General features: G+C 66.4%; 96 protein-coding genes, 5 other RNA genes and 1 pseudogene (1 of these 102 running past the window's edge). 55 read left to right on the forward strand and 47 right to left on the reverse strand.

The window, feature by feature from the left end:
- The 3 genes from XaplCFBP3123_RS10915 to XaplCFBP3123_RS10925 form a co-directional block, all read left to right on the forward strand.
- On the forward strand, positions 1-393 hold the 3' end of the coding sequence (locus XaplCFBP3123_RS10915; protein ID WP_104534053.1) for an aspartate carbamoyltransferase catalytic subunit. It extends 555 nt beyond the left edge of the window; 393 of the gene's 948 nt are visible here — the last part of the coding sequence; its start codon lies beyond the left edge, outside the window; the stop codon is at positions 391-393.
- A gap of 210 nt (positions 394-603) precedes the next feature.
- Positions 604-1,044, forward strand: coding sequence for an OsmC family protein (locus tag XaplCFBP3123_RS10920; RefSeq protein WP_104534054.1), 441 nt, complete (start codon positions 604-606; stop codon positions 1,042-1,044).
- A gap of 148 nt (positions 1,045-1,192) precedes the next feature.
- Positions 1,193-1,789 (forward strand): glycine zipper 2TM domain-containing protein, encoded by a 597-nt coding sequence (locus XaplCFBP3123_RS10925; RefSeq protein WP_104534055.1) that lies wholly within the window; start codon positions 1,193-1,195, stop codon positions 1,787-1,789.
- Positions 1,790-1,916: 127 nt separating this feature from the next.
- On the opposite strand, the gene XaplCFBP3123_RS10930 is transcribed toward XaplCFBP3123_RS10925, so the two are convergent.
- On the reverse strand, positions 1,917-2,798 hold the full coding sequence (locus tag XaplCFBP3123_RS10930; RefSeq protein WP_104534056.1) for a PhzF family phenazine biosynthesis protein: 882 nt from the start codon (positions 2,796-2,798) through the stop codon (positions 1,917-1,919).
- A 31-nt stretch (positions 2,799-2,829) separates the two neighbouring features.
- The gene (locus tag XaplCFBP3123_RS10935; RefSeq protein ID WP_104534057.1) at positions 2,830-3,708 is read right to left on the reverse strand and encodes a PhzF family phenazine biosynthesis protein; all 879 of its coding nucleotides are present in this window, start codon (positions 3,706-3,708) and stop codon (positions 2,830-2,832) included.
- Positions 3,709-3,891: 183 nt separating this feature from the next.
- Here XaplCFBP3123_RS10935 and XaplCFBP3123_RS10940 point away from each other — a divergent pair, with 183 nt between their 5' ends.
- The 5 genes from XaplCFBP3123_RS10940 to XaplCFBP3123_RS10960 all read left to right on the forward strand — a co-directional run bounded on the left by XaplCFBP3123_RS10940 (position 3,892) and on the right by XaplCFBP3123_RS10960 (position 10,648).
- Positions 3,892-6,501: a bifunctional aspartate kinase/diaminopimelate decarboxylase gene (locus XaplCFBP3123_RS10940; protein WP_104534058.1), complete on the forward strand. Its 2,610-nt coding sequence runs from the start codon at positions 3,892-3,894 to the stop codon at positions 6,499-6,501.
- Complete coding sequence (locus XaplCFBP3123_RS10945; protein WP_104534059.1) at positions 6,485-6,943, forward strand: hypothetical protein; 459 nt, start codon at positions 6,485-6,487, stop codon at positions 6,941-6,943. Before XaplCFBP3123_RS10940 ends, XaplCFBP3123_RS10945 begins: the two co-directional genes overlap by 17 nt.
- Positions 6,940-8,295: a UDP-N-acetyl-alpha-D-muramoyl-L-alanyl-L-glutamate epimerase gene (murL, locus tag XaplCFBP3123_RS10950; protein WP_104534060.1), complete on the forward strand. Its 1,356-nt coding sequence runs from the start codon at positions 6,940-6,942 to the stop codon at positions 8,293-8,295. Before XaplCFBP3123_RS10945 ends, murL begins: the two co-directional genes overlap by 4 nt.
- Complete coding sequence (murD, locus tag XaplCFBP3123_RS10955; protein ID WP_104534061.1) at positions 8,276-9,685, forward strand: UDP-N-acetylmuramoyl-L-alanine--D-glutamate ligase; 1,410 nt, start codon at positions 8,276-8,278, stop codon at positions 9,683-9,685. Before murL ends, murD begins: the two co-directional genes overlap by 20 nt.
- 162 nt (positions 9,686-9,847) lie before the next feature.
- The gene (locus XaplCFBP3123_RS10960; protein WP_104534062.1) at positions 9,848-10,648 is read left to right on the forward strand and encodes a dienelactone hydrolase family protein; all 801 of its coding nucleotides are present in this window, start codon (positions 9,848-9,850) and stop codon (positions 10,646-10,648) included.
- 219 nt (positions 10,649-10,867) lie between these two features.
- Here the strand turns inward: XaplCFBP3123_RS10960 and XaplCFBP3123_RS10965 are convergent, their stop codons facing one another.
- Entirely contained in the window at positions 10,868-11,866 is a 999-nt protein-coding gene (locus XaplCFBP3123_RS10965; protein ID WP_104534063.1) for a polyprenyl synthetase family protein, read from the reverse strand.
- A 274-nt stretch (positions 11,867-12,140) separates the two neighbouring features.
- Here XaplCFBP3123_RS10965 and ssb point away from each other — a divergent pair, with 274 nt between their 5' ends.
- A complete protein-coding gene (gene ssb / locus XaplCFBP3123_RS10970; protein WP_104534064.1) occupies positions 12,141-12,656 on the forward strand; it encodes a single-stranded DNA-binding protein in 516 nt (171 codons plus the stop codon).
- 159 nt (positions 12,657-12,815) lie between these two features.
- Here ssb and XaplCFBP3123_RS10975 read toward each other — a convergent pair whose 3' ends face one another.
- Genes XaplCFBP3123_RS10975 through XaplCFBP3123_RS10990 form a run of 4 tightly spaced genes read right to left on the reverse strand, consistent with a single transcriptional unit; the run spans position 12,816 to position 17,125 of the window.
- Positions 12,816-13,670, reverse strand: coding sequence for a sugar phosphate isomerase/epimerase family protein (locus XaplCFBP3123_RS10975; RefSeq protein ID WP_104534065.1), 855 nt, complete (start codon positions 13,668-13,670; stop codon positions 12,816-12,818).
- A 19-nt stretch (positions 13,671-13,689) separates the two neighbouring features.
- Complete coding sequence (locus XaplCFBP3123_RS10980) at positions 13,690-14,814, reverse strand: Gfo/Idh/MocA family protein (protein WP_104534066.1); 1,125 nt, start codon at positions 14,812-14,814, stop codon at positions 13,690-13,692.
- Between the two features lie 14 nt (positions 14,815-14,828).
- The gene (locus XaplCFBP3123_RS10985) at positions 14,829-16,046 is read right to left on the reverse strand and encodes a nucleoside permease (RefSeq protein WP_104534067.1); all 1,218 of its coding nucleotides are present in this window, start codon (positions 16,044-16,046) and stop codon (positions 14,829-14,831) included.
- 26 nt (positions 16,047-16,072) lie between these two features.
- Entirely contained in the window at positions 16,073-17,125 is a 1,053-nt protein-coding gene (locus XaplCFBP3123_RS10990) for a sugar phosphate isomerase/epimerase family protein (RefSeq protein ID WP_104534068.1), read from the reverse strand.
- Between the two features lie 95 nt (positions 17,126-17,220).
- Between XaplCFBP3123_RS10990 and XaplCFBP3123_RS10995 the strand changes: the two genes are divergently transcribed.
- Positions 17,221-18,231: a LacI family DNA-binding transcriptional regulator gene (locus XaplCFBP3123_RS10995; protein WP_104534069.1), complete on the forward strand. Its 1,011-nt coding sequence runs from the start codon at positions 17,221-17,223 to the stop codon at positions 18,229-18,231.
- Positions 18,232-18,726: 495 nt separating this feature from the next.
- Here XaplCFBP3123_RS10995 and XaplCFBP3123_RS11000 read toward each other — a convergent pair whose 3' ends face one another.
- Entirely contained in the window at positions 18,727-20,211 is a 1,485-nt protein-coding gene (locus XaplCFBP3123_RS11000) for a sensor domain-containing diguanylate cyclase (protein ID WP_104534070.1), read from the reverse strand.
- A gap of 293 nt (positions 20,212-20,504) precedes the next feature.
- Between XaplCFBP3123_RS11000 and XaplCFBP3123_RS11005 the strand changes: the two genes are divergently transcribed.
- From XaplCFBP3123_RS11005 to XaplCFBP3123_RS11030, 6 genes are all read left to right on the forward strand, one after another.
- Positions 20,505-21,512, forward strand: coding sequence for a zinc-dependent alcohol dehydrogenase family protein (locus tag XaplCFBP3123_RS11005; RefSeq protein ID WP_104534071.1), 1,008 nt, complete (start codon positions 20,505-20,507; stop codon positions 21,510-21,512).
- Positions 21,513-21,574: 62 nt separating this feature from the next.
- Positions 21,575-21,649: non-coding RNA, sX9 sRNA (locus tag XaplCFBP3123_RS11010), on the forward strand.
- Between the two features lie 442 nt (positions 21,650-22,091).
- A complete protein-coding gene (gene paoA / locus XaplCFBP3123_RS11015; RefSeq protein ID WP_172453205.1) occupies positions 22,092-22,742 on the forward strand; it encodes an aldehyde dehydrogenase iron-sulfur subunit PaoA in 651 nt (216 codons plus the stop codon).
- Positions 22,739-23,689 carry an FAD binding domain-containing protein gene (locus XaplCFBP3123_RS11020; RefSeq protein ID WP_104534072.1) on the forward strand — a complete coding sequence of 317 codons (951 nt, stop codon included), beginning with the start codon at positions 22,739-22,741 and terminating at the stop codon, positions 23,687-23,689. The genes paoA and XaplCFBP3123_RS11020 overlap by 4 nt, the downstream gene beginning before the upstream one ends.
- Before the next feature lies 1 nt (position 23,690).
- Positions 23,691-25,898 (forward strand): aldehyde oxidoreductase molybdenum-binding subunit PaoC, encoded by a 2,208-nt coding sequence (paoC, locus tag XaplCFBP3123_RS11025; RefSeq protein WP_104534073.1) that lies wholly within the window; start codon positions 23,691-23,693, stop codon positions 25,896-25,898.
- Positions 25,895-26,911 carry an XdhC family protein gene (locus XaplCFBP3123_RS11030; protein WP_104534074.1) on the forward strand — a complete coding sequence of 339 codons (1,017 nt, stop codon included), beginning with the start codon at positions 25,895-25,897 and terminating at the stop codon, positions 26,909-26,911. The genes paoC and XaplCFBP3123_RS11030 overlap by 4 nt, the downstream gene beginning before the upstream one ends.
- 368 nt (positions 26,912-27,279) lie before the next feature.
- Here the strand turns inward: XaplCFBP3123_RS11030 and XaplCFBP3123_RS11035 are convergent.
- Positions 27,280-27,356: non-coding RNA, sX9 sRNA (locus tag XaplCFBP3123_RS11035), on the reverse strand.
- A 298-nt stretch (positions 27,357-27,654) separates the two neighbouring features.
- On the opposite strand from XaplCFBP3123_RS11035, the gene XaplCFBP3123_RS11040 reads away from it, so the two are divergent.
- The 3 genes from XaplCFBP3123_RS11040 (at position 27,655) to XaplCFBP3123_RS11050 (ending at position 30,461) form a co-directional block, all read left to right on the forward strand.
- Positions 27,655-28,263, forward strand: coding sequence for a nucleotidyltransferase family protein (locus XaplCFBP3123_RS11040; protein ID WP_104534247.1), 609 nt, complete (start codon positions 27,655-27,657; stop codon positions 28,261-28,263).
- 513 nt (positions 28,264-28,776) lie between these two features.
- Positions 28,777-28,992: a hypothetical protein gene (locus tag XaplCFBP3123_RS11045; RefSeq protein ID WP_104534248.1), complete on the forward strand. Its 216-nt coding sequence runs from the start codon at positions 28,777-28,779 to the stop codon at positions 28,990-28,992.
- 218 nt (positions 28,993-29,210) lie between these two features.
- Positions 29,211-30,461 (forward strand): DUF819 domain-containing protein, encoded by a 1,251-nt coding sequence (locus XaplCFBP3123_RS11050; protein ID WP_172453206.1) that lies wholly within the window; start codon positions 29,211-29,213, stop codon positions 30,459-30,461.
- A gap of 175 nt (positions 30,462-30,636) precedes the next feature.
- Here the strand turns inward: XaplCFBP3123_RS11050 and XaplCFBP3123_RS11055 are convergent, their stop codons facing one another.
- Positions 30,637-31,803: an XVIPCD domain-containing protein gene (locus tag XaplCFBP3123_RS11055; RefSeq protein WP_104534076.1), complete on the reverse strand. Its 1,167-nt coding sequence runs from the start codon at positions 31,801-31,803 to the stop codon at positions 30,637-30,639.
- Positions 31,804-31,839: 36 nt separating this feature from the next.
- Entirely contained in the window at positions 31,840-32,604 is a 765-nt protein-coding gene (locus XaplCFBP3123_RS11060) for an ankyrin repeat domain-containing protein (RefSeq protein WP_172453207.1), read from the reverse strand.
- Positions 32,605-32,846: 242 nt separating this feature from the next.
- Between XaplCFBP3123_RS11060 and XaplCFBP3123_RS11065 the strand changes: the two genes are divergently transcribed.
- Entirely contained in the window at positions 32,847-33,551 is a 705-nt protein-coding gene (locus XaplCFBP3123_RS11065) for an HAD family hydrolase (protein ID WP_172453231.1), read from the forward strand.
- A gap of 813 nt (positions 33,552-34,364) precedes the next feature.
- On the opposite strand, the gene XaplCFBP3123_RS11075 is transcribed toward XaplCFBP3123_RS11065, so the two are convergent.
- A complete protein-coding gene (locus XaplCFBP3123_RS11075) occupies positions 34,365-34,589 on the reverse strand; it encodes a YbdD/YjiX family protein (protein ID WP_016904074.1) in 225 nt (74 codons plus the stop codon).
- Positions 34,589-36,661, reverse strand: a complete 2,073-nt coding sequence (locus XaplCFBP3123_RS11080; RefSeq protein WP_104534079.1) for a carbon starvation CstA family protein — start codon at positions 36,659-36,661, stop codon at positions 34,589-34,591. The genes XaplCFBP3123_RS11075 and XaplCFBP3123_RS11080 overlap by 1 nt, the downstream gene beginning before the upstream one ends.
- A gap of 229 nt (positions 36,662-36,890) precedes the next feature.
- On the opposite strand from XaplCFBP3123_RS11080, the gene XaplCFBP3123_RS11085 reads away from it, so the two are divergent.
- Together XaplCFBP3123_RS11085 and XaplCFBP3123_RS11090 are read left to right on the forward strand one after the other, a co-directional pair.
- Positions 36,891-37,748, forward strand: a complete 858-nt coding sequence (locus tag XaplCFBP3123_RS11085) for a pirin family protein (RefSeq protein WP_104534080.1) — start codon at positions 36,891-36,893, stop codon at positions 37,746-37,748.
- Between the two features lie 33 nt (positions 37,749-37,781).
- The gene (locus tag XaplCFBP3123_RS11090) at positions 37,782-38,213 is read left to right on the forward strand and encodes an OsmC family protein (RefSeq protein ID WP_104534081.1); all 432 of its coding nucleotides are present in this window, start codon (positions 37,782-37,784) and stop codon (positions 38,211-38,213) included.
- 91 nt (positions 38,214-38,304) lie between these two features.
- Here XaplCFBP3123_RS11090 and XaplCFBP3123_RS11095 read toward each other — a convergent pair whose 3' ends face one another.
- From XaplCFBP3123_RS11095 to nfi, 3 genes are all read right to left on the reverse strand, one after another.
- The gene (locus XaplCFBP3123_RS11095) at positions 38,305-38,766 is read right to left on the reverse strand and encodes a hypothetical protein (protein ID WP_104534082.1); all 462 of its coding nucleotides are present in this window, start codon (positions 38,764-38,766) and stop codon (positions 38,305-38,307) included.
- A 254-nt stretch (positions 38,767-39,020) separates the two neighbouring features.
- On the reverse strand, positions 39,021-39,911 hold the full coding sequence (locus XaplCFBP3123_RS11100; protein ID WP_104534083.1) for a pirin family protein: 891 nt from the start codon (positions 39,909-39,911) through the stop codon (positions 39,021-39,023).
- 172 nt (positions 39,912-40,083) lie between these two features.
- Positions 40,084-40,797: a deoxyribonuclease V gene (nfi, locus tag XaplCFBP3123_RS11105; RefSeq protein ID WP_104534084.1), complete on the reverse strand. Its 714-nt coding sequence runs from the start codon at positions 40,795-40,797 to the stop codon at positions 40,084-40,086.
- Between the two features lie 103 nt (positions 40,798-40,900).
- Between nfi and gpmA the strand changes: the two genes are divergently transcribed.
- From gpmA to XaplCFBP3123_RS11120, 3 genes are all read left to right on the forward strand, one after another.
- Complete coding sequence (gene gpmA / locus XaplCFBP3123_RS11110; RefSeq protein ID WP_104534085.1) at positions 40,901-41,650, forward strand: 2,3-diphosphoglycerate-dependent phosphoglycerate mutase; 750 nt, start codon at positions 40,901-40,903, stop codon at positions 41,648-41,650.
- Between the two features lie 157 nt (positions 41,651-41,807).
- Positions 41,808-42,125 carry a hypothetical protein gene (locus tag XaplCFBP3123_RS11115; RefSeq protein WP_104534250.1) on the forward strand — a complete coding sequence of 106 codons (318 nt, stop codon included), beginning with the start codon at positions 41,808-41,810 and terminating at the stop codon, positions 42,123-42,125.
- Between the two features lie 249 nt (positions 42,126-42,374).
- Positions 42,375-44,474, forward strand: a complete 2,100-nt coding sequence (locus XaplCFBP3123_RS11120) for a M13 family metallopeptidase (protein ID WP_104534086.1) — start codon at positions 42,375-42,377, stop codon at positions 44,472-44,474.
- Between the two features lie 199 nt (positions 44,475-44,673).
- Here XaplCFBP3123_RS11120 and XaplCFBP3123_RS11130 read toward each other — a convergent pair whose 3' ends face one another.
- The 10 genes from XaplCFBP3123_RS11130 to XaplCFBP3123_RS11175 all read right to left on the reverse strand — a co-directional run bounded on the left by XaplCFBP3123_RS11130 (position 44,674) and on the right by XaplCFBP3123_RS11175 (position 59,268).
- On the reverse strand, positions 44,674-45,801 hold the full coding sequence (locus XaplCFBP3123_RS11130; RefSeq protein ID WP_172453232.1) for a protein-glutamate methylesterase/protein-glutamine glutaminase: 1,128 nt from the start codon (positions 45,799-45,801) through the stop codon (positions 44,674-44,676).
- Positions 45,798-46,604: a CheR family methyltransferase gene (locus tag XaplCFBP3123_RS11135; protein WP_104534088.1), complete on the reverse strand. Its 807-nt coding sequence runs from the start codon at positions 46,602-46,604 to the stop codon at positions 45,798-45,800. The genes XaplCFBP3123_RS11130 and XaplCFBP3123_RS11135 overlap by 4 nt, the downstream gene beginning before the upstream one ends.
- A 2-nt stretch (positions 46,605-46,606) precedes the next feature.
- Positions 46,607-47,890, reverse strand: a complete 1,284-nt coding sequence (locus tag XaplCFBP3123_RS11140) for an EAL domain-containing response regulator (protein ID WP_104534089.1) — start codon at positions 47,888-47,890, stop codon at positions 46,607-46,609.
- A gap of 28 nt (positions 47,891-47,918) precedes the next feature.
- Positions 47,919-48,446: a chemotaxis protein CheW gene (locus tag XaplCFBP3123_RS11145; protein WP_104534090.1), complete on the reverse strand. Its 528-nt coding sequence runs from the start codon at positions 48,444-48,446 to the stop codon at positions 47,919-47,921.
- Between the two features lie 10 nt (positions 48,447-48,456).
- Positions 48,457-50,613 (reverse strand): methyl-accepting chemotaxis protein, encoded by a 2,157-nt coding sequence (locus XaplCFBP3123_RS11150; protein WP_104534091.1) that lies wholly within the window; start codon positions 50,611-50,613, stop codon positions 48,457-48,459.
- A gap of 76 nt (positions 50,614-50,689) precedes the next feature.
- Complete coding sequence (locus XaplCFBP3123_RS11155) at positions 50,690-52,699, reverse strand: chemotaxis protein CheA (protein WP_104534092.1); 2,010 nt, start codon at positions 52,697-52,699, stop codon at positions 50,690-50,692.
- Between the two features lie 16 nt (positions 52,700-52,715).
- Positions 52,716-53,045 carry an STAS domain-containing protein gene (locus XaplCFBP3123_RS11160; RefSeq protein ID WP_104534093.1) on the reverse strand — a complete coding sequence of 110 codons (330 nt, stop codon included), beginning with the start codon at positions 53,043-53,045 and terminating at the stop codon, positions 52,716-52,718.
- Between the two features lie 504 nt (positions 53,046-53,549).
- Positions 53,550-57,020 carry a transcription-repair coupling factor gene (gene mfd, locus XaplCFBP3123_RS11165; protein WP_104534094.1) on the reverse strand — a complete coding sequence of 1,157 codons (3,471 nt, stop codon included), beginning with the start codon at positions 57,018-57,020 and terminating at the stop codon, positions 53,550-53,552.
- 605 nt (positions 57,021-57,625) lie between these two features.
- The gene (locus tag XaplCFBP3123_RS11170; protein ID WP_024939889.1) at positions 57,626-58,168 is read right to left on the reverse strand and encodes a GNAT family N-acetyltransferase; all 543 of its coding nucleotides are present in this window, start codon (positions 58,166-58,168) and stop codon (positions 57,626-57,628) included.
- Between the two features lie 191 nt (positions 58,169-58,359).
- Positions 58,360-59,268 (reverse strand): 23S rRNA (adenine(2030)-N(6))-methyltransferase RlmJ, encoded by a 909-nt coding sequence (locus tag XaplCFBP3123_RS11175; RefSeq protein ID WP_104534095.1) that lies wholly within the window; start codon positions 59,266-59,268, stop codon positions 58,360-58,362.
- A 191-nt stretch (positions 59,269-59,459) separates the two neighbouring features.
- On the opposite strand from XaplCFBP3123_RS11175, the gene creB reads away from it, so the two are divergent.
- Genes creB through creC form a run of 3 tightly spaced genes read left to right on the forward strand, consistent with a single transcriptional unit; the run spans position 59,460 to position 61,805 of the window.
- Positions 59,460-60,164, forward strand: coding sequence for a two-component system response regulator CreB (gene creB, locus XaplCFBP3123_RS11180; RefSeq protein WP_172453208.1), 705 nt, complete (start codon positions 59,460-59,462; stop codon positions 60,162-60,164).
- A gap of 2 nt (positions 60,165-60,166) precedes the next feature.
- Positions 60,167-60,355, forward strand: coding sequence for a hypothetical protein (locus XaplCFBP3123_RS11185; protein WP_104534096.1), 189 nt, complete (start codon positions 60,167-60,169; stop codon positions 60,353-60,355).
- A 1-nt stretch (position 60,356) separates the two neighbouring features.
- Positions 60,357-61,805 (forward strand): two-component system sensor histidine kinase CreC, encoded by a 1,449-nt coding sequence (gene creC, locus XaplCFBP3123_RS11190; protein WP_104534097.1) that lies wholly within the window; start codon positions 60,357-60,359, stop codon positions 61,803-61,805.
- Between the two features lie 4 nt (positions 61,806-61,809).
- On the opposite strand, the gene XaplCFBP3123_RS11195 is transcribed toward creC, so the two are convergent.
- Together XaplCFBP3123_RS11195 and XaplCFBP3123_RS11200 are read right to left on the reverse strand one after the other, a co-directional pair.
- A non-coding RNA gene (locus XaplCFBP3123_RS11195) (sX9 sRNA) lies at positions 61,810-61,885 on the reverse strand.
- Positions 61,886-62,082: 197 nt separating this feature from the next.
- Positions 62,083-62,895 (reverse strand): C1 family peptidase, encoded by an 813-nt coding sequence (locus XaplCFBP3123_RS11200; RefSeq protein WP_104534098.1) that lies wholly within the window; start codon positions 62,893-62,895, stop codon positions 62,083-62,085.
- A 438-nt stretch (positions 62,896-63,333) separates the two neighbouring features.
- Between XaplCFBP3123_RS11200 and creD the strand changes: the two genes are divergently transcribed.
- From creD to XaplCFBP3123_RS11235, 7 genes are all read left to right on the forward strand, one after another.
- Positions 63,334-64,653, forward strand: a complete 1,320-nt coding sequence (creD, locus tag XaplCFBP3123_RS11205) for a cell envelope integrity protein CreD (RefSeq protein WP_104534099.1) — start codon at positions 63,334-63,336, stop codon at positions 64,651-64,653.
- Positions 64,654-64,660: 7 nt separating this feature from the next.
- Complete coding sequence (locus XaplCFBP3123_RS11210) at positions 64,661-65,083, forward strand: hypothetical protein (RefSeq protein ID WP_104534100.1); 423 nt, start codon at positions 64,661-64,663, stop codon at positions 65,081-65,083.
- A complete protein-coding gene (locus tag XaplCFBP3123_RS11215) occupies positions 65,080-65,730 on the forward strand; it encodes a GNAT family N-acetyltransferase (RefSeq protein WP_172453233.1) in 651 nt (216 codons plus the stop codon). The genes XaplCFBP3123_RS11210 and XaplCFBP3123_RS11215 overlap by 4 nt, the downstream gene beginning before the upstream one ends.
- A gap of 58 nt (positions 65,731-65,788) precedes the next feature.
- Positions 65,789-66,673, forward strand: a complete 885-nt coding sequence (locus tag XaplCFBP3123_RS11220) for a carbon-nitrogen hydrolase family protein (RefSeq protein ID WP_104534101.1) — start codon at positions 65,789-65,791, stop codon at positions 66,671-66,673.
- Positions 66,674-66,808: 135 nt separating this feature from the next.
- The gene (locus XaplCFBP3123_RS11225) at positions 66,809-67,900 is read left to right on the forward strand and encodes a DUF3616 domain-containing protein (protein ID WP_104534102.1); all 1,092 of its coding nucleotides are present in this window, start codon (positions 66,809-66,811) and stop codon (positions 67,898-67,900) included.
- Positions 67,901-67,965: 65 nt separating this feature from the next.
- Positions 67,966-69,369, forward strand: a complete 1,404-nt coding sequence (gene gltX / locus XaplCFBP3123_RS11230; RefSeq protein ID WP_104534103.1) for a glutamate--tRNA ligase — start codon at positions 67,966-67,968, stop codon at positions 69,367-69,369.
- A 15-nt stretch (positions 69,370-69,384) separates the two neighbouring features.
- A complete protein-coding gene (locus XaplCFBP3123_RS11235; RefSeq protein WP_104534104.1) occupies positions 69,385-69,879 on the forward strand; it encodes a transcriptional repressor in 495 nt (164 codons plus the stop codon).
- Positions 69,880-70,160: 281 nt separating this feature from the next.
- Here XaplCFBP3123_RS11235 and XaplCFBP3123_RS11240 read toward each other — a convergent pair whose 3' ends face one another.
- Entirely contained in the window at positions 70,161-71,069 is a 909-nt protein-coding gene (locus XaplCFBP3123_RS11240; protein ID WP_104534105.1) for an AraC family transcriptional regulator, read from the reverse strand.
- Between the two features lie 143 nt (positions 71,070-71,212).
- Between XaplCFBP3123_RS11240 and XaplCFBP3123_RS11245 the strand changes: the two genes are divergently transcribed.
- Positions 71,213-71,416, forward strand: a complete 204-nt coding sequence (locus XaplCFBP3123_RS11245; protein WP_104534106.1) for a hypothetical protein — start codon at positions 71,213-71,215, stop codon at positions 71,414-71,416.
- 697 nt (positions 71,417-72,113) lie between these two features.
- Here XaplCFBP3123_RS11245 and XaplCFBP3123_RS11255 read toward each other — a convergent pair.
- A complete protein-coding gene (locus XaplCFBP3123_RS11255; protein WP_104534107.1) occupies positions 72,114-73,028 on the reverse strand; it encodes a LysR family transcriptional regulator in 915 nt (304 codons plus the stop codon).
- 100 nt (positions 73,029-73,128) lie between these two features.
- On the opposite strand from XaplCFBP3123_RS11255, the gene XaplCFBP3123_RS11260 reads away from it, so the two are divergent.
- The gene (locus XaplCFBP3123_RS11260; protein WP_104534108.1) at positions 73,129-74,337 is read left to right on the forward strand and encodes an MFS transporter; all 1,209 of its coding nucleotides are present in this window, start codon (positions 73,129-73,131) and stop codon (positions 74,335-74,337) included.
- 155 nt (positions 74,338-74,492) lie between these two features.
- Positions 74,493-75,524, forward strand: a complete 1,032-nt coding sequence (locus tag XaplCFBP3123_RS11265; protein ID WP_104534109.1) for an aldo/keto reductase — start codon at positions 74,493-74,495, stop codon at positions 75,522-75,524.
- A gap of 110 nt (positions 75,525-75,634) precedes the next feature.
- On the opposite strand, the gene XaplCFBP3123_RS11270 is transcribed toward XaplCFBP3123_RS11265, so the two are convergent.
- From XaplCFBP3123_RS11270 to XaplCFBP3123_RS11295, 6 genes are all read right to left on the reverse strand, one after another.
- Positions 75,635-76,231 carry a hypothetical protein gene (locus XaplCFBP3123_RS11270; protein ID WP_104534110.1) on the reverse strand — a complete coding sequence of 199 codons (597 nt, stop codon included), beginning with the start codon at positions 76,229-76,231 and terminating at the stop codon, positions 75,635-75,637.
- A 1-nt stretch (position 76,232) separates the two neighbouring features.
- Positions 76,233-78,059 carry a S8 family serine peptidase gene (locus tag XaplCFBP3123_RS11275; protein ID WP_429001624.1) on the reverse strand — a complete coding sequence of 609 codons (1,827 nt, stop codon included), beginning with the start codon at positions 78,057-78,059 and terminating at the stop codon, positions 76,233-76,235.
- 94 nt (positions 78,060-78,153) lie between these two features.
- Positions 78,154-78,768, reverse strand: a complete 615-nt coding sequence (locus XaplCFBP3123_RS11280) for a hypothetical protein (protein WP_104534111.1) — start codon at positions 78,766-78,768, stop codon at positions 78,154-78,156.
- 1 nt (position 78,769) lies between these two features.
- The gene (locus XaplCFBP3123_RS11285; protein WP_172453234.1) at positions 78,770-80,518 is read right to left on the reverse strand and encodes a S8 family peptidase; all 1,749 of its coding nucleotides are present in this window, start codon (positions 80,516-80,518) and stop codon (positions 78,770-78,772) included.
- A gap of 937 nt (positions 80,519-81,455) precedes the next feature.
- Positions 81,456-83,831 carry a TonB-dependent receptor gene (locus tag XaplCFBP3123_RS11290; RefSeq protein ID WP_104534113.1) on the reverse strand — a complete coding sequence of 792 codons (2,376 nt, stop codon included), beginning with the start codon at positions 83,829-83,831 and terminating at the stop codon, positions 81,456-81,458.
- Positions 83,832-84,455: 624 nt separating this feature from the next.
- Entirely contained in the window at positions 84,456-86,522 is a 2,067-nt protein-coding gene (locus XaplCFBP3123_RS11295) for a TonB-dependent receptor (RefSeq protein ID WP_104534114.1), read from the reverse strand.
- A 162-nt stretch (positions 86,523-86,684) separates the two neighbouring features.
- On the opposite strand from XaplCFBP3123_RS11295, the gene XaplCFBP3123_RS11300 reads away from it, so the two are divergent.
- Entirely contained in the window at positions 86,685-87,101 is a 417-nt protein-coding gene (locus tag XaplCFBP3123_RS11300; protein WP_104534115.1) for a MerC domain-containing protein, read from the forward strand.
- Between the two features lie 136 nt (positions 87,102-87,237).
- On the forward strand, positions 87,238-87,420 hold the full coding sequence (locus XaplCFBP3123_RS11305; RefSeq protein ID WP_016904806.1) for a 30S ribosomal protein THX: 183 nt from the start codon (positions 87,238-87,240) through the stop codon (positions 87,418-87,420).
- Between the two features lie 78 nt (positions 87,421-87,498).
- On the opposite strand, the pseudogene XaplCFBP3123_RS11310 reads toward XaplCFBP3123_RS11305, so the two are convergent.
- From XaplCFBP3123_RS11310 to XaplCFBP3123_RS11325, 4 genes and pseudogenes are all read right to left on the reverse strand, one after another.
- Positions 87,499-87,924, reverse strand: a pseudogene (locus tag XaplCFBP3123_RS11310) (chloride channel protein); the annotation flags it as partial.
- Between the two features lie 112 nt (positions 87,925-88,036).
- On the reverse strand, positions 88,037-89,338 hold the full coding sequence (locus XaplCFBP3123_RS11315; protein ID WP_104534116.1) for an ectonucleotide pyrophosphatase/phosphodiesterase: 1,302 nt from the start codon (positions 89,336-89,338) through the stop codon (positions 88,037-88,039).
- Between the two features lie 36 nt (positions 89,339-89,374).
- The gene (locus XaplCFBP3123_RS11320) at positions 89,375-89,920 is read right to left on the reverse strand and encodes a methylated-DNA--[protein]-cysteine S-methyltransferase (RefSeq protein WP_104534117.1); all 546 of its coding nucleotides are present in this window, start codon (positions 89,918-89,920) and stop codon (positions 89,375-89,377) included.
- On the reverse strand, positions 89,917-91,380 hold the full coding sequence (locus tag XaplCFBP3123_RS11325) for an AlkA N-terminal domain-containing protein (RefSeq protein WP_104534118.1): 1,464 nt from the start codon (positions 91,378-91,380) through the stop codon (positions 89,917-89,919). Before XaplCFBP3123_RS11325 ends, XaplCFBP3123_RS11320 begins: the two co-directional genes overlap by 4 nt.
- 148 nt (positions 91,381-91,528) lie before the next feature.
- Between XaplCFBP3123_RS11325 and XaplCFBP3123_RS11330 the strand changes: the two genes are divergently transcribed.
- The 6 genes from XaplCFBP3123_RS11330 to ubiM all read left to right on the forward strand — a co-directional run bounded on the left by XaplCFBP3123_RS11330 (position 91,529) and on the right by ubiM (position 95,597).
- Positions 91,529-92,701: a hypothetical protein gene (locus tag XaplCFBP3123_RS11330; protein ID WP_104534119.1), complete on the forward strand. Its 1,173-nt coding sequence runs from the start codon at positions 91,529-91,531 to the stop codon at positions 92,699-92,701.
- A gap of 64 nt (positions 92,702-92,765) precedes the next feature.
- The gene (locus tag XaplCFBP3123_RS11335) at positions 92,766-93,014 is read left to right on the forward strand and encodes a hypothetical protein (RefSeq protein ID WP_104534120.1); all 249 of its coding nucleotides are present in this window, start codon (positions 92,766-92,768) and stop codon (positions 93,012-93,014) included.
- A gap of 154 nt (positions 93,015-93,168) precedes the next feature.
- Entirely contained in the window at positions 93,169-93,681 is a 513-nt protein-coding gene (locus XaplCFBP3123_RS11340; protein WP_104534121.1) for a DUF4019 domain-containing protein, read from the forward strand.
- Positions 93,682-93,706: 25 nt separating this feature from the next.
- Positions 93,707-94,108 (forward strand): MAPEG family protein, encoded by a 402-nt coding sequence (locus tag XaplCFBP3123_RS11345; protein WP_039522329.1) that lies wholly within the window; start codon positions 93,707-93,709, stop codon positions 94,106-94,108.
- A 203-nt stretch (positions 94,109-94,311) separates the two neighbouring features.
- A non-coding RNA gene (locus XaplCFBP3123_RS11350) (sX9 sRNA) lies at positions 94,312-94,387 on the forward strand.
- A 31-nt stretch (positions 94,388-94,418) separates the two neighbouring features.
- Positions 94,419-95,597, forward strand: a complete 1,179-nt coding sequence (ubiM, locus tag XaplCFBP3123_RS11355; RefSeq protein WP_104534254.1) for a 5-demethoxyubiquinol-8 5-hydroxylase UbiM — start codon at positions 94,419-94,421, stop codon at positions 95,595-95,597.
- 211 nt (positions 95,598-95,808) lie between these two features.
- Here the strand turns inward: ubiM and XaplCFBP3123_RS21510 are convergent, their stop codons facing one another.
- The 4 genes from XaplCFBP3123_RS21510 to XaplCFBP3123_RS11375 all read right to left on the reverse strand — a co-directional run bounded on the left by XaplCFBP3123_RS21510 (position 95,809) and on the right by XaplCFBP3123_RS11375 (position 97,712).
- Entirely contained in the window at positions 95,809-96,129 is a 321-nt protein-coding gene (locus tag XaplCFBP3123_RS21510) for a hypothetical protein (protein ID WP_104534122.1), read from the reverse strand.
- Positions 96,126-96,368 (reverse strand): RNA-binding S4 domain-containing protein, encoded by a 243-nt coding sequence (locus XaplCFBP3123_RS11365; protein WP_104534123.1) that lies wholly within the window; start codon positions 96,366-96,368, stop codon positions 96,126-96,128. Before XaplCFBP3123_RS11365 ends, XaplCFBP3123_RS21510 begins: the two co-directional genes overlap by 4 nt.
- Before the next feature lie 168 nt (positions 96,369-96,536).
- On the reverse strand, positions 96,537-97,184 hold the full coding sequence (locus XaplCFBP3123_RS11370) for a hypothetical protein (RefSeq protein ID WP_104534124.1): 648 nt from the start codon (positions 97,182-97,184) through the stop codon (positions 96,537-96,539).
- 27 nt (positions 97,185-97,211) lie between these two features.
- Positions 97,212-97,712 carry an RNA polymerase sigma factor gene (locus XaplCFBP3123_RS11375; protein WP_104534125.1) on the reverse strand — a complete coding sequence of 167 codons (501 nt, stop codon included), beginning with the start codon at positions 97,710-97,712 and terminating at the stop codon, positions 97,212-97,214.
- Between the two features lie 172 nt (positions 97,713-97,884).
- Here XaplCFBP3123_RS11375 and XaplCFBP3123_RS11380 point away from each other — a divergent pair, with 172 nt between their 5' ends.
- The 3 genes from XaplCFBP3123_RS11380 to XaplCFBP3123_RS11390 all read left to right on the forward strand — a co-directional run bounded on the left by XaplCFBP3123_RS11380 (position 97,885) and on the right by XaplCFBP3123_RS11390 (position 103,250).
- Positions 97,885-99,801 carry a DEAD/DEAH box helicase gene (locus tag XaplCFBP3123_RS11380; protein WP_104534126.1) on the forward strand — a complete coding sequence of 639 codons (1,917 nt, stop codon included), beginning with the start codon at positions 97,885-97,887 and terminating at the stop codon, positions 99,799-99,801.
- A gap of 272 nt (positions 99,802-100,073) precedes the next feature.
- On the forward strand, positions 100,074-102,479 hold the full coding sequence (locus XaplCFBP3123_RS11385) for a putative bifunctional diguanylate cyclase/phosphodiesterase (protein WP_104534127.1): 2,406 nt from the start codon (positions 100,074-100,076) through the stop codon (positions 102,477-102,479).
- Positions 102,480-102,527: 48 nt separating this feature from the next.
- Positions 102,528-103,250, forward strand: coding sequence for a pseudouridine synthase (locus XaplCFBP3123_RS11390; protein WP_104534128.1), 723 nt, complete (start codon positions 102,528-102,530; stop codon positions 103,248-103,250).
- Between the two features lie 162 nt (positions 103,251-103,412).
- On the opposite strand, the gene XaplCFBP3123_RS11395 is transcribed toward XaplCFBP3123_RS11390, so the two are convergent.
- Positions 103,413-103,480: non-coding RNA, sX9 sRNA (locus tag XaplCFBP3123_RS11395), on the reverse strand.
- Positions 103,481-103,501: 21 nt separating this feature from the next.
- On the opposite strand from XaplCFBP3123_RS11395, the gene XaplCFBP3123_RS11400 reads away from it, so the two are divergent.
- Positions 103,502-103,630 carry a hypothetical protein gene (locus tag XaplCFBP3123_RS11400; RefSeq protein ID WP_429001625.1) on the forward strand — a complete coding sequence of 43 codons (129 nt, stop codon included), beginning with the start codon at positions 103,502-103,504 and terminating at the stop codon, positions 103,628-103,630.
- 104 nt (positions 103,631-103,734) lie between these two features.
- On the opposite strand, the gene XaplCFBP3123_RS11405 is transcribed toward XaplCFBP3123_RS11400, so the two are convergent.
- A complete protein-coding gene (locus tag XaplCFBP3123_RS11405) occupies positions 103,735-104,682 on the reverse strand; it encodes a DMT family transporter (RefSeq protein WP_104534129.1) in 948 nt (315 codons plus the stop codon).
- A gap of 37 nt (positions 104,683-104,719) precedes the next feature.
- The gene (locus tag XaplCFBP3123_RS11410) at positions 104,720-105,553 is read right to left on the reverse strand and encodes a DUF72 domain-containing protein (protein ID WP_104534130.1); all 834 of its coding nucleotides are present in this window, start codon (positions 105,551-105,553) and stop codon (positions 104,720-104,722) included.
- A gap of 292 nt (positions 105,554-105,845) precedes the next feature.
- Here XaplCFBP3123_RS11410 and rraA point away from each other — a divergent pair, with 292 nt between their 5' ends.
- The 5 genes from rraA to XaplCFBP3123_RS11435 all read left to right on the forward strand — a co-directional run bounded on the left by rraA (position 105,846) and on the right by XaplCFBP3123_RS11435 (position 112,533).
- Entirely contained in the window at positions 105,846-106,346 is a 501-nt protein-coding gene (gene rraA, locus XaplCFBP3123_RS11415) for a ribonuclease E activity regulator RraA (RefSeq protein WP_104534131.1), read from the forward strand.
- 22 nt (positions 106,347-106,368) lie between these two features.
- Positions 106,369-107,964 (forward strand): serine hydrolase, encoded by a 1,596-nt coding sequence (locus XaplCFBP3123_RS11420; RefSeq protein WP_104534132.1) that lies wholly within the window; start codon positions 106,369-106,371, stop codon positions 107,962-107,964.
- A 322-nt stretch (positions 107,965-108,286) separates the two neighbouring features.
- Positions 108,287-109,552, forward strand: a complete 1,266-nt coding sequence (locus XaplCFBP3123_RS11425) for a cation:proton antiporter (RefSeq protein WP_104534255.1) — start codon at positions 108,287-108,289, stop codon at positions 109,550-109,552.
- A gap of 344 nt (positions 109,553-109,896) precedes the next feature.
- Positions 109,897-110,493 carry a plasmid pRiA4b ORF-3 family protein gene (locus tag XaplCFBP3123_RS11430; RefSeq protein ID WP_104534133.1) on the forward strand — a complete coding sequence of 199 codons (597 nt, stop codon included), beginning with the start codon at positions 109,897-109,899 and terminating at the stop codon, positions 110,491-110,493.
- 207 nt (positions 110,494-110,700) lie between these two features.
- Positions 110,701-112,533, forward strand: a complete 1,833-nt coding sequence (locus XaplCFBP3123_RS11435) for an ABC transporter ATP-binding protein (protein ID WP_104534134.1) — start codon at positions 110,701-110,703, stop codon at positions 112,531-112,533.
- The last annotated feature ends 232 nt before the right edge of the window (positions 112,534-112,765 follow it).

Genomic DNA, 112,765 nt, shown 5'->3' on the forward strand with positions numbered 1-112,765 from the left:
CATGCACTGCGCACGCTGGGCGCCGGCGAGATCCGCGTCTGCGGTCCGGCCAGCCTGCTGCCCGACGACGACATGCTGGACGGATGCGTGGTCGGCCAGGACTTCGACGCCATGCTGGACGGTGCCGACGCCTTGATGATGCTGCGCCTGCAGCGCGAGCGCATGGAAGAAGGCCTGGTGCCGTCGCTGGAGCAGTATCACGCCGGCTACGGACTCACCCGCGAGCGCCTGGCACGCGCCGGCCGTGACGCCGCCGTGCTGCATCCGGGCCCGATCAATCGCGGTGTGGAAATCACCGACGAAGTGGCCGACGGCGCGCAATCGTGCGTGCTGCGCCAGGTCGCCAACGGCGTGGCGGTGCGCATGGCCGTACTGGAAACCTTGCTCGGCTGAGCGAGCGCAGCAACGCGACCGCACACCCGCAATGCGGTCGCGGTCGCCGCCGGCCGAGCGTCTTCGCGCAGACGCTTGCAAAGCCCTTGCCATCAGAACGCACGCGCGGCCTGCTCTTACGAGTCCCGAGTCCCGATTCCCGATTCCCGGCACCACGCCATAACATCCACTCGCCTATCGTGACGGCTCCTTTCATCGCAGGAGATCGCAATGGGTATTTCACGTCACGCCACCGCTCACTGGGAAGGCGACCTCAAGACCGGCAAGGGCCAGCTCAGCACGCCGCAAAGCGGGCTGATGGACAAGACCCGCTACGCCTTCAACAGCCGTTTCGGCGACGAGAAAGGCACCAACCCGGAAGAACTGATCGCCGCCGCGCATGCCGGCTGCTTCACCATGGCGCTGTCCGCACAGCTGAGCGAAGCCGGTTTTCCGCCGACCTCGCTGGATACGCGCGCAGACGTGGACCTGTCGATGGAAGGCGGCCCGCAACTGTCGCAGATCCGCCTCAAGCTCAAGGCCGTGGTGCCGGGTATCGACGAAGCCAAGTTCCGCGAACTGGCCGACGTCGCGAAGAAGAACTGCCCGGTGTCCAAGGCGCTGAGCGCGGTGCCGATCAGCCTGGAAACCGAGTTTTCCAGCCAGGCGTGATCCCACTGCGTGCGCTGGCGATGGCTGCCGGCGCACGCAGCTGGCGGCAACCTGAATAGGGCTTTGCAGGCGCGGTTCGGTTCAGGGCGGTTTCACTGGCGCAGGCCGAGCATCGGCAGCGTGTCCTCCCTGTGTAGAAGCTGCCGCAATGAAAACTCTTGTGCTTGGTGCTCTGGTGATGGGTCTGGCAGTTGCAGGTAATGCAACGGCACAGCGCTATGACAGCGGCTACAACGGACGTGGCGGCTATGAGGATGGTCGTTACGAATACGCGCGGGTGGTGCGCGTGGATCCGATCATCGTGACCGATGCGTACAACGAGCGCAGCAGCGAACGCTGCTACAACCGCCCGGCCGACGGCTACTACACCAGCAACGATGGCTATTACCGCGATGGCGGCAGCTACGGCCAGGCCGGCGTTTCCAATCGTGGGGTGGCCAGCGTGATCGGCGGGATCGCCGGTGCGGTGCTCGGCAGCCAGGTCGGTGGCGGCAATGGCCGTCTGGTCGGTACCGCAGTCGGCACCATGGCCGGTGTCGCGGCGGGCCGCTCGATCTACGAAGCCAATAATCGCAATCACCAGGGCAACGTCAGCGTCTGCGAGCCGGTGTCCTACCGCCGCGAACGCGATCGTGTCGATGGCTATGACGTGACCTACGAATACGCGGGCCGCACCTATCACACGCGTAGCGACTACAACCCGGGCGATCGCATCCGCGTACGCGTGGACGTGCGTCCCGACTGACCGGTGCGCTGTCGCGCTCTGCGGTCAGGCGATCGACATCGGCCGGTTGAATGAAGCAGACGCTGCGGAAAACCGCAGCGTTTTTGTTCCCGCGCAGGCACCCTTCAGCCGGTGGGATCAGGCTCGGTCATGTCCAATCCAGCGTGCCGCGAATCACCGTCTGCACCTGGCCGCCAGACCATGCATCGCCATTCGCATCGACAAGCAACTCCAGCAAGGCGTCGAAGCCGATCTCGCGGCCCTGGCTGACCACGTAGCGGCGTTCCTTGCCCGGCAATGCGTTGCGACTGTCCAGCCAGGCCGCAAGCACCGCATTGGCCGCGCCGGAGGCGGCATCTTCGAAGCGCCGGCCATTGCCGACGAAGGCACGCACCGCCAGATCGTAGGCGCCGGGCGCTGCGGCGCCGGCATAGGCGAACACACCCATGCTGCCGGTGGATTCGGCCAGCGCGGCGATCGCGTCCCAATCCGGATGCAGGCCGCGCAGTGCCGCTTCGCTGGCCAGTTCCACCACCCACCAGGTGCGGCCGCCGTCCATCAACGCGGGCGGCAGTCCGCCGAGGGGCCAGCCGCGCAATGCCTCGCGCAGGCGCGGGTCGTTGGCCTGCACCTGCTCGGCCACGCGCGCGCGCGGGGTACGGATGGCGATGCTGCGGTGACCTGCGATCTGCTCCACGCGCAGCGGCAGCTGGCCGGCGATGCCGTCCTGGATCAGCACGCCGTCGTTGGGCGCGGCCAGGCCGGCCTCCAGCACCGCGTGTGCGGTGCCGACGCTGGGGTGGCCGGCAAACGGTACTTCTTTGTGCGGGGAAAACATCCGCAGCCGATAACTGCTGTGCGCATCCGGTGCCGCAAACACGAAGGTGGTTTCCGGCAGTTTGGTCCAGCGTGCGATGGCCTGCATCGCGGCATCGTCCAGGCCTTCGGCATCCAGCACCACCGCCAGCGGGTTGCCGCTGCCCGGGCGGGCGGAGAACACATCCAGTTGCAGGAAACGGCGGGTGGTCATGGTGGCGGGTCCGCGAACAGGGCGCGGCAGCTTACCAATCGATGCGGCCTTCGATCACTTGCCTGGTGGTGCCGCCGATCCACACTTCGCCTTCGTGATCCACCTCCACGTGCACGCGGCCGTCGCGGCCGACCTCGCGGCCCTGGCTGGCGACATAGCGCGACGCCTCGCCCGGAACGCGGCCTTCACCGTGCAGGCGTGCGGCAATGCAGGCGTTGGCGCTGCCGGTGACCGGATCTTCCCCAATGCCGTCGCCGGGGCAGAACGCGCGCACCACCAGGTCCGCGTCGCCGTTGGCCTGCGGCGCGTAGATGGCCAGGCCGGTGGCCGCGCTGGCCTGGGTCAGGCGGGTGATCGCAGCCAGATCGGGTGTCGCCTGCCGCACCACTTGCGCGTCGGCCAGTTCCAGCAGCCACCAGCCCGGGCCGTTGTTCCACAGTGCGGCCGGGCGTTCGGCCATGCGCAGGCCGGCGCAGGCATCGCGCAACGCGGCAACATGCACATCGCCGGTTTCGATCGCTTGCGCACGCGGTGCCTGCAGCCGCACCAGCAGGGCGCCATGCCGGTCGACCACCTGCACCGGCAGCACGCCCGCCGCACATTGCTGGCGCATCCGGCCGTCCGGCTTGAACGCCACCAGCCCGTGGGTTGCCGCCGCCCATGCGGCGCCGACGCTGGGGTGGCCGGCGAATGGCAGCTCGGCGCGCGGGGTGAAGATGCGGATGTGGTAATCCGCATCGGGCGCGCTGACCGGCAGGAAAAAAATCGTCTCCGACAGGTTCAGCCAGGCGGCGATCCGCTGCATCTGCCCGGACGACAACGTCTGCGCGTTGAGGACCACGCCCAACGGATTGCCGTTGCCGTGCTGGCCGCCGAAGACATCCAATTGCAGGTAGAGGTGCTTGCTCATGGGTGTGGATCTCGATCGATGGAATGCGCGTGGATGGTTGCAGCGCAAACCGTTGCGGTGATGGAAGCGGCCGCCGGCATGCTGTAACCGCACGCGGGGTCATGCGGGCGACATTGGCAGTAGAATCGGAGGTTCCGCCCGGCGTACCGGGCGTTTTCCCCCTTATCCTAAACGCCTATCTCCATGTCAGCTCCCCACTCTACCGATCGTTGGATCGTCCTCAAGTTCGGCGGCACCTCGGTGTCGCGTCGTCATCGCTGGGACACGATTGGAAAACTGGCGAGCAAACGGGCCGAGGAAACCGGTGGCCGTGTGCTGGTGGTGGTGTCTGCACTGTCGGGCGTGACCAACGAACTCACCGCGATCGCCGATGGCGCCGCCGACAGCGCGCAGCGCGTTGCCGCGCTGGAGCAGCGTCACCGCCAATTCCTGGCCGAGCTGGAACTGGATGCCGATGCGGTGCTGGGCGAGCGCCTGGCCGCCTTGCATGCATTGATCGGCGACGCGCGCGCGGCGACGCGCACGCTGGACTGGCAGGCCGAGGTACTGGGGCAGGGCGAGTTGCTGTCTTCCACCATCGGTGCGGCCTATCTGCATGCCAGCGGCCTGGACATGGGCTGGCTGGATGCGCGCCAATGGCTGTCGGCGCTGCCGCCGCAGCCCAATCAGAGCGAATGGTCCAAGCGCCTGTCGGTGTCCTGCCAATGGCAGTCCGACGCCGACTGGCGCGCGCGTTTCGATGTGCAGCCCACGCGGTTGTTGATCACCCAGGGCTTCATTTCGCGGCACGCCGATGGCGGCACCGCGATCCTGGGGCGTGGCGGTTCGGATACCTCGGCGGCGTATTTCGGTGCGCTGCTCGGCGCCAGCCGGGTGGAAATCTGGACCGACGTGCCCGGCATGTTCAGCGCCAATCCCAAAGAGGTGCCGGACGCGCGGCTGCTGACCCGCCTGGACTATTACGAAGCGCAGGAAATCGCCACCACCGGCGCCAAGGTGCTGCATCCGCGCTCGATCAAGCCATGCCGCGATTCCGGTGTGCCGATGGCGATCCTGGATACCGAGCGCCCCGATCTGCCGGGCACCAGCATCGACGGCAATGCCGAGCCGGTGCCGGGCGTCAAGGCGATCAGCCGGCGTAACGGCATCGTGCTGGTGTCGATGGAAGGCATCGGCATGTGGCAGCAGGTGGGCTTCCTGGCCGATGTGTTTACGCTGTTCAAGAAGCATGGCCTGTCGGTGGACCTGATCGGTTCGGCCGAGACCAATGTCACCGTGTCACTGGACCCGTCCGAGAACCTGGTCAACACCGATGTGCTGGCGGCGTTGTCGGCCGATCTGTCGCAGATCTGCAAGGTCAAGATCATTGTTCCCTGCGCGGCGATCACCCTGGTCGGGCGCGGCATGCGCTCGCTGCTGCACAAGCTCTCCGATGTGTGGGCCACGTTCGGGCAGGAGCGCGTGCACATGATTTCGCAGTCGTCCAACGACCTGAATCTGACCTTCGTCATCGACGAAGCCGATGCCGATGGCTTGCTGCCGATCCTGCATGCGGAATTGATCGACAGCGGCGCGATGCCGGTGAGCGAAGGCGAGGTGTTCGGGCCGCGTTGGCGCGAAATCATCGGCTCGGTGCGGCCGCGGCCCACGCCGTGGTGGCATGCCGAGCGCGCGCATCTGCTGACGCTGTCCAAGGCCGGTACGCCGCGTTACGTCTATCACCTGCCCACGGTGCGCGCGCGTGCGCAGGCGCTGGCGCAGATCGCGGCGGTGGATCAGCGCTATTACGCGATCAAGGCCAATGCGCATCCCGCTATCCTGATGGCACTGGAACAGGCCGGGTTCGGCCTGGAATGCGTCTCGCACGGCGAGCTGCGCCGCGTGTTCGACACCTTGCCCGAGCTGTCGCCGCGGCGCGTGCTGTTCACGCCGAGTTTCGCGCCCAAGGCCGAATACGAAGCCGGATTCGCGCTGGGCGTGACTGTCACCGTGGACAACGTCGAAGCATTACGGCGCTGGCCGGAGGTGTTCCGCGGCCGCAACGTGTGGCTGCGCATCGACCTTGGGCATGGCGACGGGCACCACGAGAAGGTCAACACCGGCGGCAAGGCGTCCAAGTTCGGGTTGTCGTCCACGCGGGTGGACGAGTTCGTGGAAGTGGCGCGCTCGCTCGAAGTCACCATCACCGGCGTGCATGCGCACCTGGGCAGTGGCGTGGAGACCGGCGAGCACTGGCGGATGATGTACGACGAACTGGCCGGCTTTGCGCGCCGCATCGGCACGGTGGAGACCATCGACATCGGTGGCGGGCTGCCGATTCCCTACAGCGCCGAGGACGAGCCGTTCGATCTGGAGGTGTGGGCCAAGGGTCTGGCCGAGGTCAAGGCCGTGCACCCGGGTTACCGGCTGGCGATCGAACCGGGCCGCTACCTGGTGGCCGAAGCCGGCGTGCTGCTGGCGCAGGTGACCCAGGTGATCGAAAAGGACGGCGTGCAGCGCGTGGGCCTGGATGCGGGCATGAACACGCTGATCCGCCCCGCGTTGTACGACGCCTGGCACGACATCGAAAACCTCAGCCAGCTCGACGCGCCGGCCGATGACAGCTTCGATATCGTCGGGCCGATCTGCGAATCCTCCGACGTGTTCGGCAAGCGCCGTCGTCTGCCTGCCGCCACCGCGCCGGGCGATGTGATGCTGGTGGCCGATGCCGGCGCCTACGGCTATTCGATGGCCAGCAGCTACAACCAGCGCGAATTGCCGCGCGAAGAGGTGATCGATGCGCCCGCAGGCTGAGTTCATTGCGCTCAGTACGCTGGCCGGTGGCGCAGCGGTGGTGTTTGCCACCGCGATCGACCAGGTGGGCCTGCGCGTGCCGTGGACCGACAGTTTCAAGTGGGCGCTGCCTGCGTTGATCGCGGCCGGCATCGGTGCGTGCCTGGCCGGGCGCTGGCAGCGGCGTCGCGATGTGCTGCCGCCTGCGCGCAGAAGCGGCGGCATGGCGGTGCGCACGGTGCTGCTGAGTGCGCTGAGCTATGTGCCGGCGGTGGCGCTGTATGTTGCGCTCGCCTTCGCGCTGTCTGGCGAAGCGCAGGCCAGCAGTCTCGATTTTCTGTCGCTGGCGGTGCTGTTCGGCTGCCTGCCGTTGCTATGGGCTGCGGTGCCGTTTTCCATGATTGAATATGTCCTGTGCCGACGTTATCTGCGTCGCGTACGTGTTCCTGCAGGTAGTCCATGAGCGCTTTCGACAAACACCAGATCTCCACCTTCCGTTTCGTGCGTTGTGCACTCGACGCGCACACCGGCGTGGCGACGCTGGTGTATGCCTTCGATCAAGGGCCGGAGCTGGTCGAGACCGTCGCGGTGCCGGGCGCGCCCTTCGCGCTGGACGGCGCGAAGGGCGCTGCCGTGCAACAGGCGCTGCGCCTGCTGCACCTCATCGCCGGCGTCAGTTATTTCAAGGCGGCGGTGCCGCCGGCCATTGCCATTGACAGCTACAGCATCGATGCCGATACCGCTGCGCTGGTGGAAAGCGTCTACCTGCACGGCCTGGGCGAGTTCGCCTATCGCAATGGCTTGAACCTGCACGGCAAGATCCGCTTTCCGGTGGCTGCACCGGCAACTGCCGATGCGCCGGCGCTGGGCCTGCGCGAGCATGCGTTGGTTGCGATCGGTGGCGGCAAGGATTCGCTGGTCAGTATCGAAGCGCTGCGGCACGCCGGCATCGATCAGACCGTCAGCTGGATCGGCGGCTCGCAGCTGATCCGTGCCTGCGCCGAGCGCACCGGTTTGCCGGTGCTCAATATCGGCCGCGTGCTGGCGCCGGAACTGTTCGAGCTCAATCGCCAGGGGGCGTGGAACGGGCATATCCCGGTCACCGCGGTGAACTCGGCCATCCTGGTACTGTCCGCCCTGCTCAATGGCGTGGACCAGGTGGTGTTTTCCAACGAGCGCTCGGCCAGTTACGGCAGCCAGATTCCCGGCACCGGCGAGGTCAATCACCAGTGGTCCAAGGGCTGGGCGTTCGAGCAGGCGTTCGGCGATTACGTGCAGCGGCACGTGGCGGCCGACCTGCGCTATTACTCGTTGCTGCGGCCGTTGTCGGAGCTGGCGGTGGCGCGCCAGTTCGCCAAGACCGACCACTACGACGCGCATTTTTCCAGCTGCAACCGCAACTTCCACATCATGGGCGAGCGCCCGGTGCATCGCTGGTGCGGGGTCTGCCCGAAGTGCCATTTCGTGTTCCTGGCATTGGCACCGTTCATGCCCAAGACGCGCCTGGTCAAGATCTTCGGGCGCAATCTGCTCGACGATGCAAGCCAGGCCGGCGGCTACGATGCGCTGCTGGAATTCCAGGACCACAAGCCGTTCGAATGCGTCGGCGAAGGCCGCGAATCGCGCGCGGCAATGGCGGTGCTGGCCAGCCGTGCCGAATGGAAGGAAGACGCGCTGGTGATGCGTTTCATCCGCGAGATCCAGCCGCAGCTGGACCAGCAGGCATTGCAGCTGGAGCCGTTGCTGGCCATCGACGGCGAGCACCGGATTCCGTCGGCGCTGTGGGAGCGCGTGCGTGCGCATTTCGCAGCTTGAGGGCAAGGCGGTTGCGTTATGGGGCTGGGGGCGCGAAGGACGCGCCGCGTATCGCGCACTGCGCGCCGCGTTGCCGACGCAAACGCTGACGGTGTTCTGCAACGCCGAAGAAGCACGCGAGCTCGATGCGCTGGCCGATGCTGCGTTGCATGTTGAAACAGACGCCAACGCGCAGGCGCTGGGCCGGTTCGAGGTGGTGGTGAAATCGCCTGGTATCAGCCCGTATCGCCCCGAGGCGCACATCGCCGCAACCGGGCACGGCACGCAATTCATCGGCGGCACCGCGTTGTGGTTTGCCGAGCATGCGCAGCCTGACGGTTATGTGCCTGGCGCCATCTGCGTCACCGGTACCAAGGGCAAGAGCACCACCACCGCGCTGCTGGCGCATCTGCTGCGCGCGGCCGGCCATCGCACCGCCTTGGTCGGCAACATCGGTCAGCCCTTGCTGGAAGTGCTGGCGCCGCAACCGCCGCCGACCTATTGGGCGATCGAGTTGTCCAGCTATCAGACCGGCGAGGTCGGGCGCAGCGGCGCGCGTCCGGAATTGGCGCTGGTGCTGAACCTGTTTCCCGAGCACCTGGACTGGCATGGCGACGAGGCGCGCTACATGCGCGACAAGCTGGCGCTGGTTACCGAAGGCCGCCCGCGCATCGCCTTGCTCAACGCGGCCGATCCGCATCTGACCCAGCTGCAGTTGCCCGACAGCCAGGTGCGCTGGTTCAACCATCCCGATGGCTGGCATCTGCGCGGCGATATGGTGTATCGCGGTGAGCAGCGTGTGTTCGATACCGCCAACGTGCCGCTGCCCGGCGAACACAATCGGCGCAACCTGTGCGCGGTGCTGGCAGCGCTGGAAGCCCTGGGGCTGGACGCTGCGGCGCTGGCGCCGGCCGCAGCGAGCTTCCGCCCGTTGCCGAACCGCCTGCAGCTGCTCGGCAGCGTGGACGGCATCAGCTACGTCAACGACTCCATCAGCACCACGCCGCATGCATCGCTGGCAGCGCTGGCCTGCTTTGCGCAACGCCGTGTGGCCTTGCTGGTGGGTGGCCACGATCGCGGACTGGACTGGCAGGATTTTGCCGCGCAGATGGCGCAGCAGGCGCCGCTGGAAATCGTCACCATGGGCGCGAACGGGCCACGGATCCATGCGTTGCTGGCCCCGCTGGCTGAGCGCGCTCGCTTCGGTCTGCATGCCGCCGCCGACCTGGAACACGCGATGCGGCTGGCACGCGAGGCGCTGGGCGAGCAGGGCGGTGTAGTGCTGCTGTCGCCGGGCGCGCCCAGCTTCGGCGCGTATGGCGACTATGTCGCGCGTGGCCGCCATTTCGCCCAGCTGGCGGGGTTCGATCCGGCGGCGATCAGCGCCATTCCCGGCTTGGGCGTGCAGTAGCGCTGCGTTGATCGCGCCGATGGGCGGCGCTGTTCGCCCTGGATTTTCAGATGTCCTTGGCAGAACGCCGGCGCGATCGGTCCGTCGGCGCACACGATGACCCGGCCTGCACGGCTGCAGCGCCTACACTCGCCGGACATTCCCGGGAGCAGGCACAAGCACATGCACAAGCAATGGAGATGGCGTGGCGTTGGGTTGTTCGGTGTCTTGGCGTCGCTGGCATTGCCCGCCGCCGCTGCGATGCAGGCCAAACCGCTGGAATGGACGATCGGCAAGGACACCTATAGCGGCGTGCTGGTCTACGACGACGCCGGCGCCGCCAAACGCCCGGGCCTGGTGATGGTGCCGAACTGGCGCGGGGTGAACGATTCGGCAGTCACCAAGGCCAAGCAACTGGCTGGCGACGATTATGTGGTGCTGGTTGCCGACGTCTACGGCAAGGGCAAGCGCCCGGCCAACGACAGCGAGGCCGGGCAGTTCGCCGGTGCCCTGAAGAAGGACCCGCCGACGCTGCGCGCCCGCGCGCTGAAAGCAGTGGATGTGCTCAAGGCGCAGGCCGGCAAGGCGCCGCTGGATGCATCACGCATTGGTGCGGTGGGGTTCTGCTTCGGCGGCACCACGGTGCTGGAACTGGTACGTGCCGGTGCGCAGCTGGCCGGTGTGGTCAGCCTGCACGGCGGCATCGCGACACCCAGCCCGGCGGCCGCCGGCTCGGCCAGGACGCCGCTGCTGGTGCTCAACGGTGCCGACGACAAGAGCGTGACCAAGGCGGACATCGCCGCGTTCGAAACCGAGATGAATGCGGCCGGCGCGGACTGGCAGTTCGTCAACTTCAGTGGGGCCGTGCATTGCTTTGCCGAAGCCGATGCCAACAGCCCGCCAGGCTGCCTGTACAACCCGCGTGCGGCCAAACGTGCCTACCGCATGCTCGGCGATTTCTTCGACGAACGCTTCGGCGATTGATGAGGTGGCCAGGCGCGGCTTACCGCCTCGTTGGCTACGGACGGCGCGCGGACATGCAGTGCGGGAGCTGCATGCCGACCCCGGCATGGGCTGACGGTCGCACGCACCATTAGTTTGGCGAGTCGTTCGAAGGCCGTGGTGACAGGGCGCCGCAATCCTGGCAAGGGTTGCGGTTGACTGCCCTTACATGAGAGCGGCAGGCGAAACCTGCCGCTTGGATCAATGCGTGCGTTCCACCGCATAACGTGCCAGACCGCGTAGCGCTGCGACCGCAGGGCTGGGCGGCAACGTGTCCAGCGCCTGTTCGGCAGCGGCGGCATAGTCGGTGGCACGTCGACGGCTGTAATCCAGGCCGCCGGTGGCATGAATCGCCGCCAGCACTTCGGGCATCGCGCTCGCATCGCCTTGTTCGACGATCTGGCGCAGGCGCTCCCGGGTGCTCGCATCCGAATGCGCCATGGCATGGATCAGCGGCAAGGTCGCCTTGCCCTCGGCCAGGTCGTCTCCCAGGTTCTTTCCCAGGTCCGCTGCGTCGGCGGCGTAGTCGAGCACGTCGTCGGCAATCTGGAAGGCAAAGCCCAACTGCATGCCGTAGTCGTACAGACGTTGCTGCACCTGCGCATCCGCGCCCGAAGCCAGCGCGCCCAGGCGAGTGCCGGCAGCGAACAGCACTGCGGTCTTGCGCTCGATCACGCGCAGGTAGGCAGCCTCGTCGGTGTCGGGGTTGTGCACGTGCAACAGCTGCAGCACCTCGCCTTCGGCGATGCGGTTGGTGGTGTCGGCCAGGATCTGCATGACTTCCATGCGATCAAGCTCGACCATCAACTGGAAGCTGCGCGAATACAGGAAATCGCCAACCAGCACGCTGGGCGCATTGCCCCACAGCGCGTTGGCGGTGCTGCGCCCGCGGCGCAGGTCCGACTCGTCCACCACGTCGTCGTGCAGCAAGGTGGAGGTGTGGATGAACTCGATGATCGCCGCCAGCTGATGGTGCTCCGGGCCGGAGCCGCCAGCGGCGTGGCCGGCCAGCATGACCAGCATCGGACGCAGGCGTTTGCCGCCGGCGGAGATGATGTGATCGGCGATCTGGTTGATCAGCACGACGTCCGAGGCCAGGCGGCGGCGGATCAGCGCGTCGACCGCGGCCATGTCGGGCGCGGCGAGGGACTGGATCTGGGGCAGGCCCAGAACGGTGGGGAGGTCTTCGGCGATGGTCATGCGCAGGCATTCGTGATGTACGCCGATTATAGGTGTCTGGGCCAGATCCGTCCCGCTGGCCGTGTCCGAAGGCCTGCACGTGGACGCAAACCCTTGCGGCGCCAGCGTCGGGCGTGTCCGGGAGCGCCCCGATTCCGACCTGCCGGCGCGGCATTCCCCGGCCCGGCGGTGCGGGGATCCGCCGGGACCGGGGCCGGGCAGGTGCGGTAACATTGGCACCAAGACATTCACCGCCGCGCCCCATCGGCGCCGGCGCACCATCTCGGAAGCATCTATGGCCCGCGGCATCAACAAAGTCATCCTCGTCGGCAACCTCGGCAACGATCCCGACACCAAGTACACCCAGGCCGGCATGGCGATCACGCGCGTGAGTCTGGCTACCACCAGCATGCGCAAGGACCGCGATGGCAACAACCAGGAGCGCACCGAGTGGCATCGCGTGGTGTTCTTCGGCAAGTTGGGCGAGATTGCCGGTGAGTACCTGCGCAAGGGCTCGCAGGTGTACGTCGAAGGCGAGCTGCGTTACGACAAGTACACCGGCCAGGACGGCGTGGAGAAGTACAGCACCGACATCGTCGCCAACGAGATGCAGATGCTTGGCGGCCGTGGCGAAGGCGGTGGCGGTGGCATGGGCGGCGATCGCCCGCAGCGTGCACAGGCTCCGCGTCAGCAGCAAGGCGGCGGTGGTCAGGGCGGCGGTCAAGACTACGCCCCGCGCCGTCAGCAACCAGCCCAGCAGCAGTCGGCACCGCCGATGGACGATTTTGCCGACGACGATATTCCGTTCTAGGGAATACCTTTTTAACGATGTAAACAAGGGCTCTTGGCGCATTTGCCAAGGGCCCTTTTTTGTTGTTAACGTTTTTCAACAAGGTCCGATTACTTGAACCGCGACTCTCCGGAACGATGCGACATTCCGCACTCTCAGGCCTCGTTGTCGAGACCTTCCCTAGCGATGGGTGCCGGCGGGCAGGTGTTCACGCAGGTAGTCGGCACCGGTCCGGATGACCGTGGCCGGATCGCGCGGACGGTCGTGCTCGATGATGTACCAGCGCACACCGGCACCCGCTGCGGCAGGCAGGATCGCGTTCCAGTCCAGCACGCCCCGGCCGACGGCGGCGAAGCCGCCCTCGTCCTCGGCCTGGCCTTTCGGGGCATTGTCCTTGGCGTGTACCGCGAACATGCGGCCCTTGAACTTGCCCAGCATCACCGCCGGGTCGTAGCCTGCGCGCGCTACCCATGCCAGGTCCAACTCGGTCTCGAGATCGGGGCCGGCCGCTACGAACAGCAGCTCCAGACCGGTCTTGCCATCGAAGTCGACCAGTTCGAAGTCGTGGTTGTGGTAGGCCAGGTGCATGCCCTTGTTCCGCACCCGCCTGGCGATTCGGCCCAGTTCCTGGCCCAATGCGGTCCAGCCTGCGGCATCGGTCGGCCGATCCTTCTCGTCCAGGTAAGGCACCACCAGTGTCGTGTTGCCGATCGACCGGTTGAAGGCCACCACGCCGTCCAGGTCCTTGCGCAGATCGGCCAGTTGCACGTGCGACGAGATCGCCTTGATCGAATACCTGTCCAGCATCTGCTTGAGTTCCGCAGCGCTGACGTTTTGCATGCCGACCGTTTCCACCGCGCCCACGCCCGCGTCGTGGACGATCTTCAGCTGTTGGTCGAGCGAGCCGGCGTTGCGCAGCGAGTACATCTGCACCGCGATGGGTTTTTGTGGGCCGGCGGCGTCGCGTGCGAAGGCGGGCAGGGTGACGAGAAGCAGCAGTGCGAGGGTCGCGGTCCTGCGTATAGGTGTGTGCATCAAAAAGTCCTCCAGGGATTCAACCGATGGCCGTCCAGGCGCGCGTCCTGGCCGATGTGATGACGCGATCGACGATCAGCGCCGAACGCACCCCGTCTTCGAAGGTGGGCAGGCCTTCCGGCCGCTCACCTTCGATGGCGCGATAGGTGTCGGCGACAAACGCCTCGAAGCAATTGCCGTAGCCTTGCGCGTGCCCGGCCGGCAACGCCGACAACCGGCGTTGTTCGGCACTGCCGGCACCCGGCCCGCGCACGAAGATTTCCTCGCGCTGGTCGGGCAGGCCGATCCACAGCCGTTCGGCGTCCTCCTGGTCGAACGCCACGCTGGCCCTGGCGCCGTCGATCTCGAACCAGAGGCGATTGCGGCGTCCCGCCGAGACCTGGCTGACCGTCAATGAAGCCAGCGTGCCCGCGCCGGTTCTGAACATCGCCGCGGCCACGTCCTCGCTCGCTACCGCCTGCATCGCGCCGCCCGCCGCCGGCGTGCTGAAGCTCTGCCCGGCTAGGGCGCCGCGCTCGGCGATCACGGTCGCGAAGGCAGCGCTGACATCGACGAAACGCTCGCCGCCGACCCATTCCACCAAGTCGCACCAGTGCGAGCCGATGTCGGCGAACACGCGCGATGCGCCGCCCAGCGCCGGGTCCACGCGCCAGTTGTTGCTGGCAGGGTCCAACAGCCAGTCCTGCAGATAGCTGCCGTGGATCAGGCGTAGCGGCCCCAGCTCGCCCTGCGCGATGCGTGCGCGCGCCTCGCGGACCACCGGGTGATAGCGATAGACGAAGGGAACCGTGGCAACCAGCCCGGTCGAGGCGGCCAGTGCCGCCAATGCCTGGGCGTCTTGCAATGTCGTGGCCAGGGGTTTCTCGCAGATCACGTGCTTGCCGGCTTGCAGCGCCGCCTGCGCCATGGCGCGGTGCAGATGGTTGGGTGTGCAGACGTGCACGACCTGCACTTGCGGATCGGCGACCACATCCTCGATGTCGCGATAGGCGCGCGGCACATCCCATGACTGCGCCACGTCGCGTGCGCGTTGCGGGGATGAGGCGGCGATGCCGCGGACCTCGGCACCGGCCAGCAGCGCCGCGCGACGATGCACGGCGCCGATCATGCCAGTGCCGACGATGGCGATTCCAAGCTTGCTCATCAGGGTGGGGGTTCTCAGTGTGTGGAGGGCATGGCCGCGACGACCGGCCGGTCGCGGAACAGCAACAGGAAGGCGACCAACACGACCAGCGCCACGCCTGCCGGGAACAGCCAGATCTGCTGCCAGTCCGGGCCCGCCGCCGTGGTGTAGTGCTCCACCACCGCGCCGGACAGGAACGTGCCGATCAACATGCCCACGCCGTATGTGGCCAGGGTGATGAACCCCTGCGCGCTGCTGCGCGCGGCGGGGCCGGCATGTGCATCGGTGTAGATCTGGCCGGTGACGAAGAAGAAGTCGTAGCAGATGCCATGCAGCACGATGCCGATCACCAGCAAGGAAAAACCGCCGCCCGCATCGCCAAAGGCGAACATCGCGTAGCGCAGCACCCACGCCGCCATGCCCAGCGCCAGCATCGTCTTGACCCCGAGCCGCACGAACAGGAACGGCATGGCCAGCATCAGCAGTACTTCGGATGCCTGGCCCAGCGATTGCAGGCCGGCCGCGCCGCGCACGCCCAGATCGTTGAGATACGGGTTGGTGAAGTTGTAGTAGAACGCCAGCGGGATGCAGATGGCGATGGACGCCAGGAAGAACACCAAATAGGAGCGCGACTTCAGCAGCCGCAGCGAGTCCAGTCCCAGCATCTGTCCCAGCCCGGCGTCGCGCTGTTGCGCCAGCGGCGGCGTGTGCGGCAGGGTGAAGGCATACAGTCCCAGGGCCAGCGATGCCATCGCCGCCATCCGGAACGTCAGTTCGAGCCGGTGCGCCTGTTCCCAGCCCAGCCAGCCGATCAGCACGCCCGCCACGATCCAGCCGACGCTGCCGGCCACCCGCACGGGCGGGAACTGTTTTTCAGGCGATTGCATGTGCCGCATCGCCACGCTGTTGGCCAGCGCCAGCGTCGGCATGAACAGCAGCATGTACACCATGACGCAGGCGGAGAACATGCCGAAGCTCGTCGCCGTGGACGCCAGCCACATGAGCACCGCGCCGGCGAGGTGCAGCACCGCGAGGATGCGCTGTGCCGCGAAGTAGCGATCCGCGACCAAGCCGACCAGGAATGGCGCCAAGATGGCGCCGATGGACTGGCTGAGGAACGCCGTCGCCACCTGGCTCGCGCTGGCCTGCAGGGGGCCCTGCACCAGGTACGTGCCCAGGGTCACGAACCATGCTCCCCAGATGAAGAACTGCAGAAACATCATCGCGCCCAAGCGCGACATGGTGTGCCTCATGGCTTGCCCTCCCAGGCAGTATTGGCTCAGATCCCCAGCATGCGGCGCAGCGATTCCGGATCGGCGCCGCTATCGGCAAAGTCATCGAAGGCGCGTTCGGTCACGCGGATGATGTGGTCGCGGATGAACGCGGCACCCTCCCGGGCGCCGTCTTCCGGATGCTTCAGGCAGCACTCCCACTCCAGCACCGCCCAGCCCGGGAAATCGTATTGCGCGAACTTCGAGAAGATCGCCTTGAAGTCGATCTGGCCGTCGCCGAGCGAACGAAACCGCCCCGGACGATCGATCCAGTCCTGGTATCCGCCGTAGACGCCGCTGTGCGCACTGGCGCGATACTCCGCGTCCTTGACATGGAAGATGCCGATGCGCGCGTGATACCGGTCGATGAAGCCCAGGTAGTCCATCTGCTGCAGCAGCAAGTGGCTGGGGTCGTACAGGATCTTGGCACGTGGGTGGTGGTCCACGACATCGAGGAAGCGCTCGAAGGTCGCGCCGTCGTGCAGGTCCTCGCCTGGGTGGATCTCAAAGCACAGGTCCACGCCGCAGGCGTCGAAGGCATCCAGAATGGGGCGCCAGCGGCGGCCGAGTTCGGCGAAGGCTTCTTCCACCAGCCCGGGCGGCCGTTGCGGCCAAGGGTAGAAGTAAGGCCAGGCCAGCGCGCCGGAGAACGTGGCATGCGCCGTCAGCCCCAGGCGCTGGCTGGCCTTGGCCGCCAACAGCAGTTGTTCAACCGCCCAGGCCTGGCGGGCGGCGGGATCACCGCGCTTGTCTGACGGTGCGAATCCGTCGAACAGCTGGTCGTAGGCGGGGTGGACGGCGACCAGCTGCCCCTGCAGGTGGGTCGACAACTCGGTGACCTGCAGGCCGTACCCGGCCAGCATGCCGGCGACGTCGTCGCAGTACGCCTGGCTCTGCGCGGCCTGGGCCAGATCGAACAGGTGGGGCGCGCTGGTCGGCACTTGTACGCCAGAATACCCCAGGCTCGCAGACCAACCGGCCAGTGTGTCCAAGCGATTGAAGGGGGGTGTGTCGGCGATGAACTGTGCCAGGAACAGCGCCGGACCCTTGAGCGTCTTCAACGTGATTCGCCCTCATGCAATCGATTGAATCATCCTAGCATGGGCCGCCCGCAAGACCCGTTGTGCGCTGCACAGCAGAAAGAAGAACCAAGGTCATGGCAACAACCATCTACGACATCGCAAAGCACGTCGGCGTCACCGCCGGCACGGTGTCGCGGGCGCTTTCCCGGCCGGAAAAGGTCTTGCCGGCCACGCGCACGCGCATCGAGCAGGCCGCCGCCGCGCTGGGCTATGTCCCCAACACGGTGGCCAGGACGCTCAAGACCCAGCGCAGCGGCAAGCTCCTGGTCACCGTCCCGGACATCGCCAATCCGTTCTTCGCCCAGATCCTGCAGGGCGCGGAGGATGCGGCGCAGGCCGTCGGCTACGCCGTCCTGCTGGGTGATACCCAGCACCAGCCCGATCGCGAGGAGCGCTACGCGCAGATGCTCCGACGTAACGAGGCAGACGGCCTGATCGTGCTGGGGCACGGCCTCCCGCCGACGGCGCGTGAGATCGTCAAGCAGCTAGGCGCCGCCGCGCCGGTGGTCAACGGATGCGAGTTCGACCCGGCGCTGGGCATCCCCAGCGTCCACATCGACAACGCAGCCGCCGCGCGCGCCATGATGGAACACCTGTATGGACTGGGGCACGAGCGGGTCGCCGTGGTGGGCGGCCCGCCCGGCAATCCGCTGCACCAGCAACGACTGGAAGGGGCCCGGGCTTCCGGCAAGGCACGCGGCCGTCTGCGCAAACTGACCGTCGTACCGGGCGACTTCTCCGTAGAATCCGGCCATGCGGCTGCGATGGCGCTATTGGCCGGTGCGCCCGCGCCGACCGCGATCTTCTGCTTCAGCGATCAAATGGCGCTGGGCGCCCTGGCCGCCTGCCGGGACCTGGGCATCCGCGTGCCGGATGACCTGTCCATTGCCGGCTTCGACGACCTGGCGTCGTCGAGTTACCTCACGCCGCCATTGACGACCATCCGGCAACCCATGCGAGAGATCGGTGTCCGCGCGGTCAACCTGCTGCTCGCCATCATCGAAAGGATGGACGTGCCGCTTCATCAGACGCTGGATTTCAGCTTGATGTTGCGTGGATCCACTGCTGCACCCAGGGGTAGGTGACGGCAGGCGTGGGGGCAACCGGGACTGTTGGCGCAGTTTCCGAAGGGACTCTGCTTCCATCAGCTTTCTTGACCGATTTTTTCCAGGATTCGGTTGATGTCCCAGCCGTCGGCGAGTTACGCACCCCTTGGGGTCACGCCATTTAGGCGTTCTAGGCCACTTGCTCGGGCGTCCGGTAGATGTGCACAACCGGTCTGATCGGCAGCCAGCCTGTTTGTCATTCAGAAGGCCGCATCGCGCGGGCCTTCTGCTTGCTGGCCACTGATTGCATCGACGCAAGCCGGGTTCTTCCGAAGCTCCCTGGACGCGCAGGTTGACTTGGCCGGTGCGACGGCGCCACTCACCAATCTCGACCAAGCGTGGCTGACAACCCCTCGCGCGCAATCGTCAGGTGGGTGCGAACGCCGCGCAGGAATGGTGCATGCCCGGCACATGCCGATTCCGAGCGTGGGTCGCACCCGTCCGGCGTTGAGCGCAGTCGTGTTGTCCGCTGCGCTACGCCGACGTCCTGTCCCGGCCATTTTGCTTGGCGCGATAAAGCGCCGAGTCGGCGTCGTGCACGAAGGCATCCGGGCTGCGTGGCGCCTGGCCCGGTTCGAACGTCGCTGCGCCGGCGCTGACGGTGACGTGCGCGCTGGTCGGGCTGGACAGGTGCATCAGGCCGAGCCCGGCGACGGCGCTGCGGACCGCGTCGGCCAGCCGTAGTGCGCCGGCGGCATCTGTCTGCGGCAGGATCATGCCGAACTCTTCGCCGCCGTAGCGCGCGGCAATGTCTTCGCTGCGCCGTGAGCAGCCGGCAATCGCGCCCGCGATCAGGCGCAGGCAGGCATCGCCATTTACATGGCCGTAGGTGTCGTTGTAGAGCTTGAAATGATCGACATCGATTATCAGCACCGACAATGGCGCTTGTCGATGTACAGCCTGCTGCAGGGCGCGCGCGAGCCGGTGATCGAACGCGCGCCGGTTTGCAATGCCTGTGAGCGCATCTATCCAGGCTTCGGAGCTGAGTTTTTCCTCGTTGCGATGCATGCGGCGCAATTGCAGATCCAGCCAGATGCCGACGCCCAACAGCAACACACATCCCAATGTGGCGATCACGATCCGCTGGCGCGCGGATTGCCGCCAATTGGCCAACGCGTCATCAACCGAGACGCCTGTCAATACGGTCAATGGATACGCCTGCGCTGGCGCGAAACTGGAAATGCGCTCCACGCCATCGATCGGCGAACGATAGGTGGCAGTGCCGTGCCTGCGCGCGCGCATGGTGATGTAGATCGAGGTGCCGGCGATCGAGGTGCCGATCACGCCCGGTTTGTCGGGCCGGCGCACCAGCACGATGCCATCGTCATTGGTCATGCCGATGGTGCCGTTCGGGCCGACCTCGAAGGTGCTGTAGTAGTTCTGGAAGTACTTCAGTTGCAGCGTGACCAGGACAACGCCGGCAAATTCGCCGCGGGGGGTGTTGAGGCGCCGGCTCAACGTGAGCACCCAACTGCCATCGGAGCGGCTCTGTACCGGCGGTCCGACCAGCGATAAGGCGTCGCGATGGTCGCGGTGATATTTGAAATAGGCGCGATCGGCGTTGTTGTGCTTCCTGGGCGTACTGTCCAGTGACGAACTCACCCAGCTGCCGTCTGCCGCATAGATGAAGATGCCATGCAGCCGGTCCGAGCGACGCGCCTCATGCACCAGAAAGTCATGCATGACCAGTCGCGCACTGGCCGAGCCCTGGTCGTGCTCCACCCGTGACACCAACCCCGACAGCACGGCATCGGCGATCGTCAGGGTGTCGCTGGCATGCTGCGCCAGCGAATTGGCGAGGTTCAACGATTGCGCCTCGGCGGTACTCAGCGCGCTCGCGCGTTCTTCGTGGATGGACCAGTACTCCGACCCAAGCAGCAGCAAGCAAGAAATGCCCAGCACAAAGTGCAACGCAATGCGTTGTGCACGTTGCCGCCGCCGCTTGGTGGTCGATGTCACGGAAGTTACCTGTCTGGATAGCAGGAAACTGCAATTGCTGTGCCAGCCTAGCTGTTGGCGTCGCGTGGAGTCGTTTGCACCCTTGGCGCAATGCCGATCTGTGATTGATGCCTCAGGCGCTGCGCGGCAGCTCACCTGACTTGCGACGGCGCCGCTGTCCAGCCTGCTGTTGCCACCGTACCTGACGATAAGACGAAACCCGACAGTCGACAGCAGAGCCCAAAGCCAGCTCGACTGCATGCGTATAACGCTCGGCGTGTTATCCCGAACGCCGATCACAGCAAGGAGCTCCCATGCGCGCCATCCGTTTAGCTCATCCTGCAGGCTTGAACGCATTACACGCTGTTGCGCTGCCCGACCCCGGGCAGCCGGCACGCGGTCAGATCAGAGTGCGGCTGCACGCCAGCTCGTTGAATTTCCATGACCTTGGCGTGGTGTCGGGGCAGATGCCGACCGCTGACGGCCGCATCCCCATGTCCGATGGTGCCGGTGTGGTCGAAGCAATCGGGCCTGAGGTGGATGAATTCGCCGTCGGCGACCATGTGGTGTCCACCTTCTTCCCCGAGTGGCTGGATGGCGAGCCGCTGCACGCCGGCTTTGCCGCCACGCCCGGCGATGGTGTGGACGGGTATGCACGCTCTGCGGTCGTGGCCGCCGCGCACGCGTTCACGCACGCCCCGGCCGGTTACAGCCACGCCGAAGCGGCGACCTTGACCACGGCCGGCGTCACGGCATGGCGCGCCCTGGTGGTCAATGGCGGACTCAAGGCCGGCGATAGCGTGCTGGTGCTCGGCACCGGCGGTGTGTCGATCTTTGCATTGCAGTTTGCCAAGGCGATGGGTGCCACCGTCATTGCGACATCGTCGTCCGACGAAAAATTGGACAGGGCGCGCGCGTTGGGCGCAGACCACGTCATCAACTATCGACAGCATGCCGGGTGGTCGGCGCAGGTGCTGGAGATCACCAACGGGCGTGGCGTGGATCACGTGGTCGAGGTCGGTGGGCCGGGCACGTTGGCGCAATCGATCCGCGCTGCGCGGGTGGGCGGGCATATCGCCTTGATCGGCGTATTGACCGGTGCAGCGGGTCCTGTGCCGACCGCCGCAATGATGGGCCGACAGCAGCGCCTGCAAGGGCTGGTGGTCGGCAGCCGCATGCATCAGCAGCAGCTGGTGCGTGCACTGGATGCGTTGTCGCTGCGTCCGGTGATCGATCGCGCTTTCGCGCTCGACGATATCGCCGACGCTTTCGCGCTGCAGCAGGCAGGTGGCCACCTGGGCAAGATCGTGCTGGAATTCTAGAAGCGGCGGACAAAACTGCTGCGCTTACCGTCAGGCGGGCGCGGCCGCTGCGTTGAATCGGCATGCACCACTCGGATACTCCGTTCCTCTATGCTGTCCACGCCCGGCTGACGGCTGCTCGCTAAGCGTCGGTAGCCGCGCCAGCTTGATCGGTCGCATCCGGATGTTCTCGACGCAGTGCACCCGGATGCGCCGGACGATCATGGTGAAGCATAGACACGAAAGCGAGCGTGCCGCGGAGATGCACTGATCGTCTTCGCCCACGCAGCTGACAGGAATGAGGTCATCCCTTTCAGCGCGTAGAAACATGTCCGGTTACTGCAGAAGCTGCGCCGCGCCGCTCGCGCTGTTTGGGCGCATCGATGCGCTAGCAGGCGTGCAACGCATTCCAACAAGGATGAGCGCGTTTCTAGGCGCATGCAGTCCATGCCGCTGATGCGTGCCTGGAGCGGCTCTGGACTCGGGCCATACCGCCGATTGGCGCCCGCCCACACTCGCCGCATGCTCACGCGATTGTGACCGGCTGCGCTGCACATTATTTAATAAATGTATAAGCCAGCATTGTTGGAGATGCCAGCCATGAGAGATATCAAGATGACCCGTCGCGAGGTACTGGTCGCTGGCACGGCGTCGGCAGCCAGCGTTGCCGCAGGTCAGTCGATGGCCACGGCTGCCGCCAATGCGATGTCGCAGCGGCAGGCAGTCGAGCCTGCCAATGCATCGAGCCAGGTTGCGTTCGAAGTCAACGGCAAGCCGGTGACGCTGACGATGGACAATCGCACCACCTTGCTGGATGCCTTGCGCGAACACCTGCATCTGACCGGTACCAAGAAAGGCTGCGACCACGGCCAATGCGGTGCCTGTACCGTGATCGTCGATGGGCAGCGGATGAATTCGTGCCTGTCGCTGGCGGTGATGCATCAAGGCGGCAAGATCACCACCATCGAAGGCCTCGGCACGCCGGATAAACTGCATCCGATGCAGGCGGCCTTCGTCAAGCACGATGGGTACCAGTGCGGCTATTGCACGCCCGGGCAGATCTGTTCGGCGGTGGCGGTACTGGACGAAGTCAAGCGCGGCATTCCCAGCCATGTCACCGAAGATCTGACCGGCAAGACCAGGCTCACCACGCCGGAATTGCAGGAGCGGATGAGCGGCAACATCTGCCGCTGCGGTGCGTATTCGAACATCGTCGATGCGATCAATGACGTTGCCGGAGCGCGCGCATGAAGGCGTTCAGTTACGAGCGCGCTACCTCGCCCGCCGATGCCGCGGCCAAGGCGGCGCGCCAGCCGGGTGCCAAATTCATTGCAGGCGGCACGAATCTGCTCGATCTGATGAAGCTGCAGATCGAAACGCCCTCGCACCTGATCGACGTCAACGGGCTGCGCCTGGATTCCATCGAGGAAACGCCGGACGGCGGCCTGCGCATCGGCGCCCTGGTGCGCAATACCGATCTGGCGGCCGATGCCCGCGTGCGGCGGGATTACGCCGTGCTGTCGCGGGCATTGCTGGCGGGTGCCTCGGGGCAGTTGCGCAATCGCGCCACCACGGCGGGCAACTTGCTGCAACGCACGCGTTGCCCGTATTTCTACGACACCAATCAGCCGTGCAACAAGCGCCTGCCGGGCAGCGGCTGCGCGGCCATCGGTGGGTTCAACCGGCAGTTGGCGGTGATCGGTGTGAGCGAGGAGTGCATCGCGACCCATCCCAGCGATATGGCCATTGCCATGCGCGTCCTCGATGCGGTGGTCGAAACGGTGCGTCCGGATGGGCAGACGCGCGCGGTGCCGTTGTCCGAGTTCTATCGTGCGCCCGGCGAGACGCCGCACCTGGAAACCGTACTGGAACGCGGCGAACTGATCACGGCAGTGAGCCTGCCCAAGCCGCTCGGTGGCACGCATGTCTACCGCAAGGTACGCGACCGGGCGTCGTACGCATTCGCGCTGGTGTCGGTTGCGGCGGTCTTGCAACGCGATGGAAGCGTGCGTGTCGGCGTCGGCGGTGTCGCCCACAAGCCGTGGCGCAGCGAGGCGGCCGAAGCGCAGTCGCACCAGGGCGCGCGTGCAATCGCCTCCGTGCTGCTCGATGGCGCACAGCCCACCGAACACAACGCCTTCAAGCTGCCGCTGGTTGAGCGCACCTTGACCGCGATCCTGGCCGACACGAGGGCCTGACATGAAATTCGACACTCCCGCCAGTACCAACCCCATCGACCAGCTCAAGGTCGTCGGCAAGCCGGTCGATCGTATCGACGGTCCGCTCAAGACCACCGGGCAGGCGCCGTATGCGTACGAGCATCACGACCTGCCTGGACGTGCCGCCTATGGCCATGTCGTTGGCGCCGGCATCTCCAAGGGAAGCATTCGCAGCATCGATCTGAGCGCTGCGCGCACTGCGCCGGGCGTGCTCGGCATCGTCACCGCGCAGAATGCAGGCAAGTTGCAGAAAGGCAAATACAACACCGCCAAATTGCTGGGTGGCCCGGAGATCCAGCATTATCACCAGGCCATTGCGGTGGTGGTTGCCGAGACCTTCGAGCAGGCACGTGCGGCAGGCCAGCTGATCAAGGTCGACTACGGTCGCCATGTCGGCGCCTACGATCTGGAAAAGGCTTGCGATGGCGCCAAGGTCACCAAGGAGGGGGGGGCGCCGAACAGTGCGGTCGGCAATTTCGATAGCGCCTTCGCGGCCGCGCCGGTGCAGCTGGATGCCGAATACACCACGCCCGACCATTCGCACGCGATGATGGAGCCGCATGCGTCGATCGCGATGTGGGAAGGCGACAAGCTGAGCGTGTGGACCTCCAATCAGATGATCGAGTGGAGCGCGGGCGATCTGGCCAAGACGCTCGGTATCCCGCGCGAAAACGTGCGTCTGATGTCGCCGTATATCGGCGGCGGCTTCGGCGGCAAACTGTTCCTGCGTGCCGATGCAGTGCTCGCCGCGCTGGCCGCGCGCCAGGTCGGACGCCCGGTCAAGGTGATGCTGCCGCGGCCGCTGATCTTCAACAACACCACGCACCGCCCGGCTACCGTGCAGCGCATCCGCATCGGTGCGCAGCGCGATGGCAGGATCACCGCGATTGCGCACGAGAGCTGGTCCGGCGACTTGCCCGAGGGCGGGCCGGAAATCGCGGCCGCGCAGACCCAGTTGCTGTATGCAGGTGCCAACCGGCTGATTTCCACGCGCCTTGCCGTGCTCGATCTGCCCGAAGGCAATGCGATGCGTGCGCCAGGCGAAGCGCCGGGCTTGATGGCATTGGAAGTGGCCATGGACGAGATGGCCGAGAAGCTGGACATGGATCCGGTCAAGTTCCGTATCGTCAACGACACCCAGGTGGACCCGGAGAACCCGCAGCGCCCGTTCTCGCAGCGTCAGTTGGTCAAGTGCCTGGAAGATGGGGCAGAGCGTTTCGACTGGTCCAAGCGCAAGCCCAAGCCGGCCAGCACCCGCGATGGTCGCTGGTTGGTCGGCATGGGCGTGGCGGCCGCATTCCGCAATGCGCCGGTAATGACGTCCGGTGCGCGCATGCGGCTGGAGCAGGGCGGTCGCGTGGTGGTGGAAACCGACATGACCGATATCGGCACCGGCTCCTACACCATCATTGCGCAGACCGCCGCAGAAATGATGGGTGTGCCGCTGGACTGGGTGGACGTGCGTCTGGGCGATTCCAGCTTTCCTGCGTCGGCCGGTTCGGGCGGCCAGTGGGGTGCGAACAGTTCCACTGCCGGTGTGTATGCCGCGGCGGTGAAGCTGCGCGACGCCGTGGCCAAGCAGCTGGGGATGGACCCGGCCAAGGCCGAGTTCGTCGACAGCCATGTGCGTGCCGGTGGCAAGCGCATCGCGCTGGGTGATGCGGCCGCCAATGGTGCGTTGGTGGTGGAAGACAAGATCGAGTTCGGCGATCTTTCCAAGACGCATCAGCTGTCCACCTTCGGCGCGCACTTCGTCGAGGTCGGCGTGGATATCGCCACTGCCGAAGTGCGTATCCGCCGCATGCTCGCTGTGTGCGCGGCCGGACGCATCCTCAACCCCAAGTCTGCGCGCAGCCAGGTCATCGGCGGCATGACCATGGGCGCGGGTGCGGCCTTGATGGAGGAGTTGGCGGTCGACAAGCGGCTGGGCTTCTTCGTCAATCACGACCTGGCCGGTTACGAAGTGCCGGTGCATGCGGACATCCCGCATCAGGAAGTGATCTTTCTCGAAGAGAGCGACCCGATGTCGTCGCCGATGAAGGCCAAGGGCGTCGGCGAGCTGGGCATCTGCGGGGTGGCGGCGGCGATCGCCAATGCGGTCTACAACGCCGCCGGTGTGCGCGTACGCGATTACCCGGTGACGCTGGACAAGCTGCTTCCGCATCTGCCCGAGTTGCTGCGCGCGTGAGTGCGGTAGTGGCCCCGGTCACACATGCGGCGGCGGCCGAGCCGGCATGGCCGGCATGGCCGATCTATGCCCTGCACGATGACCTGCTGCCCACGCTGACCGCCTGGCATCGGGCGGGGCAGCGTGTGGCGATCGCCACACTGATCGACGTGCAAGGCTCCTCGCCGCGGCCGTTGGGGAGCGAGATGGCCATCAGCGCCGACGGCCGGGTTGCCGGCTATGTCTCGGGCGGGTGCGTGGAGGCGGCAGTGGCGCACGACGCCATCGCCGCCTTGCGCGACGGCACGCCACGCTGGCTGGACTATGGCGAAGGCAGCGAGGTGCTGGACATCCAGCTCAGCTGCGGTGGCCGTATCGGCGTGCTGGTCTGGCCGGTACCGGACCTGGGCGAGCATCTGGCGCGCTGGCGCAATGCGCGCCAGCATCGTCGCCCGTTTCATGTCGCATTGGATCGGATCACTGGCGCAGTCCGTTACCCGGTCAGCACGCAGGATCTGCGTCCCGACGAATTCCTGCGCACGCATCGTCCCCCGTTGCGGCTGGTGTTGGTCGGTGCCGATCCTGCAGTGCTGGTGCTGGTGTCGCTCGCCAGCCAGATGGGCATCGAGGTCCGTGTGCTGCGGCCGCATGGCCCAAGCGAACCGCCACCCGGACTAACCGCAGACCATTACGATCGTCGTGCGTTGGGCGAAGCCTTGCAAGATTTGCATCTGGACGCGGACACTGCGCTGTACAGCCTCGCGCACGACGGCGACAGCGATCTGCAGGTCGCCTGTCGGGGGCTTGCCTCCCGGGTCGCCTGCATCGGCATTCTTGGCAGTCGCCAGAAACGTGAGCTACGCATGCAGGCGCTGCGTGCGCTCGGGCATGACGATGCCGCCCTGGCCAGATTGCGGCTGCCTGCGGGCTGGCGCATGGGGCGCTCCTCACCGCATACGATTGCGCTGGGCATCATTGCCGAAGCCACCCAGGCGGTCGCCGATGGGCAGGCCGCTGCTGCGTTGGCTCGCTAACGCTGTCGCTGCCAGACGAGCGGGCAGGGAGGCGCCAAGCGCGCATCCGCATTTACTTCGATGTGCAGTTGCCGATAGCGTTGGCGTGTTGCTGGTAGCCGACCCTTTCTGATGCTGTAGCGGCGTTGTGACAATAAGCTGATTTTGATATGCCTCTTTTGGTATGTATTTACTGCGTGCATCTTGCGGTCGCCAGTAACTGCGCCATCCAACGTTGACAATCGGTCGCTGCCATTTTTATCGCAGCGCCATCGCGGCGTTGCGTCTCCCTTCGTCATGCCGAGGTGGAAACGCAACGCACGCCGGTCGACTGGCAGATGTAGGCGAGCGGCATTGGCCGGAGCCGGCGAATGCGCTGCATTTAGAGCTGCTAACAAAACGTAGCGAGCGGTCGTCAGGTGAGTGCGTGCGACGCGCCCAGAACCGGAGTGTACGAGTGGGACATGCCGATTTCGAGCGCCGACCGCGGCCGCCTGGCGGCCGCGCAGTCGTTTTGTTAGCCGCGCTTAGTCACTCCGCGCGCACAGTTACATCTCTACGCTGGCGCATCTCCAATATTCGCGCCACGTCGCCATGACTGAATCACTTGATCACTATGACGACGTCTCTTGCGACGTAGCTCAATTGCCGTCGACAGTCGTTGCCGGTCTTCTGTACGCGGCCCGGCGCGTCGCCATTTTTGATTCGTGCCCGATGCCGCCGACATCGCGCCGTCGTTCGCGCCGCATGACGGCATTCGAGGCATGAGCAGCGATCACGTTGCGCTGCTGCTCGCCGCAGGTGCAGGACGTCGACTGGGGCGTTCCAAACAATTGTTGCTGCGCGACGGCGAACCGTTGTTGCGGCGTTTCGCACGCATCGCGTTGCAGACGGCGCCACGCCGCTGCGTGGTGGTGCTGGGCGCCGATGCGGACACGCTGATCGATGTCCTGCAGGGACTGGAGGTGGAAGTGTTGCGCCACTCCGACTGGGCCGCGGGCATGGGCTCCAGCCTGGCGGCGCTGCGCCAGCATCTGCAGGACGATACGTCGCTAAGGCGCAGCCTGATCCTGGGGTGCGATCAGCCCGCGCTGGACACGCCGCATCTGCGCGCCTTGCTGGAAGAGGCCGACCATGCCGCCTCCGGATGCGCCACCAGCGGGTATGCCGGTGTGCGCGGAATTCCCGCAGTGGTGACCCACGCGGCCTGGGCCGACGTGCCGCTGCAGGGCGACAGCGGCCTGCGTGGCTTGTTCGCCAGCCTGGACGTGCAGACATTGGGCTGCGTCAGCGCCCCGGCGCTCGCACTGGACCTGGACACGCCCGCCGACCTGGTCGCAGCGCAACAACGTGGCTGGGTGGACGCGGATTGAGACACCGTGACGGATGTCGCTACGCGCTATCCGGCAGCCTGGTGGGAGCGCTGCATCAGGACCACAGCACGATCGCTTCCCTGATCACCAGCACGTAGCCCACCACCATCGCTGTCTTGACCGAAAACTGGAACTTCCTGAGCACATGCATGCGACTCCTCCCCAGAGGCATCTCCAAGAGCGACGAATTCCCCCGTGCCGTCTGCGCCCGTTGACGGCCATCTGCGACGTCTGTTCGTCGCTCCAGCGCGAATTTAGCGCCAGCTCTGATCGGTGTCACGTAAGAATTTTCCTACCTTCATGCCAGTGTCCGCCCGATGGCGTTGGCATAATCAAAGAGACATTCTTGTTATGCCGGACGCGGGGCCCTTGGCCACTCTCCCGCGGCCCCTTGAGTAAGGGCCTGCCGGTATCCCGGACGGGACCATGGCGCCCCCGGTGCCGCTGCGCTGCGCCTTCCCGCGCTACCCGCTTCCGTCGTTCGATCGCTGCATGCACCGGCTGGAAGCCCTGATGGACGAGTCCCGCTATGTTGTCCGTATTCATCCCGAACAGGGCGGTTGGTGGGTGACCCGGCCGCAGTGGTCCCCGCTGCGTTATCTGCGCGAGCAGGGCGCGCTGGAAAATGCCGAATTGATGGCCAAGCTGCATTGCCTGACCACCGGTCAGCCAAGCGGCGTGGTGTTGCATACCGCCGAAGGCGACCGCCTGGTGCGTCGCTACGGCTGACCGAGCCGGCCTGCTGCAGCGATGGTGAAGGCGGCGGCGACGGTCCGCCCAGGCAGGCTGGGTAATCGCGCACCCGGCAACCCGCGCGGTTGCGTCAAGCCGGCGGCCTTGCAGTCGCCCCGTGGTTGCCAGGATATCCAGTCGACTGGATGCAACCGATCGGCCATTCTTGCTGCGATCCGCACGTTGGCGGCCCCTTGTCGAGAATGTCGCCCCTAGTGAACGTCGCCGGTTCTGCCTTGATCCAAAACGATATCGTCGTCTTCGGCCTGATCGCCGCCACGTTGGGGGCGGTGTTCTGGACCTCCTCGCGCGAGCAGGGGCTGTGGCGACGTTTCTATGCCGTGGTGCCGGCGCTGCTGCTGTGTTACCTGCTGCCAGGCATCTATAACACTGTTGGCCTGATCGACGGTGCCAATACCCGCCTGTACAACCCGATCGCACGCGACGTGTTGCTGCCGGCCGCGCTGGTCCTGCTCACCTTGAGCATCGACCTGCGCGCCATCCTGCGGCTGGGGCCCAAGCTGATCGCCATGTACCTGGGCGCATCGCTGAGCATCATGCTGGGTGCGGTGGTGGCGTTCTGGGTGATGGGCTGGCTGCATCCGGCCACGGTGGCCGGCGATACCTGGGCCGGCATGGCCGCGTTGGCAGGCAGCTGGATCGGCGGTGGGGCAAACATGCTGGCGATGCGCGAGGTGTTCGATGTGGACGCCACCACGTTCGGGCAGTTTGCGGTGGTGGATGTAGGCGTCGGTTATGTGTGGATGGCGGCGTTGATCTTCCTGGCCGGGCGGGCGCGTCGCATCGATGCGCGCAGCGGTGCCGACACCCGCGCACTGGATGCCTTGCAGGAGCGCATGGCGCGTTTCCAGGCCGAACACGCGCGCATTCCCAGCCTGGCCGATCTGATGGTGATCGTGGCAGTGGCGTTCGGCGGTGTCGGGTTGGCGCACGCGCTGGCCAATCCGCTTGCCGCGTGGTGCAGGGCCAACCTGCGCTGGTCCAGCCAGTTCAGCCTGGACACGCCATTCGTTTGGGTGGTGGTGCTGGCGACCAGCATCGGCATGCTGCTGAGCTTCACCCGCGCACGCACGTTGGAAGGTGCTGGGGCTTCCAAGATCGGTTCACTGCTGCTGTATTTCCTGATCGCCTGCATCGGCATGCAGATGGATCTGCTGGCGCTGCTGGACCGGCCGTGGCTATTCCTGCTCGGGCTGATCTGGATCGCGGTGCATATCGGGTTGCTATGGGGCCTGGGCCGCCTGTTGCGGGTGCCGTTCTTCTATTTCGCGATCGGCTCGCAATCCAATATCGGTGGACCGGCCTCGGCGCCGGTGGTGGCCGCCGCGTTCCACCCGGCCCTGGCGCCGGTCGGCGTGCTGCTGGGCACGATGGGCTATGCCACCGGCACCTATCTGGCCTATCTGGTCGGTATCACCTTGCGTGCGATGGCGGGAGCGGGCTGACAGGACCTGCCGCACCGCCTGGAGCATCGTCGGAAAGGTATGGCGGAACACGTGCTGGTGTTATTACGCGTTGCCGCACTGCCGAACGCAAAAGCTGCATCCTTCGACCACCGCTTGCGAGGTGTTGTCAGTCACGTCGAAGCGGGCACTGGCCAATGCCAGTGCCCGATCGCGATTACTGCTGAAGGCCGCGCCGCTGCGCCTCCTGCTGCGTGCTCTGTTGCGACTGCTGCTGGTTGTGCTGCTGCAACTGATCGACATTGCCATGCGCCGGCTCGTTGGCCGCCGAGGCGGTCTGCACATGGCTGCGCAGATGCGCCGGGTCGTCCATCCGGCCTTGCACCGCAATCAGGCTGTCGCCATCGCGGTTGGGCACCAGGTGATCGATCCGCTGCAGACCGTCGCTGCTTGCACGCGCGGCCACGCTGGCGGCGGTATTGAGAAACGCGGTGTCGTCGCGCAGGCCCAGACGTTCGCGCTGGCCATCCAGGCGTACCACCGCGTCGTTGAACAACTGGCTGCCTGCACCTTGCGCCTGCCCAGGCGATTGCATGTCCTGCGCCTTCATCACCGAGTCCATGCCGTGCAGGTCCAGACGGTGCTTCAACATCATGCCCGGCACCAGGCGTCGCCCGAACGACAACGGGTCCGGTTCGGGCAACTCGATCTGATGGCCGGCCGCATTGGGCATCGCCCACTTCAGCGGGATGCTGTCTTCCTGCAGATGGGTGAGGATTTCGTTCTTGACGTGGTAGCCGCGGATCAACTCGCTGCTGGCGTAGTCCTTGGCCGCCGAGGCATCCAGGCCCTGGCGTTCGAGCGTGCGGTCGTTGACGCCGGCGGCGTTGTAGGTCACGGCGGGGATGTCGTTGACCATCGCAGATGCCGCCGCCAGACCGCCACCGAGCGAGTGTCCTGAGATCACCACCTGGTCGCCGAACGCCTGCTTGGCCTGGCTGCCGAGCTGGATGGCAGACGCATACTGCGCGTCGTCGAAGCCCAGGCCCTGGCCGAGGTTGTGCTTCCAGTCCTTGCCTTCGTCGGTGCCGCAGAAGCCGAGCACCACCTGGCCCTGGTCGTTGCGGTAGAACGCGGCATCGAAACCGCTCTTGGCATCGTGCAGCAGGCCGGGGTCGATGCCGGCCCGTTGCAGCGTGCTGTCGTCCATGCGCGTCCAGCCGTTTGGCAGTGGCGCAAAGGTTTCGGCGCTGCCTTCGCGTCGCTGCGAGGCAGTCGCGTAGAGGTCTTGCAGGACCGCCGGGAACTGGCGGTCTTCCGGCTGCGGTTGCTGTCCACGCATCGACTCTGCGAATGGGGTGGACGAGGGATTTGACGGGCTCATGCGCGGCTCCTTGCGTTCGTCGTGCGAAAAGCCCGCTTAGCGGCTACTTTCCACGGGAATGGTGTGGGCGCTCAACCATGCGCGCACGTCCGCCCTGACCTGCTGGCCGGCGGCATTGAGCAGGCGGTCCGGGGTGGTGAAGAAATACGCCTGGAAGGTCTTCTGTTGCGCGTTGCGCAACGTTGGATCCACGCCGGCCTTGAGCAATTGCAGCACCGCCGGGCTTGCCGCGCCGCTTTGTGCGGCCAGATGCAGCACGCTGTTGCCGGTATGGTCGACGCGCTGCAGATCGGCGCCGGCGTCGATCAACAGGCCGATCTGCACATCGCGCTTGCTCTGCACGGCGCGGAACAGCGGCGTCCAGCCTGCGCGCGCGCTGACCACATCGATCGGTGCCTTGTGCTGCAGCAGGATCTTCAGATACTCCGCATCCTGCGCCATGGCCGCCATGTGCACGACGGTTTCCTGGTCCATGCCCGGCAACGACGGATCTGCGCCTGCATCGAGCAATGCGGCCAGGGCGCGGGGTTGTTCGTTCCAGATCGCCCACTCGAGCAAGGTAACGTTCTGATCGCCGTGCGCGGCGAGATCGACTGTTGGTGCGAGTGCGCCGATTCGGGCGACATCACCGTGCGCAATGGCGTTGGCGATGTCGGTCAGGCCGGGGTCGCGGAAGGCGACGGTGTGGTCGTGCAGCGTAGCTGACATGGTGGTTTGCTCCTTGGCACCGGGCGAGGCGGTGCATGAGACCGCGAAAAACGAGGTCGCAAGAACGAGCAGGGTGGGGAATCGCGGTTGCATCGAAATCTCCTTCTCCTGATCGCATTCCTGGTGGCACTGCGGGTGCATCCTTCCGCAGCCGGGCCGATCCTACCAGCTGTCCAAACGACGCGCGGTAAGATTTTGTGACATGCCGGCGCCGCAGGTTTCATTTGTTGAGACCGCTTGTCGTTGTGGTGTCGGCACGTCGCCGATGCATCACGATGGGCCTCACACGCGCGTGCACGCTGCCCACAGCCAACGGTCACAACGCGGCCGGCATAATGGTGCTTTGCGAGCAGATGGGTGTAATGGTCTACGAATTACTGATCAGCGATTGCGATGGAGTGCTTGTCGACAGCGAAATACTGGCCGACCGGGTGATGCGCGAGGCGCTGGCGGCCTTCGTGCCGGCCGAGGCGTTGGAACATCTGCTCGGGACAACGTTCGGGCAGACCACGCGCGAGGTATTGCTGCGCGTGCAGGAACACTTCGCGGTACAGCTGCCGGAAACCTTGCTGGCACAGATCCAGGCGCGTAGCGAGGCCTTGATCAAGGCCGAGGTGCAGCCGATCGCCGGCGCGCGCGACGCATTGGAACAGATTCCGTTGCCGCTGGCGGTCGCCTCCAACAGCCGCCGCCACAATGTGATCGCCTCGGTCGAACGGGTAGGGCTCACCGCACGCGCGGCGGGGCACATCTTCAGTGCCGATATGGTGGAGCGGCCCAAACCGGCGCCGGATGTCTATCTGTTGGCTGCACGCACCCTGGGCGTTGCACCGGAGCGCTGCCTGGTGATCGAAGACAGCCCCACCGGTGCGACTGCCGCATTGGCGGCCGGCATGCAGGTGCTGGGGTTTACCGGTGCCAGCCATATTCCGCATGGACATACCGATACCTTGCGTCGCCTTGGTGTGCTGGCGGTGTTCGACGATATGCGCGATTTGCCTGCGTTGTTCGAGCGGCTGGCGCAAAAACGCGCTGGGTGAGAGCTGCCGACAGGACGTCTTGGACGCAGTATCGATGGTGGCGGAATCACAGCCCTCCCGTTCTGCAACTCACTGGGCCAGACCATGCAATCGACCTGCAATGACAGAGCTGTTGGGTCGTGGCGTGATTTGAGTGCAGTCAAAAGCTCTGGTGAGTGGAGGGCGCGGTGCCCTCACCACTTGCGGGACACGCCGTGAATCCGTCCATGGAGGCTCCTTGGCGGCATCCATGCCGCCAAGGGTCCCGCAACCGGCAAGGACACCGCACCAGGAAGTTGGTCGGTGGTCGGTTGAAATCTGCTTGTTGCGAGGCTTACCTCGAGACGCTGGGACGTCTTAGGTTGCTTTACTGAAGTTGACTGTTGCTTGGCGTGCGCTTGAAAGCCGATCGCGCGCACCCTGATCCGACCAACGTACGTCTTTCCCCGCTCGCAACCATGCACACCGACCCTCTCGACTAGTCCTTGCCCACCCACCATCGTGGGACCTTACGCGGCATGGATGCCGCGTCAGAGCTACACGGACGTACTTGCGGCGTGTCCCGCGATGGTGGGCGGGCAAGGGCCCTGCAGCGAAGCCGCAGATCAACCGCTCCGCAACTGATCCATCCGCACTAGACAATTCTGCTCGAGACAGAACGCACAACAGCAACCAGGATTCCGCGCAGCAACGTCGTTTGGGTGCAGTCAAATGCCAGATTAAAAGCTCGGTGAGTCGAGTGCGCGGTGCCCTCACCACTTGCATCAACGCAGCAGGGCGCGATTCGCATCGCGCCCTGCTGCATTCCGACTCGCCACCCATCCGGTCATCCGGTCAGCAGCAGCGAAACCCGCTCTTGCCGCCGTAACGCGCGTCCTGGCGCTCGCGGAAGAAGGTGGGGTAGTCCATCACCGGCTTGTCGGGGTGTTTTTCCAGCATGTGGCGCACGTAGTTGTCGTAATCGGGAATGCCGCAGCACAGGCGGGCGGTCTGTATCAGGCGCCGCCAGATGCGGCGATGCACCTGGTACTGGCTGGCAAGAACGAGTTGGGTGCCCATTACAGGTCCGCCATCTGGTGTGGCTGCAAGGCCACGTACGGGGTTTCGCGATCACTGCGCTGCGGATTGCGGCGCGCTATCACGATCGTCGTGACCGCGTAGACCAGGATCGATCCCACCACGAACAGGAACAGCACCGTCAGCCCGGTGTTGACGTAGGCATTGGTGACGATCTGCTGCATCTGCGCCACCGTCTTGGCCGGCGCGGTGATGGTGTTGCCGGCGATGGCGTCCTGGTACTTGTGCGCCTGCGCCAGGAAGCCCTGCGCCGGGTTGCTGTCGAAGATCTTGATCAGCCCCGCATACGTGGTGCAGATCAGCAGCCACAACGCCGGCACCAGCGTGACCCAGGCGTAGCGGTCGCGCTTCATCTTGAACAGCACCACCGTGCCCAGCATCAGCGCGATCCCGGCCAGCATCTGGTTGGAGATGCCGAACAACGGCCACAGGGTCTGGATGCCGCCGAACGGATCGATCACGCCGGTGTAGAGCAGATAGCCCCACAGCGCCACGCAGCCGGCCGTGGCGATGATGTTGGCGGTCCACGATTCGGTCTTCTTCAGCGCCGGGATGAAGTTGCCCAGCAGGTCCTGCAGCATGAAGCGGCCCGCACGTGTGCCGGCATCCACTGCGGTCAGGATGAACAGGGCTTCGAACAGGATCGCGAAGTGGTACCAGAACGCCATGGTGTCTTCGCCCGGCAGCAGATGGTGCAGGATCTGCGCGATGCCCACCGCCAGGGTGGGCGCACCACCGGCGCGTGCCAGGATGCTGTGCTCGCCGATGTCGCGCGCCGTGGCTTCCAGCACCTCGGGCGTGATCGCAAAGCCCCACTCGGACACCTTGGCCGCAACGGCCACCGTGTCGCTGCCGACCAGCGAGGCCGGGCTGTTCATGGCGAAGTAGATGCCCGGCTCGATGATCGATGCGGCTACCAGCGCCATCACCGCCACGAACGATTCCATCAGCATGCCGCCATAGCCGATGTAGCGCATGTGGCCTTCGTTGGCGAGCAGCTTGGGCGTGGTGCCCGAGGCGATCAACGCGTGGAAACCGGAGACCGCGCCGCAGGCGATGGTGATGAACAGGAACGGGAAGATGCCGCCTTTCCACACCGGGCCGTCGCCGGTGGACGCGAACTGGGTCAGTGCCGGCATCTTCAGGTCCGGCATGACCACCACAATGCCGATCGCCAGCGCCAGGATCGTGCCGATCTTGAGGAAGGTGGACAGGTAATCGCGCGGTGCCAGCAGCAACCACACCGGCAACACCGACGCGACGAATCCGTAGCCGATCAGCATCCAGGTGATCTGCTTGGCGGTGAAGGTGAACGCCGGGCCCCAGCTCGGGTCGGCGGCGACCTTGCCGCCCAGCCAGATCGCGCCCAGCAGCAGGATCAGGCCGACCACCGAGATCTCGCCGATCTTGCCGACCCGGATGTAGCGCATGTACACGCCCATCATCAGCGCGATCGGCATCGTCGCGATCACCGTGAACATGCCCCACGGGCTTTCGGCCAGCGCCTTGACCACCACCATCGCCAGTACCGCCAGGATGATGATCATGATCAGGAAGGCGCCGAACAAGGCGATGGTGCCGGGTACCTGGCCCATTTCCTCGCGCACCAGATCGCCCAGCGAGCGGCCGTTGCGGCGGCTGGACAGGAACAGCACCACGAAGTCCTGCACCGCGCCGGCAAACACCACGCCGACCACCAGCCACAGCAGACCGGGCAGGTAGCCCATCTGTGCGGCGAGCACCGGGCCAACCAAGGGCCCGGCACCGGCAATCGCGGCGAAGTGATGGCCGAACAGCACGTGCTTGTTGGTGGGCACGTAGTCCAGGCCGTCGTTGTTGGCTACCGCCGGCGTGGCGCGGGTCACGTCCAGCTGCATCACCCTGTCGGCGATGAACAGGCTGTAGAAGCGGTAGGCGATCAGATAGATCGACACCGCCGCCACCACGATCCACAGCGCGTTGATGTGTTCGCCGCGGCGTAGCGCCACGGTGCCCAGACAGAACGCGGCCAGCAGCGCCAGCGCGCCCCAGGCCAGCTTCGAGAACCCTTTCATGCATGCCCCTCAGGAACGATTCACCCAAGGGTCGCCCTCTGCCCGTCCAGGGTCAATGGCGCCGTTCCGGGCCGGGGTAAAACTTTAGTTGTAGAGCGTCTTGTCGCCCCATGCCGGATCGCGCGACTGCGCCGGTGGGTTTTGGAACGATCGGTTGCGCCGGTCGTGGTTGGGCCGCGTGCCGGCTGCATCCATTATTCGAGCCAGTCATTCGTGCAGGGAGAGGTCGATGAGCGTCACCACCACCGCAGCGGCCCACGTGCTGCGCACCATCCGCGGCATGCCGACCTCCGACGGCGCCGGGGTCAAGCTGACCCGCGTGATCGGCACCCAGCAGCTGCCGGATCTGGACCCGTTTCTGATGCTCGACGAGTTCGGCACCGAAAAGGCCGAGGACTACATCGGCGGTTTCCCAAGCCATCCGCATCGCGGCTTCGAGACGGTGACCTACATGCTGGACGGGCGCATGCGCCACAAGGACAACCACGGCAACGAGGGTCTGCTGACCCCGGGCAGCGTGCAGTGGATGACCGCCGGGCGCGGGCTGATCCATTCGGAAATGCCCGAGCAGGAATCCGGGCGCATGCGCGGCTTTCAGTTGTGGGTGAACCTGCCGGCGCGCGACAAGATGACCGACCCCAGGTATCAGGAGTACGCACCTGAAAGCATTCCGGTCGCGCAGCCGGCGCCCGGTGTCACGGTCAAGGTGATCGCCGGGGCGGTGGGCGAGGTGCGCGGCCCGATCGTGCAACCGGCCACCGAGCCGGTGTACCTGGATATCGCGCTGGCGCCGGATGCGGCTTGGGACTACGTATTGCCCAGCGGCCACAACGCGTTCGCCTATGCGTTCGAAGGCGCGGTGACGGTGGGCGAGGGCGATGCCGCGCGCGCGCTGCCGGCGCAGGAACTGGCGGTGCTGGGCGGCGGCGAGCGCTTGACGCTACGGGCCGGTGCCGATGGTGCGCAGCTGATCCTGGTGGCGGGCCGCCCGCTGAACGAGCCGGTGATGCGGCACGGCCCGTTCGTGATGAACACCAAGCAGGAATTGATGCAGGCCTTCGTCGATTTCCAGGAGGGACGGTTTTGAGCCGGCGCGCTGCAGCCACCGTGGGGCAGCGGCATGAGTGACCGGCCTGTCAGTGTCCGCACCGGCGCGGTGCCGTACACCGTGAGCATCCATGACGGTCGGCACAGCTGGAGCGGCGACACCCAGCCGGCCAATGGCGGGGCCGACGCCGGGCCGGATCCGGAGTCGCAGGTGTTGGGCGCCCTGGGTGCCTGCACCGCGATCACGGTGTCGATGGTGGCCGCGCGCAAGCAGTGGCCTTTGACGGCGGTGCATGTGCATCTGCATTACACCCAGCGCGGCGCGGCGGGCACGGTGATCACGCGGCAGATCGATCTGGAAGGCACGCTGGACGATGCGCAGCGTGCGCGCCTGCTGGACGTGGCAGACAAGTGCCCGATCCATCGCCTGCTCACCGGCGAGGTGCGGATCGAGACGGCATTGCAGGGCGACGGCGACGCGTCAGGGTTTGAAGCGGAATCTTGAAAACGCAGGCGAGCCGCATGCGGGTGCTCCGCCGGCTCGCCTGAAAGACCGCGTCAGGTCGGCATGCCCTGGCGCGTCACGATCGATTGCGTCAGCGCTGCAGTGCAAGGCTGGCCGGCTGCAGATCCATGTTCTGCACCAGCGACTGCATCGAAGCCAGTTCCTCGGTGCTGGCGCCGTCGATCCATAGTTGCGCGTAGCGCTTCTTGCCAAGTTCGACGACGGTGACGCGGCGCGATTCCATGCCCGGCAGGTCGCGGCCGCCCAGGTCGAGCTTGTACCAGTAGACGTCTTCCTGCTGGATCTGGCCTTTCTCCGCGCGTCGGTCGCGCGCCAGCGTCATCGCCGGGTCGCGGGTGGTCAGCATCACGCCCACCACCTGGCGACCGTCTGCGGTCATGGCCTTGCAGACCAGATAGTCCGCGCCCGCAAGCTCGCTCCAGTGCAGCCCGGAGGCTGGCGGCAGCGGCGGGCAGACCGGTGAGGTTTGGGCGTGAACGGTGGCGGCGGCCAACAGCAGGCTCAGGCCGACAAGACAGGATGCGGACTTCATTCAAGTGTTCCCCGGCGTTGGATGTGTGCGCAGGGACAGCGTCGTCCACCGTGTCGCGGCATCAACCTGTGCGCTCCCCGCCCGGCTGTGCCCCGCACGCAACCTGTCCCCAACCTATGCCGCCATCACTACCACAGGTGTGGTTGCAAGCTCAAGCGCAATTCGCAGGCGCGGCTGCAATCGGTCGTGTGCGCGGGCACTTCCGTTTCGGGACCTGGGTGCGTTGCGTGGCGCCTGCGCACGGCTGACTGCGGTCAGGGGTAGTTGACCGGTTTGGGGGCCGGGGTTTCCGGCAGCGGAATGAATTCCTTGTCGTCGCCGGGAATGCTGCCGAAGCGACCGGCCTGCCAATCGTCCTTGGCCTGCTCGATGCGTTCCTTGGAGCTGGAGACGAAGTTCCACCACAGGTGGCGCGGGCCATCCAGCGGCTCGCCGCCGAGCAGCATCGCCTTGAGCGGCGTCCTGGCACGCAGGCGCCCGCGGCTGCCGGGCGAGGGCACGATCAGGTGGCGCGCGGGCACGTCGGCGCCATCCAGGCGCGCCTCGCCTTCCAGAATGTAGAGCGCGCGTTCGGCGTGGCCGGTGTTCAGGTCGATCTCCGCATCCGGCTGCAGATCCAGCGCGACGTTGAGCGTGCCGCTGAACACCTGCACCGGCGATTCTTCGCCGTATGCGCGGCCGGCGATCACGCGCAGCCAGACGCCATCGCGGCGTTGCTGCGGCAGGCTGGCGGCAGCGTGGTGATGGAAGGCTGGCGCGGTCTCTTCGGCCAAACGCGGCAGCGCGATCCAGGTCTGCATGCCGTGCAGCGCATGCGTGCGGGCGCGCTCGGGGCCTGGCGTGCGTTCGGAGTGGGCGATACCGCGGCCGGCAGTCATCCAGTTGACGTCGCCGGGGCGGATCACCTGGTCCGAGCCCAACGTATCGCGGTGGCCGATCTCGCCGGACCACAGGAAGGTGACCGTGGCCAGGCCGATATGCGGATGCGGGCGCACGTCGATGCCGTGATCGGGTTCCAGCACCGCCGGGCCAATATGGTCGACGAACACGAACGGGCCGACGCTGCGCGCCTGCAGCGTGGGCACGGCGCGGCGCACTTCCAGCCCGCCGATGTCGTGCACGCGGGGAGCGATCAAGGTGGTCATGGCGGCGGCTCGGATCGGCTGAAGTGATCGCCAGCTTTGCATGCGCGCGCGCGGCCGGGCGAGCGCTCCACCAAGACAGATCGTCCCGGAGGCAGTGTCTCGCGGCAGCACTGGCTGTGTGTCTTCGATGGCGAGCGGCGCATGTCGCGCGATTGCAGGTGACCATCGCGCGCTAGAACAGCTGTCCGGAGGTCGTGGTGTCCATGGCGATCTCGCCGCGCCGCGAGGCCAGCCGATCGGCCAGGCGCGTGGGCTCGGGCAGGCGATAGGCGCGCAAGGTGCGTAGCGTCCAGTCGAGCGCGCCCTGCATCGAGACGCGATGGCCGGGCGAGACGATCAGCGGATTGCAGCGCAGCTTGCTGCGCAGCGCCCAGCCGATCTGCGTGCCGCCCAGCAGGATCGGGCTGTGGTCGCCGCGCTCGGGCCCCGGCTCGACGAAGCTGCCTGCCAGGCGTTGCTTGGCCACGCCGATGCTGGGCAAGCCGGTCACCACGCCAAAGTGCGCAGCGATGCCGAGCTTGCGCGGATGCGCGATGCCCTGGCCGTCGACGAAGACCAGATCCGGCGGGCGCGAGAGCAGTGCCAGCGCCTGCAACAAGGCCGGCAGCTCGCGAAAGCTGAGCAGGCCCGGCACGTACGGCATCGACGTGGGCACGCGCGCGATGTGCGTTTCCAGCGGCATCAGCGTGTCTGCATCCAGTAGCACCGCTGCCGCGCGCGTGGTCTGGCCGTCGTCTTCGAAGCCGACGTCGAAGCCGGCGAGCAGCTGTGGTGTTGCGCCGACCTGGTCCTGCAGCAGCACGTGGTGTGCCAGTTGCTGTTGCAACTGTCGCGCCTGGATGACGCTGCCATCCCAACCGGCAAATACGGGATCGATCGTTTGCATGGCCGCAGCATCGCGCGCTGGCCGTGGCGGTGTCGTGCACGCCTGCGATGCGCTGGCTGCCGTTACAATCGCAGGCTGATCGGCCCCCAATCGGAGAACCGTAGTGACCCGTAAACTCGTACTGCTGCGCCATGGCCAGAGCCAATGGAACCTGGACAACCGTTTCACCGGTTGGGTGGATGTGGAACTCACCGAGCAAGGCCGCCAGGAAGCCGCTGCGGCCGGCAAGATGATGAAGGACGAAGGCCTGCAGTTCGATGTGGCGCACACCTCGGTACTCAAGCGCGCCATCCATACGCTGCAGGGCGCGTTGAAGGAACTGGACCAGGACTGGTTGCCGGTGTCCAAGAGCTGGCGCCTCAACGAGCGCCACTACGGTGGCCTGCAGGGGCTGGACAAGGCCGAGACGGCGGCCAAGCACGGCGAAGAACAGGTCAAGATCTGGCGCCGTTCCTACGACATCCCGCCGCCGGCGATGGACGTCGACGATCCGGGGCATCCGTGTCATGACCGTCGCTACGCCACGCTGGACCGCAATGCATTGCCGGGCACCGAGTCGCTGGCGACCACGCTGGTGCGCGTGCTGCCGTACTGGCACGACGCGATCGCACCGCAGTTGAAGGACGGGAAGACGGTGCTGGTGACGGCGCACGGCAACTCGCTGCGTGCGCTGTACAAGTACCTCAACGCGGTCTCCAACGAGCAGATCCTGGAGCTCAACATCCCGACCGGCATCCCGTTGCTGTTCGAGCTGGACGACGACCTGCAGGTGCAAAGCTACCGCTATCTGGGCGACCCGGAAGCGGCCAAGCGCGCCGCCGAAGCGGTGGCCAATCAGGGCAAGGCAAAATAATCGTCGCATCCGCTGGCTGCGCTGCGTGCATGGCGCGCAGCGTGGCGTGGGTTTCGCAGCGCACGCTCGAACGACGCGTGCGGTTTCGACATGCGAGCGGCGCTTGTTCGTGGATCGAACAGGCGCCGCTCGCGTGTGTTCTTGCAGGGAAGACATGATGTCCAGCAAACGTAAAAGGCAACAGATGAGCGCCACCTACTGCCGCGCGTATCTGGTGACGTTGGGCCTGCTGTTGGGTGGTGGCAGCGCCGCGTTCGCGTTCCTGGCCTGGGGCAGCGTGTCCGCTTCGGCGCTGGGCGTGGCGCTGCTGATCTGCGTCATGGGTGTGGCGCTGCTGGCGTTCGGTTTTTTGGGGCCGTCGCGACAGATGGAATCCTGGGCGGAGGCAGCGTCCGGGCATGAGGTCGCGCTGCTGCTGATGGCGCTGGCGTATCCGGTGTATCTGCTGATGGCACCGATGTACGCGCGCAAATGACTGCAGTCGATGGCGCGCTGCTGCGCCGGGCTGCTGGGTGGTGTCCGCGGCGGTAGATGGCGCTTGCACGCGCGTGCCCAGGCGACGCGCGGTGCGGGGTGGGGCCTTATGTGTTCTTCGATCAGGTGCGTCACCGGACGTCAGGGCGTTGCGGTGCCGTTGCAATGATTGTGCGGTTGGTGTGTCTGCGCTGATTGCCTACTTTTTTGACTGCGTCAGACGCGGTCGTATGCCTTGGAGAATGGAAAGATGTTGAGCAAATTCGCGCCTCTGTCGCTTGCGGTGGCCATCGCGGTGACGCTCCCGGCGTGCGGCAGTTCCGACGACACCGCCAAGCCGGCACCGGCCGCAACGCCGGCCGCGCCGACCAGGGTGGATGTGTCCAAGCTCGATGCACCGATCGTGGCCTTCGGCGTCAACGACCTGGATCCTGCCCTCAATGCGTGCCAGGACCTCAACGGCTTCGTCAACGCCAAGTGGCTCAAGGCCAATCCGGTGCCATCGGACCGCACCAGCTGGGGCAGTTTCGAAGTGCTGGCCGAGCGTTCGCTGACCATCCAGCACGCGCTGGTGGAGCAACTGGCGCGCGGCAACCTGTCGGCCGGCTCGGTGGACGCCAAGATCGCCGACCTGTGGCGCACCGGCTCGGACGAAGCGGCGATCGACAAGGCCGGCATCACGCCGCTGCAGCCGCAGTTGAAGGCGATCGATGCGCTGACCGATGCGCCGTCCATCGCCGCGTGGTTACGCGACAGCTATGCCAAGGGCCAGGGCTTCCTGTTCTCGTTCGTCGCCAATGCCGACTACAAGCATTCCGAGCAGATGATCGCCTACGCAGGCCAGGGCGGTCTGGGTCTGCCGGAAAAGGGGTACTACACCGATCCGGCGCAGGCCAGGATCCGTGAGCAGTACGTGGCCTATATCGCGCGCGTGCTGGCATTGTCAGGCGTCCCGGCAGCGCAGGCGGCCACACAGGCCAAGGCGGTGATGGCATTCGAAACGCGCCTGGCCAATGCCTCGTTGTCGCGCATCGAACTGCGCGACCCGGCCAAGCGCTATAACCCGGTCGATGTGGCTGGTGCCAATGCCATCACGCCGCACTTCGATTGGCAGGCGTTCTTCAGCGCGCTCAAGGTGCCGGCCGGCACGTTCTCGCTGAGCCAGCCGGGGTATTTCGCCGGGCTCGACGCAATGCTGGCCGACACGCCGGTGGAGACCTGGAAGGCCTACCTGCGCTTCCACAGCGTCGACGAGGCAGCGCCGTATCTGGCCAAGCCGTTCGAGCAGGCCAACTTCGATTTCTATGCCAAGACGTTGCGTGGCCAGCAGGACATGCTGCCGCGCTGGAAGCGCACCTTGAACGCAGTCAACGAGGCGATGGGCGAGGCCCTGGGCCAGCTGTACGTGCAGTCGGCCTTCCCGGCCGAGTCCAAGCAGCAGATGCAGCAGCTGGTGCAGAACCTCTCGGCGGCACTCAAGGCGCGGCTGGAAAAACTCGACTGGATGAGCGCGGAAACCAAGCAGCGCGCGCTGGAAAAATGGGCCAGTTTCACGCCCAAGATCGGCTACCCGGATCAGTGGCGCGACTGGTCTGGCCTGGAGACCCGTGGCGATGGATTCCTGGCCAACATGCAGGCGGCGCAGGCATTCAACTATCGCTACATGCTGGACAAGATCGGCAAGCCGGTCGACAAACGCGAGTGGCATATGACCCCGCAGACGGTCAACGCGTACTACAACGCCACACGCAACGAGATCGTGTTCCCGGCGGCGATCCTGCAGCCGCCGTTCTTCGATCCCAAGGCCGACCCGGCGTTGAATTACGGCGGCATCGGCGCGGTGATCGGGCACGAGATGATGCATGGCTACGACGACTCGGGCAGCCAGTTCGATGCCAAGGGCAACTTCGATACCTGGTGGACCGATGCGGACCGCAAGCTGTTCACCCAACGCACCGATCAGCTGGTGGCGCAGTTCGACGGTTACGAGGCGATCCCTGGCGTCCACGTCAAAGGCAAGCTGACCTTGGGCGAAAACATCGGCGATCTGGGTGGCTTGACCGTGGCCTACGACGCGCTGCAGATGGCGTTGAAGGAACAGCCCGGCGCCAGCAAGGACATCGACGGCTATACGCAGGACCAGCGCTTCTTCATGAACTGGGCCACGGTGTGGCGCCGCAACTTCACCGATGGCGAATTGCGCGTGCGCCTGAACACCGACCCGCATGCGCCGGCCAATTTCCGCGCCAATGGTGCGCCGTCGAACATGCCGGCCTTTGCACAGGCGTTCCAGTGCAAGCCCTGCGATGCGATGGTGCGGGGGGACAAGGATCGCGTTGCGATCTGGTGATCGGCGCGCCTGCAGCACGCGCGGTTGCGACCGCGCGTGCTGCAAGGCGAGCTGCGCTGGCACGACGATGCAGCGCAATCGCCCGAGGTGCGGTCGCGCGAGCCGGCAGCGAGCGTGTGGCGGCGTGGTGCGGCGACGATGATGGGCTGGTTGTCGTTGGAGTCGCAGTTGTAGTTCTGCTGTTTACGCGTGCAGCGCGCTACTGCAGCTGCGTCACGATCTCGCGTGCCATCGCGCCCAGCGGCAGGATGCGGTCGGCGCCGCCGCGTTTGATCGCTTCCTTGGGCATGCCGAACACGATGCTGGTGTGTTCGTCCTGCGCCACCGTGCGCGCACCGGCCTGACGCATTTCCAGCAGGCCGGCGGCGCCGTCGTCGCCCATGCCGGTCATGATGATGCCCAGCGCGTTGCTGCCGGCCGCACGCGCGGCCGAGCGGAACAGCACATCCACCGACGGACGATGCCGGTTGACCGGCGGGCCTTCCATCACTTCGACAAAATATTGCGCGCCGCTGCGGCGCAGCAGCAGATGCTTGCCGCCGGGCGCGATCAGTGCGCGGCCCGGCATCACCCGGTCGTTGTTGGCGGCCTCTTTCACTGCGATCTGGCACAGGCCGTTGAGGCGCGCGGCGAAGGCGGCGGTGAATTTCTCCGGCATGTGCTGCACGATCACGATGCCGGGGCAGACGCGCGGCAGCGCGGTCAGCACTTCTTCCAGCGCCTGGGTGCCGCCGGTGGAGGTGCCGATGGCGACGATGCGCTCGGTGGTCTGCGCCAGCGCGCGCCCGCTTTGCGCCGGCAGGATCACATCGGCGGTGTGCTTGACCTCCGCTTCCAGCGGCGCTGCGGCAACCCGCGCGGCCAGCCGTTTGACGTTGGCGCGTGCGGCGCTGCGCACCGTATTGACCAGTTCCTCGGCCGAGTCGGTGAGGAACTGCTTGAGCCCCAGCCGTGGCTTGGTCACCACGGCCACCGCACCGGCGGCCAGGGCATCCATGGTGACGCGTGCGCCTTTTTCGGTCAGCGTCGAACAGATCACCACCGGGGTGGGGCGCTCGCTCATGATCTTGCGCAGGAAGGTGATGCCATCCATGCGCGGCATTTCCACATCCAGCACGATCACGTCCGGCCATTGCCTGCGCATCTTCTCGATGGCCAGCAACGGGTCGGCCGCGGTGGCGATGACCTCGATGTCGGACGCGTCGTTGAGCACGTTGACCAGCACCTGGCGCACCACCGCCGAGTCGTCGACGACCATGGCCTTGATGGGATTGGGGCTGGCGGCGGGGCGGTTGAAAGCTGTCGACACGGCGGATCCTTGGCTCAGGCCTTGCGGAAGATCGAGGGTGCCACCTGGACCAGATCGATGTCGAGTTCGCTCAGGCTTTCCGAATGACCGATGCAGAAATAACCGCCCGATTTGAGGTTGGACAGCACGCGCAGGATGACCTCGCGCTTGGTCTGACCATTGAAATAGATCATCACATTGCGCAGGAAGATCGCATCGAAGCTGCCCAGCATCGGCAATGCCGTGTTGAGGTTGGCATGCACGAACCTGACCCGGTCGCGCAGGCGGCGCTCCACCAGCAGGGTGCCCTCGTACTCGCCCTGACCACGCAGGCAATAGCGCTTGAGATACGCCTGCGGAATGCCGTCGATGCGTTGCAGGGCGTAATGTCCGGTGCGCGCCTTGGCCAGCACGCGGGTGCTGATATCGCTGCCGACCACTTCGAACGCACGTCCCTGCAAGCTGTCGTCCAGCACCATCGCCATGCTGTAGGCCTCTTCGCCGCTGGAGCTGGCCGCGCTCCAGCAGCGGAACGGCAGGCCGCCGCGATGTTCGCCGGCCAGCTTGCGCAGCAGCTCGAAGTGCTTGGGCTCGCGGAAGAAGTAGGTTTCGTTGGTGGTCAGCAGATCGATTGCGGTCTGGATCTCGGCGCGGTCCTGACGGCTTTCCAGCAGCTGCAGATATTGCGTGTAATTGCTGAACCGATGTTCGCGCAGGCGCTTGCCCAGGCGGCCGCACAACATGGCTTTCTTGCCGGAGGAAATGCTGATGCCCGCCGCTTCGAAGATGAAGCGCTGGAAGCGGCCGAATTCCTGTTCGGTGATGGCGGTGGCTGTGTTCATGGTCAGGCCACATCCGCATCGTTGGGCAGTGCGTTGCCGCACAGGCGGGCGATGCGCACGGCGTGTTCGCGCCACCATTCCGACAGCATCGGCCCGGGCATCGGCGAGCCCATCAGGTAGCCTTGGGCCAGATCGCAGCCCAGCTCGCGCAGCAGGCGCCAGTCGTCCGGGGTTTCCACGCCTTCGGCCACGGCGGTGAGTTCGAGCCGGTGCGCCAGCTCCAGCGTGGATTCGAGCACGGTGCGCTGACTGCGGCTGCGATGGGCGGCATGCACGAAGCTGCGATCCAGCTTCAGTTCGGTGAAGGGAATGCTGACCAGGCGCTGCAGCGAGGAAAATCCTGTGCCGTAGTCGTCGATCGACAGGCCGAAGCCGTGCAGGCGCAGACGCGCCAGCATGCTCAAGGCATTGGCCGGCTCCACGATGGCGCTTTCGGTGAGTTCCAGCACTAGATCGGAAGGGCTCAGGCCGTTGTCGCTCAGCTTGCCGCACAGTTGTTCGAGAAAGCCCTGCTCGCCGAGCAGGTTGGGCGACAGGTTCAGCGCCAGACTCAGCTCGAAGCCTTCTGCGCGCCAGTCCACCAGTTGCGCGACCGCCAGGTCGATCACCTGCTGGGTCAAGGCATGGATCAGGCCTTCGCGTTCGGCCAGCGGAATGAAGCGGTCCGGCCCGATCATGTCGCCTTGCGGGCGGCGCCAGCGGGCGAGTGCTTCCACACCGCGCAGGCGACCATCCTTGAGATCGAGTTTGGGTTGGTAGGCCACACGGATTTCGCCGCGGCGCATGGCCCGGTCCAGCCGCGACGCTGCCGCGCCACCACTGGACATCAACGGCGACATCGCGACCTGTGCAAGTGCAGGTGCGTTTGTGGGCAGTTCCGGTTCGCACTCCAGCACGGTGGCCAGGTCCTGCAGATGCATCGGCTTTTCGATGCCGCCGAGCACGTGCACGCCGGCGGTGCGGCTGAGCTGCATCACCGCATCGATCAAGGCGCCGCCGCGCTGCGAGACCACGACCACCGGCACGCTGTGCTTGCCGCGCGCCAGCGCATCGAGCAGCTGCACGCCGTCCATGCCTGGCATTTCCAGATCGATCAGCAGCAGCGATGGCGCCACTGCGCTGCTCAACCAGGCCAGCGCGGCGTGGCCATCGACAGCGCCGTCGACCGCGACGGCGCCGAGTCGGCGGCACAGCGCCATCGCGTGTTCACGCTGGACCACGCTGTCGTCGACGACCAGTACCGGGCCGGCCAGCGCGCAGCTGCAGGAGAGAGGGGTGGGGTGCATGGGAATCCTTACGTGCGTGCCGAACATGTCAGGCTGCCAGGTCGGCGACAGGCAGTTGGGCGAGTGCGTCGTTGCCCAGCACCGCATCGGCGTCGAGCAGGATCACGAAGCGTTCGCCGATCCTGGCCATCGCCTGGATGCACTCGCGTGCGATGCCGGCGCCAAAACCGGGTGCGCCTGCGATAGCGTCGGGCGCGATTTCAAGCACTTCGCTCACCGCATCCACCAACAGGCCGAGCACCTGATGCTTCTCGCCATGGGCGATCTCCACGATCACGATGCAACTGCGTTTGGTGATCGCGCTGGCGTTGCGGCCGAAGCGTTGCTGCAGATCCACCACCGGCACTACCGCGCCGCGCAGGTTGATCACTCCGCGCAGGGCCGGCGGCATCATCGGCACGTCGGTGGGCGCTCGGTATTCGATGATTTCCTTGATGCCGAGGATGCCCAGGCCGAACATCTCCGTGCCCAGCAGAAAGGTCAGGTATTGCTGCGGTGCCGTCGATGACGGCGCAAGCGTGGTTGTCGTGGTGCCGGCTGCGCTGTGCGGTTGCATCGTCGTTTCCTCAGAAGCTGGCGAACTGCGAGTCGTCGATCGCATCGGCGGTGGCGGCCACCGCACTGATCTGGCGCACGTTGGTACGACGCGGCGGCGCGCTGATCGCGGTGCCGCTGCTGTGTGGCGTGATCCGGCGCGGGCCAGGCTTGTTGCTGTTCGATGCCACCGCGCGCGAGTCATTGCCGAGCCGGAAGAAGCCCATCAACTGCTGCAGTTGTTCGGCCTGCGCGCTCATTTCCTCCGAGGTGGCGGCCAGTTCTTCGGCATTGGCGGCAGCCGACTGCGTGGTCTGGTTCAACTGGCCGACGGCGGTGTTGATCTGGCTGACGCCGGCAGTCTGTTCTTCGGAGGCGGCGGCGATTTCCTGCACCAGGTCGGAGGTGCGGCGGATCGAGGGCACCATCTCGCCGAGTACGCGGCCAGCGCTTTCGGCCAAGTCCACGCTGGAGCCGGCCACCTCGCCGATCTCCTGCGCGGCGATCTGGCTGCGCTCGGCCAGCTTGCGCACTTCCGCTGCGACCACCGCAAAGCCCTTGCCGTGTTCGCCGGCACGCGCGGCTTCGATCGCGGCGTTGAGCGCCAGCAGATTGGTCTGGTAGGCGATGTCGTCGATGATGCCGATCTTCTTGGCGATGTCCTTCATCGCCACCACGGTGGCGCGCACGGTGTCGCCACCGTCGGCCGCTTCGCTGGCGGCCTTGGCGGCCATGCTGTCGGTGACGCGCGCGTTCTCGGTGTTCTGCGCGATGGAGGCGGTCATCTGCTCCAGCGAGGCGCTGGTCTCTTCCACGCCGGCCGCCTGTTCGCTGGCGGCCTGGGCAAGCGCCTGTGCGGTGGCGCTGACCTGTTCGGAGGCGCTGGCCAGGTTCTCGGCGTTGCGGTTGACCTCATCGACGATCTCGGTCAGCCGGCTCATGGTGGTGTTGACGTAGCGCTGCATGTCGGCGAAGGCGCCTTCGTAACGACCCTCCACGGTGTGGGTGAGGTCGCCGTCGGCCATCGCTCCCATCACCTGGATCACTTCGGAAATGCTGCGCAGGTTGCCGCGCGCACGCTCCACGGTGTCGTTGATGAAGGCCTTCTTGCCCGGTAGCTGCGCCAGCGGTGCATCGAAGTTGCCGCGGCCGAATTCGGCCACCACGCCCATCGCCAGTTTCTTGACCGCGATGTGCGCGCCCACCATCTGGTTGATGCCGGTGGCCATGCTGCGGAAATCGCCGTCGAAACCGCTGCTGTCGATGACCACATCGATATCGCCGGCTTCGTGCTCGGCCGACATGTGGTTGATCTCGCGGATCAAGCCGGTGAGGTTGCCGCGCACCTGTTCCAGGGTTTCGTTGATGAAGCGCTTCTTGCCCGGCAGCAGCGGCAGTTGCGCGGTGAAGTTGCCTCGGCCGAACTCGGCCACGCAGGCGATGGCCTGCTTCTTGACCGCGATGTGGCTGGCCACCATCGCATTGACGACTTCGGCCATGCGGCGGAAATCGCCGGTGAAACGTTGCGTGTCTATGACCACGTCGATATCGCCGGCATCGTGCTCGGTCGCCATGCGGTTGACCTCGGCGACCATGCCGGTGAGGTTGCCGCGGATCTGGTCGACGGTCTCGTTGATGAAGGCTTTCTTGCCCGGCTGGCGTTCCAGCTCGGCGGAGAAGTTGCCTCGGCCGAACTCGGCCACGCAGGCCATGGCCTGTTTCTTGACCGCGATGTGGTTGGCGACCATGCGGTTGATGCCTTCGCCCATTGTGCGGAAGTCGCCGTTGAAGCGTGCCACGTCGATGCGCGCGTCGATCTCGCCGACGTCGTGTTCCTGCGAGACGCGGTTGATCTCCTCGTTGACGTGGGCGATGTTGCTTTGCACCTTGCGCAGTGCACGTAACACCTCGCAGGCCTGCTCGTCGCGCAGCTGCGGCATGGCGGCGTCGAAGTTGCCGCGCGCGAATGCATCCAGCGTGGTGGTGGCAAGCTCCAGCGAGCCGGTCGCGATGCGGATCGCGCGGAGCAGCAACGCACCGCTGACAAGTGCGGCGAGTACGCTGGCGGCGAGCAGGGCGCCGTGCGACAGCGTCAGCGCAAAGCCGGCGACCACCACCACGACGGGCAAGGCAAGGGCGAGGGCGGCGGTGAACCACAACTGCGTGGCGATCGGGAAACGGTGTGACATGGCGGCAGCTTCCTGGGGGTCAGGGAACAACGGATGATGCGGTGATGTGGGGGAGTGCTGGTGCGGGTGCAGGTGCTCAGGCCGCCAGCGCGTCCTGGTTTGGATGCAACTGCTGGAGCAGGCTGGGCACATCGAGAATCAGCGCGACATCGCCGCTGCCCAGGATGCTCGAGCCACTGATGCCCTTGACCTGTGCGAAGACCTTGGACAACGGCTTGATCACGGTCTGCCATTCGCCCAGCAAGGTGTCCACGACAAGGCCGAAGCGCTGGGTGCCCTGGCGGATCACCACGATGCTCTCGCGCGCCGGCGTCCTGCCGCCGAGTGCGAACAGTGCGCGCAGGCGCACATACGGCAGCACGCTGCCACGCAGGTCGATGTAGTCGCTGCTGTAGTCGGGCGTGAACTCCACGCATTCTTCCACCACGTCCAGCGGCACCACGAACACCGACTTGCCGACGCCGACCTGGAAGCCGTTGATGATGGCCAGCGTCAGCGGCAGCCGCACCGAGATGGTGGTGCCCACGCCCGCGGCGCTGTCGATCTCCACGGTACCGCGCAGCGCGGTGATGTTGCGCTTGACCACGTCCATGCCCACGCCGCGGCCGGACAGGTTGGTGACCTTTTCGGCGGTGGAAAACCCCGGCTCGAAGATCATCGAGAACACCTCGCGATCGCTGAGCTGGCGGCCTGGCTCGATCAGGCCGCGTTCCAGTGCCTTGGCCAGGATGCGCTCGCGGTTCAGGCCGCCGCCGTCGTCGGTGATCTGGATGACGATGCTGCCGGAGTCGTGATAAGCGTTCAGGCCCACCGTACCGCGTGCGGGCTTGCCGCGCGCCACGCGCACGTCTGCCGGTTCGATGCCGTGATCCATGGCGTTGCGCACCAGATGGGTGAGCGGGTCGCCGATCTTTTCCACCACCGACTTGTCCAGCTCGGTGTCTTCGCCGGCCACGACCAGCGCGATGTCCTTGCCGAGTTCGCGCGCCACATCGTGCACCACGCGCTGGAAGCGGCTGAAGGTGCCGCCGATCTTGACCATGCGCAGTTGCAGGGCGCTTTCGCGCACCTCTTCCACCAGGCCGGCCAGGATCGAGGCCGATTCCAGCAACTGCGCGTCGCCGGTGCGCTGTGCGTTGGCATTGGTGCCGGCCACCGCGATGATGAGTTCGCCGACCAGATCGATCATGCGATCGAGCTTGTCGGCGTCCACGCGGATCGAGCGTGCGTCGGTGTTGCGTGCGCCCGTGTCCTGGGCTGCGCGTGCCGACGTTGCAGCCGGGACGGCCGCCAGCACGCCGACGACCGGCGCGGCGGTAGCCACGACCGGCTGGCTTGCAAGCATGGAGATGGCATCTACCGGTGCTGGCACCGAGACAATCTCCAGATCGCAGTCTTCGCGTACGAACTCGAACACGTCTTCGATCGCGGCGCGGTCGGCATCGCTGCGCAGCAGGATCTGGAAGCCGAGATAACTGGCTTCCGGATCGAGTGCCTCGAAGCTCGGCAGCTGGCTGACGTCGGTATTGATCGACTCGACCGAGCCCAGCCCGCGCAGATTGCGAATCAGCTTGAGCGGCGAGTTGCCGTAGCGCAGCGCGTCGGCGAACAGTTTCAGCGTGATGCGCCAGTAACCGCTCTGTTTTTCCGGGGAGCTGTGTTGGATGGCCGTGGCAGTGACACCGCAGGCGCTGACCTGCAGGTAGGTCTGCAGTTGCGCCAGCAAGGGCTCGGCCTCTGCAGCCAATGCGTCGGCATCGGCGTGAGCGGGATCGGCGGCGGTTTCCACCAGGGCATGGATGTGGTCGCAGCACACCAGCAGCAGCCCGATCAGTTCCGAACTCAGCGTGAGCGCGTCATCGCGTACCAGGTCCAGCACGCTTTCCACGACATGGGTGAAGCCGACCAGCTGCGGCAGATCGAACAAGCCGCCTGAGCCCTTGATGGTGTGCGCAGCGCGGAAGATCGCATTGACCGCATCCGGCGAGGATTCGCCACGCTCAGCTTCGAGCAGATGACGTTCCATGTCTTCGAGCAGATCCCGGCTCTCGGCCAGGAAGGTCTGCATCAGTTGGTTCATATCCATGCGCGTCGCCAGTCTGTCAATGAATGCGTTCGCCGATACCCGCAACCGCATGCGGGTACAGCGCTTCGAGCAGGCCAAGCAGTTCGATCACATCGACCACCGCGCGGCTGGAATCGGTCAGCGAAAATGGCCGGCCGTCGGCCTGGATCGCCTGCTTGGTCGCCAGCAGCAACTGCAGGCCGGTGGTGTCGATCTCGCTGACCGCCCCCAGGTCCAGATGCAATCCGCCCGGATGCAGCAAGGCCGGCTGCAGCAGCGGCTTGAGTTCGGCAGCGCGACGGATGGTCATCTCGCCTTCCAGGGCAAGCGTCAGCGGCGCGGGTAGATCGGACAGTTGGGTGTTCATTGGTGCCTCAAGCGATGCGATGGGCACGGATGCGTGCCTGACGCGGAAGAAGGTCGCTCCGGCGTGGCTTGCGTGGGCAACTCTGCACACGGGGATCACGCCGGTCCATGCAGGTATCGGCGCGTGTCGGAAATATTGAGGCCAAATTCACTACGCTGAAGGATTTGAGAGATCCATCACTGCCTGGGCCTTAACTGCTCAGCTTTGTCGCAAGCAGGCTCGGGAAACCAATGTCCTGGACAGTCCCGCAGGGCAGCTAGCCAGCTTTCGGCCGATTTTGTTCATGTGTGTGGCCTGGATCGGCGCGCCGCCGTTCAGGAGATGCGCATGAACCAAGCAACCTGGGACATGCATCGGCATCGCCCGGGGCGATGGGCGTCAGTGAACATGCCGCATCGGGTCGGATTCACCGCGCGCCCTGCCTGCGACGCGGTCGAGGCGTCCTTGCGTCCTGCACGGTCCGGCACGGTGCGCAAAGCAGGCGCAACCGCTTGGCCCGCTCTTCTATCTCGGCGCCAGCATCGTCAGCAAACCGCGCGCGGCATTGAAACGGTCCGCACCCTCCGGCAGCGGCAGCTTGATGCGCAGTTTGTCCGGGCCGTCCATCGTGTAGATCTTCGGCTGCTTCTGGATCATCTGGATCACCGCGACCGGGTCGATCGCCGGTTTTGCTTCAAAGACCAGCCGGCCGCCGTTCTCGCCCAGGTCCAGCTTGCGCACACCCAGCGCATTGGCCTGCAGCTTGAGCTCGGCAATCGCGAACAAATGCTTGACCGGGTCCGGCAGCAGACCGAAGCGGTCGATCATCTCCACCTGCAATTCGCGCAGCGCATCGGCATCGCGTGCGCTGGAGATGCGCTTGTACAGCGTCAGGCGCGTATGCACGTCGGGCAGGTAATCCTCGGGAATCAACGAGGCCACATGCAGCTCCACCTCGGCGCCACGCACTTCGTCGCCGGCATCCAGATCCGGCAGCTTGCCCTGGCGGATGCTGCGCACCGCGCGTTCCAGCAGCTCGGTGTAGAGGCTGAAGCCGACCTCGGCCATCTGCCCGCTCTGGTCTTCGCCCAGCAGCTCGCCGGCGCCACGGATTTCCAGATCGTGCGTGGCCAGGGTGAAGCCGGCGCCGAGCTCGTCCATCGACGCGATCGCCTCCAGGCGCTTTTCCGCATCGGCGGTGATCGAGCGACGGTCCGGCACCACCAGATACGCGTACGCGCGGTGATGCGAGCGGCCGACGCGGCCGCGCAGCTGGTGCAGCTGGGCCAGGCCGAAGCGGTCGGCGCGGTTGATGATGATGGTGTTGGCGTTGGGAATGTCGATGCCCGACTCGATGATCGTGGTCGACAGCAACACGTTGAAGCGCTGCTTCTGGAAGTCCAGCATCACCCGCTCCAGCTCGCGCTCGGGCATCTGCCCGTGGGCGATGCCGATCCGCGCTTCCGGTACCAGCTCGGACAACTCGCGCTGCATGCGCACGATGCTTTCCACATCGTTGTGCAGGAAGTACAGCTGCCCACCGCGACTGAGTTCGCGCTGGAAGGCCTCGCGCAGCAGCGCGTTGTCCCAGGCGGTGATGAAGGTCTGCACGGCGAGCCGGTTCGGCGGCGGGGTGGCGATGATCGACAGATCGCGCAACCCGGCCATGGCCATATTGAGCGTGCGCGGAATCGGCGTGGCGGTGAGCGTGAGCAGATGCACGTTGGCGCGCATCGCCTTGAGCGCTTCCTTCTGGCGCACGCCGAAGCGCTGCTCTTCGTCGACCACGACCAGGCCCAGGTCCTTGAACTTGACGTCCGGCTGCAGCAGCCGGTGCGTGCCGATGATCACGTCGATATCGCCGCTGGCAACCTTCTCCAGCTCGGCCTTGATTTCCTTGGTGCTCTTGAAGCGCGACAACACTTCCACCTTCATCGGGTAATCGGCGAAACGGTCGCGGAAATTGCGGTAATGCTGCTCGGCCAGCAAGGTGGTCGGCACCAGCACGGCGACCTGCTTGCCGGCACTGGCGGCGGCAAATGCGGCGCGCACGGCGACCTCGGTCTTGCCGAAGCCGACGTCGCCGCAGACCACGCGGTCCATCGGCTGGCTGCTGCCCAGATCGCGCAGCGTCGCATCGATGGCCGCCAGCTGGTCGGTGGTTTCCTCGAACGGAAAGCCGGCCGCGAACGGCTCGTACATCGCCCGGTCCACCTGCAAGGCCAGACCGGCGCGCGCGCGTCGGCGGGCCTGGATTTCCAGCAATTCGGCCGCCACGTCGCGGACCTTTTCGGCCGCCTTGCGCTTGGCCTTGGTCCATTGCTCGCCGCCCAGCGAATGCAGCGGCGCGGTCTCGGCCGAGGCGCCGGAATAGCGGCTGATCAGATGCAGCTGCGCCACCGGCACATACAGCCGGTCGCCCTTGGCGTATTCGATTTCCAGGAACTCGCCGGGCATGCCGCCGGCATCGAGCACGATCAGCCCGCGGTAGCGGCCCACGCCGTGGTCTTCGTGCACGATCGGCGCGCCTTCGGACAGCTCGCCCAGGTCGCGGATGATCGCTTCCGGCTCACGTCCGACCCGGCGGCTGCGACGCGGTTGGTTGGCGCGCTCGGGAAACAGCTGGCGCTCGGTCAGTACCGCAATCTGCGGAGCGTCCAGCGCAAAGCCGTCTTCCAGCGGCGACACGGTGATGCCGAAGCGCAGCGTGGTGGCAGCTAGGAAGGCCGGCAGGTCGGCGACGACCTCCGGCTTCAACTGCGCGGCGGCCAGCACTTCCATCAAGGCCTCGCGACGACCGGCGGTATCGGCCGCCACCAGCACGCGGCCGGGGTAATGGTCCAGGAACGAGGCCAGCGCCTGACCGGCCGGCGCGTCTTTTGCCGCCACCGGCAGCGGCGGCAACGGCTGGTCGCCGAGGGCGGCGGCCTCGGCGATGCGCGGATGATCGCTGGCCCAGACTTCGATGCGCGCCAGCTTGTTGAGCCGCTCGCGCAAGGCGTCCGGCGATTGATACAGCTCATCCGGCGTCAGCAGCGGGCGTTCCACATCGTGGCGGCGTTGCTCGTAGCGGTCCTGGGTCTGCGCCCAGAACGTGTCTGCCGCATTGGAGACGCCGGTGGCGACCAGCGGCAACACGCGCTTGTCCAGATAATCGAACAAGGTGGCGGTCTTGCTGAAGAACATCGGCAGGTAATACTCGACCCCCGACGGCGCCAGGCCCGATTTCAGGTCCTGGTATAGCGCGCTGCGCCGGGTGTCCACGTCGAAACGCTCGCGCAGGCATGCCAGCACGCGCTCCACGCTGGCATCGTCCATCGGCACTTCGCGGCCGGGCAGCAGCTTGACGGCCGCGACCTTGTCCAGCGAGCGCTGCGATTCCGGGTCGAAAGCGCGGATCGAATCGATATCCTCGTCCAGCAGCTCGATCCGCAATGGTGTGGCTTCGCCCATCGGAAACACGTCGAGCAGGCCGCCACGCACCGCGAAATCGCCCGGGTCCATCACCTGCGGCACGTTACGGTAACCGGCGCTTTCGAGCCGGCGTTTTTCCGCATCCAGATCCAGCTGCTGGCCGACCTTCAGATCGAAACTGCCGCCGACGATGTAGCTCAGCGGCGCCAGCTGCTGCATCAGCGTCTGCACCGGCACGATCACCACGCCACGGGTCAGTGCGGGCAGCCGATGCAGCGCCGCCAGACGCTGGCTGATGATTTCCGGGTGCGGGCTGAACTGGTCGTAGGGCAGGGTCTCCCAATCGGGAAACGGCACTACCGGCAACGTGGCGTGCTCGCCGAGCAAGGCGTGCAGATCCGCCTCGATCTGATGCGCGCTCTGGTTGTCGCGGGCGATCACCAGCAGCGGGCCGGCATGCGCCTCGGCGGCGCGTGCGATCGACCAGGCCAGCGCAGTCGGCGAAGACGGAGCGCGCCAATAGGCGCGGAGCTGGCCGGACTTGGGCAGCGGCGGAGAGGGAAAGGTGGTTGGCGACGGCATCAGCCGGCAATTTTATCAGAGCACCCACCGCGGCCGGTCCATCCGGCGTGAAAGCCGGCCTCGGCCCGCCTGCGCAGAAGCGCGTTGCAGAATCCTGCTTTACCTATCGACTTGCTCGTACTGGACACCCCTGGGCCATCAAGCCGGTGGACCAGATGCAGTCGCAAGCGTAGTCAAAAGCCCAGTCGGTTGAGGGCGCGGTGCCCTCACCGCTTGCGGGACACGCCGTGAACCCATCCCCGGGGGCTCGGTGGCGGCATCCATGCCGCCACACGGTCCCGCAACCGGCAAGGGCACCGCACCAGACAGTTGGCTGGTTGGTTGCTTAAAAGGCGTATCCGTTGATCGGTCAGCGTTAGGGGGACGCTTCCTTGTAAAAACAGCAGACCACGGTGCCTGCTCTTACCAAACACACCGACCATCTCGACTGGTCCTTGCCGGCCCACCGTCGTGGGACCTTACGCGGCATGGATGCCGCGTAAGAGCTTACAAGGACGTACTTGCAGCGTGTCCCGCGATGGTGGGCCGGCAAGGACCCTGCAGCCAGGCCACAGCCCAACCGCTCCAAGCCGCTTCACGAATCCCCAATCCCCAATCCCAGCCCCTCAGGCATCCAGCTCCAGCACCATGCGCACCAGCTCCGGCGAATCCGGATGCGGCTGCGGCTTGAAGCCTAGAGACTCAGCCAGTTGCAGCATCGGCACATTGCTTTGCAGTACGTCGCCGAACAGGCAATCCAGGTATTTGCGCCGTGCCCACTTGACCAGCTTGCGCATCAGCTGCCGTCCCAGCCCCTGGCCGGCGACGAAGCTGCTGACCAGGATGGTGTACTCGGCCTGGCGGGTGCCCGGCACCAGCGCCGCCCGCGCCACCGCGCCGACCAGGGCTTCGCCCGGCGGCAGCTGCTCGGCGGCAACCAGCACGATTTCGCTCTTGGGGTTGGGATGGGTCAGGCGCTGCACCATCTCCGGGGTGATTTCGGCGGAGGAACGCACGAAACGCGCGCGGATTTCCTCCGGTCCCAACAGGCTGAAAGCGCCCTGCAGCGGCGGACCGTCCTCGGGACGGATCGGGCGGAGCAGGAGCGTGCGGCCATTGGGCAGACTGAAGTTTTCATGCCAGGGAGGCATGCGATTGCGAATGGCCATGACCGGTGTTCCTTAAAGATCGGAAGATTCTGGCACCCGCCCGGGGCACGACCGTGAATGAATCCGGTGCGCCGCTGGTGGCCGTCGGGGGTGGCAGTGCTTCCCTGACCACTGTACCGAGCGATACTGTGATCCAGTCGTGAGTATGCAACCGCGTTCGCGAGCGCGAGCAGGCGCCTGGTACCGATGACTCAGGCGTCCTGGCGCAGCCACTCCAGCCGGGTCGAGGCACCGGCCTCGCCGAGATGCTGTTTCAGCACCGGTAGCGCGGGCGCCAGCACCTGGTCGAACTGCCACGGCGCATTGACGATCAGCAGCCCGCTGCCGGTCAGGCGCAGCGGCGAGTCGTCCGGGCGCACCTGCAGCTCGGCCACCAGCACCGACTTGGCCGGCAGCGTTGCGGCCTTGCGCATGAACGGTTGCAGGCTGCGGCGCAGCTTGATCGGGTACCACACCATGCAGATCGCCTGCGGCCAGCGCGCCAGGGTCTCGCGCACACTGTGGATGACCTGCGGGTACTCGGCTTCTTGGGATTCGTACGGCGGGTCGATCAGCACCAGCCCGCGGCCGATCTTGGTCTCGCCCGCGCGCGGCGGCACGAAGGCGCGAATCGCCTCGTAGCCATCGCCGGCATGCACGCGCACGCGGCTGTCCCTGACGAACAGGCGCTTGAGCGCCTCGGCCTCTTCCGGCTGTAATTCGCAGAACGCCATGCGGTCCTGCTCGCGCAGCGCCTGCGCCGCCAGCAGCGGCGAGCCGGGGTAGTGGTTGATCTGGATGCCGGCGGTGGGGCGCGCCGGCTTCTGGCCGGGCGTGGCCGGGCGGGCGACGGCGTGATTGTCGGCCTGCACCGCGCGCAGATAGCGTTCGACCACCTCGGGCAGGGTCGACTCGGCCATCAGCCGCATCACCCCGGCATCGGCCTCGTTGGTCTTGCGGCTCTCTTCGCCGCCGAGCTGGTAGCGGCCGCGCCCGGCATGGGTGTCGAGCACGAAGAACGGGGTGTCCTTGCGCTTGAGGGTGTCGATCAGCGCCAGCAAGGCGATGTGCTTGAGCACGTCGGCATGGTTGCCGGCATGGAAGGCGTGGCGATAGTTCATCGGGGAAGTGTAGAGGGTGCGCGCCAGCTTTGCGCTGCGCGGCGAGGGCGGTGGCGCTGGCGGTGCTGTGCATGGGAGGCGTGGCAGGATCGTTGACGGCAGCATCGCGCAGGCCCGTGCGAGCTGCCGCCGGCGGCAGTGCGCACCGCGCACGGCATCGCACCTGCTATTGGGTGCGTCGGCATGCGGCTATGCTGCGCGCCATGTCCGACTCTCCCGCCCGCGTGCTTGTCGTCGAAGACGAAGCCGCCATTGCCGATACCGTGCTGTACGCGCTGCGCAGCGAAGGCTACGCGCCCGAGCATTGCCTGCTGGGACGCGACGCGTTGGCGCGGCTGCGTGCCGACCCGGCCGATGTGGTGGTGCTGGACGTGGGTTTGCCGGACATCAACGGCTTCGAGGTGTGCCGCACGCTGCGCAGCTTCAGCGAGGTGCCGGTGATCTTCCTGACCGCGCGCAACGACGAGATCGACCGCGTGCTCGGCCTGGAACTGGGCGCCGACGACTACATGGCCAAGCCGTTCTCCCCGCGCGAGCTGGTGGCGCGGGTGCGCGCACGGCTGCGTCGTCGCAACCAGGCCGCCGTGGCGGAGCCGGGCTGGCAGCCGCATGGCGCGTTTGCGATCGATCGCGAGGGCAGCCGAATCCGCTACGGCGATGCGCTGCTGCCGCTGACCCGCTACGAGTACGCGCTGCTGTCGGCGCTGTTGCAGCGCCCCGGCGCGATCCTCAGCCGCGCGCAGCTGATGGACCGCGGCTGGGACGCCAGTGCCGACAGTGCCGACCGCACCGTGGACACCCATATCAAGACGCTGCGCGGCAAGTTGCGCCAGGCCGGCGTGCCGGCCGACCCGATCCGCACCCATCGTGGCCTCGGCTACGCGCTGGAGGTGTAGGCATGGCCACAGGCCGCCATCGCCACGAGCGCGCAGCCGCCAGGCCGGCAAGGCCGCTGCCCGGAAGCGGGGTGCCCCACGTGCGTGCCGAGGCCGTTGCGCGGCACGCGCATCTACCTGCCGCTTGGGCGCTGCAGGGCGTGGGCTATGTCAGCCATGCGCACTGCGGCCTGATCAAGGCCCAGACCTGAGATGCGGCTCGGTCTCAAGCTGTTCCTGGGTTTTTTTCTGATCGTCGGGCTGGCCGCGTTCTTCGTGATGCGCGTGTTCGTCAACGAGGTCAAGCCGGGCGTGCGCCAGGCGATGGAATCCACGCTGGTGGATGCGGCCAATGTGCTGGCGGAAATGGCCAGCGGCGAGCTGGCCGCCGGCACCATCGCCAGCGGCAGCTTCGCGCGCAACGTAGCGCAGGCGCAGCGGCGCGACCCCAAGGCACGGGTATGGCGGTTCCGCAAGAACGATGTGGCGTACCGCGTCACCGTGACCGACGCGCGCGGCGTGGTGGTGTTCGACTCGCTGGGCCGCGACGTCGGCCGCGACAACTCGCGCTGGAACGATGTCTATCGCACCTTGCGCGGCGAATATGGCGCGCGCTCCAGCCCCGAGGTCGATGGCGACCCGACCGCCACGGTGATGCATGTGGCCGCGCCGATCTACGCGCCAAATGACCCGGGCAAGTTGATCGGCGTGCTGACGCTGGCGCAGCCCAATCGCAGCATCGACCCGTTTATCGAGGCCAGCCAGCGCAATATCCTGCAGCGCGGGGCCTGGTTGATCGGCATTTCCGCGCTGATCGGCATCCTGATGACCTGGTGGCTGATGCGCGGGATCGGCCGGCTCAATCGCTACGCGCAGGCGGTGAGCGCGGGCGTTCCGGTGCCGCCGCCCAAACCGCGCGGCGATGAAATCGGCGACCTGGGCCAGGCGCTGGAACGCATGCGGCGCAAGCTGGAAGGCAAGGCCTACGTGGAGCAGTACGTGCAGTCGCTGACGCACGAGATGAAAAGCCCGCTGGCGGCAATCCGCGGGGCGTCCGAACTGTTGAGCGAGCCACTGCCGGAAGCCGATCGCCAGCACTTTGTCGCCAGCATCCGCGCGCAGGAGCTGCGCCTGACCGAAACCATCGACAAGCTGCTGGTGCTGGCTGAGGTGGAACAGCACGGCTGGTTGCAGACGCGCGAGCGCATCGCGGTGGCCGGCCTGCTGCAGGCCGCCGTGGATGCAGTGCTGCCACGCGCGGCAGCGGCCGGCGTACGGCTGGAAAGCGATGCCGCCTCCGACACGTCGCGCGAGCAACACGTGCTGGGCGATGGATTCCTGCTGCGCCAGGCGCTGATCAACCTGCTGGAAAATGCCGTCGCGTTTTCACCGCAAGGCAGCACCATCCAGTTGCGAGCGCAGGTGCTGAAGGGGCAGGCGCAGCTGGTGGTGGAGGATCGCGGCAGCGGCGTGCCGGATTACGCACTGGAACGGGTGTTCGAGCGTTTCTATTCGCTGGCCCGCCCGCAGACCGGACAACGCAGCTCCGGCCTCGGCCTGCCGTTCGTGCGCGAAGTCGCGCGTCTGCATGGCGGCGAGGCCACGCTGGGCAATCGCGAGGGTGGCGGTGCGATCGCGACCCTGCGCCTGCCCATCGGCTAAGCGCGGCTAACAAAACGTAGCGAGCAGTCGTCAGGTGGGTGCGGACGGCGCGGAGCAACCGGAGTGTACGAGTGGTACGCGCAGACTCCGCGCGCCGTCCGCGCCCGCTTGCCGGCTACGCAGTAGGTTTGTTGGCGGCTCTGAACCGCGTTGCATGCCATGTGTGCCCAAGCCGGCGGCCGATGGCGGTGGCATCGCGGTGGCACGCAAGCGGCATGCGCCAGGGCAGATGCCGCATCCGTGTCAGCCGCGCCTCACCTTGCGCAGCCGCTGTGTGCTAGTGCACCACGTCGGCCCCGATGACGTCCTTGGCGACCACCGACCACGACAGCTTGCCAAAGCCCTTGTTGCCCCACTCGGTGCCCCAGCTGTTTTCGACGATCAGCCCTTCACTGTCGTAGCCCAGCGCGATCACCGCATGCCCGCCCAGGATCGGCGTCTTGGTGTCGTAGTCGACCTGGTTTTTCGGCGTAAGGTCTTCGAAACCCTGGCGGACATAGAAGCCGATGGCCACCGGCGTGGACGAGGCCAGCGCAAGTTTGATCTGTTCGATCAGGGCCCGCCCGCCATTGCCGTTGCCCGAGTACAGCACGGTGTACTTGCGGTATGGCGTGGGATTCTTGGCAGCGTTGGCGCGGTCGGCTGCGGTGGGTGGGTTCTTCCAGTTGTAGTTGCCCCACGAGTAATGCTGCTCGGTGTCGATGCCTTGGGCCAGCGCGACGTCCAGCGGCGCTTCCAGCGTGGAGCCCTCATCGACGCCACCGTTGACCTGGCTGTAGAGATACATCGGGGCGAAGCGGAGTTGCGCCTGCTTGTTGGCGTTGGCATACCAACCGGTCAGGGTGTGGGCGGTTGCCCATGACGCACATGACCCCACCTGGCCCTGGTCGCCCGGGGTGATTGCCCAGGCAGTCAGGTCGACCGTGGCGGGCAGGGGTTTGGCGGCGCTCGCAATGCCGAACAACGGAGTGACCGGCTGCATCAATGACGAGGGTTTCAGGCCCATCCCGTGCATTGCCGCCTGTGCGGCGGCGGAGGACAGGCTCAGGGCAGCAAGCAGGCAGAGGGTGAGCGAACGGTGCTTGTTCATGAGAGGCAAACTCCAGGCGAGAGAGGAATGCAGTCGTGCGCGCTTCTGGAACCACGGCCGGCAAGCACGCATACGTGTGCGACACCGCCGATGCGGCGCGCGTAACGCTGAATGAGGACGCCGCGGAACCACGGAACTGCAACGCCATGGTCAAAACAGACTCGAAAAAAGCAATGGCCCCGTCATGCGCGACTGCACTCGCATCGTTGCGCCTGGCGGCGAAGCGCGCGGCGATGATGCGAAACGTTGGCGATGAAACGGAACCATGTCCTGGGCCGTCGTTGCATTTTTGCGGTGCGAAACCCGCATTTCCTAACTGGGTCACAGTGCCGGTCGCCAATGCTGCCGATCGCCCACTTCACATTCGCTTCAAATTCGCCTCAAACCCCCGACACCGGCGCACCGCACCCTGGCCACCTCCCAGACTGAGGATGGTCGATGAAATCCCTGAAACTGTTATTGCGCTTCGCCACCATTGGTGGATTGATCCTGTTGCTGCTGATTCCGTTGCTGTTGATCCGTGGCACCGTGCAGGACCGTGCGCGTTACCGCGACGAGGCGGTGGAGCGGGTGGCGCAGAGCAAGGCCGGCGAGCAGCAGTTCATCGCGCCGGTGCGGGTGCTGCCGTTTACCGAGGACGTGCAGGTCACCGAGCCCGACGAGCAGGGCAACCCGCGCAAGGTCTGGCGCAAGCGCGACGGCCAGTTGCTGCAGGCTCCGCGCACGCTCACCCTGAGCGGCGAACTGACCCCGTCCGAGCGCAAGATCGGCCTGTTCCGCGTGCAGGTGTATGCGTGGAAGGCCAGGCTCAAGGCCGAGTTCGACCCGTTCGATTATCCGGCCGTGGATGGTCGCCGCTATGGTCGGCCGCATCTGGCGGTGGGCATTTCCGATGTGCGTGGCCTGGTCGGCACGCCGAGCCTGCAGGTGGATGGCCGCAGCTTGCCGCTGGAGAGCGGGGCCGGCGGTCTGGCGGCGCGCTCGGCCGGTATCCATGCCGATCTGCAGCCGCTGGACGATGCGCTGGCCGGCAAGCTGGGCGATGGCAACCTGGTGGAGATGTCCTTCCTGCTGGACGGCACCCGCAGCCTGGCGATCGCACCGATTGCCGACAATAACGACATCGCGCTGCGCTCGGCCTGGCCGCATCCGCTGTTCGGCGGGCGCTTCCTGCCGAATGCGCCGACGATCGGCGCACGCGGTTTCGATGCGAGCTGGTCGTTGTCGTCGCTGGCCACCGGTGCGCAGGCGCAGCTGCAGTCCAGCCAGCCGGCGCTGGATACGCTGGAAGTGCGGCTGGTCGACCCGGTGGACGTGTATACCCAGGCGGACCGGGCCAGCAAGTACGGCATCCTGTTCGTGGTGCTGACCTTTGTGGCGTTCGTGTTGTTCGAGTTGATCAAGCGTCTGCCGATCCATCCCCTGCAGTACCTGCTGGTGGGTCTGGCGCTGGCGATCTTCTTCCTGCTGCTGCTGAGCCTTTCCGAGCACATCGCGTTCTGGCAGGCGTATCTGGTCTCGGCCGCGGCGTGTATCGGCCTGCAGTTCTTCTATCTGTCCGGGGTGTTGCGCAGCTGGGTGCGTGCAGCCGGGTTCTCGGCGATGCTCACTGCGTTGTACGGGGTGCTCTACAGCCTGTTGATCTCCGAAGACAACTCGCTGCTGATGGGATCGCTGCTGCTGTTCGGCATCCTGGCCAGCATCATGTGGGTGACCCGCAAGCTCGATTGGTACGAGCTTGGCAACAGCCTGCGCTGAGGCCGGCATGCGCGCTCACGCACAGCTGTACCGGCGGGCGCAGCGTTTGCTGCCCGCCGGGATCGACACGGTGGCGCTGCTTCCCGCAGCGCTGCCGCAGCATTGGGAAGCTTCGCCGTTGTCGGCCTTGCCCTTGCGCCGCGACGGACGCCGCGGGGTGATCGGCCTGCGTCTGCATGCGGTCACCGTGCAGGCACTGCGTCTGGGTGGCAACGGATTCCTGCAGGCGGTACAGCGGCAGGACGCGGCGGCAGACAGCGCGCGTCAGCGTCGATACGGGCCGTGGCAGCGGTTGGGCAGCGGCGGCTATTGGGCGCGCAGCACCGATGCACTGCTCGGTGTGCTGCTGGCCACCGAGGAGGCGGCTGTGTGGTTGTTGTGGCAGCAGCCTGCGGCCGCGGCCGCGGTCAACGGCAGCTGGCTGCGCTGACCCACGGCAGCGCAGCTGCGCCAGGCTGGCTTACCATGGCCGGCATGAGCGGCTCCTCCCTGATCGTCGAAACGGTGCGCGGCACGCAGGTGCTGCCGCATCTGGATGCGGTGGCGCGGCTGCGGATCGAGGTGTTCCGCGCCTGGCCGTATCTGTACGAAGGCGATGCCGATTACGAACGCGGGTATCTGGCCGCGTACGCGGCCTCGCCGGACAGCGTGTTCGTGCTGGCATGCGATGGCGATGCGGTGATCGGCGCCTCCACCGGGCTGCCGCTGCTCGACGACAGCGATGCCTTCCAGGCGCCGTTTCGCGCGGCCGGCATCGACCCGGCCGGGGTGTTCTATTTCGGCGAATCGGTGTTGTTGCCGGCGTATCGCGGGCAAGGCATCGGCCACGCCTTCTTCGACCGGCGCGAAGCGCACGCACGTGCAGTGGGGCGCTTCGCGCTGACGGCGTTCTGCTCGGTGCAGCGTGCGCCGGAGGATCCGCGCATGCCGGCCGATTACCGGGCCAACGACGTGTTCTGGCGCAAGCGTGGCTATGCACCGCAACCGGGCATGTGCGTGCAGTTGGCGTGGGCAGAGTTGCATCGTGGTGAGATCGACCACAGCTTGAGTGTGTGGACGCGGACGCTGTCGGGGTGACTGCCAACGACCTTAGCGCCGCCTTGCTCCTTCCGATCCATCGCAACCAGGCCGCCAGATGAAAATCGCCGTCGCCAAATATCCGATCGGCAAACCAGCCGACTTTGCCGCCTTCGCCGCACGCCAATCGGCACTGGTGGGCGAGGCGGCCGCCGCCGGCGCACGCGTGCTGGTATTGCCCGAGTATCTGGCGCTGGAGCTGGGCGCGACCTTCGGCACGCAGGTTTCTGCCGGTTTGCCCGAGTCGCTGGCGGCGATCCAGACGCTGCGTGCGCCGTGGCTGGAGTTGTTTGCCGGCCTGGCACGCCGGCACCAGCTGCATCTGATTGCCGGCAGCTTTCTGCTGGACCTGGGCCAGGGCCGTTACCGCAATCGCAGCGACTTGTTCACGCCCGACGGCCGGCACGGCTGGCAGGACAAGCTGCAATTGACCGGCTTCGAAAAGGCCACCGGGCTGATCGAGCCGGGTGAGGCGCTGAAGGTGTTCGACCTGGACGGCGTGCGCGCGGCGATCGCGATCTGCTACGACAGCGAGTTCCCGCTGCCGGTGCGCGCGCAGTACGAGGCCGGCGCGCGGCTGTTGATCGTGCCCAGTTGCACCGACACCGCCGCCGGGGCGATGCGGGTGCGCGTCGGCTGCCTGGCGCGCGCGCTGGAAAACCGCGTGTTCGTCGCGCAATCGGTCACTGCCGGTCAAGCGCCGTGGAGCCCGGCGCTGGACGTCAATACCGGCGAAGCGGCGGTGTTCGCACCGATGGACGTCGGCTTCCCGGCCGATGGCGTGCTGGCGCAGACCCAGGGCAATACCGTGTGGGCGTATGCGGAGCTGGACTTCGCCGCCTTCGAGGCCAGTCGCGCGCAGGCGCAGGTCGCCAACGATCGCGATTGGGTCGGTCAATCGGGCGCTCACCTTGCGCGTGCCAGGCTGGCCACGTTCGACTGACAGAGCGCGGCCAACCACTGCGCGCAGCGTCAGGCGAGCGCAGTCGGTGCCCGCGACCAATCGCGCCACGCTTACGCTCCGAGATTTCCGCGCCATCCCACAACGTTCGTTATTCGCACCCTCCACCAGGTTCCCATGACCAAGAAAACCCTGATTCCGCACAGCGTCCGTCTCGAATTCGCGCCCGGCGCGCTGGTGCACAGCAATCTGTCCGGGGCGGCCTTCACCGACGACTGGCTGTGGGTGGCCGGCGATGAGGCCTGCGCGGTGGATCGCCTGCGCAAGCTCGACCCCGTGCGGCGCGAGACGCTGCGCTTCGGCCAGGGGCAGAGCTTTGCGCTGGCCGAGTTGCTGGATCTGCCCGGCGAGGCGGACGAAGAGGCGGATCTGGAAGGCATGGCGCTGTCGGACGGCTTGCTGTGGGTGATCGGCTCGCATGGGCTCAAGCGCAAGAACGCCAAGCGCAGTCGCGACGATGCCGAAAACGCCAAACGCCTGACCAAGCTCAAGCTCGACGCCAATCGCCGCCTGCTGGCCTGCCTGCCGATCGAGCGCGATGCCGACGGCACGCCACGACTGGTGCGCGAAGCCGCCGACGGCCGTCGTGCGTTGCGCCTAAAGGGCGATGCCAAACACAACCAGCTCACCGACCTGCTGGCCGACGACCCGCACTTCGGCCCATTCCTGAAGATCCCCGGCAAGGACAACGGTTTCGATATCGAAGGCATCGTGGTGGACGGCGAGCGCCTGCTGCTGGGCCTGCGCGGGCCGGTGCTGCGCGGCTGGTCGGCGCTGCTGGAGATCCGGGTCCAGGCGCATGGCGACCACCTGCGGCTGGTGCCGCTGGACGAAGACGGCTCGCTGCTGCGCAAGCACTTCCTGCAATTGGGCGGGCTGGGCGTCCGCGACCTGCATTACTCCGGCGACGACCTGTACCTGCTGGCCGGCCCGACCATGGTGCTGAACGGCGAAATCCGCCTGTTCAAATGGCCGGGCGCGCGCACCGTGCTGGCCGCCAACCAGGCGCCGGTGCGCTTTCAGCACGCGCTGCTGGAATCGGCGGTGTTGCCGCACGGCACCGACAGCGACCGCGCCGAGGCGATCTGCAATCTTCCCAGGCACCTGGCCGGCGACACACCCAGCTGGCTGGTGCTGTACGACGCGCCCGGCCCGGCGCGCAGCGGCGGCGATGGCGTGGTCTACGGCGACCTGTTGCGCAACCGCTGAGCCGCGCGGGCAGGTCTGCGCTGGTCAAGGTAAAATCGGCCGATCCCCGTTCCGCCGAGCGCTCCATGACCTGCCGCACCCGTTTTGCCCCCAGCCCCACCGGTTACCTGCACATCGGCGGCGCCCGCACCGCCCTGTATTGCTGGCTGGAGGCGCGCCGTCGCGGCGGGCAGTTCGTGCTGCGCATCGAGGACACCGACCGTGAGCGCAGCACCCAGGCCGCGATCGACGCCATCCTGGAGGCGATGGACTGGCTGGGCCTGGACTATGACGAAGGCCCGATCTACCAGACCCAGCGCGTGGCCCGCTACCAGGAGGTGGCCGAGCAGCTGCTGGCGCAGGGCAAGGCCTATTACGCCTACGAAACCCGCGAAGAGCTCGACGCCATGCGCGAGGCCGCCATGGCCAGGCAGGAAAAGCCGCGCTACAACGGTGCCGCCCGCGAGCAGAACCTGCCGTACCGCGACGACCCCAACCGGGTCATCCGCTTCAAGAACCCGGTCGGCGGCACGGTGGTGTTCGACGACCTGATCAAGGGCGTCATCGAGATCGCCAACAGCGAGCTCGACGACATGGTGATCTTCCGCCCGGACGGCTTCCCCACCTACAACTTCGCGGTGGTGGTGGACGACTGGGACATGGGCATCACCGAGGTGATCCGTGGCGACGACCACATCAACAACACCCCGCGCCAGATCAACATCTACCAGGCGCTGGGCGCGCCGGTGCCGAAGTTCGCGCACATGCCGATGATCCTGGACGAACAGGGCGCCAAGCTGTCCAAGCGCACCGGCGCGGCCGACGTGATGCAGTACAGGGACGCCGGCTATCTGCCGCATGCGCTGATCAACTACCTGGCGCGCTTGGGCTGGTCGCATGGCGACCAGGAATTGTTCGGTCGGCAGGAATTGCTCGACCTGTTCGACGTCAAGGACGTCAACTCCAAGGCCGCGCGGCTGGACATGGCCAAGCTGGGCTGGGTCAACCAGCATTACCTCAAGACCGACGACCCGGCCAGTATCGCCCCGCAGCTGGAATACCAGCTCGCCAGGCTCGGCATCGATGTCGCCGCCGGCCCGGCCGCCGCCGACGTGGTGGTGGCGCTGCGCGAGCGCGTGCAGACCTTGAAGGACATGGCCGAAAAAGCCGTGGTCTGGTACCGGCCGCTGGAAACCTACGACGAGGCGGCAGTGATGAAGCACCTCAAGCTGGGCGCAGAGGTGCCGCTGGGCAAGGCACGCGAACTGCTGGCCGGCGTCAGCGAATGGAGCGTGGAGAACGTCTCGGCCGCGCTGCACGACGCTGCCGCCGCGCTGGAGCTGGGCATGGGCAAGGTGGCCCAGCCGCTGCGCGTGGCCATCACCGGCACCCAGGTCAGCCCGGACATTTCGCAGACCGTGTACCTGGCCGGACGCGAGGGCGCCTTGAAACGCATCGATGCGGCACTCATCAAGATAGGGGCGGGCTGACCGCCGGAGCCTGTGATGAACACCAACGAATATGCCTGCACTGCACCGCATCACCATGTCGACGACGCCAACGGCTTCGTGCGTGCGGTGGAGCGCGCCTGCAGCGAGCGCGGCCTGCGGCTGACGCCGATCCGCGCCAATGTGCTGCGGCTGATCGCCGACGCCTGCAAGCCGGTCAAGGCCTACGAACTGCTGGACTGGGTGCGCGAAGGCAAGGGCGTCGGCGCCGACGCTCCGCCCACGGTGTACCGCGCGCTGGACTTCCTGATGGCCAACGGCTTCGTGCACAAGCTCGAATCGGTCAACGCCTTTGTTGCCTGCCATCACCCCAACAGCGCCCAGCACTCGGTCCCGTTCCTGATCTGCGACCGCTGCCACAGCGCGGTGGAGCTGGAAGACCGCGAGGTGGTGGCGCAACTGGAAGCGCGCGCCAAGGCGCTGGGTTTCCAGCCGCAGGCGCAGACCCTGGAAGTGCATGGCCTGTGCGCCAAGTGTGCGGTGGGGGAGTGACGATCGCCGGCGAAACAGGCGATTTACCGCTCCTGCGGCAATAGACATATGCAGCAATCCGCCGCTGGTGGATGTGCTTCTGCTACACGATGCAACGCTTCGAACGACACACTTGCGGAAGTACCCAGAAGTACCCAGCAAGCGCGGAAGCGCATCGGCTGGCGGCTGATCGCCCGTTCGGTGCTCAAGCGATGCGGATGCGTGGAGTCATCGCTGCCATCGCCACGTCGCATGGCAGATTGCAGTGCGCGTGACAGCGCTCCAGCGCGCACGGGCAAGGGTTACGCCGCTTCTGTCGCATCCTGAGCATTGGCGCGCAGCCGTTGCGCATCACGTGCGGGCGGCGCGCCGAGAATGCGCGCATAGTCGCGATTGAACTGCGATGCGCTCTCATAGCCGACACGGAAGCCGGCATCGGCGGCGTTCAGCGCCTCGGCCAGCATCAGTCGACGCGCCTCGCGCACGCGCAGATGCGAGCGATATTCCAGCGGCGTCATCGAGGTGACCGCCTTGAAATGCGCATGAAAGGTGGAACGACTCATTGCCGACAGATCGGCGATCTGCTCGATGCTGAAGCGCTGTGCGTAGTGCTCGCGCAACCACACGATGGCCTTGGAAATCTGGTTGAGCCGGCTGTCGGCGATGGCCATCTGGCGCACCACTGCATTGGCCGGATCGGCCATCAGGCGATAGAGCACTTCGCGCAGGACCAGCGGCGCCAGCGCGGCGATCTCCTGCGGTTGGTCGAGCAGGCGTGCCAGCCGCACTGCAGCGTCCTGCAATGGCGGGGTACTGCGATTGAGCAATAAGCCGGCCTGCGCCGCATCGCGCTGCGGCTCGACCAGCTCCGGGTGGCTGACGGCCAGGTCGCTCAGCACCGCGGTGTCAAGATCCAGGCAGAAACACAGATACGGCTGCGCGGCGCTGGCCTCGATCACCGAACCGACGATCGGCAGATCCACCGAGGCCACCAGATACATCTGCGGGTGATAGAGATACGCCGCCGCACCCAGCATCGCCTGCTTGCAGCCTTGCGCCACCAGGCACAGCATCGGCGTATAGACCGTGGGCACCGGCACGGTCGGCGAGACGCTGCGCATGATCTGCAACCCGGCAATCCGGGTGGCGTGCATGCCGTCGCCTTGGGCGTGGCGCAGCAGGATGTCGGTCATCTCGGTCAATGCGGACATGCAGGACTCGGCAGTGGCGCAAGGCGGCTTGGCCGCGATGCCGTCGATCGTACAAGACCGGATGTCATGGGCCCGCCAGGATCTGATAGGGCGCTCACGCGCGCGCCGTATCATAAGCGTCTGTTTCCGTGATCGTCTCGCCCATGCCCGCAAAACGTTCGACCATCCCCGCACCGACGAGCCCCGCCGGCTGGAAGGCGCTCGAAGCTGCCGCCACGGCCGAGCTTGCGCGTCGCACAGCGCAAGCGCATCAGCAGATCCTGGGATTATTGAACACGCATGGACATCTGCTCAGCGAGGCGCAGCGGCGCGGCTTGCACAAGCGCTTACTGCGTGCGGGGCGCTAGGAGCGCCAACAAAACCCTCTGACGTTGTAGCGATGGCTACAACGTATGACCACAAGCGCGGCATTGATCGGTGAGTCGAGCGCGCGGTGCCCTCACCACTTGCGGGACACGCCGTGAATCCGTCCGTGGAGGCTCCGTGGCGGCATCCATGCCGCCAAGGGTCCCGCAACCGGCGAGGGCACCGCAACAGAAAGTTGGTCGGTTGTCGCATGAAGTGCCTATTATCGCGCGACGTATGTTCGCCATTGGGCCGGGCCGGCACATCACTATCCAAAATGCACATCACGCACTGCTCATGCCCATGCACACCGACCATCCCGACTGGTTGTCGCTCGACGTGCATCGAACGTTGAGCCGGCGCATCGGCATCAAACGATGCGCATCACGTACTGCTCTTACGCTGTGCACACCGACCATCCCGACAGGTCCTTGCCCGTCCACCGTCGCAGGACCTTGAGCGGCATGGATGCCGCGCCAGAGCCTTATCTGTTCGGATTCTGGCAGTTTAGGCGTCGAGAGCCGGCGTGTCCTGCTATGGTGGGCGGGCGAGGACCATGCAGTAAAGCCACAGATCACCCGCTCTACAGCTGATCCATCCGCAAAGCCGTAGATTGGCTGCTCTCCAAGACGTCACGTCGCAGCCACGCATCGCTCCGCGTCCAGCCAGCATCGGCCGACGCAAGCGCCAAGCTTGCGTTCAAGCGCCAAGCTCCCACGGCGGCACTTCGCCCAGACGTTCCAGCAGAAAATCCACGAACGCCCGCACGCGCGGCGGCTGCAGCTGGCGCGCGGGCATCACCGCGTTGATCTGCGAGGTCGGCGGCGGGTAATCGGGGAGCACCTCGACCAACCGGCCGTTGCGCAGTTCTTCGGCGATATGCCAGTACGAATGCAACGCGATGCCTTGGCCGGCGACGGCCGCATCGCGGATCAACTCACCGAAATTGCTTTCGAAGCGGCTCTGCATGCGCACGCGCACCAGGCCGCCTTCCGGCGTCTGCAAAGGCCATACGTCCTGGCGGCCGTCGCGGCCCATCAGCAGCACCCCGGCATGCCCAGCCAGGTCGTCCGGCGTGCGCGGGGTGCCATGGCGCTGCAGATAGTCTGGCGAGGCGGCGAGAGTGCGGCGGTTGTCGGCGATGCGCCGCGCCACCAGCCCGGAGTCGTCCAGCGGCCCGATGCGGATCGCCAGATCGAAGCCTTGCCTGACCAGGTCCACCAGATCGTCGCTCAGATGCGCGCGGATGCGCACGCGCGGATGGCGGGCCTGGAATTCCGGCAGCAACGGCGAGACGTACTGCCGCCCGAACGAGGCCGACATGGTCATGCGCAGGATGCCGCCGACCGCGTGTGCGCTCTCGCGCAGATCGTCGGCCAGGGCATCCAGATCCTGCACCAGCACGCGGCCGCGCTCGGCCAGGCGCTGGCCTTCGGGGGTGGGGTGCAGCCGGCGCGTGGTCCGATGCAGCAGGCGCACGCCCAGATCGCGTTCCAGCCGCTTCAGGCGCTGGCTGGCGACCGCCACCGAAAGGTCCAGGCTGCGCGCACCTGCGGTGATCGAGCCCAGATCGAGTACGCGCAGGAACAGGGCGATATCGCCGAGGCGGTCGATACGATTCTCAATGATTGGTTGATAGTGAATCAGGATAGCAGGGGTTTTTGCTTAAGACTCCGGGGCGCAGGCTGTGCGTCGTCTTCCCTGGTCCATACCCATGTCCGCTTCGGCGCGTTCCTCCCGCTTTCCGCCAGCGCTGCTGGCGCTGACCATCGGTGCCTTCGGCATCGGCACCACCGAGTTCGTGATCATGGGCCTGCTGCAGCAGGTGGCCACCGATCTGGGCGTGTCGCTCAGCGCTGCCGGCCTGCTGATCAGCGGCTATGCACTGGGCGTGTTCGTCGGGGCGCCGGTGCTGACGCTGGCCAGTGCGCGGTTGCCGCGCAAGGCGGTGCTGGTGGGGCTGATGGCGATCTTCACCCTGGGCAACATGGCCTGCGCACTGGCGCCGGACTACACCAGCCTGATGGTCGCGCGGGTGCTGACCTCGCTGGCGCACGGCACCTTCTTCGGCGTGGGCGCGGTGGTGGCGACTTCGCTGGTCGCGGCCGAGCGCCGCGCGTCGGCGATCTCGCTGATGTTTGCCGGGCTGACCGTGGCGACCCTGCTGGGGGTGCCGGCCGGCGCCTGGCTGGGCCTGCAGCTGGGCTGGCGGGCGACGTTCTGGGCGGTCGCGGCCATCGGCGTGCTGGCCACGGCCGCGGTGGCGCTGTGGGTGCCGGCTGCCGCAGGCGCGGCCGCGCCGGTGTCATGGCGGCAGGAAGTGGCGGTGCTGGGGCGCGGGCAGGTGTTGCTGGCCCTGGCGATGACGGTGCTGGGCTATGCCGGCGTGTTCGCGGTGTTCACCTATATCCAGCCGCTGCTGCTGGACGTGACCGGTTTCGCGCAGACGGCGGTGTCGCCGGTGTTCCTGGTCTTCGGCATCGGCATGATCGTGGGCAATCTGCTGGGCGGGCGTCTGGCCGACCGGCGCCCCACCGCCGCCCTGCTGGGCAGCCTGGCGGCATTGGTGGTGGTGCTCGCTGCGATGGGTCTGGCCCTGCACAACAAGACGGCGATGGTGGCATTCGTCGGGCTGCTGGGCGTGGCCGCCTTCGCCACCGTGGCGCCGCTGCAGTTGCGCGTGCTCGAGCATGCAGGCGGTGCCGGGCAGAGCCTGGCCTCCAGTCTCAATATCGCCGCGTTCAATCTGGGCAATGCCGTGGGCGCCTGGCTGGGCGGTGTGGTGATCGCCACGCACGCCGGCCTGGTCGCCACGCCGTGGGCCGCCGCGCTTTTGAGTGGGCTCGGCCTGGGGATTGCGTTGTGGAGCGTGCAACTGCAGCGCCGGCGTGCGGTGCCGGGCGTGTGCGCGCAGGCGGGTTGATTCGTTTTTCAAGCGTGCGCGCAGTGGCAGCGCAACCTGCAGACCTGCGCGATTGCGCAGGAGGTCGGCGAGCGGAGCGTGGCGCCTGGTATCGCGCGTGGTCGGATCGACCGACCACGCGCGCGGATTTTCTTTCGGTTTCAAGGAGTATTGCGATGGACACACGTTTTCTCGGCCGTTCCGGTTTCAAGGTGCCGGTGCTCGGTCTGGGGGCCGGTACCTTCGGCGGCAAGGGGCCGCTGTTTTCTGCATGGGGCGATACCGATGTGGCGCAGGCACGGCGCATGATCGATCTGTGCCTGGACGCGGGCCTCAACCTGTTCGACACCGCTGATGTGTATTCCGATGGCGCCTCCGAAGAGATTCTCGGCCAGGCGCTGCAGGGTCGCCGCGATCAGGCGATCCTCTCGACCAAGACCGGTCTGCGGCTGGGCGATGGGCCCAACGACGCGGGCGCCTCGCGCTTCCGCCTGTTGCGTGCGGTGGATGCATCGCTGCGACGCTTGCGCACCGACTATATCGACCTGCTGCAGCTGCATGCCTTCGACGCGATGACGCCGGTGGAAGAAACCCTGTCCACACTCGATGCGCTGGTCCGCGCCGGCAAGGTGCGCTACCTGGGCGCGTCCAATTACGCCGGTTGGCAGCTGATGAAGTCGTTGGCGGTGGCCGACGCGCAGGGCTGGAGCCGCTTTGTCGCCAACCAGACCTATTACTCGCTGGCCGGGCGCGATTACGAATGGGAGCTGATGCCGCTGGGCATCGACCAGGGCGTGGGCGCGGTGGTGTGGAGTCCGCTGGGCTGGGGGCGTCTGACCGGCAAGCTGCGTCGCGGCCAGGCATTGCCCGAACACAGTCGCCTGCACGCTACCGCGGCCGCCGGGCCGGCGATCAGCGACGAACGCCTGTTCGACATCGTCGATGTGCTCGACGCGATTGCCGAAGAGACCGGCCGCAGCGTGCCGCAGATCGCCATCAACTGGCTGCTGCAACGGCCCACCGTGAGCACGGTATTGATCGGCGCACGCGACGAAACGCAGTTGCGCCAGAACCTGGGCGCGGTAGGCTGGTCGCTGACGGCCGAGCAACGCGCGCGCCTGGATGCGGTGAGCGCGGTGGAGCCGCCGTATCCGTATTACCCGTACTGGCGTGGGCACTTTGCCGAACGCAGCCCGGTGCCGGTGTAACGCGGGCTGCGTCGTTGCGCCGTGCTGCCGCCCGATGGCGACAGCACGGCGTGCGTCACCGAAATCGCATCACAACGACGGCATCACAATAGCCGCATCACAAGGCCGCATCACAACGGCCGTGCCGCGTGCGGAATCACCTCGGGCTTGATCGCTCCCACGCCCTGGCTGCCCTGCAACTGTGTGCAGTTGTCCAATGCAGTTGCGACCGAGTCGTAGCCGATCATCGCGCTGCCATCGCTGGCCGATGCATAGATCAACTTGCCGCCAGTGCGCGTTGCCAGTGCACGCGCGATGGCGGGCGTGGTGTCGAACAACTTGATCGAGGCGCCCAGCAACGCCAGCTGGCCGCTGCGCGTTTCCAGCGCTGCCGCGACGGTCGCCGGTGGGTCGGCATGCGTGGCGCGGGATGCCGTACGTGCGGCGCCCGTGCTGTCGAGATAGACCGCGTAGCGATCGAAGCGTGCAAACGGCGCATCCGCGCTGGTGCGCGTGCTTTGCAATGACTGCGTGCCGGCAGCGGCGCGCGCCGCGTCGGCTACCCGTACCACCGCGCCAGGAATCAGCCGGAAACTGGCATGACCCACCACGACGGTTTGTCCGGTCGCCGCAGCGCGCAGACGTGCGCTGTCGATCACTTGTGCCGATGCGGGGACGCAAACGCTTGCTGCAACGACACCCAGCAGGGCGATCAGCGATGTCTTCATGTCAGTGGCCCACCACACGCATTTCGAATTCCTCCAGTTGTTGCTTGCCGTTGTCGGCGAGCATGTCGTCCATCTCCAGGGTCCAGCGCCCGGCCGAGGGCTCGTCCAGGAAGGCATTGCTCGATGTCAGGAACACCACCACGCCTTCGTTGCTGCTGTCGAGCGTGGAAAACGGCGTCATCAGGGTGCTGCGGGTACCGCTGGGCGAGACCAGCACCGCGCGCAGGTTGCGGGGTTCCTTGTGCGTGCCGGCGAAGTACAGCTGCACGCCTTCCACCTTGAAGGATTGGCTGATGTCGATCGTCAATCTTGCGGGTGCGCCGGCACCGCCGATGGTGCTGCTGTTCCCGTCGTAGACCTTCCACCCGGTGTCTTGCATCGCCGGCAGCGAGGTGAAATGCACGGCGCGTTCTACCGCAGCGGCCGCGTCCACCAGGCCGAATCCGTACCAGTTGCTGAAACGGTGGCCGGCTGCGTTGGTGATCCAGCCTGGCTCGATCACGCTGCCGTTGTAGAGCGCCTTCGGTTGTTCGGGGTCGACCTGCACCGCGGTGGTCGCCAGGATGTACTTGACGTCGCGCAGCGTCAGCTGCGGGTTGGCGCTCAGCATCAGGGCCGCAACGCCTGCGACGGTGGGTGCGGAGGCCGAGGTGCCGTTCATGCGTGCGGTGTAATCGCATGAGGCATCGATCGTGGACTTGCTGGTATCCAGCGCATTCTGCATCGCGCGCGCGCGGTCGCGATTGTTGCCGGCTTTGCAGCCGCTCAAATCGGTGGTGACGATGGCCGGCGAATAGAACGGCTGCGGCCCGGTTGCAGCGAGCAGCCCGTACGATGCCTTGAAGGTCTCCGGATGCGGATCGAATCTGCGTTGGAATCCGAATTCGCCAGAGAGCCCGGACACCCACAATGCGGACCCGGGCGATGAGTAACTGGCACGCACTCCGTTGGCGTTGACCGCACCGACCACGATCATGGTCGTCAGGCTGTTGATGTTGTCGATATTCGCACTGCTGCAGGCGACGCCAAGCTGCCGGGTCTGCTCGCTGCAGCGGTCGATGAGCTTGCCCTGTGCATCCACATCGATCAGGGTATTGAAATCATTGCCTGCCGATTTGACGTAGATGCCGCCCTTGCCGCCGCGCTGGGCCTGCATCAGTCTCTCCAGAGAGCGCTGTTCGTCGAGGTCGCTGTATTGATAGACGGTGGCCGAGACGCCGAAGCTGTTGTTGAAGACATCCATCGCCCTGGCTTCCGGCCCGTCGCCCCAGGAGTAGCGGTTGTTGACGTACTGCGTGCTGCCATCGCTGGTGTCACCGGCGTTGAAACCGGCCAGCTTCGCTTCCGGGGCAATGCCGCGCCCGCCGATGCCGTTCCAGCCCCGCGCAGCGATGATGCCGGCCACGGCGGTGCCATGATCGCCGTCGATATCGCTCGCCGGTGGCGTGGGGTCATTGGAACCGTTCAAGAAATTGTGCGAACCGTTGCGCAGGATATTGTCGACAAGATCCGGGTGTGCAATCTCCAGGCCGTTATCGATCACCGCCACGTTGACACCCGCGCCACGGATGCCTTGCGCGTGCAGGATGTCCACGTCCAGGTCCACGCCGGGCAGCAGGCGTCCGTCGCCGAACACCGGCTGGCCTTGATTGAGCAGATGCCATTGGTAGCGGAACAGCGGGTCGTCGCCTTGCGTTTTTTGCCCGGCCGCTGCGCTGACGGCGGGTTGCGCGACTACCCCGTCCGCATTGACGGCACCGGTACACAGACACAGCGCCAGCAGCAGCGCGGACGACAGCGCGCTGCGCTGCGAATGAAAAATCATCATGACGTCTCATCAGAGAGGGGAACTGCGGAGATGGCGCCGGTGACAGCGCGCCAGAGGGAGACGGCCACGGGCGTCTGCCTGCGGCCGTCGGGGCTCACATCGGTTGCATGAGCGCCTGCATCACCACCAGCGATGCCTGCGCGATGCCGTTGCTGCCCTGCAGTTGCGTCGCTGCGCGTTGTGCCTGCTCGATCGAGGGATAAGTGATGACCGCGCTGCCGTCCACCGTTGAGGCGTAGGCGATGGTGCCACCGGAGCTGCGGGCCAGTGAGCTCGCCGTGGTTGGCGTGGTACCGGTCAACTTCAGCTGCGGCCTGACCAGCACCGCACGCCCGGTGCGTTCGTTCACCGCCGCTGCCAGCGTGCGTTCGGCGCCGGAGACGCCAGCGCTGCGCGCAACGCCAGCGGTGCTGTCCAGCACCACCGCATACGGCCCGATGCGCGCGGCAACCTTGCCGCTGGCCACTGAAGGAGCGGCATTTGCGCGCGCTTTGCTGGAGGTGGGGGCGGATTGATCTGCATCGTCAGGCGGCAAGCTCTCGGCGACCACCGCGCCGGGCAGCATGCGGAAACTGTCCGCTCCGGATTTGAAACGCTCGCCGGTGGCCGCAGCGCTGAGCGCGTTGGCATCCATGTATTGCGCCGCTTGCGCCAGGCCGGACACCACAACACAACCGAGCAACAACGAAACAACAAGAGTGGTCTTCATGTCAGTGTCCCACGATGCGAAGTTTGAACGTCTTGAGTGCAGCAGTGGTCTTGGGTTCGCTCATGTCGGTGACTTCCAGCGTCCACACGCCTTGCGATGTTTCGTCCAGGAACGCGTTGCTGGAGGTAAGGTCGATATAGAACCCGGTCTTCGCATAGGCATTGGCATCCAGTGCGGAGAACGGCGTGAGCACGTAACTGCGCGTTCCGCTGGGCGACACCAGCACCACCCGCAGGTTGCTGGGCGTCAGATGCGCGGTTTCCAGCGACAGTTGCACCGACTCGACCTTCATTGCCTGCTTGATGCGAATCCGCTGCGTGGCAGGCCGCGCCGGTCCGCCGATCTGGCTTCCGGCATTGGCAGACGTGACCCAACGTGTGTCGCGCATCGGCGGCAGTGGCGTGAAATGGCTTGCCTTGTAGACGGCGGCTGCCGCGTCGGCCAACCCGAAGCCATACCAGTTGCTGAAACGAATGCCAGCCGCATTGGTGATCCAGCCCGGATCGATCACGCTGCCCTGATAAGCCACAGGTGGCTGCCACGGATCGATTTGCCGCGCGGTGGTGGCCAGGATGTACTTGACGTCGCGCGCGCTCAGGCTGGAATTGGCGCTGAGGATCAACGCGGCCACACCGGAGACGGTAGGCGCCGCCGCCGACGTGGCATTCATGATGCCGCTGTAGTTGCATGATGCGTCGATCCTGGAGGAGCTGCCTTCCAGCGCGTTCCACACCTCCTTGGGATTATCGAGGTTGTAGCCTGCCTGGCAGCCGCTCAGATCGGTGGAGACAATGGCCGGGTCGTAAGCAAACGGTGCGGTTTCCGGCGCGAAGGTCTGCGCTGCGTTGGGATAGAACTTGCGCTGCCGCCCGAACTCGCCGCCAAGACCGGACACCCACACGGCAGAGCCCGACGACGAATACGATGCGTGCTGCCCCTTGGCATCGACACTGGCAACGACAATCGTGCCCGGCAGATTTGCCATTGGATCGATGTTGGCCAGGGCGCAACCGACATTCAACGTGCGCGCTAGCTCGCTGCATATGTTGACGGGCCGTCCGGTCTCGTCCGGCACGCGCAGGCGCTTGAAGCTGTTGCCCGCAGACTTGACATAGATACCGCCAAGACCGCCGCGGGTCGATCGCATCAGGGCTTCCCAGGACTGCTGCTCCTCTACCGGAAAATCGAAGTAGACCGGCGCAGCCGTCCCCCAGCTGTTGTTGAATACATCGATATTGCGCGCTTCGGGTCCATCGCCCCACGCATAGCGCACGCTGGCATCGGAGTTGGACGATGCACGTCCCAGAAAGTCGAAGCCGGCAAGTAGCGCTTCCGGTGCGACGCCGCGCCCGCCGCGGCCGTTCCAGCCGACCGCGGCGATGATGCCGGCAACCAAGGTGCCATGCGCATTGTCTGGATCGATGGGAGTGGTGTCGTGCGATCCGTCTTGGAAGTTGTGCGATCCGTTCGGAAGGATATTGTCGGCCAGATCTTCGTGGCGAAGTTCCAGGCCGTCATCCACGACGCCAACGCGCACGCCGCGGCCGCGAATGTCGATGGCATGCAGGATATCCACGTCCATATCGACACCAGGCACCGGGCGGCTGTCGCCGATCACCGCCTGTCCCTGGTTGGAGATGTGCCACTGATAGCGCAGCAATGGATCGCCTGCGGTTGCCAGAGCAGCCATCGCCGGCTGTGCGGCCAGAGCAGCAAGTGGCGCGCTGCCGATCAGCACGGCGCCGATCAGCAGTGGGAGATGTCGCCTGTGAAAAATGTTCATTCCGTTTGATTCCACTCAAAGGGTGGGCACGAGGGTAGGCACGATCGACACGACACAGTCGCCCCTTCCGGCCGATCTGGCGATCGGGCGATCGGCCAGTGCAACTGCTTCAGCACATTCAGGCCGTGCCTATCGAGCCCGAATCAGAAGCGTCAGGAGAGGTAGAAAGTGAATCCACGCGGCCGCGGCCGCGGCGAGCAAGCCCGATCAGGCAACGCCGAAGGCATGCATCTGGCCGTGCGGGCACTCCCCCAGTGCCGGGTCGGATTGGATGAGGCGTGCAGGAGAACAACGCGAAGAGGCAGCAACAGGGTCCATGTCCGTGTATCCCGAAAAAGCCAGTAAAACGCATCTGTCTGAATCGCTGGATGGATGCGGCCGGGTCATCAGTCGGCTCCCCTGTGCGCGTCCGCGCAGCCGACGCTGGCAATGCGAATGCATCGGCAGCGATCCGATTAGAGATGGCGTAATCCGCGCTCGCAAGCCGGGAGCCGGATGACAGCCGCGTGATCCGTTGCGCAATTTGTGCTGGGCATGCCGATTCACGCTCGCGATGCGAAGTTTTCCGCACAGGATCTGTAGCGATCTGTAGCGATCTGTCGATTATTCATTGACAGAAAGCATCGCGATGCGCGGATCTGCTTCGCGTCCGGTTCGTCGCACTATGCGGAGTGCGACGGTGGTGCGCATGGGTCGCAGGGAGGCGATGCCATACGATTCACGACTGGAGGTGCTTTGCGAGAGGGCGGTGGCCGCTGCCTGCACCGTCACCCATGCATCCCGCATCGTTGAATGCGGCGTATGCACGCACCGCCCAGGTGACAGCATGTGCTGCCACGAGGGGCAAAGGCCTCGATGCCGCGTGTGGCCGGACATCAAGGCCTTGATGTCTTGATTGCGCCATCTACCAGCGGTACGCCACCGACATCTGGTACTGCCGCCCGGCGATCGGCCGGCCCATGAACACCCCGCCGGTCGCTGCACCCGGTACGCGCACATTGCCTTCGGTCAGGCCCAGCGTGTCGGTGACGTTGCTGCCGCTGGCGGTCACTTCCCAGTGCTCGCCCACATGCAGATTGGCGCCGATGTCGAGCATGTCGTAGTGCGGCAGCCGCTGGCTGTTGGCCAGGTCGGCAAAGCGATCGCCGATGTAGGAATAGGTGGCAAAAACCTTCAGGTCGCCGAACGGCAGCATCCAGTAGTAACTGGGCGTGACGCGGAACTGGCGCTTGGGCTGACGCATCACCTGGTTGCCGGTGAACTCGCGGTAGTTGCGGTACTTCGCATCCAGCCACACCCCGGTGCCGGCCAGCTCGAAGCCGCCGAACGGGCGGATGGCGCCTTCCACTTCCAGCCCGCGCGCGCGTGAATCGCCAACGGTGGTGAAGTTGGCGCCATTGGCCAGGAACGCCTGGAACGGCGAGTTCTTGAAGGTGTTGTAGAACGCGGTCAGGTACAGGTCGTAGCTGCTGGCGCCGGACTTGAGCCCCAGCTCGTACTGATCCACGTCCTGCACGCGATTCTGGCCATCGCGCAGATTGTCGAAGCCGGGGAACTTCACCCCCGAGTTGGCGCGCGCGAACAGGCTGTTGTTGTCGTTGAGCTTGAAGTTCAGGCCCGCCGTCCACGAGAACGCCTCATCGTCCTGGTCGATGCGGCGCGTGCTGGCCAGTGCCAGCGAGGTGGCGTTGTCGTACAGCGTGGCCGGGTTGCCGTCCAGATCCACCGTGGCGGTGTCGTGCACGTCGCCGGTGACGCTCTGGTGTTCGTAGCGTGCACCCAGGTCCAGGCGCAGCCGCGCGTTGAGCTCCCATTCGTCGGCGACGAAGGCGGCGACGTTCTCGCCGTCGTAGTTGGCGCGGAGGTTGAAGAACGCGGTGCCGGTAAATCCCTGGCGCGTGGCCTGGCGCCCGTCAGCCAGATCCACGTCGATACGGCGCGCGTTGTTCTGCGCGGTGAGCAGCATGGTGTTGCCCAGATACCAGGTGTCGGCCGAGGAATACCGGGCGTAGTACACACCCACGGTGAGCGTATTGCCGGCGAACAGTTCGCGGCTCAGGCGCAGGTCGTTGGTGAGCGAGTTCAGGCGCTTGTCCACCGACCACCAGCCGGCTTCCAGCACCTGCTGATTCGGGTCGACCGCGCCGCCGCCGTTGGTGAAACGGCCGCTGCCGGTGCTGCCATAGCCGGCGATGAAGTCGCCCAGCCGCTGCGGCGCATCGCCGGTGAACAGCGCATAGGTCGGCGCGCTGCCGCTCATCACATTGAAGCGATCGGCGATGGTCCAGTCGCCGGTCTCCCAGTTCAATTCGCCGCCGAACACATCGATGTTGACGCCGCGTCCGTCGGCCAGATCGCGCTGGATGGTTTCGCCGTTCGGCCCGACCAGCAGATCCACGTTGCGGAAATCGCGGCCGAGCAGGGTGCCGGTCTGCGCATTCAAGCCGGGGAAACTGGACAGATCGTTGCCGTTGTTGCGCGACAGCAGCGGAATGGCGGTATAGAAGGCGTTGTTGTCGTCGGTATGCCGCGCGTAGAACGACAGCTCGCCGCTGTCCCAGCGCTTGCTCAAGGTGGCGCTGAACTGGCCGCCCTTGTCGGCGGAAAACTGCGGGTCGCGCACGCCATCGGTCTGGCGAAAGAAGCCGCCCACGCTGTAGTACCAGCCATTGCCCATCGGCCCGCTGTTGAACACGTCGATGCGGTGCAGGGCGTTGTTGCCGCCGGTCAGGCGCACGCTGCCTTCGGGCTCGTCCTGGCCTTTCTTCTGGATGAAGTTGACGGTCAGCCCCGGCTGCCCGTTTGAGAAGATCGGGCTGGAGCCGCCACGCAACACCTCCATGCGCTCGACCGTGTCGTCGACGCGGAACAGCGTGGAATTCTCCAGGAACGACAGGGTCGGCGGCGGAAACAGCGGCGAACCATCCAGTTGCATGGTCACGAACGGCGCATCGCCTTCGGACGGCATGCCGCGCACGAAGATATTGGCACCGGTGCCGCCGCCGCTGGGCTCGGCCCACACGCCAGGCACGATCTTCAACAGGTCCGCAGTGCTCTGCGGGACGGCCTGCTGGATCTGCTCGGGGCTGGCCGTGGTGATCGAGAAGCTGGCATCGCGCTTGGCCAGGCCCTTGAAGCGCGCGGTGCCGCTGACGATCACCGCATCCAGCGTGGTGGCGTCGCTGCGAGGCTCCGCGGTCGAGGTCTGCGCGTGCACGGCAGGCGCAAGCAGTGCGCCGATGGCAAGGGACAGGGCATAGCGGGGCATCGATGCGGTCATGAAAGCTCTCCTGGGATGGTGTCGCAGCTGGCGGCATTGCGCGCAATCGTGCACGCGCCGCCAACGAGTGACCGGCAGCACGTGACAGAGGCCGGTCGCGCAACGCAGCGACACACGTCGCGCTGTTGTTCTAACGGAGTTGCCGGCAAAAGCTGTTGTGCGCCGCGGCAAGCTGCGCAGGCGACGGGCTCGCCATCGATCAATGCGGCAAGGCGCCAAACAGCACGTGCGCACCGCACCCATGTCGATATCGGACCGCATGCGGCGCTGTTTCAACGCGCACCACTGTGCGCACCGGCGATCGTGCCGAACACCGGCTGCACGTGCCCCGGACCGGTTGCCCTGCCGCCAGCGCGAAGCTGATCGACGCGTTGCCGTTCCCGGGCTGGCGATGGATCGGCTCCACGAAGCAGGCTGGTGGCCTGGCGCGTGATCAGCGGCGCATCGAGCCGGCCCGGGCAACGCAGCGCATCGGTTCGTTGCTGCGACCGACGCGGCGCAGAACTGCCATCGCCACGCCGGGACGTGCGGGATTGCAGCGCACCGAGACCGGCAGTCCTGCCGCCGGACATGACGAGGCCGCCCGGGGGCGGCCTCGCTTATGACGTCGGGAGAGAGGTACCGTCAGAAGAACAGGCGCACGCCGAACGAGGCGCTGCGGCCGGGAAGCATCACATCGTCCTTGAGGAAGGAGGTGTGCACGCGTGCGTCCTGGTTGGTCAGGTTGTTGCCGTCCAGGAACACTTCCCACGCGTTGCTGCCGCGGTCCACGTGGTAGGCCAGATGCGCATCGACGAAGGTATAGCCGTCGGTCGGGGTCTCGTTCGCCGCCACCTTGTCCTGCTTCATGGTGCGGGTGGCGCCGAGCGAGGCGCGCCATGCATCGGCGTTCCAGCGCATCTGCGCGCCGACCCGGCCCGGTGCGATGCGCGGCAGGTTGCCGCCATCCTTCAGGCGCGCACGCACGGTGTCGCCGAACACGCGCAGGTCCCATGCGCCGGTGTCGTTGTCGGCCAGATGGAAGGTGGCCTCGCCTTCGAAACCGTGGAAGACCGCATCGTTCTGCGTCCACTGGCGGATCGGCAGGAAGTCGTTGTCTTCTTCGTTGAACCATTGGCCGCCGGTATCGGCGATGTAGACGAAATCGTTGTAGCGGTTGTAGTACGCGGCGATCTTTGCATCCACCCATGCGTTCTGGAAGTTCAACCCGAGCTCGGCCTGGTTGGCCTTTTCGGTCGTCAGATCCGCATCGCCGATCTCGTAGGCGAGGGTGGCGATATGCGGGCCGTTGGCGAACAGTTCCTCTTCGGCCGGCGCGCGTTCGGCATGGTCGAGGTTGGCGGTCAGGCGCCACTGTTCGTTGAAGCGGAAGCCGCCGCTGGCCGAGAAGCTGGTCGGGGTGAAGTCGCGGTCCACGCCGATGTCGGTGCGGTACTTGACCTTGTCCACGCGCGCGCCGATCTCGGCGGTGACGCGCTCCCAGCTGTTGCGCGCAACGCCGAACACGCCGAGCGAGCGGGTGTCGGTCTTGGGCACGAAGGATTCTTCGCCGATCGCCTGGAAGGTGGCGTCGCTGCCCTGCAGGCCGAACGCGGTCTGCCAGCCGCCGCCGAAGGTGAACGAGGCTTCCACGCGGCCTTCGTTGGCGCGCTTGGTGAACACGGTGCCGACTTCTTCGCCTTCGAACTCGGTGTGCGCGTAATCGGTGTGGCCGAAGCTGTAGCGCAGCGCACTGCCTTCGCCCCAGGGATCGGTCAGCCCGCCCTTGAGGTCGTAGCGGTCCTGCTGCAGCTTCAACGACACCCCGCGCTCGCCGATCGTCGGGTCGCCCGGCTCGCCGGGGTTGCCGTAGTTGTCGCGGAAGCGCGAGGCCGACAGGCCGACAAAACCCCAGTCGCCGGACAGCGAGGCGCCGACCGAGCCGACCTTGGAGTCGATCCAGGAATTGGCCTGGCGCCCCTGCGGGGTGTCGTAATCGTTCTGGTTGCGGTACACGCCGTCGGCATGGATCGACAGCCCGCTGCCATTGCCGGCATCGACGCGGAACATGTCGGTGTTGCCGTCCTTGTCGCCGCCGTCGAAGCGCACTTCGGCACGGCCGCTGAAGCCGTCCACCGGGGTTTCGGCAATGCGCCCGTCGACCACGTTGACCACGCCGCCGATCGCGCCGGAGCCGTACAGCAGCGTGGACGGGCCCTTGAGCACTTCGATCTGGTTGGCCAGGAACGGCTCGATCGCCGGGGAGTGATCCTGGCTGACCGTGGACACGTCCTGGGTCGACAGGCCGTCGCGCAGCACCGCCACGCGCGGGCCGTCCAGGCCACGGATGATCGGCCGGCCGACGCCGGGGCCAAAGTTGGAACTCTGCACGCCGGGCAGGCTGGCCACGGTCTCGCCCAGGCTGGAACTGCGCACCTCGTCCAGACGCTCGCCGGCCAGCACCTCGACCGGGCGGCTCAACGCGCCGGCCGCATCGCGCAGCGGGCTGGCGGTGACGACCACCTTGTCCAGGTCCTTAATATGGCGGCCGCTGGAATGGGTGACGTCGTGGCGCGTGTCCGAGCCGGGCGGGGCCTGCGGATCGCCAACTGCCGGCGCGTCCTCGGCCATGGCCAGGGCGGGCGTCAGCAGGCTGGTCAACGCCAGCGAGAGCGTGGAGCGACGGAACGAGAAAGCGGGGCGAGGGTGCATGGTGGGTCGGACTCTGTGATTGTTACTTTATATCAACAATAAGGCGCAGCTTGGCACTGCGCCGACGGCAGGACCCGCTCACCTGCGCGATGCAGTGGTGCGGGCCTGGAACAAGGAAGATGTTATATTATTCCACATCGTCACGAGCCCCTGCTGGAAGTCATGCCTCTACCGTCCCTTCGACATGCGCTCGACCGCTTCGGTGCGACCGGTTCGCTGCTGTGCGCCGTGCATTGCGCAGTGCTGCCGCTGCTGCTTGCCCTGGCGCCTTCGCTGGGGTTGTCGTTCTGGCTGGGCGATGGGGTCGAACTGACCATCGTGGTGTTCGTGACACTGCTGGGCCTGTTCAGCCTGGTACTGGGCTACCGCCGGCACAAGGCGCTGCACGCGCTGGCGCTGTTGCTGCCGGGTTTGTTGCTGCTGTGGGCCGGCCTGCTGTACGACCCGCTGCACCACGCGTTGGTGCCGCATGCGGTGGTGATGACGCTCGGTGGTGCGCTGGTCGGCATCGCACACCTGGTCAATCTGCGTCTGAACCACGGGCACGCCCACGTCCACGACGCCACCTGCGCGCACTAGCCCAGGCTGCGCGGGCCGGGGCCTACGTGGTAGGCTTGCCGGCCTTGCGCGAGGGCGCCGCCGGCGTAAACCTCGCCAGACCCGTGTTCAGCGCGGGGATTTTGTATTCAGCATTCACATTCAGGAGTCGACGAACATGGGTAAGGGTGACCGCAAGACCGCCAAGGGCAAGCGCTACAATTCCAGCTACGGCAATTCGCGTTCGCACGCGGTGAGCAAGGTTGTCGTGGGTGCAGCTGCCCCGGTTGCCAAGAAGGGCGTGGTCAAGGCCCCGGCCAAGAAGGCTGTCGCCAAGAAGACCGTCGCCAAGGCCGGCTGATCCTTCAGCCCGCTTCGCGACAGCAGAACGCGGCGCTTGCGCCGCGTTTTTTTATGTGCGGCATCGGCGCAGATGGTGTTAGCGCGTCGTTGCCGCAGCGGTTGGTGGGTATGTCGGCCTCGGCGCCAGCAATTGTTCGGCGGCCAGGCCGCGATAGAGCGGCGTCTTGCACACCAGCCCGGACATTGCGCGTGCGATCAGCACGGTAGCCAGGATCGGCAACAGCATCTGGCTGCTGTCGGTGAGTTCCGGCGAGATCACCGCCGAGGTCAACGGGGCCTGGGTCACGCCGGTCAGGTACGCGCACATGCCCGGCAGCACGAAGGTGCGCGGATCCACGCCCGGCATCAGCACCGACAGGTTGTGGCCGATTCCGGCACCCACCGCCAGCGCCGGCGAGAACAATCCGCCCGGAACGCCGGCCAGGTACGAGACCAGATTGGCCAGCAGCTTCATCAGCCCGAACTCGTGGCCGGCCACCGCGTGGCCGTGCACCGGACTGCGCCGGCGTAGCGATGCTTCGCTGGACAACAACGGCCGCAGCCGAAGCGGCGAGGGATCAGAAGCAGACATGCCGCCATTGTCGCAGCCACGCAGTGCGGCCGCGCCGCCTCCCTCAGCGTGTGGCGGCCGGCGGCACGCGCAGGGCCGGCAACAGCGTGGCGGGATTGCCATCGTTGGGCGCGGCAGGAATTCCCAACAGCCGAGTCATCAGGGAATACACATCGACGTTGTCGAAACCCGGCAAGGTCTTGCCCTGCGCCAGATCCGGGCCCTGCGCCAGGAACACCGCGCGCATCGACGGCAGCGCCGGATCGAAGCCGTGCGAGCCGCGCCTCTGATCGCGCGGGCGCTTGGCCAGTTTGTCCGGGAACAATGCATCCCAACCTTCGTGCATCTGGCACACGATCGGCGGAATGCGCGGATGCGTGCCGTAGTGCCAGCGTGCGGGCAGCTCCGCCTTGCGCCAGCAGTCGTACTGCGCATGCGCACCGAGCAGGCCGGCTTCGGCGCGGGCCTGCTGTCCTGGCAACGGCGCAAAGCCGATCACCTGCCCGTCGGTGACGGCGGTGGCGATGTCTGGCCGCGCCATGTCTTCCACGCTGATCGCATGCCCGGGCGCCACCTCGGCCATGCCGTGATCGGAGACCACGACGATGTTGGTGCGCTCGCGCGTGCCGTCGCGCTGCATGCCGGCCAGCAGCCGGCCGATCGCGCCGTCCACCGCACGCACGTTGTCGGCGTATTCGCGTGACTCCGGCCCGTGGTCGTGGCCGGCTTCGTCCACGTGTTCGAAGTACAGCGTGACCAGGCGGTTGCGGTCGGCGCCGGAGGCGGCCAGCCAGCCCCGCACTTCGTCCACGCGCGCGTCCAGACGGGTGCCTTCTTCGTAGTGGCGCCAGCGCGTGGGGCGCACGCCGCCGATCGCCGCCTCGCTGCCGGGCCATGACCAGGTCGCGGCATGCAGGCCGTGCGTTTCCGCACCGACCCACAGCGGCTCGCCGCCCCACCAGCGCGCATCGCCGACCGCATCCGGCTTGCTCAGCCAGAAGCCGCCCAGCGTCGCATCGCGCATGCTGTTGTGCACGATGCCGTGATGGTCCGGGCGCAGGCCGGTGACCAGTGTGTAGTGATTGGGAAAGGTCAGCGACGGGTACGAGGGCGTCATCCAGCGCGCACGTACGCCATCGTGCGCGAGCTGCGACAGATTCGGTGTGATGCCGCGATCGAGCATGTCGGCGCGCAGGCCATCGATGGAGATCAGCAGCACGCTGTGCGGTAAATCGCTGTGCGGTGCGTCTGCCGACGCGGGCGCCGCCGGGACGGGCGCTGGCGTACTGCGCGAAGGGGCGTGAGAACTACAGGCCGCGAGCAGCGCGAGTGCGGTCGCGGCGAACACAAGACGTCGATCGATCATCGCCCCAGTTTACGGCCTCGCAATGACGTCGCGAAGTCACCGCGTGCCAGCTGTGGCAGATGTGGCGAACAGATCGTCGGCCGCTACGCGCTGGCGCGGCGACCAGCCTTCCAGCTGCAACAAGGCCTGCTTGGTCGGCAGGCCGCCGCCGAAGCCGGTCAGCGCACCGTTGGCGCCGATCACGCGGTGGCAGGGCAGCACGATCGGGAGTGGATTGCGTCCATTGGCAGCGCCGACCGCGCGGCTGGCGGCGGGGCGTCCCACCGCGTGCGCGAGTTGCGCATAGCTCCAGGTCTGCCCGAAGGGAATCTGCGCCAGCGTGTGCCAGACCTGCAGCTGAAACGGCGTGCCGGTCGGGGCCAATGGCAGATCGAAGCTGCGTCGCCCGCCATACAGGTAGTCGAGCAATTGCTCGCGTGCCTCGCGCACCAGCGGCGCATCGGGGTCATGCTGCCAACGCGCGCGGCCGATCGCGTCGTAGCGGTTCTGCGCGAACAGGATGTGGTGCACGCCGGCAGCATCGGCGGCCACGCTGAGCGCGCCGATCGGCGAAGGGAAGGTGTCGTAATACAACGTACTCATGGGCGGGTGTCCTTGCGATCGACAGCGAGATGCCAAAGGTGCAATACGGCGTAGGCGCGCCACGGCCGCCAGGCCTGCGAGCGCGCTTCGGTGGCACGCTCGCTCAGGCGCTCGGGGGTGCCGAGTACCTGCTGCAGGATCAGGTCGCCGGCCGGAAACGCGTCCGGATGCGACAGCGCACGCATGGCGATGTAGTGCGCGGTCCACGGCCCGATGCCGGGCAACGCAGTGCACGCGGCGACGAACTCGGGCAGGCGCTGGCCGGCACCGAAATGCAGCCGCCCTTGCGCACACGCCGAGGCCAGCGCACGCAGCGTGGCGGCGCGCGCACGCGGCAGGCCGAGGTGTTCCAGTGGCGCCTCGGCCAGCTGTGCCGGGGTCGGAAAGATGCGGTCCAGGCCAGGCGGCATCTCCACATGATGACCGCCATGGCAATCGACCAGCCGTGCCGCCAGCGTCGCCGCACCGGCCACGCTGATCTGCTGGCCCAGCACGGCGCGCACGGCCACTTCGAAGCCGTCCCAGCCGCCCGGCACGCGCAGGCCGGGACGGCGCGCGATCGCCTCGGCCAGCAGCGGCTCGGCCGCCAGCGTGGCGTGCACCGCCTGCAGGTCCGCATCCAGATCGAACAGGCGGCGCACCCGCCGCACGATCTGCGGAATCTGGCGCGGGTCGGTCGCGCCGATGCGCAGCAACAACTCCGCACGCTGCGGCGCCGCGCTGACCTCGATCAGCGTCGCGTTGCCCGGTGTGCCGATCACGCGCCGGTAGCCGCTGGCGTCGACCTGCTCGATGCCGGGAATCGCGCGGCGCCGCAGGAATGCCAGCATCGCCGGCAGATCCAGCGGCGGGCGGTAGCCCAGGCGCAGGGTCAACGCGCCACCCGGCACCTCCGCGCGCTGCTTGCGCAGCGCCGACGGCGGCATCCCGCAGCCCTCCAGGAACGCCGCATTGAAGCGACGCAGACTGTTGAAGCCGGCCGCCAGTGCCACTTCGGTGACCGGCAATGCGGTCTCGGTCAGCAGCTGCTTGGCCAGCAGCAGCCGGCGCGTGCCATGTACCTGGATCGGGGTGGCACCGATCTGTTGCACGAACTGCCGCTGCAGCTGGCGCGCGCTCAGGCCCACCGCATCGGCCAGGGTCTGCACCGGCTGCTCGTGCAGGGCGCCGTCGGCGATCATCGCCAGTGCGCGTTGCACGCTCTCTTCGCCCAGATGCTGCTGCGCCTGCGGCGACAGCTCCGGGCGGCAGCGCAGGCACGGCCGGTAGCCGGCGGCACTGGCTGCCGCCGCGCTGGGGTAATAGCTAATGTTGCCCGGCTTGGGCGGCGGTGCCGGACAGACCGGGCGGCAGTAGATACCGGTACTGCGCACCGCGGTGAAGAACAACCCGTCGAAACGCGCATCGCGCGCCAGGCGGGCGCGGTCGCATTGGAGTCGGTCGGGCGTGGCGGTCTGCATGGCGCCAGTCTATGCGCTCCCCCCGGCCCCGGCTGGCCGTTTTCGGACAGGGTTGCGCCGGGCCGGTGTGTTCATGGCAGGGTCAAACGGTTGGCCCATTCAGCCATAGACTGCGGGTGATCTCCGTCGCGGTCCGTTGCCTGACATCATGCTGAAACTGCTCTGCCTGTCCCTTTCCTGCGTCCTGGCACTGGCGGCCTGCGACCGCACCGGTACCTCGGCCGATGCCGCGGCGACGCAACAGAGCGGCGCGGGGCAGGGCGATGGCGACCATATGGTGTCGGTGGATACGCCCGAGCCGGTGGCGCCGCCGCCGCGGCCACGTGCACAGGCGGGCGAAGCCGGCTGGCCGCAGGCGGAACTGGACGCGGGCAAGGCCTGGATCAGTTGCGCCACCGATTACAGCAGCGACGCCGGCGACGGCACGCTGCTGCCGGCGCTGGACCGGGCCAGCGTGGAGGCGGCGCTGGCGCCGTGTCGCGACACCGGCCTGCTGCGGGTGCGCTACGCCGGCAAGATCAACGCCGGCTTCGCTGCGTTGGTGTGGCGTCTGGCCGCGGTGGCCGAGCAACTGCGGCTGCCGCATCGCATCCTGGACCTGGATTCCAGCGGCGGGCAGGTGGAAGCGGCGATTCGCGCCGGCGATGTCATCGGCGAATCCAACTGGACCATCTGGGTGCGCGAAGGCTCGATCTGTCATAGCGCCTGCGTGTTCGTGCTGGCCGCCGGCGACAACCGCCTGGTGGCCGGCAAGGTCGGCATCCACCGCATGATGCGGATCAGTTCCAAGGCCACCTCGCGCGCGGAACTCAATCGCGAATTGCGCGAGGTCTACGGCAACGTCAAGGATTATCTGGAGCGCAACGGCGTGGCGGTGGCGGTGGCCGACCTGATGATGACCGTGCCCAACCGCAGCCTGCGCCTGCTGACGATGGACGAGCTGCGCGAGTACGGGCTGGATGGCACCAACGCGGTGCAGGACGACCTGGAGCGCATCCGCCAGATGCGCAAGTGCGGCGATGCCTTCGTGCGGCGCAAGGACGCGTTTCTGGTCGCCTTCGATCACAAGTGCAAGGGCGAGGGCGCCGATCTGGAGGCGGTCAACGCTTGCGGCCTGGCATTGAAGCAGCGCTTCGGCTTCCCGGATGCGGCCTGCCCGGAAGAAAGCCCACTGGCCGAAACCGATGCCGCCGCGTTGCCGGCAACGGCCGCACCGCAGGCCGCGGCGGCGGTCGACGCAGAGCCAGGAGCGTCACCCGCGGCACCGGACGCGGCGACCGCCGCCGAGCCCGCGCCAGGCCCCGCCCAGGGCGACGGCTGAGCTTCACGCGCATCGCACTGCCGGCTGCCTATGGTCGCGGCATATCACGGAGCCGGGGGGCGACATGCTTGGGAAGACGAAAGGTGTTGCGCTGGCTTATCTGCCATCGGCGTTGCTGGTGCTGGCCGGATTCGGCGTGGCCGAACTCCTGCAGGTGATCGCTGCGGCCAGTCAGATGCAGTGGCCGGCGACGCTGGCAGTGTGGCTGAGCCTGGTGGCGCTGATCGTGGCCGTCGCCCGCGCGCTATGGATCAGCTGGCGGCTATGGCGGCCGCGTGGCGTCGCGGCGGTTCCGCCCGGCGGCGAAGTCTGAGTTTTTTCGAGTGACCGGCGTGTTTTGCCCGCACCCGGCTCCTGCGCCGGGTGCGCACTCACCTCGACATGCAGCGCACGTCTTACACTGCCGCACCCGCCGCGAACCCTGCGCCGGTTCTCGTCCATTCGTTACGTAGAAGGTCATCTGCCCCATGTTGCGTCCTTGTCTGCTTGCCGCGCTGCTGTTGGCTCCCTCGCTGGTCCTGGCACAACAGCCGCAGACCGCTGTACGTCCGGTTGCCGCTCCCCAGGCGGCGGCGCCCGCGGTCAACCCGGCGCAGCAGGCGCAGCTGACCAAACAGAACACCGAGATGACCCAGGCGGCATTGCGGGTGGCGCAGATGGTCGATGCCAACCAGGTCGCCTCGCTGTGGGATGGCGCCTCCAGCGTCGCCAAGACCGCGGTCAAGCGCGATGTCTTCGTGACCCAGATCGGCGCCGAGCGTGCACGTCTGGGGCCGGTGGTCGGACGCGGGCAGGGCTCGGTGACGCGGGTCAAATACGCCGCCGGCGCGCAGGTGCCGGAAGGTTTGTACATCAACGTCAGCTTCCCGACCCGCTTTGCCAAGGCGCAGCAGCCGGTACGCGAGCTGGTGTCGTTCCGCCTGGACGAGGACAAGACCTGGCGGCTCGCCGGTTACAGCCTGCGCGCGTCGGTCAAGTAATGCTGCAGCTCATCGGGAATCCAGAATGGAACTGACAATCGAACTGCAGATGCTGGGCTGGGCCATGGTGCTCGGTCTGGTGCAACTGCTGGCCGCCTCGGCCAGCATGACCGCCCAGCGTGGGACCAAGTGGAATGCCAGTGCACGCGATGGCGACGCCAAGCCGTTGACCGGCGTCGCCGCGCGGCTGGACCGCGCATTTCGCAACTATCAGGAGACCTTCCCGATCTTCGCGGCCGCGGTACTGGCGGTGAGCGTTGCAGGCCGTACCAACGCTGACACCGCACTGGGCGTGCAGCTGTACCTGTGGGCGCGCGTGGCCTATGTGCCGGCGTATGCGGCAGGCATTCCTTACCTGCGCAGCGCAATCTGGGTAGTGTCGTTCTGGGGCATCGTCAAGCTGGTACGGGCGTTGCTGGGTTGGTGAGGCAGGCCCGGCTGCGTCTGCGCAGATAGCTGGGCGGTGGCTGAGAAAACGCAGCGACCGATCGCGCGCTTGCAACCGCGGTGGGCCCACTGTTCCGGTGGCTGCTTGATCCTGATCAAGTCCTGCCGACACCACTGCCGTTAGACTCACAGACGCTATCAAGACTGCCGCGCGCACCGCCAGGCGGGCGTGCTCGGTGCGGCATGTACCACACGTACGTTCCGTTTTCTCTGCGCCGACCGCATCCACCTGACCACCGCACGCGAAGTTTTGTTAGCTCCTCTGGGTCTCGGTGGTGAAGGAGCGCGGCATGCAATCGGTGGATATCGCAGTCGTTGGTGCCGGGCCGGTCGGCCTGAGTTTTGCGCGGTCGTTGGCCGGCAGTGGTCTGTCGGTGGTGGTGGTCGAGCAACAGCCGCGCGCGCAGCTGGCCGATCCTGCATTCGACGGGCGTGAAATCGCCCTGACCCACGCCTCGCGTGCCCTGCTGGAACAACTGGGCATCTGGCAGCAGTTTCCCGCCGATGCGATCTCGCCGCTACGCGACGCACGCGTCATGGACGGGCATTCGCACTTCGCATTGACCTTCGCCGCCTCCGCGCGTGGTGCCGGCGATCTGGGCTGGCTGGTGCCCAATCATCTGATCCGTCGCGCTGCCTGGCAGGCGGTGCAGGCGCAAGCTGCGCTGGAGATCCGCTGTGCCTGCACGCTGCAGGCCGTGCAGCTGTATCGCGACCGGGTGGCGCTGCAGTTATCCGATGGGGAAACGGTGTCGGCGCGCCTGTTGGTGGCGGCCGACAGTCGTTTTTCCAGCACCCGGCGCCTGCTCGGCATCGGTGCGCAGCTGCGTGATTTCGGCAAGACCATGCTGGTGTGCCGGATGCGGCATGCGCTGCCGCACCGGCATGCCGCATGGGAGTGGTTTGGCTACGGCAAGACGCTGGCGTTGTTGCCGCTGCAGGGCAATCGCGCCGGTGCGGTGCTGACCTTGCCGCCGCGACAGGTGGAGGCCTTGCTGGCGATGGAGGCGGCGGACTTCAGCGCGGCGGTGACCGAGGCGTTCGAACATCGGCTCGGCCCGATGCAGCAGGACGGCAGCCGGCATGCCTATCCGCTGGTGGCGGCGTATGCGCAACGCTTGATCGCCGAGCGTGCCGCGCTGATCGGCGATGCGGCGGTGGGCATGCACCCGGTCACCGCGCATGGCTTCAATTTCGGATTGCAGAGCCAGGCGCGCCTGGCCGAGCGTGTGTGCGCCGCTGCCGCAGCCGGGCGCGACATCGGGGCTGCGGCCCTGCTGCAGGGGTACGAGCGGGCGCACCGGCTGGCGACGCGGCCGCTGTATGAGGCGACCAATGCACTGGCCGCGCTGTATACCGACGATCGTGCGCCGGCCCGCCTGCTGCGGCGGGGCGCCTTGCGCGCGGCGCATGCGGTGGCGCCGTTCAAGCAGGCGATTGCGGCGCATCTGACCCAGCGCAGCGTTTGATGTATCGAAGTGGGAGCGGGCAGACGCAGTGCGTGCAGCGCTGCGCTGTGGTCCTCATGCGCAGTGGCTTGTAACGGTGTGCAACGTGCGGTCGGGCAGTGCGGTCATCGGCCCGTTCGCAGGTGCGCGTGCGGCGATCCGGCGGGCTCGATCAGGCCGGCTGTCATCAGGCCGGATTTCGTCAGGCGCGTCGCAGTCAGGCACGTCGCAATCAGGACGGCGCGTTTACCCGCGCAACAATCGCATCGATCGCGGTGCGCGCATCGCCGCTGCGCAAGGCCTCTTCCAGCAGTGGAATCACCCAGGCGCAGCCGGCCTTGGTCACATCCGCGCGCCAGCCGCCGGGCCAGCCTTCCAGTTCGTGCAAGGCCAGCATGCTGCAACCGCCGCGCTCGGCGTGACCGCCACGGATCGACTGTTCGAACCAGAACGGCGTGGGTGAATCGACGTCGATCGAAAAGATGTAGACATCGTGGTCCGGGTCTTCCGCCGAGGGCGCGATGTTGCGCCAGCTGACCTGCACCACGCTCATTCTGCCGGCTCCGCATCGGGGTCCAACGCCAGTACACGGATTTGCACATCGTCCAGTTGCACGAGCTGGCCGGGGCGGATCTTGGCGGTCTTGCGCAGTTCCTGCACGCCATCGACGCTGACCGCGCCGCTGGCGACGATCGCCTTGCCCTGGCCGCCGCTGTCGGCAATCCCCGCCAGCTTGAGCAACTGGTTGAGTTCGATGTACTCGCCGTCCAGGTCGAATTCCAGAAATTGCATGCTGCGCTCGGTGACAGGAAGACGGCGATTATCCGCCTGTCGCAGCCGACAACACCACTGTGCCGAATGCAGCGCCGGCAGCTGGAGTCGTTACAGCAGCGGCACGCAGGCACGCAGGCGCGCCAGCGGCGTGCACGACGCCGGAGTCGCGGTGCGGCGTCGGCACGTTCATTCACGTCCAAAACGTGCAATTTCGTCCAGCATGCTTTCGGCACGCACGACACCGGGCCCGGCATGCGCATTGTCGATGCGCTCCAGCCACGGATGGCGTCTGCGCTGCAGCTGTCGATAGCCGAGCCAGGTGCCGATGCCGCCGAGCATACCCACCATCAGATTGAGCAGCAGCCAGCCGTGCGGCAGGGTCAGGCCGGTCAGCCTGCGCCAGCCGGCATCCGCCACGGCCACCCACAGCACCCAGAACGCCACGCCCAGCCACGGGGCCACCCGCGTGCGCCAGCGCCGCAACTGCGCGAGTGCGCGCTGCGTCGGCAGCAACGGTCCGGCAAAGTCCAGCTGCGCCAGCAGCTGCAGCTGCCGTAGTGCGGAGATCGCCAGTGCAATGCTCCACAGCTGCAGCAGCACGCCGCCGATGATCGCCGCAACCTGATCGGTGTGGGCAAGCCAGCTGCGCGCGATCACGATGTGCAGCGCCACGGCGCACAGCAATTGCGTGGATTGGCTCAGCCACAGCGGGCGCAGGCTGGTGCGCGCCGCATGGCCACGCACCTGGCCGATGATGTGGCCGATCTGCGTGCTGTGCTGATCCAGGCGGTGTTCCATCGCGTGCCAGGCGCGTTGCATGTCGTCGAGTTCCATCGAATGTTCCTTGGGCGAAGTGGGTGGTCAGAGTTCGGCGCGGATGCGCGCCTTGAGGCGGCTGAGTTTCGTGGCGACATTGGTCTGGCTGATGCCGAGAACCTCGCCGATCTCGCGGTAGCTGTGCTGATCCAGGTACAGCAGCATCAAGGCGCGTTCCAGCGGTGGCAGGTGGGCGATGAAGCCGTGGAGCTCGGCGACCTGCTGCGCGTGTGCCGGGTCGCGCGCCAGCGGGTCGGCGATGCTGTCGGCCACCGCTTCCAGCGGGAGCGGGTCCTGCGGTGCGCGGTTGCGGCCGCGCAGATCGCTGATCGCCACGTTCAAGGCGATGCGATACATCCAGGTGGAAAAACGTCGGCCGGCGTCGTAGCCGGGGAACGCGCGCCATAACTGCACGGTGATGTCTTGCGCCAGCTCGGCGCGGTCGTCCGGGTTCCAGCAATAGCTGGCCGCGACTTTCAGGACGATGCCGCGGTGCTGCTGCAGCAAGCCGTTGAAGCGGGTGTGCAGGTCTGTTTCCAGGGACATGGCTCCGTCCGGGTGGGTGGATGACAAGGGTCGAACAGATGATTCGCCACAGCGGACGAATCCTCACAACCTGAACGGACTGTCACGGAAATTTCGACAGCAGGGGGCCTGAGGGCGCACACTATGCTGCTTTGCGCCTGCCGGCTCCGTGCGGCGCCTCCGGAGTTACCCAATGACCCAAGAATCTCCCGCGCCGCTGCTGTTTGCAGACCTCGGCCTCTCAGACGCTGTGATGAAGGCGGTTGCCGCCGTCGGTTACGAGTCGCCGTCGCCGATCCAGGCCGCCACCATTCCCGCGCTGCTGGCCGGCCGCGACGTGCTCGGCCAGGCGCAGACCGGCACCGGCAAGACCGCCGCGTTCGCGCTGCCGGTGCTGTCCAACGCCGACCTCAACCAGCTCAAGCCGCAGGCGCTGGTGCTGGCCCCGACCCGCGAGCTGGCCATCCAGGTCGCCGAGGCGTTCCAGAAATATGCCGAAGCCATTCCCGGCTTCCGCGTGCTGCCGGTCTACGGCGGCCAGCCCTACGCGCAGCAGCTGAGCGCGCTCAAACGCGGCGTGCATGTGGTGGTCGGCACTCCCGGCCGCGTGATCGATCACCTGGACCGCGGCACGCTCGACCTGTCCCAGCTCAAGACGCTGGTGCTGGACGAAGCCGACGAAATGCTGCGCATGGGCTTCATCGACGACGTCGAAGCGGTGCTGAAGAAGTTGCCTGAGAAGCGCCAAGTGGCGCTGTTCTCGGCGACCATGCCGCCGGCGATCCGCCGCATCGCGCAGACCTATCTGAAGGACCCGGCCGAAGTCACCATCGCGGCCAAGACCACCACCTCGGCCAATATCCGCCAGCGCTACTGGTGGGTGAGCGGCCTGCACAAGCTGGACGCGCTGACCCGCATCCTGGAGGTCGAGCCGTTCGATGGCATGATCATCTTCGCGCGCACCAAGGCTGCCACCGAAGAGCTGGCGCAGAAGCTGCAGGCACGCGGCATGGCCGCGGCCGCCATCAACGGCGACATGCAGCAGGCCGCCCGCGAGAAGACCATTGCCCAGCTCAAGGACGGCAAGCTCGACATCCTGGTCGCCACCGACGTGGCCGCGCGCGGCCTGGACGTGGAGCGCGTCAGCCATGTGCTGAACTACGACATCCCGTACGACACCGAAAGCTACGTGCACCGCATCGGCCGTACCGGCCGTGCCGGCCGCAACGGCGACGCGATCCTGTTCGTCACCCCGCGCGAGAAGGGCATGCTGCGCGCGATCGAGCGCGCCACCCGTCAGCCGATCGAAGAAATGCAGCTGCCGAGCGTGGATGCGGTCAACGACACCCGCGTGGCACGGTTCATGACCCGCATCACCGAGACCCTGGCCGGTGGCCAGATCGACATGTATCGCGATCTGTTGCAGCGCTACGAGAGCGAGAACAATGTGCCGGCGATCGATATCGCCGCGGCGATGGCCAAGTTGCTGCAGGGCGATGCGCCGTTCCTGCTGACCCCGCCGGTGCGTGGCGCGCGCGAGGAATTCGCACCGCGCGAGCGCAACGATCGGGGCGAGCGTCCGCGCTTCGAGCCGAAGTTCGAGCGTGGCCCGCGCGCCGATGGCGAGCGCGCTGCACGCCCGCCGCGTGCAGAACGTCCGGCATTCGCCGATGACGGCGCGGGCGCCGAGCGTCCGCGTCGCGACCCGGTGGCCCCGCGTGGCGAGCCGGAGTTCGGCATGGAGAGCTACCGCATCGAAGTGGGCCACACCCACGGCGTGAAGCCGGCCAACATCGTCGGCGCGATCGCCAACGAAGCCGGTCTGGAGAGCCGCTACATCGGCCGTATCGACATCCAGGACGACTATTCGATCCTGGACCTGCCGGCCGACATGCCGCGCGAACTGCTGACGCACCTGAAGAAAGTCTGGGTGTCCGGCCAGCAGCTCAACATGCGCAGGCTGGAAGAAGGCGAGGCGGCCGCATCGCCGTCCAAGCCGCGCTTCCCGCGGAGCGGCAAGCCGTCCGGTCGCCCGAATGGCCCGAACCGTCCGATGGACCGGGCCGGCGCGCCGCATCGCAAGGGCCCGCCCAAGCCCCGCGGCGAGTAAGCGCCGCTGACAACCCGGCGGCGTGCCTCCACCCGGCCCACGCGGCCGGGCGCGGCAGTCGCTATGTTGGTTGATGCATATCGGTGTGCAGGCGGCATGCGCCGACACTGCGGGGATTGCAGGCGGCATCCTGTTGGCCGGGCGACGTGCCTGCGTCGACCGTGGTCAAGCGGGCGCTGCCATACAGACTGCGCCGTTGCGGCCGCTACTGCCTTCAGGCGCCCACTGGGCGCCTGAATCGCATTGGGCGGCGGCAGGGGTCGAGGACAACGATGGCGCAGATGGCGGGCGGCAAGAGCGGTAGGCGGACCATGCACCTGATGCGCGGCCGGCTGACGTTTCCCTTGGCCTTGTTGATCGGCATGGCCATCAGCATGGCGGTGCTCTCGGCGCTGGTGATCGAGGTCCAGGCCGGGGCAACGGCCTGGATCGTCGGCCAGAGCCACTGGTCCAACGCCCAGCAGGAGTCGGTGTACTGGCTGGAGCGCTACCTGGGGAGCGGCGATCCGGCCGACCTGCAGGCCGCCTGCCGCGCGCTGGAAGTGCCGCTCGGCGACCGCGCGGCCCGCGAGGCGGTCGAGCAGCCGGCGATCGACTGGAGCGTGGTTTATGCTGGGCTGGCCGCCGGCCGCAATGCCCGTGAGGACATGCCGCAAATGGTGCGGCTGTATCGCTACGGCCATGTCTTTCCATATCTGGGCGATGCCATCGCGATGTGGAAGCGCACCGATGCCGACCTGCTGCAGCTGAGCGCCCTGGCCGATCGAGCGGCATCGGTGCAGGGAACCAACAGGCCCGATCCCCGCGCGCTGCAGGCCTTGCGCGACGACCTGCATCTGCTCGATGGCCGCATGCGCAGCGATACGGCGCAGTTCCAGGCGCTGCTGGTCCGCGGCGCGCGGCTGCTGCACGGTGTGATGGTGATCTGCAGTCTGGCGACCCTGTTGCTGGTGCCGATCGCCTGGGTGCTGGCGATGCGCCGCATCCGCGATCACCTGCTCTCGCACGAAGGACGCTTTCGCACCGCGTTTCAGCAGGCGGCGCTGGGCATGGTCAAGTTCGACCTGCGCGGCTGCGTGCTCGACGCCAATGCCGCGATGGCCAACATCCTGCGCTACCGGCCGGAGGAGCTGCAGGCCTGCACGCTGGCCGAGGTGATGCATCCGGACCATATCGCGCTGGACAGCCGCGGCCTGATCGACTGGCCGACACTGCTGCAGTCCGGCGAGCGCCGCTTGCTGCGCGCCGACGGCGGGGTGATGTGGGCGCGCTGGAGCGCGTCGCTGGTGGCGCCGGGCCCGGAAGAGCCGACCCTGGTGCTGGCGGTGATCGAAGACGTCTCGCATGCGCACGAGTTGGCCGACGAAGTCGCCTTCCATGCGCGCCACGATGCCTTGACCGGCCTGATCAACCGCCGCGAGATCGAACGCCGGCTGCTGCGCCTGATCGAGCCGCCGCAATCGCCGCAGCTCTGCCATGCGCTGTGCTTCGTCGACCTGGATCACTTCAAGCTGGTCAACGACACCTTCGGGCATGCGGTCGGCGACAAATTCCTGTGCCACTTCGCCGACGTGATCACCATGCAGTTGCGCCCCGGCGACTGGCTGGGGCGGCTGGGTGGCGACGAGTTCGCGATCCTGTTGGCCAATACCGAGCTGGCGCAAGCGCAGACCCTGCTCGAGCGCATGCATGCGGTGCTGGGTCAGCCATGGAGCCATCGGGGCGGCCGGCCGCTGACGCCGAGTTGCAGCTTCGGCGTGGTGGAAATCCGCCAGGGCGCCAGCGACGTCAATGCCTTGATGACCGCCGCCGATCTGGCCTGCTATGCGGCCAAGGAAGAGGGGCGCAACCGGGTCCGCTGTTTCGGCGAAAACGATCTGGCGCTTGCGCGGCGCCGCCACGACGGCGGCTGGATCAGCGCGGTGCAGCAAGCGATCGCCGAAGACCGCCTGCTGCTCTATGCGCAGAAAATCCAGGTGTTGAGCGATCCGGGACGCCTGCAGTACGAAGTGCTGGTGCGCATGCGCGCGCGCGACGGGCGGGTACTGAGTCCGGGCGAGTTCCTGCCTGCGGTGGAACGCTACGGCCTGGGACGCATGGTCGATGTGCATGTGCTGGAAACGCTGTGCGCGCAGCTGGCGGCCAATCCGATGCATGTGGCCACGCTGGATCTGTGCCACGTCAATCTGTCTGCGCAGTCGATCGCGCAGCCGGATTTTCTCGATTTCGTGTGGGCCTTGTTCGAGCGCTACCCGAGCCTGGTGCCCAAGCTGTGCATGGAGATCACCGAGACCGCCGTCATCGGCGATCTGGAGTACGCGCAGCGCTTCGTGCAGTGCGTACGCGCGCGCGGCTGCCATGTGGCACTGGACGATTTCGGCAGCGGCCTGGCCTCGTTCGGCTACCTCAAGCAATTCACCGTGGATGTTATCAAGATCGATTGCGGCTTCGTGCGCAACTATGCGCACGACGCGGTGGACCGTGCGGCAGTGCATTCGATCGCGCAGGTGGGCCTGGCGCTGGGAATCGAAGTGGTGGCCGAGGGCGTGGAGTCGGAGGCGGACATTCCCGGCCTGCGCGAGGCCGGTGTCGGCCAGGTGCAGGGTTTCAGCCTGCATCGTCCATGCCCGCTGGACGAGCTGCTGCCTGCCGGGCAGCCACTATTGGCGCTGTCCTGATCGCAGATTGGTGCGCGCGGGCCGCTCCAAATCGCCGATAATCGGCCGATGACGACCCGACTCAACAAATACATCGCCGAAACCGGCTTCTGCTCCCGCCGCGAGGCCGATCGCCTGATCGGCGAACGCCGGGTCACCGTCAATGGCGTGGCTGCCGGCACCGGTGCAGTGGTGGGCGAGGAAGACACCGTGCTGGTGGACGGCCAGCCGCTGCGCACGCGCGCCGCCAGCAAGCCCGGTGGCCGCAAGCATGTCTACATCGCGCTCAACAAACCGGTGGGCATCACCTGCACCACCGAGAGTTCGGTCAAGGGCAATATCGTCGAATTCGTCGGCCACGAGCAGCGCATCTTCCCGGTCGGCCGGCTCGACAAGGAGTCCGAGGGGCTGATCCTGATGACCAGCAACGGCAACATCGTCAACGAGATCCTGCGCGCGGAAAATCGCCACCAGAAGGAATATCTGGTCGCGGTCAACAAGCCGGTCACCGACGAATTCCTGCGCGGCATGGCGCGCGGCGTGTGCATCCACAACGAGACCACGTTGCCGTGCCGTACCGCGCGCATCGCCAAGTTCGGCTTCCGCATCTTGCTGGAGCAGGGTTTGAACCGGCAGATCCGCCTGATGTCCGCCGAATTCGGCTACCGCGTGACCCAGCTGCGCCGGGTGCGCATCGACAACATCAAGCTGGCCGCGCTCAAGCCCGGGCAGTGGCGCAACCTCAGCGATGCGGAATTGCGCGGATTGCTGCCGCAGCGTACCGATTGGTGAGGTCTTCATGCGCGCTGGGCTGAACGGTAGCGGCACGGTGCGTCGGCTGCTCGCGTGCAGCCCGAAGGCCGCTCTATGCCGGCGCGCCGTTGACCGGCGGGGGCATGGCGCTGGGCTCGTTGTGCGTCTTCGACCAGACCCCGGCGCATCTGCGCTAAGAGCGGCCAACAAACCGTAGCGAGCGGTCGTGAGGTGAGTGCGTGCGGCGCGCTCAGAACCGCGTGGTCCATGCCGATTCCGAGCACCGGCCGGTGACGGCGAGTATCGGCGTGGCCATGCTGCATCCGCAGCCAAGCGTGGAAGCGGTGACCAAGCGTGCCGACCGCGCCCTGTCTGCGGCCAAGTGTGGCGTGCGCGATCAGGTGGTGGCGTTGGGGTAGGTGGCGGTTGTAATCGTGCTGGTGCGCGCGCTGCTGCGTCATCGATAAGGCCGGTCGCGGCCTAGGCCGCTCCTACGATGGAGTTTGTTGGTTGCGCTGTGCAGTCAGTCGACGATGTTTTTCGCCTCGGCGGTGCCGAGCAGTTCCGGGTGCACGATCTTGCGCCGGCGTTCCAGCACGGGATGCAGGAACACCGCGCCGAGAATGATCGCCACGCCGAGATAGAACTGCAGGGTCAGCTCGCGTTGCTCGCCGAGCAGGGCGATCGCCAGCACGATGGCGTAGACCGGTTCGAGGTTGGTCACCAGTTGCACCGAGTAGGCGCTGAGATGGCGCAACGCCACCAGCGCCAGCGCAAACGGCAGCAGGGTGCAGGCCAGCGACAGCACCAGCAGCAGGACGCCGTCGTGCAGGCCGGGAACGATCAGCAGATCGCCATGCAGCGACGGCAGCAACAGCGGCATGGCCGGCGCCAGCACGGTCAGGGTCAGCGTGCCGGCGCCGAGTTCCAGTGCGGTGACGGTGAGCGGGTCGGCATGCGCCACCATGCGCTTGTTGAGCGAGCCGAACAGGCCGACGAACACCGCCGAAATCGCGCCGATCGCCACCCCGGCACGCATGCCATCCGGCACCCCGCCGACCACCAGCGCCACGCCGGGCAACACCGCCAGGCCGAACAGCAATTCGCGCGGGCGGAAAGGGCGCTGCGTCACCCATGGCTCGATCACTGCGGTGAACACCGGCGCCAGCGCAATGCAGGTCGCCGCCACCGAGGCATTGGCCAGCTTGATCGCGCCGTAGAAGGTCAGCCAGTGCAAGGCCACCAACGCGCCGATGCCGCAATAGCCCAGCACCACCCGCGCCGACAAGCCGCGCAGCCCGCGCCACACGCGCGGCAACAGCGCCAGCGCCACCACCACGATCAACATGCGCCACCACACCAACGGCAATGCCGGCAGCGTGATCAGCTTGCCCAGGACCGCGGTGATGCCCCAGAGCAGGACGCAGAAATGGATTTGCAGTTGCGCCTTGCGCAGGTCGGTCGTGGGCATGCGCCATTGTCGCCGAAGACGCGCCGCAACGCCCCTGCTAGCGCGACCCCAACGCCTGCAGCAACGCCATTGCCGCAGCCGGATTGCGCTCTTTGGCCGCACTGATGAAAAACACGAACACTTCGCGTGGTGTGACCTTGGCTTGCGCGGCCGCGTCGATGTGCGGCACATCAGCCGGGTCCTCGCCACGCCGCCAGGCCTGGATGCGCTCGGCCCAGCGCGCCAGTGCCGGTGCCGGATAACCTGCAGTGAGACGCGCCTGGCTGCGCATCAATCGCGCATAGACGAAGTCGGTGGACAGATCGGCAAAGGACGGATGCTCGTCCGAGTCGGTGAACACCGTGGCCACCCCATGCTGGCGCACCAACGCCAGCAGCGACGCGTCCACCGCATCGTGGTCGCGTATTTCCAGCACATGCCGCAGCACGCGCTTGCCGGCGCGTCTGGGCAGCAACGACAGGAACGCGTCCAGGTCGTCGGTCTGCAGCCGATGGCCTTGTTCGAACTGCCACACCAGCGGCCCCAGCGTGTCGCCGAGCTCGACAATACCGCCGATGAAGTCGTCCACCTGCGCCTTCGTACCAGCCAGTTTGCGCGACTGGGTGATGCGGCGCGGTGCCTTGGCGGAGAACACGAACCCGGGCGGCACCTCGTCGCGCCACTTTGCGTAGGTCGCCGGCTTTTGCGTCCCGTAGTAGGTGCCGTTGATCTCGATGGCGGTGAGCTGGCGGCTTGCGTATTCCAGCTCGCGCCGCTGCACCAGCCCTTGCGGATAGAACATCCCCGCGCGCCACGGCGCATACACCCAGCCGCCGATACCGACGTGGATGCCATCGAGCGCGGGCGGGGTGGCAGCGAACAGATCGGTCATGAGGGATTCCACGTTGGCGTGAGCGCGCGCCTGGCATGTCGGGTGCACGCACATGTGGCAAGCCACCCGGATGATAGCCCCGCCGGCTTCGCAGTGACGCAGGGCGGTCGCCGAAGTGCGCGCGTACTGCCAGGCAGGCGCGGCCGTTGCCCGGGGGCCGTCTGTAAGCAAGTTGTGTACAGCGTCCAGGCGCAGCCCGACCAACGGCTCGGCGATCAACGGCGCACGTGGCGGCTTACACGGACGCGGCCATGCCGCTACCATCGCAGATCGCCACTTCCGGAGCGCAGCGATGACCTGGACCACGCCCGATCTGTGTGACCGTTTTCCCGAGGTGAGCATCGCCGAACCGTTGTTCCGCTCCTACGGCGGACGTGCGGCATTCTCCGGGCCGATCACCACCGTGCGTTGTTTCGAGGACAACTCGCGCGTGCGCGAACTGGCCGCCACGCCCGGCGATGGGCGCGTGCTGGTGGTGGACGGGCAGGGCTCGTTGAAACACGCCTTGCTGGGCGACCAGATCGCTGCACAGGCGGTCGCCAACGGCTGGGCCGGCGTGTTGATCCACGGCTGCGTGCGCGATGTGGAGATCCTCGCCACGCTGCCGCTGGGCGTGCTGGCACTGGGCGCCTGCCCACGCCGCACCGAGCGGCGCGATCTGGGCGAGGTGGAGGTGCCGGTGAATTTTGCCGGCGTGGCCTTCGTGCCCGGCCATTGGCTGTATGCCGATGGCAACGGCGTGTTGGTGGCACCGCTGCCGCTGTCGCTGGACAGTGCCGGCGGATCGATCTGATCAAGAAAATGAGGGCGTTGCGGTGACCTTGAACCGATGGCTGAGTGGAGGCGTGCTGATGCTGGCAAGCGTGGTGGCGACGACGCAGGCGGCCGAGCTTCCCGCCGGCATGCAGCAGTTCGACGCGCAGATGGAACGCGTGCGCCAACAGTTCGATGTACCCGGCATTGCGGTGGCCATCGTCAAGGATGGGCAGGTGGTGCTGGAGCGCGGTTACGGCGTGCGCGAGATCGGCAAGCCTGCGCCGGTGCAGGCCGATACGCTGTTCGCGATCGCCTCCAACACCAAGGCGTTCACTGCCGCCTCGCTGTCGATCCTGGCCGACGAGGGCAAGCTCTCGCTCGACGACAAGGTCATCGACCACCTGCCGTGGTTCCGCATGTCCGACCCGTACGTCAGCGGCGAGATGCGTCTGCGCGATCTGCTCGCGCACCGCAGCGGCCTGAGCCTGGGCGCGGGCGATCTGCTGTTCTGGCCGACCACCAGCTACAGCACCGACGAAGTCGTGCAGCGGCTGGCCAAGGTGCCGCTGAAGGGCGGTTTTCGTGATCGCTACGCCTACGACAATATTCTCTACGCTGTGGCGCAGAAGGTGATCGAGCAGGTCTCCGGGCAGAGCTATGCGGCGTTTCTGCAGCAACGCATCTTTGCCCCGGTCGGCATGCGTGGCACGCGCTTCAATGCCGATCATCTGCAGCCTGGCGACAACGCGGCCGTGGGCCATGCCAAGTACGACTTCACCGAGCTGCGCACGGTCGCGCCGCTGACCTGGTCCAACAACTCCGGTGCCGGCGGCATCTATTCCAGCGCGCATGACATGGCGTTGTGGATGAACGTGCAACTGGCCGGCGGCGTCCTGCCGGATGGCGCGCCGCTGTTCAGCGCCAGACGGCAGCAGGACATGTGGTCGATGATCACGCCGATCGCGATTGCCGAACCGGCCGTGCCGGAGCTGGCGGCAGCACGCCCCAATTTTGCCGGCTACGGTGAGGGCTGGAGCCTGAGCGATTACCGCGGCCATCGGCTGGTATGGCACACCGGCGGCTGGCCGGGCATGGTGTCGCGGCTGACGCTGGTGCCAGAGCAGCAGTTGGGGGTGGTGGTGTTGACCAATCAGGAGGCCGGCGCGGCCTTCAATGCAGTGACCCTGCAGGTGCTGGATGCGTTCTTGCAGGTGCCGGCCACCGATTGGACCGCCGCCTATGCCAAGGCGGTGGCCAAGGCCGACGGCGATGCGGACACCAGCTGGAAGAAGCATCTGGACGCACGTGCAGCGCACTCCACGCCGTCGCTGCCGTTGCGCAGCTATGCGGCGACCTATCGCGACCCGTGGTACGGCGATGTGGTGATCCGTCAGGATGGCAAACGCCTGCGTCTGCAATTCGCCAAGACCGCGCAGCTGGTCGGTACGCTGGAGCATTGGCAGCACGACAGCTTCATCGTGCGCTGGGACGATCGCTCCTTGAATGCCGATGCCTTCGTCAATTTCGCGCTCACCCCGGATGGTGCGGTGCGCGAGATGCGGATGGAGGCGGTGTCGCCGCTGACCGATTTCAGCTTCGATTTCCAGGATCTGGTGTTGACGCCGGTGGCGGCAGCGCAGCCGACGCCGAAGTGATGCGTCGCTGATCGTCGCGGTGGGCCATCGCCGCTGCACCGAGCGTGCGGTGGCTGATCGCCTGCGGCGCATGGTCGGTGCCTTGCGCGTGGATGGCCTGATGGTGGGCGCCATCCGCGCCGCAACCGCACACCGCACATGTGCCGATCACTGCGGAATCGCGCAACCGGGCTCGGCGCGTCTGCCGCGTACCGTCCGGGCCAATCTTGACGGTCAACCCGGCGGCACCCCGCCAATGCCTGCGTGCCGGCTGCACGATGGCTATCGTGCACCGGCACGGCCCGTTATGATCCGCGCACTTCTCAGGGATGTTGCCAAACGCATGACCACTCCGCAGATGTCGGTGTATTTTTTTCTGCAGGCCGCAGCGATTCTGCTGGTATGTCGTCTGGTGGGGCTGCTGGCCAAGCGGATCGGCCAGCCGCAGGTGGTGGGCGAGATGATCGCCGGAGTGATGCTGGGGCCGTCATTGTTCGGCGCGGTGTTGCCCGGGTTGCAGGCGTCGCTGTTCCCCAAGCAGACCATGGATGTGCTGTACGTGTTCGCGCAGTTCGGCGTGGGCCTGTACATGTTCCTGGTCGGTACCGACTTCCGCGGCGACCATTTCCGCGCGCGCTATCGCAGTGCGATGAGCGTGTCGATGGCCGGCATCGCGGTGCCGTTCGCCTTGGCCTTCGCGATGTGCCCGTGGTTGATCAACGTGGACGGCCTGTTCTCGGAAAAAGCCAAGTTGATGGAGGCCTCGCTGTTCCTGGGCGCGGCCATCGCGATCACCGCGTTTCCGATGCTGGCGCGCATCATCCACGAGCGCGGTCTGACCGATAGCCCGTTGGGCACGCTGGCACTGACTGCAGGGGCGTTCGACGATGCGGCGGCGTGGTGCATTCTTGCCGTGGTCCTGGCCAGCTTCGGCGGCAGTTGGGGCAGCGCCTATCTGGCCATCGGCGGTGGCGTGGCCTATGCATTGTTCATGATCTTTGTCGGCCGGCATCTGCTGCGCCGTCTCGATCGTTACGTGGTGCAGGACCAGCCGCTGGGCAATGGCGTGTTGGCGGTCATCCTGATGCTGTTTTGCGTCAGCGCATGGGCGATGGATGCGATCGGTATCCACGCAGTCTTCGGCGGCTTCCTGCTCGGCGTTTGCCTGCCCAGGGGCGCGTTGACCGAAAAATTGCGCGCGATGCTGCAGCCGTTCGTGGTGGTGTTCCTGCTGCCGATGTTCTTCACCTACTCCGGCCTCAAGACCCAGCTCAGCGTGCTGCTGCAGCCGCAGATCATGCTGGCCGGCGTGGCGATTCTGGCCGCATCGTTCATCGGCAAGGGATTGGCCTGCTGGGCCGCTGCACGCATCACCGGCGAGAACAACCGCGATGCGATGGCGATCGGCTCGCTGATGAATGCACGTGGCTTGATGGAGCTGATCATCATCAATATCGGCCTGCAGGCCGGGGTGATCGAACAAGGCCTGTTCTCGGTGCTGGTGCTGATGGCGATCCTCTCCACCCTGATGGCCACGCCGCTGTTCAACTGGATCATGCGTCGCCATGCCAACGTGACCGATGCGGTGCCGAGTCTGCAGCAGCGCTGAGGCGGTTTCATCGATTCCACCAATGCAGGCACGAGCTGCTGTCGCGTCACGACTGTGTCGCGATAGTGGTCGCATCGAGACCGCGATGCTCGCTGCGATAAGTCGCCGGCGGCGCGTTGGCGTGCGCGGCGTGGCGCTGCGTGCGGGCATCTGCGCAGCATCCCGGCAATGTGCGGCGGCGGATTCGTCACCATCCCGGCACAGGTGGCCGATCTGTCCCGTCGCGGGCGCTCGCATGCAGGATCGCTATCGGCAGAGTGCAATTCTGCGGCGTCGGGTGCGCAGCGATGCAGCCAGTGGCGCGTCGCTGCATACTTGCAGCGCAAACAGGTAGCCAAGACACGATGACCAAGGCAAAGAAGAAAGCTGCACAGCAGGCTGTGCCCGCGCCTGCACCGGTGTATCAGCTGCATGTTTGGCTGGTGGGAAGCGCGCCGTTGATCTGGCGCCGCGTGCTGGTGGCGGGGTCGCTGCGCCTGGCCACGCTGCATCGCGTGTTGCAACCGGTGATGGGCTGGACCGGTGCGCATCCGTACGAATTCGACCTGGGCGGCGGCCGCTATGGCGAGTCCGGGCTGGATGTGCCGGACCGGCCACGCCTCAAGCACGCCGCGCGCGTCACCGTCGAGAGCGCGGTGGGCGAGCTGGAGCGGTTCGACTATTTCTACGGTGCCGGCGCGGGCTGGCAGCACCGCATCCAGGTCGAAGCGATCCTGCCGCCCGACGCGGGCATGCGTGGGGCTCGTTGCGTGGACGGCGCCAACGCCTGCCCGCCGGAAAACAGTGAAGGGATCGACGACTACCAGGCATTGCTGCAGATCATCGCCGACCCGGATCATGCGCAACACGTGCAGGAGCTGGCCACCTTGGGTGGGCGCTTCGACCCGGGCCATTTCGATCCGGCCGAGATCAACCGTCTGCTCGCGCGTGTGCGCGAGTGAGCGCGACCGACGCCCTATGACGCGTAGCCATGCCCAGGCCATGCCTGGCGCGGGCGAGCCGGGAGCGATGCGACGGAGCCGGTTGTCTGTCGCGTGCACCGCAGCCTGGCATGGGTGTGCTGATGCAGGAGCCCGCCGCCAGCGCCACTGCAGCTTGACGCGCGATCAGCTAGCCTGATCGCCCGGTTTTTCCCGAAAGTGTCTGCGATGTTCCGATGGTTCGAATCCCTGATCGATGTCTTCCCGCCCATCGAGCGGGAAATGCCGCCACGTAGCGTGTGGCGGTTCTATCTGCATTATCTGCGGCCATTGTGGCCGATCCTGCTGGCCACGCTGATCGCCGGATTGCTGCTGGCCTTGGTGGAAGTGGCGATGTTCGACTTCCTCGGGCGCATCGTCGACATGCTGGCCGAGCGGCCGGGAGCGGACTTCTTCCGCCGTCATGCCGGCGAGTTGATCTGGATGGCGGCGATCACGCTGGTGGCGCGGCCGCTGTTCACCGGCCTGCACAATCTGTTGGTCAACCAGGCGATCGTGCCGGGCTTGAGCAACCGCTCGCGCTGGCTGATGCACAACTACGTGGTGCGGCAGAGCCTGGGCTTCTTCAACAACGATTTCGCCGGGAGGATCGCCAACCGGGTGATGCAGACCGGGACCTCGCTGCGCGAATCGGCGGTGCAGATGGTCGATGCGCTCTGGTACATCGTGGTCTATACCGGCAGCGCGCTGTGGTTGTTCGCGCAGGCCGACCCCTGGCTGATGGTGCCGCTGCTGATCTGGCTGGTGGTTTACGTCGCGCTGATGGCGTTTTTCGTGCCGCGTATGAAAGCGCGCGCGTGGATCGCATCGGATGCACGCTCCAAGGCCACCGGGCGCATCGTCGACGGATACACCAATATCTCCACCCTGAAGCTGTTCGCCCATGCCGGCCGCGAACAGGCCTATGTGCGCGATGCGATCGACGAGCTGGCGGTGAAACATCGCGGGCAGACGCGCGTGACCACCGCAATGGACACCGCCATTGCGGTGGCCAATGGCTTCCTGATCGTGGGGACTTGCGGATTGGCATTGTGGCTGTGGAGCCGCGGCCAGATCAGCGTGGGCGCGATCACGCTGGCGACCGGTCTGGTGATCCGCATCCACAACATGTCCGGCTGGATCATGTGGACGGTCAACGGCATCTTCGAAGACATCGGTAGCGTGCAGGACGGCATGCAGACCATCTCGCAGCCGGTGCTGGTGCAGGACGCGCCCGACGCGGTGCCGTTGCAGGTGACGCACGGCCAAGTGCAGTTCGAGCACGTCCATTTCCATTACGGCAAGCGCGGCGGCGTAATCGCCGGGCTGGATCTGCAGGTGCGCGCCGGCGAGAAGATCGGCCTGGTCGGGCCATCGGGTGCGGGCAAGTCGACCCTGGTCAACGTATTGCCGCGGCTGTACGACCTGGAGCAGGGGCGCATCCTCATCGATGGGCAGGACATCGCCCGGGTCACCCAGGAAAGCCTGCGCGGGCAGATCGGCCTGGTCACCCAGGACACCTCGCTATTGCACCGTTCGATCCGCGACAACCTGCTGTATGGCAGGCCGCAGGCCAGCGACGCGCAGATGCTGGAAGCGGTGCGCAAGGCGCGCGCGGAAGGCTTCATCGACACGCTGGTCGATGGCGAAGGCCGGCGCGGATTCGATGCGTATGTCGGCGAGCGCGGGGTCAAGCTGTCGGGCGGTCAACGGCAGCGCATCGCGATCGCGCGGGTGCTGCTGAAGGATGCACCGATTTTGATCCTGGACGAGGCCACCTCGGCACTGGATTCGGAAGTGGAAGCGGCGATCCAGGACAGCCTGGACGCGTTGATGGGCAACAAGACCGTCATCGCCATTGCGCACCGGCTTTCGACCATCGCGCGCATGGACCGGCTGGTGGTGATGGACGCCGGGCGCATCGTCGAGACCGGTACGCATGCGCAACTGATCGCGCAGGGCGGGCTGTATGCACGCCTGTGGGCGCGGCAAACCGGAGGGTTCGTTGCGGCGGATGGGTGAGAGGGCTTTAGTGGGTTGCGCAAACGTGCAACAACCGCAGCGACAAGCACCTCTCCTGCGGGGGCGCCAAGGCACGGCCTGCGCGCGTGCCTTGGAGCGCCCGTGCCGCGAGCGCGGGCCGGGGCGCGGAGCGGGGGTTGGGGTGAAGGAAGCAGGTGCTGCTTCACTTATGAAGGCGCGTGGCGACGCGTTTGCCAATGCAGGCACTGACAGCTTTCTGCGGCGCACCCTC

This window comes from Xanthomonas arboricola pv. populi, from assembly GCF_002939945.1.
GTDB classification, from domain to species: Bacteria; Pseudomonadota; Gammaproteobacteria; order Xanthomonadales; family Xanthomonadaceae; genus Xanthomonas; species Xanthomonas arboricola_A.

Bases quoted from the DNA above. Each gene is read 5' to 3' on its own strand.
- XaplCFBP3123_RS10920 (WP_104534054.1), top strand. From the start codon at position 604: ATGGGTATTTCACGTCACGCCACCGCTCACTGGGAAGGCGACCTCAAG.
- XaplCFBP3123_RS10925 (WP_104534055.1), top strand. From the start codon at position 1,193: ATGAAAACTCTTGTGCTTGGTGCTCTGGTGATGGGTCTGGCAGTTGCA.
- XaplCFBP3123_RS10930 (WP_104534056.1), bottom strand. From the start codon at position 2,798: ATGACCACCCGCCGTTTCCTGCAACTGGATGTGTTCTCCGCCCGCCCG.
- XaplCFBP3123_RS10935 (WP_104534057.1), bottom strand. From the start codon at position 3,708: ATGAGCAAGCACCTCTACCTGCAATTGGATGTCTTCGGCGGCCAGCAC.
- XaplCFBP3123_RS10940 (WP_104534058.1), top strand. From the start codon at position 3,892: ATGTCAGCTCCCCACTCTACCGATCGTTGGATCGTCCTCAAGTTCGGC.
- XaplCFBP3123_RS10945 (WP_104534059.1), top strand. From the start codon at position 6,485: ATGCGCCCGCAGGCTGAGTTCATTGCGCTCAGTACGCTGGCCGGTGGC.
- murL (WP_104534060.1), top strand. From the start codon at position 6,940: ATGAGCGCTTTCGACAAACACCAGATCTCCACCTTCCGTTTCGTGCGT.
- XaplCFBP3123_RS10960 (WP_104534062.1), top strand. From the start codon at position 9,848: ATGCACAAGCAATGGAGATGGCGTGGCGTTGGGTTGTTCGGTGTCTTG.
- XaplCFBP3123_RS10965 (WP_104534063.1), bottom strand. From the start codon at position 11,866: ATGACCATCGCCGAAGACCTCCCCACCGTTCTGGGCCTGCCCCAGATC.
- ssb (WP_104534064.1), top strand. From the start codon at position 12,141: ATGGCCCGCGGCATCAACAAAGTCATCCTCGTCGGCAACCTCGGCAAC.
- XaplCFBP3123_RS10975 (WP_104534065.1), bottom strand. From the start codon at position 13,670: ATGCACACACCTATACGCAGGACCGCGACCCTCGCACTGCTGCTTCTC.
- XaplCFBP3123_RS10980 (WP_104534066.1), bottom strand. From the start codon at position 14,814: ATGAGCAAGCTTGGAATCGCCATCGTCGGCACTGGCATGATCGGCGCC.
- XaplCFBP3123_RS10985 (WP_104534067.1), bottom strand. From the start codon at position 16,046: ATGAGGCACACCATGTCGCGCTTGGGCGCGATGATGTTTCTGCAGTTC.
- XaplCFBP3123_RS10995 (WP_104534069.1), top strand. From the start codon at position 17,221: ATGGCAACAACCATCTACGACATCGCAAAGCACGTCGGCGTCACCGCC.
- XaplCFBP3123_RS11005 (WP_104534071.1), top strand. From the start codon at position 20,505: ATGCGCGCCATCCGTTTAGCTCATCCTGCAGGCTTGAACGCATTACAC.
- paoA (WP_172453205.1), top strand. From the start codon at position 22,092: ATGAGAGATATCAAGATGACCCGTCGCGAGGTACTGGTCGCTGGCACG.
- XaplCFBP3123_RS11020 (WP_104534072.1), top strand. From the start codon at position 22,739: ATGAAGGCGTTCAGTTACGAGCGCGCTACCTCGCCCGCCGATGCCGCG.
- paoC (WP_104534073.1), top strand. From the start codon at position 23,691: ATGAAATTCGACACTCCCGCCAGTACCAACCCCATCGACCAGCTCAAG.
- XaplCFBP3123_RS11040 (WP_104534247.1), top strand. From the start codon at position 27,655: ATGAGCAGCGATCACGTTGCGCTGCTGCTCGCCGCAGGTGCAGGACGT.
- XaplCFBP3123_RS11045 (WP_104534248.1), top strand. From the start codon at position 28,777: ATGGACGAGTCCCGCTATGTTGTCCGTATTCATCCCGAACAGGGCGGT.
- XaplCFBP3123_RS11055 (WP_104534076.1), bottom strand. From the start codon at position 31,803: ATGAGCCCGTCAAATCCCTCGTCCACCCCATTCGCAGAGTCGATGCGT.
- XaplCFBP3123_RS11060 (WP_172453207.1), bottom strand. From the start codon at position 32,604: ATGCAACCGCGATTCCCCACCCTGCTCGTTCTTGCGACCTCGTTTTTC.
- XaplCFBP3123_RS11065 (WP_172453231.1), top strand. From the start codon at position 32,847: ATGGTGCTTTGCGAGCAGATGGGTGTAATGGTCTACGAATTACTGATC.
- XaplCFBP3123_RS11075 (WP_016904074.1), bottom strand. From the start codon at position 34,589: ATGGGCACCCAACTCGTTCTTGCCAGCCAGTACCAGGTGCATCGCCGC.
- XaplCFBP3123_RS11080 (WP_104534079.1), bottom strand. From the start codon at position 36,661: ATGAAAGGGTTCTCGAAGCTGGCCTGGGGCGCGCTGGCGCTGCTGGCC.
- XaplCFBP3123_RS11085 (WP_104534080.1), top strand. From the start codon at position 36,891: ATGAGCGTCACCACCACCGCAGCGGCCCACGTGCTGCGCACCATCCGC.
- XaplCFBP3123_RS11090 (WP_104534081.1), top strand. From the start codon at position 37,782: ATGAGTGACCGGCCTGTCAGTGTCCGCACCGGCGCGGTGCCGTACACC.
- XaplCFBP3123_RS11095 (WP_104534082.1), bottom strand. From the start codon at position 38,766: ATGAAGTCCGCATCCTGTCTTGTCGGCCTGAGCCTGCTGTTGGCCGCC.
- XaplCFBP3123_RS11100 (WP_104534083.1), bottom strand. From the start codon at position 39,911: ATGACCACCTTGATCGCTCCCCGCGTGCACGACATCGGCGGGCTGGAA.
- nfi (WP_104534084.1), bottom strand. From the start codon at position 40,797: ATGCAAACGATCGATCCCGTATTTGCCGGTTGGGATGGCAGCGTCATC.
- XaplCFBP3123_RS11115 (WP_104534250.1), top strand. From the start codon at position 41,808: ATGTCCAGCAAACGTAAAAGGCAACAGATGAGCGCCACCTACTGCCGC.
- XaplCFBP3123_RS11120 (WP_104534086.1), top strand. From the start codon at position 42,375: ATGTTGAGCAAATTCGCGCCTCTGTCGCTTGCGGTGGCCATCGCGGTG.
- XaplCFBP3123_RS11135 (WP_104534088.1), bottom strand. From the start codon at position 46,604: ATGAACACAGCCACCGCCATCACCGAACAGGAATTCGGCCGCTTCCAG.
- XaplCFBP3123_RS11140 (WP_104534089.1), bottom strand. From the start codon at position 47,890: ATGCACCCCACCCCTCTCTCCTGCAGCTGCGCGCTGGCCGGCCCGGTA.
- XaplCFBP3123_RS11145 (WP_104534090.1), bottom strand. From the start codon at position 48,446: ATGCAACCGCACAGCGCAGCCGGCACCACGACAACCACGCTTGCGCCG.
- XaplCFBP3123_RS11150 (WP_104534091.1), bottom strand. From the start codon at position 50,613: ATGTCACACCGTTTCCCGATCGCCACGCAGTTGTGGTTCACCGCCGCC.
- XaplCFBP3123_RS11155 (WP_104534092.1), bottom strand. From the start codon at position 52,699: ATGGATATGAACCAACTGATGCAGACCTTCCTGGCCGAGAGCCGGGAT.
- XaplCFBP3123_RS11160 (WP_104534093.1), bottom strand. From the start codon at position 53,045: ATGAACACCCAACTGTCCGATCTACCCGCGCCGCTGACGCTTGCCCTG.
- mfd (WP_104534094.1), bottom strand. From the start codon at position 57,020: ATGCCGTCGCCAACCACCTTTCCCTCTCCGCCGCTGCCCAAGTCCGGC.
- XaplCFBP3123_RS11170 (WP_024939889.1), bottom strand. From the start codon at position 58,168: ATGGCCATTCGCAATCGCATGCCTCCCTGGCATGAAAACTTCAGTCTG.
- XaplCFBP3123_RS11175 (WP_104534095.1), bottom strand. From the start codon at position 59,268: ATGAACTATCGCCACGCCTTCCATGCCGGCAACCATGCCGACGTGCTC.
- creB (WP_172453208.1), top strand. From the start codon at position 59,460: ATGCTGCGCGCCATGTCCGACTCTCCCGCCCGCGTGCTTGTCGTCGAA.
- XaplCFBP3123_RS11185 (WP_104534096.1), top strand. From the start codon at position 60,167: ATGGCCACAGGCCGCCATCGCCACGAGCGCGCAGCCGCCAGGCCGGCA.
- creC (WP_104534097.1), top strand. From the start codon at position 60,357: ATGCGGCTCGGTCTCAAGCTGTTCCTGGGTTTTTTTCTGATCGTCGGG.
- XaplCFBP3123_RS11200 (WP_104534098.1), bottom strand. From the start codon at position 62,895: ATGAACAAGCACCGTTCGCTCACCCTCTGCCTGCTTGCTGCCCTGAGC.
- creD (WP_104534099.1), top strand. From the start codon at position 63,334: ATGAAATCCCTGAAACTGTTATTGCGCTTCGCCACCATTGGTGGATTG.
- XaplCFBP3123_RS11210 (WP_104534100.1), top strand. From the start codon at position 64,661: ATGCGCGCTCACGCACAGCTGTACCGGCGGGCGCAGCGTTTGCTGCCC.
- XaplCFBP3123_RS11220 (WP_104534101.1), top strand. From the start codon at position 65,789: ATGAAAATCGCCGTCGCCAAATATCCGATCGGCAAACCAGCCGACTTT.
- XaplCFBP3123_RS11225 (WP_104534102.1), top strand. From the start codon at position 66,809: ATGACCAAGAAAACCCTGATTCCGCACAGCGTCCGTCTCGAATTCGCG.
- gltX (WP_104534103.1), top strand. From the start codon at position 67,966: ATGACCTGCCGCACCCGTTTTGCCCCCAGCCCCACCGGTTACCTGCAC.
- XaplCFBP3123_RS11235 (WP_104534104.1), top strand. From the start codon at position 69,385: ATGAACACCAACGAATATGCCTGCACTGCACCGCATCACCATGTCGAC.
- XaplCFBP3123_RS11240 (WP_104534105.1), bottom strand. From the start codon at position 71,069: ATGTCCGCATTGACCGAGATGACCGACATCCTGCTGCGCCACGCCCAA.
- XaplCFBP3123_RS11245 (WP_104534106.1), top strand. From the start codon at position 71,213: ATGCCCGCAAAACGTTCGACCATCCCCGCACCGACGAGCCCCGCCGGC.
- XaplCFBP3123_RS11260 (WP_104534108.1), top strand. From the start codon at position 73,129: ATGTCCGCTTCGGCGCGTTCCTCCCGCTTTCCGCCAGCGCTGCTGGCG.
- XaplCFBP3123_RS11265 (WP_104534109.1), top strand. From the start codon at position 74,493: ATGGACACACGTTTTCTCGGCCGTTCCGGTTTCAAGGTGCCGGTGCTC.
- XaplCFBP3123_RS11270 (WP_104534110.1), bottom strand. From the start codon at position 76,231: ATGAAGACATCGCTGATCGCCCTGCTGGGTGTCGTTGCAGCAAGCGTT.
- XaplCFBP3123_RS11275 (WP_429001624.1), bottom strand. From the start codon at position 78,059: ATGATGATTTTTCATTCGCAGCGCAGCGCGCTGTCGTCCGCGCTGCTG.
- XaplCFBP3123_RS11280 (WP_104534111.1), bottom strand. From the start codon at position 78,768: ATGAAGACCACTCTTGTTGTTTCGTTGTTGCTCGGTTGTGTTGTGGTG.
- XaplCFBP3123_RS11290 (WP_104534113.1), bottom strand. From the start codon at position 83,831: ATGACCGCATCGATGCCCCGCTATGCCCTGTCCCTTGCCATCGGCGCA.
- XaplCFBP3123_RS11295 (WP_104534114.1), bottom strand. From the start codon at position 86,522: ATGCACCCTCGCCCCGCTTTCTCGTTCCGTCGCTCCACGCTCTCGCTG.
- XaplCFBP3123_RS11300 (WP_104534115.1), top strand. From the start codon at position 86,685: ATGCCTCTACCGTCCCTTCGACATGCGCTCGACCGCTTCGGTGCGACC.
- XaplCFBP3123_RS11305 (WP_016904806.1), top strand. From the start codon at position 87,238: ATGGGTAAGGGTGACCGCAAGACCGCCAAGGGCAAGCGCTACAATTCC.
- XaplCFBP3123_RS11315 (WP_104534116.1), bottom strand. From the start codon at position 89,338: ATGATCGATCGACGTCTTGTGTTCGCCGCGACCGCACTCGCGCTGCTC.
- XaplCFBP3123_RS11320 (WP_104534117.1), bottom strand. From the start codon at position 89,920: ATGAGTACGTTGTATTACGACACCTTCCCTTCGCCGATCGGCGCGCTC.
- XaplCFBP3123_RS11325 (WP_104534118.1), bottom strand. From the start codon at position 91,380: ATGCAGACCGCCACGCCCGACCGACTCCAATGCGACCGCGCCCGCCTG.
- XaplCFBP3123_RS11330 (WP_104534119.1), top strand. From the start codon at position 91,529: ATGCTGAAACTGCTCTGCCTGTCCCTTTCCTGCGTCCTGGCACTGGCG.
- XaplCFBP3123_RS11335 (WP_104534120.1), top strand. From the start codon at position 92,766: ATGCTTGGGAAGACGAAAGGTGTTGCGCTGGCTTATCTGCCATCGGCG.
- XaplCFBP3123_RS11340 (WP_104534121.1), top strand. From the start codon at position 93,169: ATGTTGCGTCCTTGTCTGCTTGCCGCGCTGCTGTTGGCTCCCTCGCTG.
- XaplCFBP3123_RS11345 (WP_039522329.1), top strand. From the start codon at position 93,707: ATGGAACTGACAATCGAACTGCAGATGCTGGGCTGGGCCATGGTGCTC.
- ubiM (WP_104534254.1), top strand. From the start codon at position 94,419: ATGCAATCGGTGGATATCGCAGTCGTTGGTGCCGGGCCGGTCGGCCTG.
- XaplCFBP3123_RS21510 (WP_104534122.1), bottom strand. From the start codon at position 96,129: ATGAGCGTGGTGCAGGTCAGCTGGCGCAACATCGCGCCCTCGGCGGAA.
- XaplCFBP3123_RS11365 (WP_104534123.1), bottom strand. From the start codon at position 96,368: ATGCAATTTCTGGAATTCGACCTGGACGGCGAGTACATCGAACTCAAC.
- XaplCFBP3123_RS11370 (WP_104534124.1), bottom strand. From the start codon at position 97,184: ATGGAACTCGACGACATGCAACGCGCCTGGCACGCGATGGAACACCGC.
- XaplCFBP3123_RS11375 (WP_104534125.1), bottom strand. From the start codon at position 97,712: ATGTCCCTGGAAACAGACCTGCACACCCGCTTCAACGGCTTGCTGCAG.
- XaplCFBP3123_RS11380 (WP_104534126.1), top strand. From the start codon at position 97,885: ATGACCCAAGAATCTCCCGCGCCGCTGCTGTTTGCAGACCTCGGCCTC.
- XaplCFBP3123_RS11385 (WP_104534127.1), top strand. From the start codon at position 100,074: ATGGCGCAGATGGCGGGCGGCAAGAGCGGTAGGCGGACCATGCACCTG.
- XaplCFBP3123_RS11390 (WP_104534128.1), top strand. From the start codon at position 102,528: ATGACGACCCGACTCAACAAATACATCGCCGAAACCGGCTTCTGCTCC.
- XaplCFBP3123_RS11405 (WP_104534129.1), bottom strand. From the start codon at position 104,682: ATGCCCACGACCGACCTGCGCAAGGCGCAACTGCAAATCCATTTCTGC.
- XaplCFBP3123_RS11410 (WP_104534130.1), bottom strand. From the start codon at position 105,553: ATGACCGATCTGTTCGCTGCCACCCCGCCCGCGCTCGATGGCATCCAC.
- rraA (WP_104534131.1), top strand. From the start codon at position 105,846: ATGACCTGGACCACGCCCGATCTGTGTGACCGTTTTCCCGAGGTGAGC.
- XaplCFBP3123_RS11425 (WP_104534255.1), top strand. From the start codon at position 108,287: ATGACCACTCCGCAGATGTCGGTGTATTTTTTTCTGCAGGCCGCAGCG.
- XaplCFBP3123_RS11430 (WP_104534133.1), top strand. From the start codon at position 109,897: ATGACCAAGGCAAAGAAGAAAGCTGCACAGCAGGCTGTGCCCGCGCCT.
- XaplCFBP3123_RS11435 (WP_104534134.1), top strand. From the start codon at position 110,701: ATGTTCCGATGGTTCGAATCCCTGATCGATGTCTTCCCGCCCATCGAG.